Below are 115,343 nucleotides of genomic sequence, written 5' to 3' on the forward strand. Positions count from 1 at the left end.
AATCTTTTGACTCTAACATTTTAGCATATCCAAAATACTCAAGATCATTAAATTTAATTTTTGCATCGCGAGATAACTCACTAAATGAAATTGCATTTTGATTGGTGTTTCTAGATTCTATAACTTTATTTAAATTAGAGATATTAGATTGCAACTCTTCTATTTGTGTTTGCAAACCATCAATCACATTATCCTTTCTATCTAAATCAGCATAAGCTCTGTCTAAAGATTCTGCTAAACGATCTGCACTTCTAGTTTTATTAGCATTAATCACCAATTCAAATTCCTTTAAATCTACAGATTCATTCTTAGCATTCTGAAAAGCTGACACCATCTCATCACTGATTTCTCCATTAAAATATAGGCTTATTGTTTTGGCATCAATGTCAAGCTCTTCATCATATAACCATAGACTCCGATTATCTTCAACTTCAGTTTTAAGAAATGCTTGATAATCCCTATTTATTTTACTTTCCTTAAGCACTGTTAAAAACGTCCAAATTGCAGGAATCATAACAATAATAGCAACTCCCATAGCAATTCTCGAAGTACGTTTACGCTTCGCGGAATTAGCATATTTAAGCATTGGAAAACGCAATATTTTTAAAACCAAAAATGTAGCTAAAGCAATAAATATAGTATTAATGGTAAATAAATACATAGCTCCACCAAAAAACTGCCAATTCCCTATGGCTAAGCTATAACCTGCTGTACATAAAGGCGGCATTAAAGCGGTAGCAATGGCTACACCAAAAATCACGGAAGCTATAGTTCCTTTTTTTGTTCGTGCTATGATTAAAGCCAAACCACCAAAGAAAGCAATTAACACATCTCTAATATCTGGACGTGTTCTTCCTAAAAGCTCAGACGTTTCAGTACTTAATGGAAAAAGGTAAAAGAACAAGAACGCGGTTAGCAAACTCAGAACAATCATTGTTGCTAAGTTGACAAGAGATTTTCTTAAAGTATCAATATCATTAATCGCAATAGACAAACCGATTCCTAAAATTGGTCCCATTAATGGTGAAATTAACATGGCACCAATAACAACAGCTGTTGAATCTGCATTAAGACCAATGGATGCTACAAATATCGAACAGACTAAAATCCAAGCAGTTGCTCCTTTAAAGGGAATATCTGCTTTTATAGCTGTAATCGTTGCATCTCTATCAGTATCTTCTCTAAAATCGAGCAGTTCACTTAAAAAGGTTTTTACGCTTGCAAACAAACCTTGAGCATCTTTCTTTACTGCGTCTTTCTTTTCTTCAACAGCAGCTTCCTTATTCATCTCGTTGGTTATCTGAGAATTCTCATCCTCAGAAAAATTGAATTTATTTTCGTCACTCATAGTTTAAAAAATTCCAATATATAAATTTAGGAATAAATGCTTTAGGTTAGCTATGCAATTCAAAAAGTATCTATCCTAAAGATTCACCAAATTTAGCCTTAACTTTTTGCAATACTTTTTTTATTTCCTGTTCTTTTACTTTAGGAAAGATAAGTAAAACTTCGTCTTTGTCGACAATGATGTAATCTTTTAGGCCATCAACAACCACAACTTTATCTTTTTTAGAACGAATCATGTTTCCATTAGCATCCTCTAATAACGTTTTTGCATTAACCACTGCGTTACTATTCTCATCTTTATCTAACTTATCGTAAAGACTTCCCCAAGTTCCAAGATCATTCCAATCGAAAGTAGCAGGAATTACGAATACATTTTCACTCTTTTCCATAAGTGCGTAATCTACAGATATGTTTTCTGCTTTCTCGTAATTTTCTTTTATAAAATCATCCTCAAACTCAGTGTTGTAAACGCTGTATCCTTTTTCAAATAATTCATACAATTTAGGCTGATTATTCTTAAACGCAGCAACTACTGTTTTTGCACTCCACATAAAAATACCTGCATTCCATAAGAAATTCCCTTGACTAATAAAAGACTTAGCCGTTTCATAATCTGGTTTTTCTCTAAACTGATTTACAGATTTTATCTCTGTTGTAGCTGATTTATCATATTCTATATAACCATATCCAGTATTCGGAAACGTTGGTGTTATACCTAACGTCATTAATGCATCGTTAGACTCGCAATAATCAAATGCTGTTTTTACATTATCAGAAAAGGCTTGTTTATCTTCAATCCAATGATCACTTGGTGCCACAATCATCACTGCATCTTCGTTTTCTTTCTGAATTTTTAATGACGCATACAAAATACAAGGTGCTGTGTTACGCATTGCAGGTTCTAAAACCACTTGGCGTTTTGTTACCATTGGCAATTGCTCAAAAACAAGGTCATTATAACGTTCATTAGTTAATATGAAAATATTTTCTTCAGGAATTAATTGAGCTAAACGATGAAATGTTTTTTGAATCAAAGTATCTCCTGTTCCCAACATATCATGAAATTGTTTTGGGAAATCTTGTGTACTTACTGGCCAAAATCTTGATCCTACTCCACCTGCCATTAATATTGCGTAATAATTTTTGTTTTTGCTATTCATCAATTTATGTTTTAATCTAAAACTTCTACTTCTGCGTTTGGGTTAAACAAATATAATTTTCCTGAGCTAACTTCCACACATTCGTAGCGTTTTCTTCGTTTATTACCTCTTTTAAATACTCTACCATTGTAAAGTTTAAAAGTTTGATTCAAAGGTAATTCAAATACATACGTCTTATCGTTGCTTTCGTCGAATTGCTTTAAGGCGTAGGCGAGATGTGTATCTGTATCGCTAGACGCTTTTGGGTTTTTAAAATGACGAGCCAATAATGGCAATAACTCATTCGGGAAAATTTCGGGTCTTATAAATGGTAACATTAAATGCTGAAACGTATGCTTCCACTCTTTTCCATGCGGCTTAATGCTTCTTCCATATTTATTATAAGCTTCAAAATGGGCAATCTCATGAATTAACGTAATTAAAAACCGATAGCTATTTAAATTAGAGTTTATAGTAATCTGGTGTTTACCGTTGGGTAACGCTCTATAATCACCATGACGTGTTTTACGTTCGCGCTTAACTTTTACCGTTAAATTATCATTAGATAGAAGCTCTAAAACAGATGGCTTTGCTGTAACGGGAATAAATTCTAAATACTGTGCCTGCATTACCACAAAAATAGTTGTTATATTTCTATTTTTTCAATCTTAAAATTCGAATTAAAATTTAGGGTGTCGAATTAGACACTTGTAACACTTTTCCGTTGTAATATTTATTACCAGTTAAAGCAAAATTCTGAATATATTCTGCCATTTCTTTAGCTGTTGTTGGTGCTTTGTAACCAGGAAAAGCTTCTTCTAGCATTTCAGTTTGTACAGCGCCTAAAGCCAAAACATTAAATTGTGGGCCAGTTTCTTTATATTCTTCAGCTAACAATTCCACTAAAGTAATCACTGCTCCTTTACTAGAACTGTATGCTGATAAGCCTGGAAACTTCATACTCCCTTGAATGCCTCCCATAGAACTAATCGTTACCACATGACCATCATTTTTAAGAAAAGGTAAAACTGTTCTCGTTAACTCCGATACACCAAAAACATTAGTTTGATATACTTTAGTAAAATCTTGAAACGTAGTTTCTGCAAACGGCTTGTTTATTATAGCACCTGCATTGTTTATTAAAATATCAACGTGTTTCCATTCGTCTTTTATAAAATCTGTGACCTTTTGATAATCGTCTATATTACATAAATCAAAAGCAAATGAGGATATATTATCAAAATGAAGATTACTTACTGGTTTTGCATTTCTAGATAATGCTAAAACATTATGTCCTTGATTAGCAAAAAGGTGTACCAATTCAAACCCTATGCCTCTACTTGTTCCTGTAATTATTATATTTTTACTCATCTTCTTTTATTAATACGACTTCTTTAGTTGATGCATTCATCATTCCTTCTAACGCAGGAATCATTTTTTCTATAAAACTAACCATGTGTTGGTAGTCCATTTTATCTGCTTCATCATCTACATGATGATAATAATCAAAATTTGAAAAATCGAAGGTTGAAATGGCATGCGCAGGAATATTTAATTCTTTAAAGAAAGGATAATTATCTGACCTCATAAACAAACCGAAATCCTTTGCTTTAGGAAAAAAACCTATCACTTCTTCATCTGCATAATTGTTTAAAGTTTCCGCAAAATTAGAACGTTCAAAACCACTCATATAAGCCATTGATTCACCTTCTGCTCTTGAGACACCAATCATTTCAAAATTTATCATTGTATAAGCCTTTATGCCCTTATTTTTTAAACGTGCTGCTAAATGCGCAGAACCCTTTAAACCTATTTCTTCAGCATCATATAACGTAATTAAAATACTACGTTTATTCGTTTTAGTTTGAGCAAAATATTTACCAAACTCCATAGCTGCTATTGTACCAGACGCATCGTCATTTGCGCCATTAGCAATTGAATCTCCTTCTACAACTTTCCCTTGTCCTATATGATCGTAATGACCTCCAAGAATTATAAATTCGTTTTTAAGTAATGGATCATTACCCTCAACCATGCCAACAATATTATAACCATCTAAATCATTTACTTTAAATGAATCGCGATACGTTTCAAAATAAGGCTTAATATTATTAGTCTTTAAATAATTCTCTATAAAAATAGCTGCTTTTTCAATGCCTTCACTTCCTGTAGCACGTCCTTGTAATTCATCTGAAGCTAAATAGTCCATACTAGCTTTAATTGCTTCTTGTGTAATTTTTGGTTTTGCAATTTCACCCTCATTACCAGGTTTTCCATCAGCGCCTTTTGTATGACAAGCGCATGAGCAAGCTAATGCAATGATTAGAATTGAAAGTGTTTTTTTCATAATATTTATTTGAGTTTAAAGATAAAAAAATCCTGATTCGAAAATTATCAAATCAGGATTATATTATATAGATTCTGAAACACGTTCAGAATGACAATTTATGATACTAACATCGTAACAGGATTTTCAATATATCCTTTTAATGTTTGAAGGAATTGAGCTCCTGTTGCACCATCTACTGTTCTGTGATCACAAGCTAAACATAATTGCATAGTGTTACCAACTACAATCTGCCCTCCTTTAACTACTGGTTTTTCTACAATGTTACCAACCGATAAGATAGCTGAGTTAGGTTGATTGATAATTGACGTAAAACTATCAATACCAAACATTCCTAAGTTAGAAATTGTAAAAGTACTACCTTCCATTTCGTCTAGTCCTAACTTTTTATTTCTCGCTTTACCTGCTAATTCCTTAACAGCAGCTCCAATTTGAGTTAAACTTTGCTCATTTGCAAATTTAACAACTGGAACTAATAAACCATCTGGTACGGCAACAGCAACACCAATATGAACGTGATTATTTAATTGCATTCTATCGTCAAACCACTGAGAGTTTACTTGAGGATGCTGCTTTAATGCTAAAGCACATGCTTTAACAATCATATCATTGTATGAAATTTTTGTATCTGGAATAGAGTTGTATTGCACTCTAAATGCAATTGCATTTTCCATATCAAACTCAACATTCAAATAATAATGTGGTGCTGTAAACTTAGATTTTGCTAAGTTTTTAGCAATCGCTTTACGCATATTTGAATTTGGCACTTCATCAAAATCTTCTTGACCTGTTGGTACAAATTTACCAACTGAAGCTCCTTGTGCTGATGGAGTAAAGTTTTCAATATCTTTCTTTACAATTCTTCCGTTTTCACCAGAACCTTTAACCTGAGATAAATTAACTCCTTTTTCCTCAGCCATTTTTTTGGCTAATGGTGAAGCGAAAATTCTACCTGAAGTTGAAGTTGAAACCTTTGGAGTTTCTTTCTTTGCTTCTACTTTTTTAGGTTCAGCAGCTTTTGGCGCTTCTTTTTTAGGTTCTGGAGCAGCTTCTTTTTTAGCTTCTCCTCCAGCAACTGTAAAGTTTTTAGCGACATTAGAAACATCAGTTCCTTTTGGACCAATAATAGCTAATAACGAATCTACTTTTGCAGAATCACCTTCGTTTAAACCTATATATAATAAAGTACCTGATTGGAATGATTCAAATTCCATTGTTGCTTTATCTGTTTCAATTTCAGCAAGAATATCTCCTTCTTCAACCTCATCACCAACATTCTTTAACCAAGCAGCCACAGTTCCTTCTTCCATGGTATCACTTAAACGTGGCATGGTAACAACTATAACCCCTTCTGGCAATTCTTCTTTAGAATCAGAATCTACATCAGAACTATCTTTTGCTTCTTCACTAGCTTCTGGAGTATCATCAGATTTTTCAACCTCAGTACTTCCATTTAAATAACTAGAAATATCTTCACCTTCTTCACCAATAATAGCTAAAAGAGTATCTACTTTAGCCGTTTCACCTTCTTGAATACCAATATGAAGTAAAGTACCTTCGTTAAAAGCCTCAAACTCCATAGTTGCTTTATCCGTTTCAATTTCTGCTAATATATCACCTTCCTCTACTTTGTCACCAACCTTCTTTAACCAAGAGGCAACTGTTCCTTCTTCCATGGTGTCGCTTAAACGCGGCATATTTATTACTTCTGCCATAGCTTATTTTATTTTGTGGTCTATAAATGGGTAATCTTCTTGCTCGTACACAACATCGTACATTACATTCTTGTCTGGATATGGAGATTCATCAGCAAACTTCTCACATTCAGCAACGCGTTTTTTCACATCCTTATCGATAGCTTTTAAATCTGCTTCTGTTGCATATTTCTTTTCAAGAATAATATCTTTTACTTGTGTAATAGGATCTATCTTCTTGTATTCTTCTACCTCATCTTTGGTTCTATAGTGTTGCGCATCAGACATTGAGTGACCTCTATAACGATACGTTTTCACTTCTAAAAATGTTGGTCCTCCACCTTTTCTTGCACGCTGAATAGCTTCATCAAAAGCTTCAGCCACTTTAATAGGATTCATTCCATCAACTGGTCCACAAGGCATTTCATATCCTAATCCAAGTTTCCAAACATCAGTATGATTTGCTGTACGCGCTACAGAAGTTCCCATAGCGTAACCATTGTTTTCACAAACGAAAACCACTGGTAAATTCCAAAGCATTGCTAAGTTAAACGTTTCGTGCAAAGAACCTTGTCTTGCAGCACCATCACCAAAACAACAAATAGTTACGGCATCTTTATCGTGATATTTATCACCAAATGCAATACCAGCTCCTAAAGGTATTTGACCACCTACAATACCATGACCTCCGTAAAAACGGTGTTCTTTAGAGAAAATGTGCATAGATCCACCTAGACCTTGAGAAGTACCAGTAGCTTTACCAAATAACTCTGCCATTACACGTTTAGGATCTACTCCCATACCTATTGGCTGAACGTGATTACGGTAAGCCGTTATCATCTTATCCTTAGTTAAGTCCATTGCATGTAACGCACCTGCTAAAACAGCTTCTTGTCCATTATACAAATGAAGGAATCCTCTAACTTTTTGTTGAATATATACTGCTGCAAGTTTGTCTTCAAACTTTCGCCAGAACAACATGTCCTCGTACCACTTTAGGTAAACTTCTTTGGTTATTTTTTGCATTTCTTGTTGAGTTCTTTAAATAGAATAACAAAAATAATGATTTAGAAAATAATGAAGAAACACTATATCGTAAAAAAAAAAGAAATTACTGAATTTACTGTAACGAAAACCCTATAATACTGAACTTTCAAAAAGAAGTGGCAGTAAGTTGGCTAATGAGTTTGATTTTACAACCTTACCTTTAGCTCCCATAAAATAAATTTCGATAGGCTGATTTTGTTTTATTTCGTATTCTGCTATCGATTGACGGCAAGCTCCACAAGGCGGAATAGGCTTATCTGTTACTTGGTTTTGAGAAGATGCTGTTATTGCCATTTTTAAAATCTTAGCTTTAGGATATTTTGCTCCGGCATAATAGATAGCAGTGCGTTCTGCACATAAACCTGAAGGATAGCAAGCATTTTCTTGATTGCTACCAATGACCACAATACTATTATCAAGCAAAATAGCAGCTCCCACATTAAATTTCGAATAAGGTGCGTAAGCATTTTCCCGAGCTTCTATCGCAGAATCCATAAGATTCTGTATAGACTTGGGAAGCTCATTTATATCATCATAGACTTGTAACGTGGTTTCTATTTTGACTTCCTTCATAAACTTACTATTTTAGTATTGCCATCTAAAATGTGTTATTAAAAATTTTAAATTGGCATGAGACAAAAAAACTATTGCTTTATTAAACAATAGTTCTTTGTATCTAAATTAAGTATAATTTTTTAATATTCGTTATATTCCCCTGCACCAAAATTAAATGTTAGAGAAAAACGTAATGTATTTTCTAATGGACTTTGAATTTTTGAAGCTGAAAATAAATATGATAAATCTACATTTATAGTGGTGTATTTAAAACCTGCACCTAATGCAAAAAACTTTCTAGCTCCTTTATCATCTGATTCGTTAAAATAACCTGCTCTAAATGCAAAGCTATCTTGATATGTGTATTCTGCACCTAACGCCCAAGTAAACTCTCTAAGCTCTTCACTAAAACCACCTGGCGCATCACCAAAAGATTGAAAAACTCCACTTAAGAAACTAACATCTGTATCTTTTCCTTCAAGAATAACATCATCGCTTGGGTCATCAAGATTACCTGATGCAGCTAATTGATCTTCTGTTTGAAAGTCTTCGTCTTCAGGATTGTATTCTCCATTTCCATCAACATCTGTAAATACTAGTTTATCACCCAAAATTGGTGGTGTTGGCACTAAGTATTTAGACACCTCCGCAGATACTGCTAACTTGCTGTATTGATCAAAAATAAAATCGAAACCAGCACCTAATCTTAAATTGGTTGGTTGAAATACTTCTTGCCCACCATCATCGTACTTAAATCTTGGTCCTAAATTCTGAATCGCAAAACCTAATCTCCAACGGCCATTAAAATCACTATAAGCCTCTTCTTCACTTTGGTAATAACCTGTAATATCTGCACCAAAAGTACTTCCTGGATTTGCATTAGGATCTGTTTCTTGTAATCTTAAAGCAGAACGCATATAACGCAACGCTACAGCCATTGAGAATTGATCGCTTAATTTTAAAGCATAAGCCGCATCTACTGCAAATTCATTTGGTTTTACAGCTACACCAGGTGATGTTGCATCTTGAGTTAACACTATTTCTCCTAAAGTGAAATATTTAAAACTCGCAGAAAAAGCACTATATTCATTTATTCTGTTGTAATACGTTAAGTAACTTAATGAAATATCATTAACTAATCTCGTTAAATAAGGAGTATAACTTAAACCCACACCTTGTTTAGCCTCAGAAAACGCATATTTTGCAGGATTGTATTGTTGAGAAAACCCATCTACAGATGTTGCTACTCCCATATCTCCCATTGATGCAGATCTTGCATCTGGTGAAATAAGCATAAATGGTAAACCTGTTGTAATTACTCTACTATCTGAACTATTAGGAACACTTAGAGTTACTTGTTCCTGTCCAAATATTAAGCTAATTGTCGCAAAAGCGATAAGGGTAATGGTGTATTTTTTCATGTTCAATTTTTGAAGTATTAATACCGTTTGCGCAGTATTAAATCGTTTGCAAATATAAATTATTATTTTAATTACAAATTATCATTAAAATAACTCTTATAATTTGTTTCTATTGTATTTGTATTTCAAATTATTATTAAAAACATTGGTTATATAGCTACAAACAGCTTTCTTTTACTTATAAAACATTCAAATATTTTATAATATTACCAATTTCTGAATCTTTTCTACTTGTTTATTTAAACGATTAGATTTCACTTTTAGTTTATAGATATACACTCCTTTTCCAATTTTATCACCAAAATCGTCTCTTCCGTCCCACACTGTACTTCGAGATAATGAAGATGAACCATTATAACAACATTCATCTGCATTTGTTTGTCCATTAATAGTTCTCACTAATTTTCCAGAGACTGTAAATATCTGAACAGATATATCTAGAGGTTCTGAACTATTATGATTAAACCAAAACTCTGTATAATTTACAAAAGGGTTTGGATAATTTAACACGTTATTAATTACTAGTTTTTCATCCTCATCAAAAACAGTAAATTGAATTTCTGCGGTTGAAGAATTATTATAAACATCCCAAGCTTTTAAAGTTAAGGTATGTAAGCCTGGTTCTAAATCTCTAAATGGATAGCTTACTTTACCATTAGTATAATCATCTACATTGGCTTGGTAATAATTATTAAGTACAACCGGATTGGTTTCGTCTCCATCTATAATTGCTGTAATATCATGACCAATTCCACTTGCTGTATTAATTCCATTATCGTCATAAAGGTTCACTAAAAAAGTAGGTGATTCATTAGTGATACCACCTGAAACAAAATTTTCATCATTCATATATAGATTAATGACAGGCCCTACATTATCTGTAGGAGCATTTTCATTTATACCACCAATTTCAATATCAAAATTTGAACCTGTTTGATCTGAAACAGGACTTTCTGTTTGGGCATAAAAACTAACTTTACCATTCCCTACAGGTATACCAATATCTCTAGGCACAATAAAATTAAATTCAAATAAGCCATTAACAACACTTGCTTGACCTTTAAAAATGACTTCACCTAATGTTGTAAAATCCATAATTATTAAACCTCCAGAATCCGTAGTTCCGTCGTTAGCCAAAGTTTGACGTTCAATTTCTTTATCAAAAACCGTCGCAGTTAATACTCCGTTATAATTAGATAACAAATTACCATTAGAATCAACCACCTCACCTGATAATTTTGTAGAAGCTAAAGCTTTTAATGTATCAATAGGTTCTGTAATGGCAACATCGTTTACTTTAGTTAACCTTATATCTGGCTGAGGAAAAGCTAATTTCATTGCTGGATCACCAATAAGAAAGACCAATCTTTTTTGAGTAATACCAGCTATACTATTAGACACTTTAGTTAATCGCAACGCTTCACCAATGGATGGATAATCATTAGAACCAAAAGCATATAGGTAGTTATCTAAAGAAAGGTTAAAAATTCTTCCATTAATTTCAGCTATTTGACGCGTCGTTGTAATTAAACTAGCTGCACCACCATTAACGTTCCAAAACGTATATTCACCAGCCGTATCCCTATCTGGATCATCAAATTTAGTGTATTCGCATGTTACAGTGATAAATAAATTATACTTACATATATTATTAACCTCCTGAGAATCAAACTTATCAAAAATACGTTCCTTAGCAATACCATCTTCACCTCCATGTCCAAAATAATTTACAACTAACGCACCAACTTCAATCGCATCTTTTATAGCTTCATTTACTTTAGGGTAACGATCACCTGCAGCTGACGACTCTTGTTCAAAAGCATCAGAATGAATTTTTACTACATTTAAAAATGGTTTTTCTTCACCTAAAGTTGTTCCTAAATTATCTGTAGTTTCCTGTAAGCTTCTTTCCCAATCTGCATCTACATCATCAGAAATAAGCACTATATTATTTCTCCAACTTCCCAATGATTCTGGTTGGTAATAAGACTTTATTTTATCTACCATTTCTGTGGCTCTTTGCACATCTTCTACTAAAATCCTCCCAATTGCAACATCCATACGATCGATGTTAACTTTCATTCCGCCTTCATTATCATCTAACATAACATAAAAATCATCTGAAACAAAAGAACTTGTAAGGCTAAAGCTCTCTTTAGAATACCAAGAAGGCACCAAATTAGTGTTATCATTTAGTCTATTCTTATAATCGTAAGAACCATCACCAAATAAACATAAGTACTTTAACCTATTACTAGGTGTACTAGCATTATCATACACATATTTAATAAAATTTCTAAGTGCTGCAACATCTTGACTTCCGGTACTAAACTCATTGTAGACAGATTGTAAGTCCACTACTTTAACGTTTAAATCATATTGATCTCTATTAATTTGTGCTAAACGTTCTGCTTGTGCTAAGAATTGAGATGGAGATAAAATGATATAATCTATATCTTCAAACTGCCCTTGAGAATTATTAAAAATTGTGCCTTTTAAATTTTGATTAGCCACAGTAGACCTAGAATCTTTAATTGGCTGTAAAACACTAGAGTTAGAAAAAGCCAAATATGTTCTAAGCTCACCTGAGGAAGCTTTAAAGCTTATGGTACTTTCATTTGTTAAGTTAACAATATTACTGATATTAAATCGATCTGTAATATCCCATATTTCCCTTAACGATGTTGTATTTGTTAGATTATATTGTGCAATTCCTGGAGTTGTAATCGTCTCATTATTTTTAAAAACTAATTGACCACCTTCGTAAATTAAATTTCTTGTTGCTTCAATATTAATATAATCTAAGAATGCATTTGCTGAAGGATTTCCACTATTATTATAATCTAAAACTACTGTAACAGCATCACCTGCTATATTAAGTGAATTAACATAAGTACGGCTAGTCCCTAAAACAGAACCAGCAGTTATAGTCCCTAATCCCAAATTGGTAACCTCAGTTCCATTTATTGTAATAGCCATAGTTGTTGGCACTTCGGATACGGAACCAACTTTAATATTAAAATCCACAGGTTCACTTGTCACTAAGTTTGGAAATTCAAATTCATAAGACCTTTGGTTTTCAATATCAAAATCATCACCATACCATTCGCGTCCTAATTTTGCTAAATTATGAGTGTCTACTTCATAATACTGATAGTCTTGAAACGTATTAATTTGAATATCAGCAGCCGCTTCTATTGTTGGCATGGTCTGAATTCGTTTTCCGCTTCCAGAACTAATATTTACGTAGTAATACGTTTTATCAGTGAATAAATTAATATTGGTTTCGCTTTCTTCATTATATGTTTTAGGCCCTTCACCATAAAAAAGAATATAATCATTACTATCAAAGCTTCCATCGTCTTCACCAATAAACTTTACTGCATTTTCTACAACGTCGAAAGGGTAATTGGCAGAATTCTCCAAAGGCAGCATTCGCCCTCCATTACCATATATTTTTATTGTTCTTGGATCTACCGAGTTGGTATTAATGCCTAAATCACTTAAAAAGCTTTTAGATAATCTATACACACCAGACTCTTCTATATAAAATCGAAACCATTGCCCTGAGCTAAGAACTGAGTTAGTTAATTCAGTAACACCCATAGTACTATTACCTGAGCGACCAGAACGTGTACTATATATTATAGTAAAGGAAGTTATTTTTTTATAAACACCTCTATCCTTAATAATAGGGCTCAACTGAAAATAGTAACCCATATTATCTCTAGCATTAGTATTACTAATACTATACTTAGGAGTACTTGGTATGTTTTCAAGATTTAAATCTTTTAATTCGGATGACGTTATGGACTGATAAACAACATTAGCCAATTGTATAGAGTTTTCATCAATTTGGGTTCCATTACTTTCCCATTGCGCAAAAAAAGTTAACCCACTATCTTCACTATAATTAAAATGATCAACATCAAAAGCAGGTACTTCAATTTTATTGTAAGCCGTTTCTAAGACTTTATACCCATTCCAATTAATATTGAATTGCTTTTGTTGCCCAAAACCAAATGTTGCAATCAATAATAAAGTGATTAAATAGCAATTTTTCATGTATTCATTTTCAGTTTTAACCGTACGTAAAACTTCTGAAAATGTTATTCTTATAACAAATCCATCTATTTCACAATAAAATAACGTCCATTAAAGCACGTTATTATGACGTCAGAATTTTTATTTCAAAAATACAACAATAATTCATTTCTATGGCCGTTATTAAGGAGCAAAATACACCGATAAATAGAAAAAAGTCCGTTGTTATGTTCAAAAAAAAGGACGAAATGCACATTTTTTTGCATTTAGACGCAAAAAAAAGTTGTCAGTTTACCTTTAATTGTTATATTGCGACTCTAAAATTAAACGAGCTTACTTAAACGTATGGATATGAAACATGTCTCAAACCTAAAATTTTTAATAGCAGTAACGCTTTGCGCCTCAATTGTGAGTTGTAACCGTTCTTCTAATTCTGGCAATGTAGATAGTGCCACTGGCTGGAAAATCAACGATAAACAAGGAGGTTTTCAGTACAATACCCAATTTAAAGAACAGGAAACACCTCCTGGAACTGCTTTCATAGAAGGTGGAACTTTTACAATGGGTAAAGTAGCAGATGATCCAATGCATGATTGGAACAATACGCCAAATCAACAACACATTCAGTCATTCTATATGGATGAAACTGAAATTACCAATATTAATTATCTATACTATTTAGATTATTTAAAAAGTGTTTACCCACCAGATAACCCAGATTTTGCGTTAATCTATAAAGGTGCACTTCCAGATACTTTAGTATGGAGAAATCGTTTAGGTTATAATGAAATGATGACCGAAAACTATTTACGTCATCCTGGATATGCAAATTACCCAGTAGTAGGTGTAAGTTGGATTCAAGCAGTAGAGTATGCAAATTGGAGATCAAACCGAGTAGCCGAATTATCTTTACAAGATGCTGGTTACATTAAAAGAGATGCTCAATATACCGATTTGAGTGCAGAAAGTACTTTTGATGTTGATACTTATATCAATGCGCCTACAGAAACTTACGGAGGTAACTCTGATGTATTAGAAGGAGGTCAAAGAAGACAACAGACTGATGCAGACGGTAACCCTATTAACATTTATGCTAATAGAGAATCTGGTGCTATTACAGTAAAATACAGACTACCAACTGAAGCTGAATGGGAATATGCAGCTTTAGGTATGAGTGAATTACGTAGCTTTAATGTTTATAGAGGACGTAAAAAATATCCTTGGGATGGTCAATATACAAGATCAGGAAAACGTGTAAATCGTGGTGATCAAATGGCTAACTTTAAGCAAGGAAAAGGTGATTACGGTGGAATTGCAGGTTGGTCTGATGATGGTGCTGATATTACTGCAGAAGTAAAAACATACTCACCAAACGATTACGGTTTATATGACATGGCTGGTAATGTTGCAGAATGGGTTGCTGATGTTTACAGACCTATAGTAGATGACGAGTTTAATGACTTTAACTACTACAGAGGAAATGTATATACTAAGAACGCAATTAATGAAGATGGAACAGTAAAAATTGTTACCACTGACGAAATTGTTTACGATACTTTACCAAACGGTAAAATTGTAGCTAGAGATTTACCAGGTGAAATTGCAAGAATTCCTGTAGACGAAGAAGAAACGTACTTAAGAACTAACTTTAGTGAAAGTGACAACAGAAACTTTAGAGATGGTGATAAGAGTTCTTCTAGATATTATAGAGAAAGCTTTGATGAATCTGATGGAGAAAAGAAAAGTACCACTGGAAAAATGTATAATTCTCCAAAACATAGAGTTGAAGTAGATTCTACAGAAGGTACTCTAGTTAGAGAATACGATCAATCTAACAGCAGAACATCTTTAATTAATGATGAAGTAAGAGTTTATAAAGGTGGATCTTGGAGAGACAGAGCTTACTGGATTGACCCAGCGCAACGTCGTTACTTCCCACAAGACATGGCAACAGATTATATTGGCTTTAGATGTGCAGTATCTAGAGTTGGTTCTAAGAGCCAAAAAGGTGGAAAAAGACGTAACTAAGCAACGTTAAATAATATTTTAAAAAGTCCTGATAAATTTATCAGGACTTTTTTATTTTTAAGCCTATCAAAGAAGTTCTTTTAGAGGTATCGTATAATGAGCATAAATACTCAAAAGAATAATAATCATAAACACATGAAAATAGCTGATTTATATCAAAAATTTAATTCCTGTTCTACCATTTCTACTGACACCAGAAAATTAAATCAAGACTGCATGTACTTTGCACTTAAAGGTGATAATTTTAATGGAAATAAATTTGTCCATAAAGCATTTGATGGAGGTGCTAAGTATTGTGTTATAGATGATATTAATGCTAACATTAATACTAACTGTATTTTAGTTGAAGATGTATTAACAACACTTCAAGATCTAGCAACACACCATAGAAAAACCATTAACATTCCTATTATTTCCTTAACAGGAAGTAATGGTAAAACAACCACAAAAGAACTTATCAATGCTGTTTTATCAACAACCTATAAAGTAAAAGCAACAAAAGGAAACCTAAACAACCATATTGGTGTACCTCTAACATTACTAAGTTTTACCAAAAATTTAGATTTTGGAATTGTTGAAATGGGAGCTAACCATAAAAATGAGATTAAGTTTTTATGTTCAATTGCACAACCCGATTATGGATTAATTACCAATTTTGGAAAAGCACACTTAGAAGGTTTTGGCAGTATTGAAGGAGTTATTATGGCTAAATCTGAACTTTATAATTTCTTAAAACAAAACAACAAAACTGCATTTATCAATAATGATGACTCAAAGCAAGTACACGAAATTGGAAACTATGACAATGTTGTATCCTTTGGTTCTGATTTAAATAATAACTGTGTTGTAAGATTTAAAAAAGCAAATCCTTATGTCAGTCTCAATTATGACAATACAAAAATTGAGAGTCAACTTATAGGAGATTACAATTATGGAAATATTGCCGTAGCAGTTGCAATTGGAAACTATTTTAAAGTGAGTACAGAAAATATAAGAAACGCTATTGAAAACTACCAACCAGACAATAACCGTTCTGAAATCATTGAAAAGGACACTACAAAAATTATTCTCGATGCCTATAACGCGAATCCCACTAGTATGTTGGCTGCTTTAAAAAATATTAAGCAATTACATGCAGAAAATAAATATTTGTTCCTTGGAGATATGTTTGAACTAGGATCTGAAGCAGAAAATGAGCATCAGACTATCGTAGATTTTATAGAGGCTAATTTTAAAAATAACATCTATCTCATTGGTAAAAACTTCTATGAAACTACTTCTAAAGAAGGAATACAAAAATTTTCTAGTTTTGAAGATTTAAAACCTCTTTTACAAGCCTTACAACTTCAACATGCAACAGTTTTAATTAAAGGGTCTAGAGGTATGGCATTAGAGCGCATTCTAGAGCTATTATAACTCAATTAAAGCTATTGTTATACCCAAGCTTTATAAGTGCTATAGTTACTACTAATTACTATACGATTCACTAACACAAACACCACTTAAATTAGCTTAAATCTTATTTAAACTTATATAAGTTTAAAACTACTTTTTAGATAGCGTAATGCGTCTTAAATTAATGCAAGAATCATAGGTGTGACTTTTTTTAAAAACAATTTAAAAGCAGAAACACTACTAGCCCGTTTTAAGTTTTACCTAAATGTACTAAGCGCATTTAGTAATGAAAAAACCCACAATAATTTCTGGATTAATCTAAGGTAGTGGGTCATACTGGATTCGAACCAGTGACTTCCACGTTGTCGACGTGACACTCTGAACCAACTGAGTTAATGACCCTAAATCTGATATTAAGAAGCAGAAGACTTTGTAAATGTGAAAACATTAATTTTAGCATTCACGAGTCCTTTTATAAAACAAAAAATCCGACTTGAAAAATTCAAATCGGATTTCTTTTTTTGTGGGCGACAAGGGATTCGAACCCCTGACCCCTTGGGTGTAAACCAAGTGCTCTGAACCAACTGAGCTAGTCGCCCTAATAATTAGGACTGCAAAGATAGTCTAGTTTTTAATATCTCAAAACATTTATCGAAAAAAAATTAAATTATTTCTGCTACTACAAATGTACTTCCTCCAACATAAATAAAATCGCTTGTGTTAGCGTTTGATTTTGCGCTAGTTAATGCTTCAGAAACACTATTATAATAATTTCCATGTAAATCATTTTTTTTAAAATAAGACTGTAATAATTTAGCATCTAACCCTCGTTGAACGTCTGGTTTACAAAAATAATACCTTGCATGCTTTGGTAGTAATGGAATAATAGCTTCTAAATCCTTATCATTTACAACCCCAAAAACAATATGAAGCTTATTATGCTTCTCTTTTTTTACCTGCTGCATCGTATAACCTAAACCTTCTTTGTTATGCGCAGTATCACAAACAATTTTAGGTTGATTGCCTAAAACCTGCCATCGTCCTTGTAAACCTGTATTAGCAACTACATTTAAAAGTCCCGTTTTTAAATCTTTAGAAGAGATATAAAAACCAACATCATTTAAAATTTTTACCGATTGTACTACCGTTTTAATATTGTTAATTTGGTACGTCCCTTGTAAATCACTTTCTAAAACGTCATTGATTATTTGGTCTGCAAAATAAATAGGAGACAGTGTTTCTTTTGCTTTATTTATAAATACGTTTTCAGTTTCTAAATGCGTTTCACCAATAACAATAGGAATATTGTTTTTTATGATGCCTGCTTTTTCTCCAGCAATTTTTTCAAGTGTATTGCCTAAAAACTGTGTATGATCGAGACTAATGTTTGTGATTACTGATAATAATGGTGTAATAATATTGGTAGAATCTAATCGACCTCCCAACCCGACTTCTATAATAGCAATATCCACTTCTTGGTTGGCAAAATACTCGAATGCCATACCAACAGTCATTTCAAAGAAAGACAGCTGATTTCTTTCTAAAAATGCTTTATTTCGTTTAATAAAATCAATAACTGATTGCTCAGTAATTACCTTACCATTAATGCGAATGCGCTCTCTAAAATCCTTTAAGTGTGGTGAGGTATATAAGCCTACTTTATATCCAGATTCTTGCAAAATAGAAGCCAACATATGGCTAGTAGAGCCTTTTCCATTTGTACCACCAACATGAATGGATTTAAATTTACATTCTGGATAGTTTAAATGTTTTGCTAGATTTATGGTATTGGTTAAATCTTTTTTAAAAGCAGAGTTGCCTTTATTTTGATACATTGGAAGTTGTTGAAACATCCAATTAACAGTATCTTGATAATTCATTCTATTGACCTACATCAAAATTAATACTTACAAAACCCACTTGAGTTGTTGGTGCTTCTGAATCAGCAGGCCACTTATGAGACATCGCAATCTTTCTTGCTGGCTCAAGCAAACAAGGATGTGTATTGGTTGTGCCTCTAATTCCAGGTTCTGCCTTTACAACTTTACCTTGTCTATTAACTTCAATTCTAACAACAACGAGACCATATTCATTACAATCTTGCTTATAAATTTCTTTAGAAGGCCTTCCTCTGCCACCCAATCCATAACCAACTCCTCCTTTTCCCGGTCCAGAACCTCCAAAATAACTTGCTGCATAAGGATCACCATCTAGTTGCCCCTTATTTCCACCTTGATTGTCTGGTCCCTCTCCTCCATCTGTATTCCCTTCAGCATTTTTAACACCTCCAATCATAGCATCGAGCTTTCTCTTTTTCTCAGCTTCTTCAGCACGTTTCTTCTCCTCAGCTTCACGTTTTTCACGTTCCACTTTTTCTGCCGCTGCTTTAGCTTTAGCTTCTGCTGCCTTAGCTTTTGCCTCTGCTTCTTTTTGCTTTTTTATAGCAATTTCTTCAGCGTTATCTTGGGTCATTACTTCTTCTGCTTTGGTCGCAGCTTCTGTAGGTGTCACTTGTGTTTCTTCTGGTATTACTTCTTCAACAGCACTTTCTTCTACTACTTTTTCTTCAACAGCCTTTTTAGGTTCGCTTAATGGTTTATTGCCACTACCAAAATCTGTGGTCCCAAAGTTTACTGCTACACCATATTCTTCTGGCGGATCCATATATTGAGGTCCAACAACAAACAATAGTAAGAGCAGTATCAAAACTATAAGAGTCGTGATGCTTGCAGAATTACGTTCGTGTTTGGTGTCTAAATATTTCATTTGTTCTAAATAAACCTATAAGGTTAGATTATTTTAACCTTTGTTATAAAACTAAGTTAATTCAATAATGATGCCGTTAATTTGGTTGTACTGCTAGTATTACTTTAAATTTATTTCTATTTGCAATATCCATAACCTTAACCACATTTTCTACAGGCACAGATTTTTCAGCTCTTAGTACTATTGTTGGCGAGTCTTGATTAGACAGCATAGAAATTAACTCTGTTTCTAAAACACTTTCACCAACACGTTTCTGATCAATATAATAGCTTAAATCTTTTTTTATACTTACCGCAGTGGACTTCTTATTCTCAGTTTTCCCACTTGCTTTAGGCAATACAATGTCTATTGCATTAGTACTTACTAAAGTTGACGCTATCATAAAAAAGATTAATAACAAGAATACAATATCGGTCATGGACGCGAAATTGAATTCTGGTGTTACTTTATTTCTTCCTCTAATATTCATAAAATTAGATTGGTTCGTTTAAGTGATCTAAAAATTCAATAGAATTTGCTTCCATTTGGTAAACAACTTTATTGGTTCTTCCAACAACATGGTTAAAAGCAACATAAGCGACAATACCAACAATAAGTCCACCAACAGTTGTTGTCATGGCTGTATATAATCCACTCGCTAGCACATCCATTTGAATGGTTCCTCCTGCATTTGCTAATTCGAAAATTGAAATAATCATACCAATTACTGTACCTAAGAAACCAATCATAGGTCCAACACCAGAAATGGTTGCTAAAACACTAACATTTTTTTCTAGATTATAGATTTCTAATCGACCTGCATTTTCAATGGCTGTATTAATATCTTCAAGAGGTTTCCCTATTCTGGTAATTCCTTTTGCAATTAATCTTGATACAGGTGAATTTTGCTGTGCACATAGCATTTGTGCCGAATCAATCTTACCATTACTGACATGATCTTTAATCTGATTCATAAAATTTGAATCGACCTTAGAAGCTGCTTTTATGGCAAAAATGCGTTCGAAATAAATATAAATAGCTACGATTAAGAGCAGAAATAAAATGAAAATAATCACCATTCCTGATGTTCCTCCACTTGTAATTAATTCAATTATAGATAACGTTTTTTCAACTGATTCTCCCTCAGTTAAAACAGCTACTTCATCTTGAATAGTACTTAATGATATCATACTAAAATGTTTAATTTTTTAAGTTGTTATTTTAATAACGTTAAGTTTTTAACTTAAGTATATTTATAATTTTTATCGGTTTTTAAAAAATAGTTCTGGTAAACATAAAAACAACAGCTCCTGCTAAAAAACCAATTAATGCTAGCCATGATATTTTTTTAACATACCAAAAGAAATCTATTTTTTCCATTCCCATTGCTACAACACCTGCCGCAGAACCAATAATTAACATACTTCCTCCTGTACCTGCAGAGTAAGCTATAAAATGCCAAAGTTCATTATCTATAGGCTCAGAAAACATTCCTAAACTCGCTGCAACAAGCGGTACATTATCAATTACTGCAGAACCTACACCCAACAATAAAACCACTAAATCAGACACTCCAGCATGATGTAATTCAGTTCCTAACATTGGCATTGTTTCTTGAAGAGAACCTGCAAAACCAAATAACGTTCCTAAGGACTCTAGTGCTGCAACTGCCATTAAAATTCCTAAGAAAAATAATATACTTGGTAATTCAATTTTAGATAATGAATGATGTACAGGACTATGATGGGCATGTGCATCACTTTCTTCAGAATCATGATTTGAAATACTAAACTTTGAACTACTGTAAATTTCTGCAAAAACAGCAACAACACCTAAAGCTAACATCATACCAACATAAGGTGGTAAATGTGTAATTGTTTTAAAAATTGGAACTGATACTATACCACCAAGACCTAAATATAACATTATAGAGCTAAATTTACTTTTTGGCTTGTCTTTATCGTTTCCATCTGACTCTATTTTACCTTTGAAAGCTGGTAAAAAAGAAGCAATAAACGTTGGTACAAGCATACATATTAAAGATGGTAAAAATAAATATACAAATAAATGACCAGTGGTTACTTTTTTACCAATCCAAAGCATTGTAGTTGTTACATCTCCTATAGGCGACCAAGCTCCACCAGCATTTGCTGCGATAATTATTAAACCTGCATACCAAATACGAACATCTCTATCGTTTATTAATTTTTGTAAAATAGATATTAATACAATCGTAGCCGTAAGGTTATCTATAATCGCTGAAAGAAAGAAAGCTAAAAAACCAAAAATCCAAAGTATATTTCTTTTGCTCTTTGTTTTTATAAAACCTTTAATAGTAGAAAAACCATCGAAATAATCAATAATTTCTACAATCGTCATTGCTCCCAGTAAGAAGACTAAGATTTCAGCCGTTTTACCTAAATGATGAAGTAAGGTTTCTTCCATTAGATGCATTTTTTCTTCATGCGGAAGCAACCCAAAATTTTCCATTAAGCTATGTTGTGATGAATCAAACCATTGGGTAAAATTATCTATTCCTAATGAAATTAATGCCCAACTTATAGCCATCATTACTAAAGCTGGGATTAGTTTATCTATTTTAATATTATGCTCTAGTGTTATAGCTAAATAGCCAAAAACAAATACAAGAATTATTACTGTTTCCATTACTAAGGATTTTTATATTAGTTGTCTTAATGCAATTTCGAATGCGGTTTCGCTTATGCCTATTTTTGTTGGATTATTTTTATGCACTTCTTTTAACGCTTTTCTTATAACTTTAGATGTATCATTAAAAATAGCCTCATCAGTCATTAGTACTTTACGTTCCATGAAATAAGCGAAAACTCTTGCCATTCCACAGTTTGAAATAAAGTCTGGTATTAAGCTTACTTTTTGATCTGTATGCTCCATAATAGAACCAAAGAAAATCTCTTTATCTGCAAAAGGTACATTTGCTCCGCATGAAATCACTTCTAAGCCTGTTGAAATCATTTGATCTATTTGATCTTGAGTTACCAATCTTGATGCTGCACAAGGTGCGAATACTTCAGTTTGTAATGACCAAATTTGTTTATTTATTTCGCTAAATGGAATAAGATTGTCTGCTACTAAGGTATTTCCATTTTTAGCAAGATATAAATCTGTAATTTCTTTAAATGAAAATCCTTCTTCGTTAATTAATCCACCTACTCTGTCAATGATACCTACAATTTTTGCTCCCATTTGAGCAAAGTAAAATGCTGCAGCTGCACCAACGTTTCCAAAACCTTGAACAACGACACGTTTTCCTTGTATTGTATCTCCTTTAATATCATAAAAATGCTTAGCTGCTGTTGCAACACCAAAGCCTGTTATCATATCTGCAACTGTAAATTTTCTACTTACACTTGGAGAGTATTTTGGATTTTCTAATACCTTAATTACTCCTTGTCTTAACTGACCTATTCTATTAATTTTATCAGCAATTGTCGGTTTAAAATGACCTTCAAAAACACCTTCTTGAGGATGCCATACACCACTTTCTTCAGTGATTGGTATTACTTCATGAATTTCATCAACGTTTAAATCTCCACCTGTTCCGTAATAACTTTTCAATAAAGGAGAAACGGCAGCATACCAACGTTCTAAAACTCCTTTTTTTCTTGGATCTTGTGGATCAAAATTAATTCCAGATTTTGCTCCACCAATAGCAGGACCAGAGACCGTAAACTTAACTTCCATAGTCTTAGCAAGGGACAATACTTCGTTTCTATCTAATCCTTTACGCATTCGTGTTCCTCCACCTGCTGCTCCTCCTCGTAAAGAGTTAATTACAGTCCAACCTTCGGCTTCAGTTTCTGGGTCATTCCAATGAAATACGATTTCGGGAGTTTTATTTTCGTATTTCTGAAGTAAATCTTTTATCAATTTTAGTGTATTTATTTCGTGTAACAAATATAAAAACAAAAATGGCTTTATAGTTAAGCCTTTTTAATATTATTCAAAACTATCCTATTATTATTTGAGTGTCATTTTTCCAAATTTATGTTTTTCCTTACCTGTAGCATAAATGTAGAAAACTTTATCTTTAATTAATATGGTTTGAGTTGGTGCAAATGTGGCATATTGATTTTCACCTCCAGTTTCACTATTCCAAAATGGTATTGTTTTTATGTTCCCTTCATCATCAAAAGATTTTAAAACAATAGCTTTAGCATTCGCTTTTTCACTACCGAAAACTATTTTTTTATTTTTTAATATATATTCTTTTTCATTTGCTAAAACAAACAATTGGCCATTGTTTAAAAACGGAAAAAATGAACCCAAAACTTCCATTCTATTTAGGTAATCTTCTCCATAATTTATAGGTGTCTCATATATCACACTTCCATTAATATCTAATTTAATTACAATTCCAGGACCAAATCTATGTGTGTAATTGTATTCAAAATTTTTACCATCAATCTCTTCAGAATCTGAAGAATAACAATCCCCAATTAGGTAAACAATTTCGTTATCCATTAAAACATCTTTTATTTTTAAATTAATATACCCCTTACCTAGCACACGTTTTCTAGTATCTTGTGACCATTTTTGATTTTTTATAAGATTGCCTTCAGAAATGTTATATATAAAAAAGCTATCGTCTTTTGCTCCTCCAACAGAAACTGTTGGCTTAGCATTATCTGTTGCAAAACCTACTAAGAATTGAGAATCATTATAACTAATTACTTTAGAGTCTGAAACATAAAACCCTTCTGTTGAAACTTGTTGTTCTTTTACATCATTACCTTTTACAGTAATAATAGTAGTAATTGGATGTTTTTTAGACGTATCTGTTTTTTTAATAATATTTACGGTTGCATCATTTTCAACAGACAAGGATTCATTATAAGCGCGATCACTTTCAAAAGACAATGTATGAGTACCTTCTGAAAGCTTATTTAAATTTTCATCAAATGTTAGTACAGTAATGGCTTCATTAGTTTTCTTTTCAAATAATTGATTAACTAAAACAGCAAAAGTCTTTTTATCTGAAGAGTTAGCTATTTCAAAAAATCCAGAGTTATTAATTTTCTCAAATGGAATCGTATATAATTCGATTGGATCTGAAACTCGATGAGTTTCGTTATCATAAATTTGAGCATATAAGACATTCTTGCCATCTTTTTTTACAGCAATATTTGAAAAGAAATACAATTTGTTATCTCCTTCAATAATCTTCAAGAGTGCTGCGTCTTTTAATAAACGAATTGGTAATTTAAAATCTATAGCAGAAGTAGGTTTCCCAAAAGCATCAAATTTAGTAATGTTAATAATTTTTGGAGCATAAAATTGAGAGCCAAATTTTTCAACACTATACATTGTAAAACCAGATTCTGAAGGAAAAGCTAAAATAGGACTTAGCGAACCCGAAACTCTATTATTAGTCAATTCTGACCATTCAAAATCAGCTAATGTTTGTTCTTGAGCTTGAGCTTGAAAAGTTATTACACAAATAATTGAACAGATGCTAAAAAGTAATGATTTCATATTAGTAGTTAAAGGGGTTATTATATTGATTTACAATTTTTAAAAATACTGAAAATTATTATGGTCATTTTTATTATTCCTGCTATTTTAAACTATTTCAGAATAACGTGAAACCTTTTTATTGAGGGCACTATAAAGCTAAATATATCTTTAGAAGGTGTGTCTTTTTTTTTTACAAATCTTTACTTTATTCAATCACAAAAATTTCAACTTGAATTTTTGTATCTTAAAAATATAAAGAGGCTTCGGATATCGCTTTTAAGAACTTGAATAAAAGATGTTACAAAGGTAATTAATAACTATAGTAAAACATTAGATTGTATAAATTACTCCTGAAGAATGATCACGTTTTGCGCCTGTAACACTTTTTAAACAATTAACTTCATTTCGTTCTTTAAGAACTCCGAGTAACCCAAAAATTAAAGCTTCTTTGAATTCTACAATTTCGTTTTCTGGAATAACAATTTCAGATGTTGAAAAACCATCTATTCGTTTCATTAAAAAATCATTATAAACTCCACCTCCTGTAACTAAAGCTTGTGACTTATTTTTTATCAGAATCTTTGAAATTTGTATAGCAATATGTTCCAGGTAAGTTCTCAATATATCTTCAATTTTAAGCTTATAAGAATCAATTAATGGGAAAATATTTAATTCTACCCATTCTAATCCTAAAGATTTTGGAGGTTGCTCATTATAAAAAGAAATTTCATTGAGTTGAATTAATAGATTTTTATTGAGGCTTCCTGTTGATGCTAATTGACCTTTATCATCATAATCTAAACCTAATGTTGAAACATAATGATTCAAAACAATATTTACAGGACAAATATCAAAAGCGATTCTTTCATTATTTAATTCATATGAAACATTCGCAAAGCCTCCTAAATTGAGGCAATATTCATAGTTATTAAACAGCAATCTATCTCCTATAGGTACCAATGGAGCTCCTTGACCTCCAAGTAAAACATCTTGAACTCTAAAATCGCAAATAACTTTTTGATGTAGTTTCTTTGCTAAAATCTGTTGATTTCCTATTTGGTATGTTAACCCATTTTTGGGCTGATGCAGTGCCGTATGACCATGAGAAGCTATAAAGTCTATAGATTTAATTGAATTATTATTAATAAAATCTAAAATTACACTTGCTAAATATTCGGTATATTTTATATCTAAAATCTCTAATTGATCCATTGGCAAAGTGACCAATTGACTTAAAGTAGATTTCCATGGCTTTGAATATTCTATAGTTTCTGCATTAAGTATTTCAAAGCTCCAACCTTTATTGAATGAAAAGTTAACATTAATTATATCTATACCATCTAATGATGTACCAGACATTATACCCAAGATTTTATAATTAGATTTTATCATATTAGTAAAAATAATATTACTTATTGAAAATACGCTAATAAAAATTTATCTTTGCTTCAAAATTTTAAGAAATCAATAAATATTTATAGTTTATGGACTTTAGTTTAACAGAAGAGCATCTAATGATTCGTGATGCAGCGAGAGACTTTGCTCAAACAGAATTACTTCCTGGTGTTATAGAACGGGATAATGCTCAAAAATTTCCTGAAAGCTTAGTTCGCAAAATGGGCGAGCTTGGATTTTTAGGTATTATGGTAGATCCTAAATATGGAGGGAGTGGTATGGATGCTATTTCTTACATATTAATTATGGAAGAATTATCTAAAATTGATGCCTCTGCTTCTGTAATGGTTTCTGTAAATAACTCCTTAGTTTGCTATGGCCTAGAAGCTTATGGCAATGAAGAGCAAAAGCAAAAATATTTGACTAAGTTAGCTACAGGAGAATGTATTGGAGCATTTTGCTTAAGTGAACCTGAAGCTGGTAGTGATGCAACTTCTCAAAAAACTACGGCAATAGATAAAGGTGATCATTACATTCTTAATGGAACTAAAAACTGGATAACTAACGGTGGGCGCGCAGAAGTTTATTTGGTTATTGCGCAAACTGATAAGCACAAAGGATCACACGGAATCAATGCTTTTATACTAGAAAAGGGAATGCCAGGTTTTGATATTGGACCTAAAGAAGATAAACTAGGTATTAGAGGAAGTGATACTCATACACTTCAATTTAATGATGTAAAAGTACCTTTAGCAAATAGAATTGGTGAAGATGGATTTGGTTTTAGATTTGCCATGAAAACACTTTCTGGAGGACGAATTGGTATCGCTGCTCAAGCTTTAGGAATTGCATCTGGTGCTTATGAATTAGCTCTAAAATACTCTAAAGAGCGTAAAGCTTTTGGAACAGAAATTTGCAACCATCAAGCCATTGCTTTTAAATTAGCAGATATGTATACAGAGATAGAAGCTGCAAGAATGTTAGTAATGAAAGCCGCTTGGGATAAAGATCAAGGTAATAATTACGATATGAGCAGTGCAATGGCTAAACTTTATGCAAGTAAAGTTGCTATGGAGCACACAGTTGAAGCTGTACAAATACATGGTGGTAATGGATTTGTAAAAGAATACCATGTAGAACGTTTAATGCGTGATGCAAAAATTACTCAGATTTATGAAGGAACTTCGGAAATTCAGAAAATTGTAATTTCTAGAGGTTTAATAAGAGGATAGTTTATTAAAAAATCATATTTGAAGGCTTCAGAATCTAATTTTGGAGCCTTTTAATTTTCAGAAAGCTCGTTAACTACTATTCTTAATTCACCATATGAGAATTTATCGTCGAGTTGATGCTTTAAGTCGGAAAGGTTTTCAAAGGTTTTAGTTGGAATAATTTTCTTTAATTCTGAATAATGCGCTTTAGACATTAAATCAGTAATCGCAATTTCTTTTGAAGTGATAAAGCAAGCTAGATGTCCAAAAATTGTATTTACATTTAATTCTCTCTCTAGTGCAATTTGATCGATCGATTTTCCACTTTTAAATAATTCTAAAGATATTTTCTTAGAATCGCCTTTGTTACTTTTAGTATTTAATTCTTTAATAACAGGCAAATCTTTTAAAGTTTCAATATCATTTTCTTCACAATAGGTTTTGATAACGTTTAATATTTCGCCTCCATATTTTTCAATTCTCGTTTTGCCCATGCCATGAACTTCTTTTAGTTCTTCCTTAGTAATAGGTAAAATTTCACACATAGCGTAAAGCGACTTTTGAGTAAAAATTTGAAAATGTACTAAATCTTCTCGCTTAGCAATTTGATTTCTAAGTTCTCTCAGTAATTCAAAAAGTTCAATATTCGTGGTTCCGTCAATAACGGTTTTGCGTTGCTTTTTCGGCTTATCCTTAGCAAGGAAAACAGATTTAGCTCTTAATTCTAAAAATTGTTTTACATTGAATTCTTTTTTTAAACCTTCAAAAAACAATAACTTAGTTGTGAGTAGCTCCTCTAATCCATCATATTGTTTATTTATATCTTTCTCAATTGTTTTATTATCTGTAGTAAAAACTAGAGTTTTAAACGCTGTTTCTATTGTTGTTTTTGCTTCATTATTAAAATAGATTATAGCTTTTACAAAACGTTCTTGTATAGAATCATTAGATTCTGGAATATCTAAAGAACCGCCAATTGATTTTAACTGAGTATTAAAAGAGGTACTTACTTTTAATAAATTAGTTATACTTTTTTTAATTGCATTTAACGGATTTTCAATATTGCCTTCAATACTACCCCTATTTTTATAGTAAATATCTAAAATTCTATTCGTGGGATATATAAACTTATAAAAGTTGAAAATTTCCGAAATTAAATCTAATTGAAATAATCTCTTAGATTGCTGTAAAATATCATCATTAGGTTGTTTTGATTCTGCTTCCTCATTAAATGTAATAACATTACCATCACTAATTATTTGATTTGAGGTAATCTTACTTTTTAAAACTAAACCCTCTAAAGATTTGCAACGACTTAGAGCCACGTATGTTTGTCCATGAGCAAAAGCTCCTTCTGCATCTATTATGGCCTTTTCAAAAGTTAGACCCTGACTTTTATGAATGGTAATTGACCAAGCCAAGCGTAAAGGTATTTGTGTATAACTCCCTATTTTATCTTCAGAAATGGCTTTAGTATCAGAATCTACGGTATATTTTATATTTTCCCACACTTCTGGTTTAGTAATAATATTAAAGTCATCATCAGGACAGTTAACCACAACTTCATCCTTATCTAATAAAATTACTTTACCAATTTTACCATTATAGTAGCGTTTCTCAGGAGAACTATCATTCTTTACAAACATTACTTGTGCACCTACTTTTAATTTTAATTCTTCCTTATTTGGGTATGAGTTCTCTGGAAAATTTCCTTTAACAACTGCTTTATACATTTTTGATTCACTCTTGAGTTTTTCAAGCTCTTCTCTATTTGTTTGACTTGCTTTTTTATTATGAGTGGTCAATGATATATATCCATCATTTTCATTTGAAACAAATTCAGGTTGGTAGCGTTTATTTAATTCATCATCTGAAGATTTACTTAATTTATTACTCCGAATTTCATTAAGAATTTCGATAAATAAAGGATTTTCTTGTCTATATATATACTTTAATTCTATTGTTATAGCATTGCATTGCTGATAAGATTGACTACTAAAGAAGAAAGCATTCTTATAAAAAGGACTTAATAATCTCCATTCATGTTCCTTAATTACAGGTGATAATTGTTGAAGGTCACCTATCATTAGTAACTGTACTCCTCCAAAAACTAAATTTCGGTTTTTAAAACGTCTTAAGGTCTTATCAATACCATCCAACAAATCAGCCCTTACCATACTTATTTCATCAATAACTAAAAGATCAAGCGACCTAATAATATTGATCTTGGTTTTACTAAACTTTCTATTAAAACCAGCCGAAGCATTCAAATCTGTATCTGGTAAAATAGGTCCAAATGGCACTTGAAAGAAAGAATGGATTGTTACACCTTTAGCATTAATAGCGGCAACACCAGTTGGAGCAACAACAACCATTCGTTTTTGAGACTCCAATTTGAGTTTGTGTAAAAAGGTTGTTTTACCCGTACCAGCTTTACCTGTAAGAAAGATATTTCTATTGGTATTGTTTACAAAGTTCCAAGCTAGTTGTAATTCTTTATTTTTCATATTAAGTAAGGAAATAAATAAACATAAGAGTTATTTATTGATTAAAGCTAATCAAAAAGCCTATAAAAACTAAACATTTTGAATAGTTTTTATAGGCATTAAGTTTTGCAGTAGTTTTGGTTCAACCCAAAAACAAAAAACCCTTACTAGATAACTAGTAAGGGTTTTACAAATATCGATTTATCATCGATACAAAAAAGGCGGCGACCTACTCTTCCACAGTAAAGCAGTACCATCGGCGCAAACGGGCTTAACTACTCTGTTCGGAATGGTAANGCTAAATCTGTCTGGAAATGAACGTGCGAAACTTAAACTAGTGTCTTTGTTTCGGGGTGCAAATATAAAACCCTTTTCTAAACCCACAAGTCCTTTTTCCTTTTTATTTTAATCTTTTTTTTAAGACTCTAATGTCCAAATAAATACAAATGTTTATTTCTAAAAATCTTACACCTAACAACTATGAATAGACCTATGCTTATATTATAACTATTCAGTAAATTAAACCTTAGGATATAGTTAAATAATAAAAACCCTTGCTTTTAGGTTACAACCAACCCTAATTATATATTACTAATAACAAGACTACCACTGTACTATATTAAACAAACTTTAGCCAAACGGTTTTATTAATTTAGTCAAGCTATTATACGAAGTCTATTTAAAGAAAGAAATCCCAGACTAGACCAAAGCGAATAATAAAGTCCCTATATGGCTGGTTAGGTGCGGAGAAATAATCGTAACCAGTAAATGATGAATTAAAGTGTTCCGCCTTTAAGAAAATTCGCGCTTGTCTTACTTTGGCATTAATAAAGAAATCTAATCTAGGAAAAGCACCTAATTTAGTTTCATTTTGTGTGTAAAATTCTGCCAATAACGGATCATACCCATTCATATTATATTTTGAAAAATAGTTTAAGGTTACTCCTGTTTGCACCATCATTGATTTTTTAAACAAATAATTTGTATAATATAATGTATTTCGAGTAATGAACTCAGGAACATTTAGAACTTGGTCATCACTAACAACATTTTGATACATAATTGTGTTGTCTAAAGCAAAATTACCTAGCTTGAATTCCTTTTGAATCTTTAGTCTTAAGTATTGAAGTGGTTTATTGTATTGTTTTGGCTTAATAATATTAATCTCATCTATAGTTTCCTCTAAATTAAAATAAGTATAATTATCAATATTTGATATATCAAGGTATGCGTTAACAAACTTTTGAGATTGTACATTGAATTTTAACTGTTGTGTATTTACATTTTTGAAATTATCAAAATTGTACCAATTATAATTAATATAATCACTTTGATATAATAAATAATTATAATTAGCAAGTCTAGAATTAATTGATATCCCACCTGAGAGTGATATATCTTTGTTTAGCTTAAGACTAATTGATCCATCCAAAAAACTACCAACAAATGTGTCCGAAAGATTTATACTACCCTTACCAGAAATATTAAAACTCTTATATGTCTTTGAATATGCTCCTTCTAATCCTAGGAAGTTCGATTTAATTCTATTTGGTATAATCGGCTGACTAGGAAATAGCACTATACTATTATAACCATAATTTATATCAGTATAGTTTAAAGCTAATCCTATTTGGCCTAAAAATTTATTAGAATAATTGACACCAACTGACGTCTCAAAGTTTTCTAATGTTACTTTATCTTTAATACTATTGGTAAAAGCATCCCCAAAAAAGTCAGTTGAAGCCGTTAATTGGTCAAATTGATAATACTTATCTTCAAATGAAATCTTATTCAATATAGAAATTCTATTATTTAAGGAGTCTTGCTCAGAATTTAGTTTATAAGAATGCTCGAAATAAAACTGTTTACCCTCTAATATATTCTCTGCATCCTCGAAATTTGGATCAAACACAGACCTATCTGAAAACTCCTTATTTCCAGATGTAAAATTTTCAATGTCCTCAGTTGTTATTCCACCATTTTCTTGGTTTAATAAATCTTGCATTACAATATACCCCTTAGCACTATAACGCTTATCCTTTGTATGATAATTTGAATTGAAACGAAAATTACCAGAACTCGTTAATGCATTTTGATATTTCCCAAGAGACCTTAATCCTTTATATGCTATTGAAAAATTGAACTGTTTAGATAGGTTAACCGTAAAAAAAGCATCTAATAATTGTCCTTGATCAAAAGCAGTTTTATAAGTTAATCGCGTCCATGGTGTTGGAACTTCATAAAAATAAATATCCTCATGCTCCAAATAATTAAAATGACGGGCTCTCGCTCCAAATTGAGGTACTGATAGCTTTTCTGCAGCATTAAAACTTAATGTATTATATGTTTGTCCAATATTAGCAAATGGCATTAAACCAAAATTGTCTTTTTGAAGATAATTAAATTTTAAATCTTTTTTTATAGATAAGGTTGTATCTACTGATATGGAATCTAATTCACTATTAAATTGCTTATACATATCTATTATCGCAACATTCTTAAACCCTTTTGTACGATTTGTCGGTAAAGAATCGTTTGATATAGATTGTTGTCTATTTGTTAGTGACTTGCTAGTAAGTTTTGTTTGAGCAAAGAGACTTATTGACAAAGACAAAAAGATAAGTATGAGAAAATATTTTATGTACATTTAAGACTATATGATTATCGAACAAAGAAAACTATAAAATATTGTTTATGTATGTAAAATTACAATTTACTTAACATAAAAAAGACCAACAGTTAATAATGTTGGTCTTTTTTATTCTAATAACTGAATAAGCGTTTTACTTTATTCAATAATTATTTTATGAGATGTAGTATTAGTACCCTGAGTTATATTTGCAATATAAACACCTGAAGCTACTCCATTTAATTCTATAGTTGTATTAAACTGAACAGCATCATTAGCATAACTATTTTTAAATACTAGTCTTCCGCTAACATCATAAATATCTATTTTAACGTCGTTATTATTATCTATGTTAGAATCGAAACGAATATTGAACTCTCCATTATTAGGATTTGGCCATATCGCAAAATTATCTTGTTTAAACTCTGCATTATTTAAAACCAAATCCGCTCCAGTTAAAATTAAAGAGAATGGTTGTACTCCGTTTATTAAAAATGGTTGCTTATGAGTTACTGTTAATGTATAACTACCAGCAGAACCGGTACTTATATTGATTCTTTCAACATTATCAACAACGTTATCTCCTTTAGTCGCAGACTGAGTAACATTTGCACTGTTTAATTTCCATGGCATGTAGATATTCGTACCATCCGTAATTCTAATATCTAAATCATTAACTAAAACAGGAGTTGCATCATTTACAATACCTGATCTATCGGTTCCGGCAGGATCTGTCCAACATATAGTAGCTATTATTGGGCTTGAACCTGTTGAGTTAAACGTATAAGAAAACGTACCACCACTACTCAGATTTTCTTCAGCCACTATAGCTGTACCATTACTAGCACCAGTAATTGCTTCTGCCATTTTTTTAACATTTAACAATCCCCATCCATAGATAGGATCTGGTCCAATATTAATAAAATCATCATCAGCAGTATGGCAAGCTAGACCTTTTAATGTCGCAGACTTCATAAAGCTAGAATGTAATTGATTATAATACTCCTGCATTAAAAGCAAACTTCCCGCAACAGTAGGAGAAGACATAGATGTTCCTGAAGAAGTTCCGTAAGCACTATCATCAGCACTGTAAGTTGAATAAACATCAGAACCATCTGCAGTAATATCTGGTTTAATTCTACCATCATCAGAAGGTCCTTGACTACTACTCGCACTAATATTTATACTAACCAAATTCCCATTACCGTCAGTACTAATAATTGGGTTATTAGCATTAGCAACAATAAGATTATTTTTACTATTTTTTTCCCCAACCAACTTATCGTAACCATTTGCTGTACCACCAGTATAACTTTCTAAACCATCATTACCTGCAGATACTACTTGTAAATAATATGGTGCGCTAAAAGCAATTTGATCCCATAATCTTGCACTACCATCATATGTACCCATTGTAGAAGCTGGCTGACCATCAACTGGAACACCGTATGAATGATTTGATATCAACAAACCATTAGATGTAATTTCATTAATTACTTCACCATTATCACCATTCCAATCATAAGAAACAATATCAGATTTTGGGCTCATACCTAAAGCACTTGGATTTACACCAGATGCACCAATAGTACCAGTAACGTGCGTCGCATGATTATTAATACCTAAAGATGAATTAATATCTGGTGCCACAATTCTAGATCCACCTCCAAATACTCTAAATTCCGTATGAGTAGTTCTCGCTGAACCACCATCCCAAACACCAATATACATAGATTCACCAGTTAAATTTAATCCGAGGTCACCTCCTGGCTTTACAAAATTTGTTCTACTGGTTCTAGCCCCACCGACATTGTCCGTAGATATATAAACAGCCTTATTATCAACAATTTTTCTAATTTGCATAACCTTATTTCCATCTCTTTTAATTCTTGGTACATTGTTAGCCTTAACAAATACATTTATAATACTGTCGTTAATTTTTTGTTGCTCTGCCGCATACTGACTGAGTTTAGTTAATTCACTTATATTAGTTTCTCTTAGAATTTCTTCAACTTCTAACTTATTCTGAGAATAAGTATTAAAAGATAACAAGCAAACAACTATAAAATAGATTTTCTTCATAATATAAATTTTTCTTTAATAGCAAGCATTTTTACATTTTGAATAAATGCAGCTAAACCAATCTTCTTTTTTTAGTAAAGGTAATAAAAACTTAGGATAAATAAATAATAAAAAATAGGGTTTACTCATAAAAACAAAGGACCATCATTTATTAGATTTGAAAAGTATTGAACAAAAAAAAACCTCACTTTATAAAAGTGAGGTTTTAAAAAAATATTATAAGTGACTACTATTGTAACACTACCGTTATACTTTCGCCAAATAAACTTTCATCTAATAAATCTAAACTAATAACATCTTCACAAATATCATAAGTTCCTGATCCAGAAATAACATAAGCTATATCAATAAGATATCCTTGGCCTGCAGATTCACCACCAGAAAGAACAGTAATATCATAAGTTACAGGATCAATAGAAAATCTTAATGGTCCAGGGAAATCACCAGGATTAACACAACCACCACAAACAATTCCTATTAATTCATCACCCCAACTAACGTCAAGATCATAAGTGTTATCCATTCCAGCAACAGGTGTTACATTAACAGCATAACCTTCTTGACTTGCTCCATTAGGAACAAAAACAGAAGTACCTACATAACTAGATGATAAATTTAAAGCAAATTCTGGAGTTGAATAGTTGTACTCACTCACTTTTGCAGATCTAACACCATCATTATTTAGAGTTATAAAGTAAGCTTTATAATCTGTTGAAGGATTCAAATTTCCAGATGTAATACTAGCGGCACCATTTACAGGTACAACTGCAGTACCTTCATCAAATATTGTTTGAGAATCAGGTGCGTCTGCGTCTGCACTCAAAAACATATAGTAAATAGTATTAGTAAAATTTGAAGAAGAGATACTAATATCAGTTCTACAAGGCGACTCACTAGATACAACAAAGCTCACATCGTTAATTAAAGCTGTAGCCTCTTGAGGTGGCACATCATATGTAAAAGCATCATCAGTATTACAAGCAGTAGTGAACACTAAAAGGATCACAGCAAGTATATTTAAATAACTTTTAGATAATTCTATATAATTCTTCATATTATTATTTTATAGTTTAGTTAAAATGAATTGATAAGGACCAGCAGTTGAAATGGGACCAGTACATGTGATAGTAAGATCACTATCACTATATATAGAAGTTTCATATTCGTATTCATTCCACTCGGCTATTAATGGAGACCCATCATCTATTATAACTTCTTTAGTACATGTAATAAAGGTTACCACAACCCCATCATTAAAATAAGTATTAAACCCTGGTGAATTAGTAAAAATAAGTTTTGTACCAGTGGTATCACTAGGATCCAAAACAGCTTCCATTTGATATGACTCACCGAAAAAGTCTCCCAAACCAAATCCTGCATTAGGAGTAGCGTCATCATCAGGATCACCAGTAAATATCTCATCTACATTATATGTACCAACAAAATCAGAGATTTCTATTGGACAATCATCCTCAATAATCCTAAAATCAGTAGTTACATTATAAATACCTTGACCTGCAATACCTAAAGGTGCAGCAGTATTTCCTTCTATTGAAAAAGTAATAATAATATCATCAGAGGCTACTGCGTCATCTTCTGGTATTACAGTAATATATCCAACAAACTCGCCTGCAGGAATATTAATCATACCATTAGCTGGTAATACTGTAAAACCATTTGGCACTGTAGCTGTGTAAGTAAAGCTCACATCTACACCATCTGTATTTTCGTTAGATGAATAAAGAATTGGTACTTGCATTGACGCTTCTCCTTCAGACATGTTGTCCGAACTGTTTTCAAATTGTAACCAATCACTATTTAGTCCTAAATCTGACGTTTCAATATCCTCACAAGAAGATAATAAAACAGTTATAAGTAATAAAAATAAATATTTCGTTTTCATAATTGTGTGTGTTTTAATATACAGGATTTTGAGTGATATCAGGATTTACAAATCTTTCATCTTGAGGAATAGGTAATGTAAAAAGATAATTACTACTCTGTAGAGTACAAGCATCTGCATTAAGTATAGAACAGTCATTAGTATCTCTTACTAAATCAGTACCTGTTCTCTTTAAATCTAAAAATCTATGTCCTTCGAAAGCAAGCTCTCTATAACGCTCATCTAAAATATTAGACATTGCAACAACCACATTAGAGAAACTCTCTGGTGTATATCCTACAATTCTATTCATTCTTAATTCATTATAATCATCAGCAGCCAAAACAAGTTGTGTAGATCTTGCATAAGCTTCTGCTCTGATTAAATATTGCTCAGAAATACGGAAATCTTTAATGTGATTTAAACCAACTTCTGCCACGTTACCTGGATACTTATTAATTACTCTAGTTGTATTATCAATAAGGTTTAATCTGATATCATTAGCCTCATAAGAATTAAATAATTTCTCTGAAGCTAACCAATATGTAAGTGCAGAATTCGCATTGTAAATTTGGCCGATAGCATCATCACCTACAACTCTAGCTAATTTAAATATATTTTCAGCATCTTCATTATCCGTCCAAATTGAAGGGAAACTAGCCGTATCCGTCAAATTATACTTATCTATCAATACAGTAGATTTTGTAATTGCCGTAGGGAAATCCTCACGATATAATGCCATTCTAGCTTCCAAAGCTGTAATTGCATCCAAAGAAAAGAAAGTATTATCATTAAAAGTATCAGGAATTAAATCCTTTGCTAAAGCTAAATCATTTTCAATACCTTGAAAAACTTCACCTACTGTATTTCTTAGAGGCCTTTCTAAAACCACAACATAATCAATATAAGGAACTGCTAAAGCATCATCATTTGTATAAGAAGTGCTAAAATAAGTTAATGATTTAAAATGACTCCATGCTCTTATTGCATAAAGCTCACCTTTTAATCTATTAAATTCAGCTTCATCATCAGCATCTACACTTAAATTACCCGCAGCTTCTAAAATACGGTTAGCTCTATTAATTACTGAAAAGTAACTATTATATAGCGATAAAACAGTTGCATCTGAAGTCGTTATTGACCAAGTATGCACTTGTACTCCTTGTCCATTATTAGATGAAGGTAATTGCAACTCATCAGTAAACCATGAGTTCCAAGAAATAGCACTGGTAGCAGGCATAAAAGCGTAAACTCCTATAACCCCATCTCTAAAATCTGTTAAGCTTGTAATTGCATTACTTTCAGTTATTTCATCATCTGGACCAATATTGTAAGCATCCTCACAACTAGTAAAAAGAGATAGAGATAACATTAGTAAAACTAAACTTGAACCTAGTTCTTTACTAAAACTTAGTATGTTATTTTTTATTTTCATTTTCATTTATTTTAAAAGTTTAAATCTACACCAAACGTAATTGTTCTAGGCGTTGGATACTCATATCCTGCAATATTGTTATCATCCTCTGGATCAAAACCACCAAAGTTTGTCCATGTGTAAAGGTTCTGACCTTGAACATATACTCTAATTCCAGAGAACAAATTAATTTTTTCTAAAACTTCAGGATCTACAGTATAACCAATTGTAACATTAGTTAATCTCATGTATGAAGCATCTTCAATATCAGCAGAACTAAATTCTCTATTATTCCCAAAACCAGCTATATCAGTAATCTGACCAGGTGTTCTCCATATATCTAACATTGCTGTAGATAAATTAAAGTTAGAAAAATTAGGATTTTCTTGGAAGAATGTTTGGTTATTATATCTGTAATAATCATTTACCCAAGTAAACTGAGCAGAAACATTGAATCCTTTATAGTTAATTTGAGTTCCGAAACCACCAGTCCAAGTTGGTTCGTAACTTCCCCATTTAGCCAATGCGTTCTCATCACTAAATACGTCAGTAATATTACCATCAGCATCCAAATACAATGCTTGTCCGTTAGCAGGATTAACTCCAGCCCAACCTACAGCATAATGAGATCCGAAAGCTAAACCTTCTCTAACAATAGAAGTACCTAATTCGTATTCATCAACTTGACCTAAATCAGTAATTTCATTTTTATTGTAATTGAAATTAAAATTTAAACTCCAAGAAAAATCTTTTGTCTGTAATACAGTACCTGTGATTTGTCCATCGACACCTTTATTTTGCATCTTACCAACATTAGAGTCAATAGATGTAAAACCAGATGTACCAGAAAGACGTTGATCAATAAATAAATCTGAAATACTTTCAATATAGTAATCAAGGCTACCTCTTAATCTATTCTTAAACAACCCATAATCAACACCAACGTTAAATTTCTCAGACTCCTCCCATTTCAATTGGTTATTCCCAATAGAAGCTACAGAAATACCTGCAATTCCGTTGTAAGAAGCTGTACCATAAGTACCTTCATCTTGGAAATCAGCAATACCTAACTGATTACCAGTAGTACCTATACTTGCTCTTAATTTAAGATTATCTATCCAATCTGCGGTTAAGAAATCTTCATTATGTAAAGCCCATCCTGCTGCAACTGCATAGAACGTACCCCATTTATTAGCTTCAGAAAATCTTGAAGATGCATCTCTACGTATTGTAAATTCAGCAAAATATTTACTATCGTAATTATATTTAGCGTTAGCAAAAATACCTAAAAGACCTCTCTGTGTAACTGAACCACCAACTTCTGGAATAAAACCATTAGTATCTGTACCAGCAGTTATACCTGTAGCATAACCAAGTCTCTTTGGATCAATTCCAAATCCAGAAAAAGTACCACTCTTAGCATGATATTTATAATACTCAACGTGTGCCGCAACATCTACGTTATGAACATCACTAAAAACATTGCTATACATTAAACTTGTAAGTGCATTAATGTTAGCGATGTAAGAATTCGTAAAACTATACCCTCCTTGATCGCCAGTAAAACCAGCATTTTGACCAAAATATGTATCTGGAGAAGCACCTGTTTCTGATTTTCTATCCCTATAATCAATACCAAGACTTACTCTTGCTGTTACATTCTTCACAATCTCTAAACTTGCGTTACCGCTAATGTTTAATTTTAAATCAGCACGCTTACTTACGTTAGTTTCTAAATTTTCTAAAGCATTACCACCAATTAAAACACCTCCTGTATTATAAGAGCCATCTTCATTATAAGGTAAATCATAAGGATTTGATAAATAAACAGCAGCAAAAGGATTATTTAAGTTAATTCCATTTTCACTACTAATAAAGTTAGATTTAGAATAACCTATCGATGTACTAACACCAACTTTAAATCTATCTGAAACTTTGTGATCTAAATTTAATCTCGCAGTAAATCTCTGAAGGTCGGACCTAAGACCAATACCTTCTTGATCATAAATACCTACAGAAGTAAAGAATTGAGTTTTATCATTACCACCTGTAACAGAAAAATCATGAGTCTGTGTTATACCTGTTCTGAAGAATATATCACTCCAATCCGTATTAGGAGCGGTTGCGATATCCTCATCAGTCCATTTTCCTGGTGTTTGCCAGTTTTCAAAAATCATCTTCTCACTACCGGTCATCATCTCGAAACGTAGTTGTCCGATTTCAGAAATACCATACTGAGTAGAATACTTTACTCTAGATTTCCCAGAAGTACCTCTTTTAGATGTAATTAAAATTACACCACTACTACCTCTAGATCCATAAATAGAAGTAGAAGCTGCATCTTTTAATACAGTAATGTTTTCAAAATCATTTGCGTTTAATGTCGCAAAATCATTCGCAGTAATTGGCACACCATCTAAAATATATAAAGGATCTGAACCTCCATTAATTGAGTGTGTACCTCTAATTCTTACCTTAGCACTAGTACCAGGTTGTCCTGAACCAGAAGATATATGTAAACCTGGTGATTGACCTTTAAGAATTTGATCAAAAGAACCGATAGGCACTTGCTCAATATCTTTAGCTCCAACTGTAGAAACAGCACCAAGCACAGATTCTTTCTTCTGCTCACCGTACGCAACAATAACTACCTCATCAAGAGTGCTACCATCTTTCAATGCTACATTATAAGTGTTCGAAGCACCTATTTTAATTTCAGCAGGTGTCATACCCACATAAGAAATCACTAAAACATCGCCAACATTAACTTGAATGGAATATTTACCATCAAAATCTGTTTGTTGACCTTTAGAAGTTCCTTTTACAACTACACTAGCTCCTGGAAGCGGTAATTCATCCGAAGCGGTTGTAATCGTACCTGTGACAGTTTTTTTCTCTTGTGCAAAAGAAAACTGCATCACGAACGCCATAAAAAGCGTTAATAACCATGTTAATTTTAATTTCATAAAACAATTATTTGAGTTAGTCTATTTGCAAACATCTTAATTAAATATTAAATAACCAAGCGTTTTTGCCAAAAACATGTTAAAGCTTTTGCGGATTATTCAACAAACCTTTGAATCCATTTTATATAATGTTTTAGGCATGTAACTCATTATTAAGATGCAAAAACTGTAAAAGGGTTGCGTTAAAATTTTAACTTTGTTCAAAATTTAACATTTTGGCTCTAAAAATTCAATTTTCCACCTATAATTTAGAATGTGGCACCGACGAAGCAGGTAGAGGTTGCTTGGCAGGCCCTGTTACTGCAGCTGCAGTTATTTTACCTCTAACTTTTAAAAACAAAGTTCTGAATGATTCTAAACAGCTTTCTGAAAAAAAGCGGTTTTTGCTAAAACCTATTATCGAAAAAGAATCCATATCTTTTGGCGTACAACATATTTTTGAACCCGAAATAGACACCATCAACATCTTAAACGCTTCCATTAAAGCCATGCATGGCTCAATTTCTCAATTAAAGCCAATACCCAAATATATTATAGTAGATGGCAATCGGTTTAAGCCATATGAGTCAATCCCATATTCCACTATTATAAAAGGAGACAGTAAATATTTGAGTATTGCCGCTGCTTCTGTATTAGCAAAGACATATAGAGATACATTTATGGAGATCATCCACGAAGAATTTCCTATGTACAACTGGAAACAAAACAAAGGCTACCCAACCAAAGAACACCGAGCAGCAATTAAAAAATATGGAATTACTAAATATCACAGAAAATCATTTAGATTATTGCCTGAGCAATACCAATTGGATATATAACTTTTTATATTTGTATTCTAAAATATTCAATTAATGAAGCAACTTGGTTTTTTTACAATTTTATTCACTCTTCTATGGTCTTGCCAAAAAGATTACAACAAAACCAAACAGCCTTATAAATTTATTCCACAGGAATCGAGTGCTATTATCCAAATAAATGAGCTGAATGATTTTATAAGTAGTATAGACAACAATGAAATTCTATCTAGCTTATATCAAAAAGAGTTAAAAAATGCATCTCAAATCTTAAACCAACTTCACACTACGGAAGAAATTTTTATCGCTTTTTCAGATTCTACTCAAACTGATTATTTAATTCTCACAGAAAACGATAGCACTTTATTTATTATTGATGCTATTCCAAATCACATTTCGGAAACCTTAAAGGATTCTAAAATTGAAAAAACTCAAATTAACGATTATACCTTCTATCATACCGTTTTAGGGAATACTTTTTGTGGATCTAACAATCTAGAGCTCTTAAAAAACTTAGATCCCCAAAATGAAAATGAAGAACTCAGTAAATTAATAGAAACTACAGATAAAAAATCAGTAGCCTCTATCAGCTTTAAATCAGATGCCTCCAATTATTCAAAATTACTATTTACAAGTATTGGAAATAAAACACACTCTAGCTTTACTACTTTAGATTTAGACTACACTGATAAAGGTTTAAATTATAACGGCATTTTAACCTCTAAAGACTCAAGTACCAATTACCTTGAGACTTTTAAAAATACTATTCCCCAGAAAATAAACACCCCTTCAATAGCTCCTCTTGGCACAAGTTCTTTAATCAGCATTACCTACGATGACTTTTCAATATTTAGTAAAAATAGTGCTGTATTAAAAGACAGTACCGCTATAAGCAATAGAACATTTCTAAACCTAACTAATGAGGTTGCCTTAATAAACAATGCCTTACTACTTCATTCGTTAGATACCAATTTAATTTTAGAATCTATTGAAGATAAATCGCATACAGAATCCTTTAGAGACATTGACATTTTTGAATTTAACGAACCTGACTTTTTTAAGTCTAATTTAAAGCCTTTTATAAGTTTTGAAAATGCTAATTACTTTTCAGTTTTTGAAGATTTCGTAGTCTTTACATCCTCATTAGATACCTTAAAATCCATCTTAACAAATGCACTAAACAATAATACATTGGCAAATTCAGATGCTTTTGAAAGTATCAATGATGATTTGAGTGATGAAGCATCGTTGTTTATTTTTAAAGATTCTGAAGGGTTATCTCAAGTTTTAGGAAAACCCATGAGTGGCTACAATGCCAATGCTGTTCAATTTGTAACAGAAGATAATTACACTCATATTAATGGAGTCATTCAAAAATTCAAGAAGAGAGCAGCGTCAAATTCAGTAACAGAAACTTTTACTTCTTCGCTTGAAGCGATGATTTTAACAGTACCTCAAGCGGTTAAAAACCATGTTTCAAAATCGCATGATATTGTAGTACAAGATGTCAACAATGTGCTTTATCTTATTTCAAGTTCAGGGAATATTCTTTGGAAAAAAGAATTAAGTGGTAAGATTTTAGGCCAAATAGAACAAATTGACATATACAAAAATGGCAGATTACAATTAGCATTTGCTACACCAAATCAGTTATATGTTTTAGATAGAAATGGCAATGACGTATCTCCTTTCCCTTTAAAATTTAAAGACCCAATAACGCAACCGCTTTCTGTTTTTGATTACGACAAACGCAAAGATTACAGACTGCTAATTACCCAAGGCAAAGACCTTGTAATGTATAATGCAAAAGGTAAAACGGTTAGTGGTTTCAAATACAAAAATAATGGCTCTGATATTATTTCTCAACCCAAACATTTTAGAATTGGCACAAAGGATTATATTGTCTTTAGTGCTGGAGAGAATCTCCAAGTTTTAAACCGACAAGGATCAAATAGAATAAACGTAAAAGATAGAATTCAATTTTCTAATAACGCCATTTATTTATATCAAAATAAGTTTACAACAACTAACACACTTGGTCAACTTATTCAAGTAGATACACAAGGAAAATTAAGCACAAAAAACCTCAATCTTTCTGATAAACACAAAATTACCACAACCAGTAAAACCCTCGTCTCTTTAAACGAAAACAGATTAAATATTAAATCTAGAACCATAGATTTAGATTATGGAGATTATACAGAACCTAGAATTTTCTATCTGAATGATAAAATCTACGTGACCACAACCGATTTACAATCAAAGAAAGTATATCTATTTGATAGCCAAGCAAAATCCATCCCAAACTTTCCTGTTTTTGGTACATCTAGCGCTACTTTAGAAAAACTAGATAATGACAAGGGCTTAGAACTTATAACGCAAAGCGACGATAAAACGATTGTTGTTTACAAACTGCATTAAAAACGCATTACATTTAAACACTATTTTAACTTTAAATAGCCCCTATGTTTTGTAGTATTGCATAATATAATTTAGACTTTAATTTTCATCATGATTAAAAGACAAAAAGCTTCAATAAAGAGCTGTATAATTCACAAAGTAGGTAACAAATTTAACGGTACAAAAAATGCCTTTTCAGATGCAATTGTAGATTTTGATGAAGCCACCTATAACCTCATGCTACCCTATCTTCTAAAACCTTTTGTTAGCGTTGCAGAGAGCTATCGTTTTCATCATCATAGTGATGTTGGACTCAATGAGATTAATACTTACAGCGATCAACTTTTTAAAGAAGAGGCGGATTTTGTTGATCTTTCTAAACACATAGTCACTCACTTATTTGAACAAAGTAATTCTGCTCAAATTAAAACTGGAGATGTACTGATTTGTCATTTTGAAAACGTGCAATATGAAGACTATTTTACAGATGCAATTGGCATTTTTAAAATTGAAAATAAAACAGAATTTTTTCAGACGTATTTAGAAGATAACAACTACGATATTTTAGTGCAAAAAGGGATACAAGCAAAAAAAGTTGACAAAGGCTGCTTAATCTTAAATACTTCTGATATGGAAGGTAAAATTGTGTTTAGCGTAGATAACAACACTTACGATACACAATATTGGATAAAAAGCTTTTTAAACATCCGATATCCAGACGATAGCAATCAGCATACTAAAAACTGTATTGAATTGTGCAGAGAATTTTCTAAAGAAGTACTTCAACCCAATTTTGGAGGCCAAGAACAAAGTAATTTCTTAGCTAAAACTGTTGACTTTTTCAAAGAAAATGAAATTGTAAATATTGACACTTTTAAAGAAGAAGTTTTTGATGAAGAGGATAAAATTCAACTTTTTGAAGACTACAAAAAAAATTACGAAACCGACCATAAAGTACTCATTAGAAACCAATTTGACGTTTCTGAAATTGCCTTAAAAAAGCAAAAACAAAAAATTAAAACCGAAATAAAACTCGATACTAATATTCAAATAAAACTCGATGTAGATGCACCAGATGCATCTGCAGAATATTTAGAACGCGGTTACGATGAAGAAAAAAAAATGCACTTTTATAAAGTGTTTTTTAATGATGAAACTTAATGAATAACAGGGCATGTTGGTCTATACTGTAAGTATATAAAAATTCAAGTTAAAATAGTATAACGTTGGCTATTTTACTTACAACAATAGAACTAAAATTGTTAATTATATTTAATAACTAGAAGGTTAAAAACGGTAATAAAAGCACTATTTTTTGTAACCTTGTTTCTTACTTGTTAAATATCAACCAATTAGATGCAACCAAAGCTTTTATTGTTTTTTTTATTTTTAGTTCCCTCAGCACTAATTGCTCAAAATAGCTCACCTTTTATTGAAATTACGGATACCCAAGGACTTGATGATATATTAGTAGATTGCGACTATCCCGTTGACGCTAACAGATGCTTTATTCTAGAGGCTAATTACACAATAATAAGTGAAACAACGTCTTACGAAGTAACATCAATACCTTTTAATAATCTAACTGGCTTAACTAACGAAACTATTGTAAACATTGATGGAGACGATAAATGGAGTGCGGCTTTAGCAATTCCTTTTGATTTTTGTTTTTATACAGAAGGTTACAATGAATTACTAATTGGAGACAATGGTATTATAAGTTTCAACTCAAATGCTGCTTTAGCTGATAGTCCTTTTTTTGCTGGCACCATACCAAATACTTCAATGCCAACAAATGCCATTTTTGGCGCTTATCATGATTTAACAAACGACAATAATGTTTTTGGATGTACTGACGACCCAAATACGCCACAAAACGAATGTGGCGAAATAAAAACTTATACTACAGGCACTTCACCAACAAGAACATTTGTAATTAGTTATGAAAATTTAAATCATTTTAATTGCGAAACAAGCAGATCTACATCTCAAATTGTACTTTACGAAGGCTCAAATATTATTGAAGTTTATGTTGCAGAAAAGCCTATAAATTGTGAAACAAGTCCATCTGCATTGTATAGAAAAAATGCGTTGATAGGCATCCAAAATAGTGATGGTACAATTGCTGCCACTCCACCAAACAGAAACACAAGTATTTGGTCTGCTAGTAATGAGGCCTGGAGGTTTTCTCCAAACGGAATTCCTGTAACTTCAGTAGAATGGAGAGATGAAAGTAACGCGCTTATTTCTACTGGAGACCAAATTACTATTTGCCCAGAACAATCTACTAATTATACAGCTACTGTAACATACGATATGTGTGTTGGACCAGACATTATACTTAATGATAATATAAACATAGAGATAGATTTGCTATATCCTGTGGCTTTAGATTATGAAACCGTTGTTTGTGATATTAACAACATAGGCACAGAAATGATAGACTTAACTTCTTATGAACCAAATATCCTTGGCACACAAACAGGACTAGGAATATCTTACTATAATGCTTTAGCAGATGCGCAAACAGAAACAGCAGCTATTGCTAACCCAAATGCATATTTATTAAGCAATCCTACGGAGACAATTTTTGTAAGGTTACAACGTGGTATTGGTTGTTTTGATGTTGGAACACTTCTTTTTAATTTAGAAGAAATAGCAACATCTCAACTTTCAGAAATAATATTGTGCGATACTGATAATGATAATTCTGAAGTTATCATACTTTCAAATTACACAAACCAAATTATTGGCACGCAAACTGGAGTCAACATATCTTACCATTTAACTCAAAATGAAGCCAACGATAATACAAATCCCATCACCAATATTACCGCTTCAAATGGTGATTCTATTTTTGTTAGATTAACGCTACAGCCAGAATCTACTTGTCCTAATATTGAGGAGATTACTATAAATTTATTACCCGTACCAAATGTAGCACCAATTGAGGTTACATTATGTTCTAATATTGCTGTTTATGATTTAACTCAACACGAATCTACTGTTCAAACCAATAATACAGAAGCCCTAAATTTCTCTTATCACTTACATCAAAGTTGGGCATTAAACAATATCAACCCTTTTAATCCCTTACATACAACAAACCCTATAGATCCTGAATTTTATGTTTTAAATGGCATTTCTCGTATTTGGGTGCGCACAGTTACCAACTCTGGTTGTGTTGAAGTGTTTAATATTGATTTTAACTATATAGAAGGTGTAACCGTACAAAATGATACTCAAGTAAGTTCTGGTACTATTTTCGATTTAACAACTTCTATTACAGATATGGTAGCCGATTTAACAGGAATAACCTATCAGTTTTACGACTCACTAATTGGTGCTCAAACTCAAAATGCTATTAATCTTATTTCTGACCCCTTAAATTTTTCAGTGACAAATCCAGAAACAGAGGTCTTTGTTGTTTTTACAAATACGTCATCTGGATGCATTACAATTGGAGATATTCAGTTAGAATCTGTAAGTTTTAACGGAGCTGCAAATGGCTCTTTTCAAGTGTGTGATAGCTCCAATGATATGGAAGAATTGGTAATACTAAATGATTATGACGAAGGCTTAATCATAGGTTATGACAACGCCCAATACATGGCAGTCACGTACCACATTTTAGAAACCGAAGCAAACACTAATACAAACCCAATTACCGAGATAAATATTACAACACCAACCACCATTTATGCAAGAATTGCTTTAGTTTTTGAAGGTGCAGAAATAGATTTCACAGTAGAAGAAATCACTTTAGATTTTCAATCTACTATTCTATTAACACCTGTAACAGATGTTATTTGCGACGAATTTTATAATAATCAGGAAATACATGATTTAACACAATACGAAACCCAAATAACAACAGCACCTGGAGCTACATTTTCTTATGAATATACCAATGGATCAGCTATTAATAACCCAACAATATTTAATGTTATCGGACCAACTCAAGTCATCAATATATTTGTAACTACACCTAATGGCTGTATAACGGAAACAACAACAACTATTACATTTCACCCAGACATAACAACAGCAACAGCTACAATTGAAGCTTGCGACGCAGATAATAACAACGAAGAAGCATTTAATTTGAATGATGCTTTACCAGATATAAACGCCAACTATACCAACTACACAAATACCTTTTATCCTACTCTGCTCGAAGCACAAGTTGGTGACCCAACTACAGAAATTTTGAATCCTACAACCTATTCCGTAAATACAAATTCTTCGGTTTATGTGCGTCTTTTTAATGCTACAACAACATGTTACACTACTGCTCGAATAAACTTATCTATTATACCTGTTCCTGAAATAATTTCAAATGAAATAATTGTTTGTGATTTTGAAAATGATGCCATAGAAAACAATGTAGATTTAACCCAATTTAATTCTGAAATTTTAGGAAATCAAACAGGAGTAAATCTCACTTATTACAATTCTTTAACTAATGCCAACAGTTTCACAGACCCTATTTTAACAGCATCTATTACCAATTTAACAACTTTATATGTAAATCTTGAAGCTGCAGACAACTGTGTTATTACTGGAGACATTAACTTCAGTCTACAAGCCGCACCTATAGTTAATAATATTAGTGTTACGGTCTGTGATAATTTCACAGATGGCGAAGAGTATTATAATTTGATTTTAAGTAATCCTGATATAATTTCAGACCCTTTAAATCATAATTTCAGATATTTTAACTCAGAAATTAATGCCATTAATAATAGCAGTCCAATTTCTTCAAATTATTTAATAACAACGGTACCACAAACTATTTATGTAAGAGTTAGAAACCTAGCTACGGACTGCTTTTCTATTGCAGAAATAGATTTAGATTTCACATTTCCTGTTGCTGTTCAAGATACAGAATTATCAGAATGTGATGATGATTTTAATCTTACTGAAGAATTTGATTTAACAATGGCAATACCAGATATGCTAGCCGACACAACTGGGCTAGACATTACCTATTATTCTGATGAAATTGGTGCACAAACGGCAAACCCATCGTTTCTTATTTCAACACCACAAAATCACAATACAGCTTCGGAAACAGATAACGTTTTTGTGAGATTTGATGATGTTACAAGGGGCTGTTTTTCTATTGGTAAAGTTGTTTTAAAAGCATTAGCAACTCCTAAGCTAGTTGATAGCAACTACTCCATTTGCGATACTGATTTTGATGGACTTTATACCTTAAATTTAAATGATTTAAATCCTTTAATCATTCAAGATCAAACAGGTTTAGTATTTACCTATTACACCAATCTAGCTGATGCAGAAAACGAGGACAATGCCATTAACAACACCTCTGATTACACCATTCCAAACGACAATCACACTATTTACATACACGTTATAAATCCGTTTGGCTGTGTATCTATTGCTACAGTTAACATCACTATAAGAAGCTCTGCAACTGTTGAAATACCTACTGATGTTTTAGAAGTTTGTGACAACGATTTAAATACCTATGCCTTTTTTGATTTAACTACTTTTGAAAGCCAGTTAACGACAGAACCAAATGCCACTTTTAAGTATTTCAATTCAGAAAATGATGCCCATTTAGAACAAAACGAAATATTAAACCCTACAAATCATGAAAATGTAAATCCAAATTCACAAACCATTTTTGTTAGAGTTTCTGCACCAGATAAGTGTGATAATATAACTTCATTTAATATTGAAACCATTCATATTACACCTCCTTCACTTACCGAAGCTACATTTTGTGCAGGCAGCTCTGTTATTTTAGATGTTGGTTCAAATTATGTCACTTACAACTGGAATACCTCTGAAAACACACAAAGTATTGAAGTTAGCTCAGCCGGAACGTATAGTATTACACTAATAGATAGCAATGGTTGTACAGATACTTTTAATATTGTAGTTACAGAACTTCCACTTCCAGATGTAGTTTCTACTGCAATTACAGAATGTGATTACACCGGAATAGCAGATGGCTTCATGGAATTTAATCTTAATGATTACGACAACCAATTAACAAACAGTAACTCTAACGTTACAACGCATTTCTATTTATCACAAGCCGATTTAAACGCAAACGTTAATGAACAAAATTCAACATTTACAAATACCACCAACCCTCAAACCTTATTTGTAAAAATTGTAGATAATACAACACAGTGTTACAACTCTACAACACTTATAATCAATAGTAACTACAGTGTTGTTTCTTCGAATACTTATGAAATTTGCGACACAGATTTCGATGGTAATTACACCTTCAACCTTACGGAATTAAACAGTTTGGTTGTATCTGATGTTACAGACTTAAATTTTCAATATTATACGTCTCAAACAAATGCTGAAACTCAAAATGAATCTATAACAGGAGATTACACCATACCAAATAATAATCACAGTGTTTTTGTTAGAGTTGAAAACAGTTTTGGCTGTGTCTACATTACCTCAGTTTTGGTGAGCTATAGAGCTGATGCTATTGTGAATAATATCACTGATATTTTGAAAGCTTGTGATGATGACTTGGATACATTCACTGCTTTCGATTTAACATCTTTTGAAAACATGGTTTCTTCAGAAACTGATGCTATGTACCGCTATTTTAACTCCGAAATCAATGCTCAGTTAGAACAAAACGAAATATTAAATCCTACTACATATCAAAATACAATCCCAAATTCGCAAACTATTTTTGTTAGAGTTTCTGCGCCAGACAAATGTGACAATATAACTTCATTTGGTATTGAAACCATACATATTACTCCTCCTACGCTTACCGAAGCTACATTTTGTGCAGGAACCTCAGTCATTTTAGATGTTGGTTCTGATTATACCACTTATAATTGGAGCACCTCTGAAAACACTCAGAGTATTGAAGTTAGCTCAGCAGGCACGTATAGCATTACATTGGTAGACAGCAATGGCTGTACAGATACTTTTATTATTGAAGTTACAGAATTACCACTTCCCGAAGCTTACAATTTGGATGTTTTATTATGTGACACTTACGGAACAGATGACGGTTTTATGTATTTTAACCTTAATGATTACAACGATCAATTAACGGGAAACAACACCAATGTTACCACTTATTTCTTCCTATCTCTTGATGATTTAGAAGCACATTCTAATGCCCAAAACCCAACATTTATAAATAACTCTAATCCTGAGACACTTTTTGTAAAAATTGAAGATAATACCACACTATGTTACAGTATTGCGGAACTTACTTTAGAAAGTAGTTTTATTCATTCTAATACAGCAATGCTTGAACTTTGTGATGAGTTAAATTCTGAAAACGGTCTAAATACGTTTGATTTAGCATTAGCAAACCCACAAGTCATTTCTGGATTACCTGCAAATACTGAAGTTATGTATTATGAAACATACACTGATGCAGAATTGCAACAAAATCCATTAAATTCAGATTACACAAATACAGAACCATATTATCAAATTATTTTTTCGAGAGTTAATAATGATTTTGGATGTTTCTCAATTGAAGAAGTCACGCTAATTGTTAACCCACTTCCTAATATTGAAAATGATGAAACCGTAATTTATTGTCTAAATTCTTATCCTAATACAATAACACTTTATGGTGGCATCATAGGAGATTCACCTAGTAACTACTATTATGATTGGAATACCAATGAGAACACGTCTACTATTGAAATAAACGAAATTGGCATTTACTCGGTTACAATAACGGACACTGATGGTTGTTCTAAAATTAGAAATATTACGGTTGTTCCATCTAATAGCGCAACCATTGATCGTATTGATATTGTTGATGCAACCGAAATAAATACCATCACCATTCATGTTCTTGGTGAAGGCCATTATGAATATGCCTTAGACGACGAATATGGTCTTTACCAAGACAGTAATATTTTCACCAATATACGTGGAGGATTACACACAGTTTATGTGAGAGACAAAAACGAATGTGGTATTGTAAGCGAAATTATCTCAGTAATTAGCATACCTAAATTCTTCACACCAAATAACGACACAGTTAATGACTATTGGATTCCTAATGGTATGTCAAGAAATTTCCAAAGGAATACAACTTTACAAATCTATAATCGTTATGGTAAACTATTAATACAGTTAGACCCGTTTGGATCTGGATGGAATGGTTTGTATAATGGAAATTTATTACCAACATCTGATTATTGGTATACTTTAAAATTCACTGAAATTTTCAGTGAAAAACATAGGGTTTTACAAGGTCATTTTACCTTAAAACGATAAACTCAATAATAACTTAAGAGAAGTATTGAATACAATGATTTAAAAAATTAAATTTACTTAGTTAAACTTTTAAGTAATCTTAGTTTTACTTTTCATCATATATTATTCAAATAATTTGAACACAAAATGTTTAGACACCAAGGCAAGAGCAGAACATTAAAACACAATCTGCGAATCGCTACCATTTTGTCCTTTGTTGCTGGTATTGTAAATGTCACAGGTTTTTTAGCTTTTGGCCAACTAACAACTAATGTCACTGGTCATTTTGCACTTTTTATAAGTGATGTTGCCAATTTTGAATTTTGGAAAGGCACTGTTTATTTTCTTTATATTTTTTCCTTTCTGTTTGGTTCATTTTTTTCAAGTTTCCTGATTGAGAAATTTAGGGGAAATAAAAAACTCAATGTTTTTGTCTTCCCAACACTTATTGAATGCGCCATTTTAACTTCAATTGCAATCCTAAGCAATACCGTTGAAATAAAACAGCCAGACGTCATTATATGTGCTCTTCTATTTGCGATGGGACTTCAAAATTCACTTGTTACAAAAATCTCTGATGCTGTTGTAAGGACTACACATTTAACAGGGTTGTTTACCGATTTAGGTATTGAATTATCACAACTATTCTTCCCAAAGCATCATCCAAACAGACAACACATAAAAGCAACAATTAAACTGAGAATTTTTATAATTTGTTTCTTCTTTCTTGGAGGATTAATTGGTGGATTTCTTTATTCGAGGATAAACTTAAGATTAAACACGTTACTCTTTGGTGCACTTATTTTAATAATAAGCCTATTTTATGACGATGTGAGGTATAGTTTAATACGATCTAAAAGAAAATATACACAGAGAAAACAAAGCAAATAATCACTCCGTAAAAAGACAACTTGCTAAATCAATAGAACTAAAATTAAGTTTAGCTACTTCACAAATTGAGCCTCAAACAAAGCTGAAAAATGCTTTAAAATTATCTTTTTAACCTCAGCTTCATCAACTACATCCATACCCAATTCATTATTTAAAGTAGTCACTGCTTTACCACGAATACCACAAGGAATAATATGGTCAAAATAGCCCAAATCTGCATTAACATTTAAGGCAAAACCATGCATGGTTACCCAACGACTCGCTCGTACTCCCATAGCACAAATTTTTCGTGCAAATGGTGTTCCTACATCTAACCAAACACCTGTTTCACCAGGACTTCGCTCTGTTTTTAAACCATATTCTGCTAGAGTGAGAATAATGACCTCTTCTAAGAAACGTAAGTATTTATGTATATCTGTAAAGAAATTATCTAAATCTAAAATAGGATAACCAACAATTTGCCCTGGACCATGATATGTAATATCACCACCTCTGTTTATTTTATAAAATTTAGCTTTTTTTTCAACCAATTGTGTTTCCGAAAGCAATAAATTAGATACATCTCCACTCTTACCCAAAGTGTAAACATGAGGATGTTCTACAAACAGAAAATGATTATTGGTTTCTAAACCTGCATCCTCTCTTCTATTCTTAATCTTAGTATCTAAAATAGCTTTAAAAAGTGTCTCTTGGTAATCCCAAGTATCTTTAAAATCTTTGCTCCCTAGATCTTGTAGTTGTATGGTTTTATTCATTTACAAACTCAACATTCACATCCAATAATTTTGGATTTTTAAGATATTCTATCCAATTCGTTTTATAAGTCACGGTTTTTCTATCCTTAGAAAATTCTGCACCTTCTACAGAAATGGTTTTTATTGCTTTTGGGAACGTTAATTTTACTGTATAAAAAGCATTTTCAAAATACTCAATAAACTCTTGATTACTTTCATTAGTTTCATCAAATAATTCAGTCATAGCTTCTTCAGCCTGCTCTTCTGAAATATTGAGTTTAGTCACTCTAGAAAAATTATTTTCAGTAAGAATATATCCTGTTTTATTATCATCACTACCAAAGAAATTACCTAGTGGTGAGTTTTCTTTCATTGAACCAACCTGATCACCTTGAGAATTTAAACTTTGTACTTTCTTTATCTTTTCATTAATATCTTTTAAATCATCTATAGAATTAAAATTAAGACCTATTCCCATATCCATAATACCGGCATCTTCATCCATTTTCATTTTCATAAACATATCCTTCACGGCTTCCATCGCTATACGCTTCTCTTCAGGTAACGCTGCAACACTATCTTTATATGTTTCCATGATATCCGCAAACACCATAGTCGTATCCATAACTTCTCCCCCTTTTTTCTTGTCAGAATCAGAATCTTCTCCTCCCATAGCAGCCGTCATGGTTTTCATTGCTTCACCCATTTCATAAGTGACTAAAAACTGTCCTGAACCATTTTCATTAAAAACAATAGATTCTGTAACATTACAACTTGTAAAAGAACAAATGATTGCGAATAGTAGAATAATTTTTTTCATATATAATATATTAATTAGGTAGACAAAGATAAGAATTTATCGTTCAGGATTATTTAATATAATCAATGCAGCAATAACACCTGGTACCCAACCACAAAGCCACAATAAAAAAGTAATTAAAATAGAGCCACAACCTTTGTCTAAGACAGCTAAAGGTGGACAAATTATAGAAAGAATTACACGCCAGAAGTTCATATTTTGTTTTATAATTAAATAAATCTTTAAAATTGATTTGATCTATTTATAGGACGTAATTTGATATAAAATGTTACATTTTTTGTGAATTCAACGTATTGAAATCAAAATAAAATTATGTAGTTTCGTTTTATGCGAATAAAAATTCTTTTCGTCTTTTTAGTTATTTCTTCAGTTTGTAAAGCTCAATATTCTTTTTCGGGTTACACAAATCCAGAAGAAGGAAATAGAGCAGTATATCTTTCTATAGTTGAGGATTACCGAAAAATGACTGGTGTTTATTCCGAACAAATTATCGCTAAAACAAGTGCTGATACTACAGGCTACTTTGAGTTTAGAGGCAATATGTTAGATACTGAAAACCGTATTTATCGCATTCATATTGATCGTTGCTCGGACATTCAACAAGACGTTAATCACTTTAATGGTTATTGTGCAGATAGTGAAGCACTTCTTTTCATTGCTAAAAACACAGATACTTTAAAGCTGCCTTTTTCATTTGGAAAGCAAATATTTTGCCGTGTAGAATCTAACAACCCTAAAGCCAATGCATTTGTAAAAATAGATTCTCTAAAAAACGATATGCGTTTTGCATATGGTGAATTTAGAAGTGAAGCTAACCGCAAATTGAATAACAAAAAATGGTTTAAAACCCTTCAGTATTTTGGAGAAGCTTTAGACGAGCCCTTAGCAGAACTTTATATCTACACCTATTTATCGGATAGAAGCAGTGATTTACACAGCTATTACGTTGAAGACCTAAAGAATAATGACTACTACAACAATTTAAAAACACGTTTAGAAAACAGCTACCCAAGCGCTCCTTATACCAATCAATACAATAACGAATTGAATGCAGATCGCTATATGTTAGACTCCTCAGATGGACAAACAACTTCAAATTGGTATATCCTCCTCTATGCTATTTTGGCGCTTTCTGTTTTACTCAATCTATTCTTTGTTTATCAATTCTGGATGAAAAACGCTTCTAAAATTGAAGATTTAAAAGCTAAACTATCTAAACAAGAACAAGTGGTTTTAGAACATTTATTAATGGACAAAACCAATAAAGACATTGCAGAAGCTCTTTTTTTGAGTGTAAGCACAGTAAAATCTCACACAAACAACATCTACAAGAAGTTAAATGTGCAATCTAGAGATGATGCAAAATCACTATTTATCAAGTAGTTAAAAAATTCAACCTAGGTACTAGTACCTATTTCCAACCTCCAATTTTTAAAATTAACATCTTAATACTTGATGTTTGCTTTCATATTAATCATTTAAAATATTTATTATGAAACAAACATTAAACATTGCAATCCTTTTAGTTTTAACGCTAAGTTTTTTTAGTGCTGCACCAACCGAATTTGATAAATACGACACCAAAGTTGCGGTAATGAAATTTAAAACTGAAGTTATAGACTATGGAACTATTTCACAAAACTCCGAAGGCAAACGACTATTTACTTTTACCAATAAAGGAGACGCTCCTCTATTAATTACCAATGTAAAAACGAGTTGTGGTTGTACGGTGCCTAGTTACTCAAAAGCACCAATTTTACCAGGTGACATAGGTGAATTAGAAATTAAGTACGATACTAAAAGACTAGGTGCTTTTACAAAAACAATAACCGTTATGTCTAATGCTGAAGGAGGAAATAAAATCTTAAAAATAAAAGGTAATATTATTGCTTCAAAATAATATGAATTGTCATTCTAGAATCCAATAATAAGAATTTAGAATGACATTCTTTTTTTACCCATAAATTTAATAATCAATCAATTCATCAAAATGAAAACGAACATTTTAACCATCATAGTCACAATCCTCTGTGCATATCAAATCAATGCACAACAACTCAATCAAGAAATTATAGAAGAAGGCGAAACACCTTTTTTACTAGGAAAAATAGATAAAACTGGTCTAGAAAGTGAACATTATAAATCTTGGTTTATTACTAATCACTCTGATTATGAAACTAATCTAGAATTAATAAATGCTATTTCTTCGGAATTAAAAAATTATACCATTACCCTATTTATGGGAACTTGGTGTGGAGACAGTAAGCAAGAAGTCCCTAAACTTTACAAAGTATTAGAAGCATCTAATTTTCCGATGGAACAATTAACCGTCATAGCTCTTAGCAGAAAACCTAACATGTATAAACAAAGTCCGCAACATGAAGAAGCAGGCTTAAATATTCACAGAGTACCAACTGTTATTTTTTATAAAGACGGAAAAGAGGTAAACCGTATTGTAGAGCATCCTATTGGTACTTTTGAAGAAGATATTCAGAATATAATTACAATCAATGACTATAAATCTAACTATCAGATTGTAACAGTTGCAAACAATATTCTAAAGAAAAAAGGAGCAAAAGGGCTAAAGCGTAAAGAGAAAAAACTATTAAAAACGTTTAAAAATGAAGTCCCAAGCATGTATGAACTAAATACTTTTGGCAGAATTTTATACGGAACAGAAAGAATCGATGAAGCTATTGCTGTATTTACATTGAATACTAAGTTGTTTCCAGACCAGCCAAGAACATTCATGAGTTTAGCAAATACACTTGGTATTTCTAGCAAAAAACAAGAAGCTATAGAAGTCTTAGAAGACGCCATAAAACGGCATCCTGATAATGAGGATTTAAAAGAAAATTTAGAGCTTATAAAATCAAACTAAAAAGGTGTTCTCTAATTTTTGTAAAAAGTGTAATTTTGCGTCTGCTTATTTATAAAAACAAATAAGCCTATAAAAATAAATAAGAATGCAACTTTCAGAACAAGAATTGGTAAGACGCCAAAAGTTAGAAAAGCTTAGAGCTTTAGGGATTAACCCTTATCCAGCGGATTTATTTCCCGTTAATCATACTTCTAAACAGATAAAATCTGACTTTGAAGAAGGTAAACAGGTTATTATTGCTGGTCGTTTAATGGCAATTAACATTCAAGGAAAAGCGTCTTTTGCACAATTGCAAGATAGTGAAGGTCGTATTCAAGTCTATTTTAATAGAGATGAAATTTGTACAGGAGAAGACAAATCATTGTACAATGATGTCTTCAAGAAATTACTAGACTTAGGTGATTTTGTTGGTATAGAAGGGACTCTTTTTACGACTCAAGTTGGTGAAAAGACCGTAATGGTAAAAGATTTTAAATTATTAAGTAAAGCTTTAAAACCCTTACCAATACCAAAGCAAAAGGATGGAAAAACGTATGATGCCTTTACAGATCCAGAAATGCGTTACAGACAACGCTATGCAGATTTAGTGGTGAATCCACACGTTAAAGAAGTATTTGTAAAGCGTACCAAACTTTTTAATGCGATGCGTCAGTTTTTTAATGATGCTGGTTATTTTGAAGTAGAAACTCCAGTTTTACAACCTATTCCTGGAGGAGCAGCTGCACGTCCATTTATTACACACCATAACAGTTTAGACATTCCATTATATATGAGAATTGCTAACGAATTATACTTAAAACGATTAATCGTTGGTGGTTTTGATGGTGTTTATGAGTTTTCTAAAAACTTCAGAAATGAAGGTATGGACAGAACTCATAATCCGGAATTTACCGCTATGGAAATCTATGTATCATACAAAGATTACAATTGGATGATGGATTTCTGTGAGAAATTACTAGAACATTGTGCACTAGCTGTTAATGGAACATCTGAAGCGACTTTTGGTGAACATAAAATCAATTTTAAAGCACCTTATAAGCGTATCACCATGCGCGATTCTATTTTAGAATTCACAGGTTTTGATATTTATAATAAGTCTGAAGACGAAATAAGAGCGGCTGCAAAAGGCATGCATATTGAAGTTGATGAGACCATGGGTAAAGGAAAGTTAATTGATGAGATTTTTGGTGAAAAATGTGAAGGGAATTATATCCAACCAACATTCATTACCGACTATCCTAAAGAAATGAGTCCTTTGTGTAAAGAACACAGAGAAAACCCAGAATTAACTGAGCGTTTTGAATTAATGGTTTGCGGTAAAGAAGTTGCCAATGCCTATTCAGAATTAAATGACCCAATTGATCAACGCGAGCGTTTTGAGCACCAATTAAAATTAGCTCAAAAAGGGGATGACGAAGCAACAGAATTTATAGATCACGATTTTTTACGTGCACTAGAATACGGAATGCCTCCTACATCTGGAATGGGAATTGGTATGGACCGTTTAATTATGTTCTTAACTAACAATCAAAGTATACAAGAAGTTTTATTCTTCCCTCAAATGCGACCAGAGAAGAAGAAAGTAGACCTTAGTGATAATGAAAAAGCAATTTTAGAAGTTCTAAAAGTTGAAAAACGCATGGATTTAACCGTTCTAAAATCTAAATCTGGTTTAAGTAATAAAGGTTGGGATAAAGGCATTAAAGGTTTAAGCAAACATGGTCTAACAAAGGTTGAAAAAACTGATGATGGTTTGTTTGTTGAAATGGTTTAAATTTAACCATGCTTAAATATCAACAGATAAAACTCACATATGTTGTTCCTGTTTATTTAGAACACAATCTTAATGGTTTATATGCTCTTTTAAATATATATAGAGCATATAAACCATATCTTTTAAGACATATTCATTTTATTTTTATTAACGACTGTTCTCCTGTAGAGATTACAATTCCTGAAGATTGCTCGCTTAACTATACGTTAGTTAAAATCACTACTGATATTAAATGGAATCAAGGTGGTGCCAGAAATTTAGGCGTTCATTTGTCTAAATCTCAAAAACTGATTGTCACGGATTTAGACCATATTTTCCCTGAAGCAGTTTTACAATTTCTAATTGCATATAAAATTCCAGATCATATTTATAAATTTCTCAGAAAAAGAGATAATGCTGAAAACAAGACACATTTCAATACATTTTTCTTGAGTAAAAGCACCTATTTTAAATCATTAGGCATTGATGAAGAATTTTGTGGACATTACGGACACGAAGACACATTCTTTATTGATTTCCAAAAGCGTTTAGGCACTAAAATATCTGTTTTTAATAACAAAACTATTTATAGCCATGAACACAAAATTTCTGATAATCCACATCATAATCTTATTAGAAACACAAAACCTACAGAAGATTTATACAAAGCAAAAAAACGTATTTTATTAGATAAAAATAGAGACCCTTTTGAAGCTCATAGTCGTCTTTTCTTAAATTTTGAATGGCATATTGTGAAAGAGCAAATTTCGTTATAATTAAACAGGCAAACAAAACACAAGCTGCTCTTCAATTAAAGTATTAATTAAAATGTTTAAGTTATCCGTAGGAATAGAATCAACAAAAACATCATTCTGCACCAACTCTGTAAAATATAAACGCTCAGCTTTATCCTTAAACTCTAAAAATAATTGCTTGTCTTTAGAAGTGATTCTAAATCCTTCTGATTCAGATTTTACTTGATATTCAGGATTAAAAATTAATTTCTCTCTACCCTCTCCCATAATATCACTTTTTTGTATCAATTTATAAACAGCAGCTAAAGCCGTTTGAATAGATATTGAAGTTAAACAAATACGATGCTCACAATTTGTTGCAATATCGTACTTACAAGTAATATTACAATTGCCAGGTTTACCCCAAATAATTTCTTTATGTTCTGAAAGTGCCGACCACGATCCTGGACCTGTAAGTCCATGAAAAGATAGAAATGGCACATTAAACACACCTGCAAAATGCGTTATACCAGAATCATTACCAATATGAAATGATGATCCTTTTAAACAAGCTTCCACAGCATCAAGATTACCAGTTTCTACTGTTACTCGCTCTATATTTTTAAAATGAAATGATTCAGGATCATTTGGCCCCAAAATAACCGTACATGTATAATTTTTAAATCGCTCTAAAATTAACTTTATAAGTTCTACATAGCGATTTGTTGGCCACCATTTTGGTTTAAAACCTGCTCCTGGATGCACCGTAAAATAAGGTTCATCTATATTGACCTCAGCCGCAAAATAAGGGTAGCCGTTATAGTTTGTATCTACTTCTTTATGCAAAGTGGCAATAGCATCTATGTAATGTTTAAGCGCGTGCTGTCTTAATTTATTATGTGTTGCATAATCAATAACGCCTTCATTGCGATAGCGACGACTCTTAGGGTAATTCCCTAGATTAATAACTTTATCAAATTGACTTGTATCACTATTTTCAATATCAGAAATAGCCATAAGATGAAATCCATTGGTATGTTTTTCAAAAACATTAAGTAACCCTTTTGGAATCGCTAGCGTAACCTCTTCTGAAACTTCTTTTAACTTATTTAAAGCAGGAATAGCAATAAACTGATCACCAAGTCCACCATAACTTTTATACACGAGGACGTGCTTAAATTTAGCTTGTTTTTGTTTTGTTTTTGAAAGTGCTTCTAAAACAGATTCCCAAAAGAAACTTGGAGCATTTGCCATATCTTCTCTTGCTCTTTCAATATCATTAGGGTAAAAATCATAAGAAAATGTACCTACTCTATCATTAGATACTATAGAATTCCCAGACAAAAAAGCTTCAGCAGCCACACGTCCAGATGGTTCTGGCCAAAGTGGTTTAAAAAAGAAATATTCAGCTTTTGCAAACGCTTCTAAAACCTTTTTATTTGGTACTTTGTCTGTAATTGTTATATTTTTCGGAAGTGTTCTTCTTAATCTATTCTTTCCAAAAACTTTAAATTTTAATTCAGGATGAGAAATAGCATAATTTATTAATTTATGCCCACCTTTTACTTGGTTTAAGCTCCCAATAAAAACGACTTCGTCTTTATTTTTATTTGAAGAGGTCTTTATATTTTCAACATTAATTGGAGGAGGAAGAACAATATGTTTAGTTACAGCTTCGCCATACAACTTTTTATGATAATCATAGTGCATTGGTGACTGAAACACATTAAGCAAAGCATCGGCAAAAAGGTTTCTATAATTGTGAAAGCGATTAGTATCACAACAATTTTTAACTTTAGACTCTACCATACATAGCAAACTTCGCTTAGCACAAAGGCCATAATCGTGTTCCCACTTTATATAAGGTAACTGTTGAGATCGTAAAAATGCAATAAGTTCAAACTCATATTTGCATCTTACCAAATTGTTTAGAATGGTTATGTCGCTAGTTGCGATTATGGATTTAGTACGTTCAAAATCTCGTAAATTATCATAGACAACTTCATAGCCTAATGCAAGCCCTTTGTCAATAATTTTCTTATTAGACAATTCTGCACCACCAATAAAGTCCATTCCTACATCGTGTAAAAATGCAACTTTTAACATAAAATAAATTTAGAATGAATTGTTGTAGCTATTAATAGCCATCATCGTAATAACCATCATCGTAATAACCATCATCATAATAGCCATCATCATAATAGCCATCATCATAATAGCCATCATCATAATAACCATCATCATAATAACCATCATCGTAGTAACCATCATCGTAATAACCATCATCGTAGTAACCATCATCGTAGTAACCATCATCATAGTAGCCATCATCGTAATAACCATCTGTGAAACTATCATCAGAATCGTCTGTAGAACATGAGTTAAGAGATATTCCGGTTAACGCAATAGTTGAAGTAACTAATAATGCTTTACCGCCTTTTTTTAAGAAATTTCTTCTATCCATAGCTTAGGTCTAGTTAATTATTTGATAAATATACTATTTTTATTTTAACAAAAAACAGCATTGAGTTAAAGCCTTAATTAATAGATTTTTACCATATTTCAAAGCTCCTTAAATAATATAAAAAGCTTACTCTTCTTGAAAATTTTCAAGCTAAAGTCATGAAAAAATAGATAGTTAATACATTTTTAGTATTTTCACAACTGCTATGTCTAAAGAAACACATCATTTATTATGAAAAAGCTATTTATTTTATGTTTTACTCTATTTACTGCTTTTTCTTGCTCAGATGATGCAGATGATTTTATTGCCGTTTGTGATAGTGTAACAAATATTTCTTCACATACAATTACTAGTAATTCCGCGACAATTACATGGAATGCCGTTAATGCTTCTGCAGAATACTCTATAGAATATGGTATTACAGGATTTACATTAGGTAATGGCACAACGATTTCTGAAGCAGACACAGACCTTGAACTCACCAATTTAATAGCTAATACAACTTACGACATATATATCCAAACGCTTTGTGACGCCAATAATATGAGCTTATACTCTAATGTGTACAGCTTTACAACTTCAGTACCAAATGTCGCTGCAGAATTTAAAACCAACCTATCTGAGTTAAATTTATTTTCAGGTAATTTGAATGAATTAATGATTACATCAAAAGCATTTGAGTACGACCTTAACACCAGATTGTTTTCAGACTATGCTCACAAACAACGTATTATCGCCTTACCAGAAGGAACTAGTATGGAATATGATGGAGATGGATTGCCTATCTTTCCTGACAATACTGTCATTGCCAAAACCTTTTATTTCAACATTGATGATCGCGATTTATCTTTGGGAAAAACAATTATTGAAACACGAGTTTTAATTAAATTAAACGGCCTTTGGGAAACAGGTGATTATAAATGGAACAGCGAACAGACAGATGCTGTTTTAGATCTAGAAGGAAGCTCATTACCTGTAACTTGGATTGATACCGAAGGTAACAGCAACTCTTCTACTTTTCAAATACCCTCTAACACAGATTGTTTTACATGTCATAGTAATAATGATAACATTATACCAATAGGTCCAAAATTGAGATCTATGAATTTTGAAATTAATGGAGTTAATCAATTGGAACAATTTATAGCCAATCAAACTTTAACTGGTTTATCTAATAGTGCTTCTGTAAGAAGTCTAGCAAATTGGCAAGACACATCGCTTCCTTTAGAAACCAGAGTAAGAGCCTATATGGATATTAACTGCGCGCATTGTCATATTCCTGGCGGATCATGTGCGGATCAATCGACCTTAAACCTCGCACTCGAAACTCCTTTAGAGGAAAGTAATATCCCAGAACAAAGTGTACTCATTGATTATAGAGTTTCTTTTTATTTAGATGGTATAAGTATGCCATTTATTGGCACCACCATGCGACACGTTGAAGGATTAGACCTCATCCAAGAGTACATGAATACCTTTTAATTATCACGTTAAAAAAATACTAAAGTCGGTTTTAAATTTATCAGATTCTTACTAGAATCCGTATTTTCAACAAAATTTAATAAAAACCGACTAATTTGAAACACGTATCACTTAAACTACTCCTAGTAGTTTCAGCATTTCTCGCATTTTCTTGCTCTACTGCAAAAAAAGCCGGAAAATCAAAAGATGCCACAGCCATGGCAAAACCTCCAGCAAAGAAACCTGGAAAAAACGATCCACAACCTTACAGTAAAATCATCACTAAAGAAGCAAAAAGCGACGAAGGTTTATTTACTGTGCACACGGTAGATGACAAATTTTACTATGAGATTCCAGATTCTCTTTTTAATAGAGAAATGCTTATGGTAACTCGTATAGCTAAAACTGCATCAGGTCTTGGATTTGGTGGAGGAAAATTAAGCGAACAAGTATTACGTTGGGAAAAGAAAGACAAAAAAGTATTGTTACGCATGGTTTCTTACGAAGTCGTTGCTGCAGATTCTTTACCTGTACATGAAGCTGTTGAAAACTCTAATTTTGAGCCTGTAATTGCTTCTTTTCCTATTAAAGCATTTAGCAAGGATTCTTTAAATACAGTTATTGAAGTTACAGATTTATTTGAAAAAGATGTGAAGCCATTAGGTTTTCCACAACGTGCAAGACGACAATATAAAATTTCACGTTTAGATGCACAGCTTTCATACATTGAAACGATAAAATCTTATCCTACAAATATTGAATCGCGTACCGTAAAAACGTATGCATCAGGACAACCACCATCAAATTCTAATACAGGTGCCATATCTATAGAAATTAATAACTCTATGATTTTATTACCAGAAGTGCCTATGAAGCGTCGTTATTTTGATGAGCGTGTAGGTTGGTTTACTAGTAACCAAACGGATTATGGTTTAGAAGATCAAAAAAGTAAATCATTAGAATTTTTAGACCGTTGGAGACTAGAAGTTAAAGATGAAGACATTGAGAAATTTAAGCGAGGTGAATTAGTAGTTCCTAAAAAGCAAATCGTTTATTATATAGACAGAGCAACTCCAGAAAAATGGAGAAAATATCTTAAGCAAGGTATAGAAGATTGGCAAGTGGCTTTTGAAGCTGCAGGTTTTAAAGATGCTATTATAGCAAAAGATCCACCAACTGTTGAAGAAGATCCAGATTGGAGCCCAGAAGATGCACGTTACTCAGTAGTACGTTATTTAGCATCTCCTATTCCTAATGCAAATGGTCCTCACGTAAGTGACCCAAGAACAGGTGAAATATTAGAAAGTGATATTAACTGGTACCATAATGTAATGTCATTATTACGTGGATGGTTCTTTGTACAAACAGCAGCCATTAATCCTGATGCTCAAAGCCCACAATTTAAAGATGAAGTTATGGGACGTTTAATTCGTTTTGTATCTGCTCATGAAGTCGGACATACTCTAGGTTTGCCTCACAATATGGGAAGTAGTGTTGCTTATCCTGTAGAAAAATTACGTGATGCAGAATTCACTAAAAAATATGGTACTGCACCATCTATTATGGATTATGCGCGTTTTAATTACATAGCGCAACCTGGTGACGAAGGTGTTGCTTTAATGCCAGATATTGGAACTTACGATAAGTATGCTATTGCTTGGGGTTACAGACCTCTTTTAGATAAAACTGCAGAAGAAGAAAAGGCAATTCTTAATCAATGGATTATGGAACATGCTGGTGATCCTATGTACCGTTTTGGACATCAACAAGCTGGTGATGTTGTAGATCCTAGCTCACAAACTGAAGATTTAGGAGATGATGCTATGTTAGCTAGTGAATATGGTATTAAGAATTTAAAACGAATTGTACCAAATCTTATTGAATGGACTACAGAAGCAGGAGAAGGTTATGATGATTTAGAAGAAATGTATGGACATGTAATTTCTCAATTCAACCGTTATATGGGACATGTTTCTAATAACATTGGCGGAGTTTATGAATACTACAAAACTTCTGATCAAGAAGGTGCTGTTTATACTGCTGTTCCTAAAGCGCATCAAAAAGAAGCTATGAAATTTATTCAAGAGAATTTATTTGATACTCCACAATGGTTAATTGACAAAAATATTTTTGATCGTATTGAGTTCGCTGGTTCTGTTGAACGCGTTAGAGGTTTACAAGCCAGAACGCTTAACAACATTATGAGCTTAGGGAAAATGCAACGTTTAACAGAAGCATATACTTATGATAATAAAGCTTATGCTTTACCAGATATGATGAGCGATTTACGCAAAGGTATTTGGAGTGAATTACGTACTGGAAATAAAATAGATACTTACAGACGTAATCTACAACGTGCACATATTGATAGACTAGAATATTTAATGACAGCTAAGGACCAAAGCGGAAGATCTAGAAGTCCTTACGTTAAAATGACTGCTGTAAATACTAGCCAATCTGATATTAGAGCTGTTGTTAGAGCTGAGTTAAAAACGTTACGTAGCCAATTACGTTCCGCTCGTGGTGCAGATACTATGAGTAGAATACACATTGCAGATGCTATTGAGCGTATTAATCTTATTTTAGATCCGAAGTAATAAATAATCTAAAATTTAATACCACTTATAAAGAAGGCTTCAATTTATTTTGAAGCCTTCTTTTTTTTACTTATTAGTTTATTTTATAAGAAAACGAATAAATTACCTCTCCTCTTTTTCAATGTAATAATGAATAGACTTGTCATTGATATACACATCTTTTAAAACAGCTTCTCCATTTTTAATAGCCACCAAAGCATATGTCTGGTTTATAGTATCGTTTCGTCTGCTGTATTCTCTATAGATATCTTCTGCAGGTTTCGCTTTAGATTCCTCCATGTAATAACGATCAAAAGGCAAATTAAAATGCACCATATTAGCACTCACATTATAGTAATCTATTTCAACTTCTATAAAATCAGTTCCCATTTTAAGATCTTTTTTACTCACGCTTTTCACCTTAGCAAAACCTAAACTATCGTTTTCAAGATAAATTAAAACTCTATCCCTATTTTGAATTGTAGAATCTAAACTTTTAGCAGTACTTAATTCATAACCTAACGTTACATATTTCCCTCTAAATGGATCATTGGGATCTATGGGTTGTGTTTTAAATTTGTAAACTGTTCCGGTTATTAAAACAGTTTCTTTGTCGTAAATCATCTTTGCTGGCACCATTAACTGAAGTAATGCAACAACAATAAATATGATAAATATATGTATGGTTTTCATGTGTTTCATTTTAAAGATTGTTGTTTTTTACTTTTTGCTTTTTAAGCATCATATAATTTGCAAAGAAGAATCCAAGTCCAACGAGTACAAACAATATTCCTCTTAAAACAAAGCTCATATCCACGTCAAAAAAGCGACATACAATAGTTGAAGAAATAATTAAAAGTCCATAGTTTAGCACACTAAACCTTGAAGAGTCTGCTCCTATTTTAATGGCAAAAACACCTAAAATTAATAAGAACACATTTGTAAAAATGGTTGCCAATTGTGCATTTTCACTACCTACTGCAAACACAATTAAAAACAGAACAAATGCATATTGAAATATATTCAATTCCCATTGACTCTTACCAATTTTAGTATATACCAATAATGCCAAAGCAATTACCATTAGTACTAATGATATCAGCATTTCTTGACTATTAAATACTATTAAGTTTTGTTGAATTTCTTCCCAAACAACATTAAATGAAAGTACCAATAGTAAAATTACGGTTCCTAAAGAACCCAAAACAGTGAAACTATTACGTCTTAATTGTTGACTTTTAAAGATTGGTAATTTTCCCATATTATAGAAAAAACCAAACAACATGGCATACATTAAAAAGCCTAATGACCAATTATAATCAATAAAAGCTCCTAACACTATAATCAAACTTATGGTGTATAACCAATTAAAAATTCCGGTAGTATTCGCTTCTGGTTTCTTTTTAAGCGCTCTAACATAAAACGGGATTGTACCTAAAATGAGTACAAAATATAACCAAGGAGACTTGTTTCCGTAACCAAAACTATAACCATATTCACAAGCATAGTAGGTAGAAAACACAATAACCAACATGGCTACGGCCTTAGAGTTAAGTACATAAATTAAAGGTAGACCAAGTACAATCCACGTCAATAAAAAACTACTTAAATCACCTGGAATATTATAAACCTGACTCACTAAAGCAATAGAAGCACCTATTGCAAAAAAGAGAAAAGTGCCTGAAGATTCTTTCCATGCTTGACTTTTCTTTTTAAGAATAGCGTAACCTGCAACACATTGCCCAAAAATTAAAGACAAAAATGCAAACATTGTTTTTGTTGCTCTTGAAAAATCATCCCAGTTATGAGCTAATATTAAAATAATACCTAAACCCACTAATGCCGATCCTAATATCCCAAAAATAGTAAATAATGGATTAGACTTTTGGGTATCTTTAGCATCATAATAAGCTAAAATCTGATGCGCTACAGTATCAGAAATAACATTGTTTTCTAATAATTCTGTCACATCATTATGCAGTTTTGATTTCATAATTTAAAATTTTAGTTCAACTTATAAGTATTTAAAACCTCGCAATACCATTACGGATTACGAGGTTTTGGGTGACTAGTAAACCCATCATCAAAACTAATCTTCGTCTTCTTCTGATATTAGTTCGTTATTAATATAGGCAACATCTCTTGTATTTTTCTGCACTGCAATTGCAGAAAACAAACTTAAGGTAAAAGACATGGCATAGAATCCTTTTTCACTTAATTCTAAATCGGCATTCCAAAGCCCTATAGACAACAAAACAATGGCTGCTACAGAAGTGAACCAACTTATTCCATAATACATATCTGTGACCTGAATGTTTTCAAGTTTATCTCTAACCGCTTTTTGCACTGAGATTACGGAGAACAATCCAAATAATAGAATGGTAAAATAATAGCCTTTTTCATTGAGCTCCATAGTTGCATTCCAAAGCCCTACACAATAAGCAACCATACCTATAAGTAAAGCAGACCATGATGCACCAATAAATGCAGGAGTTGGCTTGTGGTTATACACCTTCTTTTCTTTCTTTCTTGATTTTACATTTTCCTCGTCTTTTAAAGACACTGTGGTTTGATAATTCATAATACTTTGTTTTAATGATTATGATGCAAATCTCGCACACAAGAGCTGATCAAAAAAACCATATTTACAATAAAACTGACGATATAATTAATAACTAAACTTAAAAAAGCATTATATTTATTAACTAATATAAAAATATACTGACGAATTAATGATAGAAATAAAATCAATTATAAACACTTTAAAAACTGAAGACCATAATAAATTCGTCACTTACCTTCAGCAAAAGAACAAAAGAAAGGATACTAAAAACATTCAATTATTTAAATCACTTGCGCATTCTAATGATGATTCTAAAACAATATGCAAACGCTTATATGGAGTAGAAAAGAGCAACGCTTATCACGCACTAAGAAAACGCCTGTTTCAGTCCTTAATAGATTTTACAGCCAATAAAAATCTTGAAGATGAAAACTCTTTAGACATGCAGGTTGTTAAATACATCTTAGCCTCTCGCACATTTTTATTACAAAACAAGTTTAGCATTGCTTACAAAATTTTAGATAAAGCCGAACGTTTGGCAGATGAGCATTTGCTGTTTCCTATTCTAAATGAAATTTATCATACCAAAATTCAATACGCTTCAAACCTTCCTAAAATTGACTTAGAAACTTTAATCTTAAAACAAAAAGAGAATCAAAAAAAACACCAATTAGAGGATCAACTTAATATTGTATATGCAAAACTAAAAGCAATGTTAAACGAAGTCAGCTACCAAGGCAACGTCATAGATTTTGAATCTGAATTAGGACACCTATTAAAAGCACATCATATTGAAATTAATTCGTCACTTTCTTTTAAATCCTTATACCAGATTTTAGCAATCGCTAATATTTCTGCTTTAGTAACCAAAAAGTACTACACCATTGAGAGCTTTGTAATGAATAGCTACGACCTTCTAAAACAGAAGAAAGAAACAGAGAAACAACTCTTTTATCAAATTGAAATTGTCTACATCATTGCCAATACTCTTTTTAGAAACAAAAAATTTGAAGCCTCCTTACATTACATAAAGGAAATGGAGCAACTCATGTTGTTAAAAAAAAGCACTTATCATAAAGCTTTTAAATTAAAGAAAACGCTAGTTGAAGCACTGAACCTAAACTATAGCCATAACCAAGATAAAGCAATTGCGTTAATTGAAAGCGTAACCACAACAAAGCATAATAACTCAGAAACATTGTTAGATCTACGTTTATCTTGCTTTATGTTTTACTTTCAGAAAGAGGACTTTGCAAAAGCTAAATCAATTTCAGCAAAGTTCCACCATACAGACCAATGGTATATAGAAAAAGCAGGCATAGATTGGGTGATTAAAAAAAATGTCGCAGAACTACTCTTATATATTGAACTTTATGAAGACGAGTTATTCAATTCCCGATTAAAAGGCTTTAGACGTCGTTATACGAAATATCTTAAAGACATTGGCCAAACTAGAATTCTCACTTTTCTAAAATTTGCAGAACTGTATTATTTAAAACTAGAACAGATGTCTAAAGAAGATTTTAAAAATCAATTAGAAACCGCTTTTGAATGGGTGACAATTAGAGAAGAAGATATTTTTGTTATTAGCTTCTACGCTTGGCTAAAAAACAAGACAGAGCACGGTAATCTTTACCAAACCACACTTCAACTCATTGAAAGCTAATGTTAAATTTCATGTTAAAAATAGATTTACCATTAAACGTTTTTAAACATCTCTTGTCTAAGCAAGTATAATGTTAAAACAAAAGACACATGAAAAAATTAGTAATTATCGCCTTAGCTCTTGTAACCTTAAATGGTTTTGCACAAAAAAAGGAACACAGAAAAATGGACAGAAATAATACTTCTGAACTAAGACAGGATATGAATCCTAGTGACATCGCAGATTTAAAATCTAAAAAGCTAACACTTAAATTAGATCTTACCGATGCTCAACAAAAAAAAGTACATAAGTTAATTTTAGATGAGGCGGAAACTAGACAAGCAGCTAGAAAAGCAAACAAACCTGCAGATGGTGAGAAAAAAGAAAGACCATCTAAAGAGGAAATGATAGAAAGACAAAATCTTAGATTAGACGCGCAAATTGAAATGAAGCGTGAAATGAAAACCATTTTAACTGCAGAACAATATGCTCAGTTTGAAAAAATGAAGCCGAGAGAACACAAAAAAAGAGGCAAACGTGGAGAAAACCGCGATGAAAAACGTAAGTAAAAGAGGTTAATTTAATTTTTTTTACAATAAAAAAGTATCGCTTAGTCGATACTTTTTTATTTTATTGAATTAAATTGTTACTTTAGTGACCAATTTAATTAAACACTTCAAAATGAAAAAAGTAATTACACTTTGTTTGTTTGCCCTTGTAATGATTCTTGGAACAGAATCTGTAATGGCACAATCGACTGCTATCCACACAGAAATTAACACTGAGGCTACTAATAAGACCCAAGAATTGAGAAAACAGCTAAAGCTAGACAAATCTCAATTAGAGCCAATTTACAAAGCTTTTCAGAACCATGGAAAACGCGCAGCTGAACTTGAAGAAAGCAACCCAAGTAAAGAAGCTATCTTAAAATTAAACGCAGAGTTAGATAATAAAATTGAAACAATTTTAACAGAAGAACAATTCGAAAAGTATAAAATTTTCAGCGCTAATAATTAAAAAAAAGCCTCACTAATTGTGAGGCTTTTTTTTATTACAATGTTTTAGCAACCTGTTCTACAGCTGCAATAGTTTCATTTAAATCTTGATACGTTAAAGCATCAGTAATAAACCAAGTTTCAAAAGCACTTGGCGCAATATAAATCCCTTCATTTAACATGCCATGAAAGAATTTCTTAAAGGTATCGTTATTTCCCTTAGCAGCAGAATCAAAATCTACAACGGCTTCTTCAGCAAAATGAACCGATATCATAGAACCGATTCTATTAATGGTATGTGTTACATTATTCTTAGCTAACGCATCCGTTATCCCTTGATGAAGATATTTAGTCTTCTCCTCTAGCCTATTCATTAAACCACTATCCGAATGCACTGCTTTTAGCATGGCTAAACCTGCAGCCATCGCTAAAGGATTCCCACTTAAAGTTCCAGCTTGATATACTGGACCCAATGGAGCGAGGAAATTCATAATTTCATTTCTCGCAGCAAATGCACCAACTGGTAATCCACCACCAACAACTTTACCAAAACAAACAATATCTGCATCTACACCTTTAAGTTCTTGCACTCCACCTTTTGCCAGTCTAAAACCCGTCATTACCTCATCAAAAATTAATAAGATATTGTTAGCATCACATAACGCTCTTAAGCTTTCTAGAAAACCATCTACAGGAGGAATACACCCCATATTACCTGCAACTGGCTCAATAATAATGGCTGCAATTGTGCCTTTGTTAGCGCCTACCAATTCCTTTACATTATTAATATCGTTATAGCGTGCCAGCAAAGTATCCTTTGCCGTTCCTTCTGTAACTCCAGGACTATTTGGAGTACCAAAAGTAATAGCTCCACTACCGGCTGCAATTAAAAATGAATCACTATGACCATGATAACAACCAGCAAACTTTATTATTTTATCTCTTTTAGTAAATCCTCTTGCTAAACGAATAGCACTCATACACGCTTCCGTTCCGCTATTTACAAAACGAATCTTATCAATATTAGGCACCATAGAAACGGCCAATTCTGCAATTTCAGTTTCAATCGCAGTTGGCATCCCAAAAGAGGTACCTTGTTTTGCCTTTTCAATAACAGCATCTACTACTGGTGGAAACGCATGACCCAATAACATTGGTCCCCAAGAATTAATATAATCTATAAATCGGTTACCATCTTCATCATACACATAAGCACCTTTTGCCGATTTAGCAAAAATAGGTGTACCACCAACAGCACTAAATGCTCTTACTGGTGAGTTTACACCTCCCGGAATTACAGCTTGCGCATCTTTAAATAATGCACTACTTCTTTGATATAACATAATTTAATTTGGAATAATAAGTTGCTGACCTATAGTTAAGCCATTTGATTTTAAATTGTTTTCAGCTTTAATTGCATCAACTGTTGTTTTGTATAATCTAGACAGCGAGTATAATGTATCTCCTTCTGCCACAATATGCTTTTTAGAAGTCGATTTTTTCTTCCCTTCTATGATTGTAGTAGATTTTCTTACTGTGGAGGTTGTACCACTAATAACTTCTTCATCGTACTTATAAAGTTCATAACGCTCAATTAAACTTATCAATTTTTGCGGATACTTTCTGTCCGTTGCATAGCCAGCTGCTCGTAAGCCTTTTGCCCAACCTTTATAATCATTTGGTCTTAAATCAAACAAACTCGCATAACGACTTCTGCCTGTTAAAAACTTTGAGTGATCTTCATAAGACATTTCTGCTTTAGTATATTTTCTAAAACATTCTTGAGAGCGATCATCATCGTGGTAAATTTTAGCACCTTTCCAACCGTGGCATTTTATACCAAAATGATTATTAGCTTTAACAGCTAAGCGACCACGACCTACACCAGACTCTAATACACCTTGAGCAAGCGTAATACTTGCCGGAATTTTATGATAACGCATATTATTTTTAGCAATCTCAGCATAAACGCTAACATACTCCTCGACAGCATCTTGTGTACCGCTGTTTTTTGCTACAGTTTTTTCTATATTGCCTTGAGTCTTCTCTTCCGTTTGGTTAGTAACAACCTTTCTTTCGGTTTTTGTTCTTTCCGTTTTTGTTGAACCTCGCTTTGTTACAATTCCTTTTTTAGGACCACAACTCCAAGCAGACAGTATTATTAAAACTAATATAAATCGAAATTTCATGTATCTGTTTCTGTTTATTTTTTAAATATCAATGAGAGGCATTTTTTTTCGTTGCAACATATCATTTGCTCCAGTAATGCCTTGTAAGCCTCCTGTATGAATTGCAAGTATTTTTGCGTCTTTAGAAAAAAACCCTTTATCAATTAGATCAAATATGCCAAATAGCATCTTACCTGTGTAAATTGGATCTAATGGAATATTATAATCGGCTTTAAACCTATTGATAAACGCAATTAATTCTGGCTTTATTTTACCATATCCTCCAAAATGATAATCTGTAATTAACTTCCAATTTTCTTGATTTGCAAATTTACGAATATCTTGTTGTAAAAAATCACCTTTTAAAGCAGGAAAACCTAAAACTTCTTGAGATGCTTTAGAGGCATTAATTAAACCTGCAATAGTACCACCTGTACCAACTGCACAACAGATATAATTATAAATACCATCCTTTGGTTCTAAAATTTCCTCACACCCCTTAACTGCTAAAGCATTGGTACCACCTTCTGGCAATAAATAAAAATCCCCAAAAATTTGCCTTAAGCGCGCTATAAAATCAACATCTGTTTTCTTCCTGTAATCTTCTCTAGACACAAATTCTAGATGCATACCATGCTCCTTTGCAAAGCGCAAAGTTGGATTTAGATCTTCTTTTAACCCAAGTTCTTCTCCCCTTATAACACCAATTGTATCTATACCATAAGCTTTTCCTGCATAAGCCACTGCAGCGATATGATTAGAATACGCACCTCCAAATGTTAGTAAGGCTGGTGCATTTGTCGCCTGAGCCTTCTCTATATTATAATTTAACTTCCGAAACTTATTTCCCGATATAAAAGGATGAATTAAATCTTCACGTTTTATAACTATTAAAATAGACTTGTAGGTTATGGTTTGATTAACAATAGGATACTGATACAATTCCTTTTTTTTACAAAAATAATCAACTCATTTTAATTACTCTAGTCTTTAATTCTGTAAGAAAAACCACCAAACATGCGGATAATCGATGTTTTTAATCGTTTTGTCGGTAAAAAATTATTTTTTTTCCAATATTTTCACTACACTTGACCCAATATTTAATGCAATTAGTCCAAATTAACCCATAGATTAAGATAATTATCAATGTCCATTAGTGATATTTTTAGTTAAAAAACCCTACTTATTATGAAGAATATTTTACGTTCTCTGTTATGTTCTCAAATTAATTTTTCGAAAAAATTTAATAAACATTTATTCGTTTCATTACTGTTTTTCGCATTTCTATTAAGCAGTAATTTAGCTCATGCTCAATTACCTATTTTTGATGATTTTGAATCAAATATTGGAAACTGGAATGATGGTGGTGAAGATGCAGACTATGTATATAGTACATTAATAAATGGTGTTAGAAATATTAGACTTAGAGATAACTCTGTTGAATATTCTTCTATTTATACAGATGATATCAACTTAGCCTCCTACTCTTCAGTGACCTTTGACTTCTTGTTTTATGCTGATAGCATGGAAAATGGGGAAGACTTTTTTGTAGAGTTTGACAATGGTAGCGGTTATGTTGAAATAGGAAATTATGTACGCGGAACTGATTTTAATAATAACACACTTTATAATCCATCTATAACAATAGCATCTACAGATTATGCCTTTAGCACTAGCTCAACATTTAGAATTCGTTGTGACGCCAGTGGAAATGGAGATTATATTTATGTAGATGATATAAATATTACTGGAGTAGACGGATTATATTGTATTCCTGAAGGAACAAATTCATCGTATTATATAGATGATTTTTCTACATCTGGAGGCGTCACTAATATCACAAACAATAATACAGGTTATTCTAATAGCGGCTTTGGCAATTATATAAATTTATCTGTAAGCCAGTACGCTGGCTCTAGTGTAGACTTTTATAGTAATTTTATCGACGGTTCCTTTTTTTATAATGGATTTGGAGTTGGAGTATGGGTAGATTACAACAACGATGGCGATTTTAATGATGCTGACGAAACGCAATTTAATAATGGTTATTATGATCCTATAAATGGCAGTTTTACAATCCCAACAGCAACACCTCCTGGAGACTATAGAATGAGAATTGTAGCGGACTGGAATGACGGCACACCTTCTTCTTGTAATAATTCCTTTACTGGTGAAGCAGAAGATTATACTTTAACAGTATTAGCTCTACCGCCTTGTACAGAACCTTCTAATCAACCAACTAATCTAACATTTAGCAATGTTTATGACACCTCTATTGAAGGAAGTTTTACAGCTTCAACTAGCTCTCCAGATAGTTACCTAGTGCTTTACAGTACAAACAGTACTCCTCCAACTATTAGCGATGGTACAACTTATACTGCAGGTTCAAGTTTTTCGGGATATACGGTTCTTAGTAATAATAGTAATACAACTTTTACAGCAACGGGTCTAAATAATGATACAGCCTATTACTTTTATATTTATTCATTTAATGAAAATTGTACAGGTGGCCCAAATTATTTAAACACAAACCCTTTAACAGGTAATGAAACAACTGATGTATATTGTACTCCAGTTAGCACTAATAATTCAAGATACATTGATGATTTTTCAACAACTGGAGGTATAACAAATATTACAAATAACAATACTGGCTACTCACCACCGGGTTATGGAAATTACACAAATTTATCTGCAAGTCAGTATGCCGGAAGTACTCTTGATATTTATGCAAGTTTCATTGGTAATCATGGCTTCTCTATATGGGTAGATTTTAATGATGATGGAGACTTTTTTGATGCAGATGAGCATGTTTATGTGAGCAGTAATAGTATGAACCCGGCAAATGTCAGCTTCACAATTCCTGCTACTGCACCAACAGGTAATCATCGTATGAGAATTTTAGCTGATCGTAATAGTGCTTCACCTAATTCACCATGTTCATTTTCTGGCAGTAGAGGTGAGGCAGAAGACTATACTTTAACAGTCGTTGCCCCTCCTCCATGTATTCAACCAACCAATCAACCAACTAATTTAGTTTTTAGTAATGTAGATCAAAATTCTTTAGACGGAAGTTTTACTGCCGCAACGAGCTCACCAGATAGCTATTTAGTGATCTACAGTACCAACAGTACTCCTCCAACTATTAATGATACAACAACCTATACAATAGGCACTAGTTTTTCTGGTTATACTGTTGCAGATACAGATAACAACACCTCATTCAGTGTCTCTGGATTAGATCCTAACACGACCTATTACTTTTATATATATTCATTTAATGACAGCTGTATTGGTGGACCAGATTACTTAAATACAAATCCTTTAACAGATGACGAAACTACAGATTGGTACTGCATACCTAGTGCAACTAATAGCTCTAGATATATCAATGATTTTTCTACAACAGGAGGCTTTAATAATATTTCTAATCTAAGCTCTGGTTACTCATCTGGCGGATACGCTGACTTCACAAGTTTATCTGTGAGCCAATATGCTAACTCAAGTATAAATTTCTCAGCAAACTTTGTTGGTGGTACTTTTGGCTTTGGTATATGGGTAGATTTTAATAATGACGGAGATTTCACAGATACAGGTGAGCAAGTTTACCTTAGTGGCTTTTACGGAGATCCCATTAACAATTCCTTCACAATACCTGCAGCTACAGCTACAGGAAGTTATAGAATGAGAATTGTAGCAGATTGGGGAGATACAACACCAAATCCTTGTTCTATTACTAATAATGGTGGTGAAGCAGAAGATTACAACTTAACAGTTACTGCTCCTTGTTCTGTTTCTTATGACAATGGAGTATCTGATTTAGGATGCCCTTTCGTAGAACTTGGAGGTCTAGGATTGGGTAGCACTGCTCCACCTGCTGTGGCTTGTTCTATTCCAGAGACCACAATAGAAGCTAATTATTTAGAACTAGGAGACACCTCTAGCTATTCTGTAGAATCTATTCCTTATAATCCACCTTTTCAATTTTCATGTTTAGAAAACCCTGTAAGTGTAAATCTAGATGATGTTTGGTCTCCAGAAATCACCTTACCTTTTAACTTTTGTTTTTACGACAACACTTACAATTCAATAGTTATTGGATCTAATGGTGTTATCTCATTCGATGTTGATAGATTAGAAAATAGCCCTTCAGGATGGAGAACAACTAGAGACATCCCTAACATAAAAAATGCTGGTAGTGGCAGTACAGACTACTATTTTGGCCCATCTATTTACGGAGCTCATCATGACGTTGACCCAAGTGTTGGCGGTGAAATTGGATACCAGCTTATCAATTTAGATTCGGGCTGTCAAGCTTTAGTTGCTGCTTGGTCTGATGTACCTATGTTTTATGATAATTCTATATTATACTCCGGTATGATAGTGTTCTATGAAAACACAAACATTATAGAAGTCTATATTAAAGAGAAGAATATTGATGGTACAGGTTCCACAAATTTTGGAAGTGATCCGTGGAATGATGGAAATGCAAGCATTGGAATACAAAAAAATCAAAACTCTGCAACTGTAGCTCCTGGAAGAAATACATTAGACCCAAACTGGACGGCAACTAACGAAGCCTGGAGATTTGTTCCCTCTGGAGATCCTATTACAGATTTAACATGGTATGAAGGTCCAATAGCTGATGGTATTGTAATCCCAGATCCTAATAATGATAATCAAATTACAGTGACTCCTTCTACTACTACAACTTATTTCGCTGAAGTAACATACACATTATGTAATGGAGACGTTATTAAAGAAAGCAATAGTACAACAGTAACTGTAGATGGTCAAAAAACATGGAACGGTTCACAAAGTACAGCTTGGGAAAACCCAAATAACTGGACTCCTTTAGGCGTACCTGTAGCTTCAGATTGTATTTTAATACCTGTTACCGGAAACAATCCTATTATACAAGGAAGCACAGATGGTCTTGGTTTTAATTTAGAAATTGAAAATGGAGCCCTTTTAACCCAACAGTCTAATTCTACGTTAACCATAGAAGATGTGATTAAAATTGAACCAACTGGTGATTTTGAAATTAAAGATAGTGCGAGTGTAATACAAATTACAGACGTTGCTACCAACCAAAACACAGGTACTGCAAGAGTACAACGTGAGGTTGCCGCATTAACTAATTTCGATTATGTATATTGGTCAACTCCTGTAGAAACATTTGACGTATCTAATATCTCACCAAGCACACCTTATTATGGTATGTTTGAATGGATACCAACTGTAGATAATGGAACCACCGGAAAACACGGAGAATGGACTTACGCTTCTGGCACTATGGCTCTTGGTCAAGGTTATGCCATTAGAGATTTAGAAGGCACTCCTTTAGCAGATAACGCTGAGTTTGAAGGTAAACTAAATAACGGACAGATTACACACTATATTACTAGAGGTACTTACAATGGCGGCAATTATACTGGTATTGGTAACACATCTAATGCAGAAGATGACAACTGGAATTTAATGGGTAATCCATATCCTTCAGCTATTTCGTTAACAACCTTTACTAGTGCAAATCCATCTATTGATGGTACATTATATTTCTGGAGACATACAGCACCACCAAGTACAAGTGTAGATGATCCTTTCTACGAAGGTTTCCTTTATAATTATTCTGAAAACGATTATTTAAGCGCTAACAGTTTAGGTTCTACACCTCCTGGTTTTAACGGTTATATTGCAGCTGGCCAAGGCTTTTTTGTACAGCTTCTTAACTCGGCACCAGCACCAAGTGGTATTGTATTTAATAATGGTATGAGAGGCGTGTATGCCAACGACGGCTTCTATAGAGGCGTAAGTGAAACTACCACTACACCAACTGTGGCTGATGAAAAACACAGAATTTGGTTAGATTTAATTGACAGCAACAACAAAGCTTTATCTCTACTTGTAGGTTATGCATCTGGCGCAACCGATGATATTGATAGATTATTTGATGGGTATTTATTAAATGATACTAGCTACCAGTTTTACTCTATCTTAAATGACACAGAAAAGGAAAACAAGTTAACTATTAATGGTAAAGCATTACCTTTTGATGATGCAGATACCATTCCTTTAGGATACCAAGCTCCTGAACAAGGTCAGTTTACTATTGCACTTAACACTGTAGATGGTTTATTTGCCTACTCTGATCAAAATATTTATTTAGAAGATACGGAACTTAATATTATACACGATTTAAAAGCCAACCCATACATTTTCACAACAGACTTGGGTGTCTTTAAAGAACGATTTATCCTTAGGTTTACTTCTGAAACATTAAGTATTATTGACCAAGACATATTAAACAATGTAGATATTAGAGCGCTAAGCCAAACGATTGAAGCAACCTCTACACAAAGTGCTATTAAAACCTTTGAACTTTTTGATATCACAGGGCGTTTAATTCATAAAGAACTAAGCGTAGAAAACACCAATTATAGCTACCCAACCAACAACTTAAGTAGTGGCACTTATGTGGTTACGGTATCTTTAACTAATGGTGGCACATTATCTAAAAAAGTGATTATTAAACAGCCATAATAACACCTCATCTTACTAAGACATATCTTATAAGATATGGCAAAAATCCTAACAATTATACGTTAGGATTTTTTGTTCTTTTATACCTTCACGCAAAACCGTTTTTACCACAAAAATATCTTGTAGTTTCAACCTATTTAAGATAGCGTTTTTAATCGTTTTAAAATTAAAAAGCCCTTCAACTTAAAATGGATTAATTTTTGGTAATTAATGTTGAATACAGCAGCACTAAAACACCATGTTTTAGATGACGTTTTGCATACAACCATTTGGTCACCTCATAACTTTTGCACTACCCTAAATGCTAAAAAGTTAGGTTTATATTTCTTACAAAAAACCAACCTTCTAACTTAAATTTTGTGTTAATAACCGATGATTTTTTCATGTAAAAAATCAAAAATTTTAGCAAGTAACCTAAGAATAAAGCAATTAAACACTACAAAAACCACACTTTTAACCAGCGTTTTTTGAGTTTTAACGAGAATAAAATGAGAATCATCTATAAATCCTAGAATAATTATATTTTAACTCCTTAACAGTTGCTTAACAACAGGGTAACATTTACTCTTAATTAATTTGCTGAAACTGTTACAAATAAATTTAATAATCCAGATTACAAAAAAGGATGTCTAAGCGTATCCAAATATTATTTAACCCTACATTAAAAAATAGAATACATGCTTAAAAAATTACTCTTTGCTATTGCATTAACTACTTATGGTGCAATTAGCGCACAAACAACCGTAATTGATCCCACTGGAGATGGTGGGTTTGAAACAGGAGCTACACTTGGAGCTAATGGTTGGTCTGCAATTGACCAACAAACCCCTTTCCCTTTTACTTTTTTCAACAGATGGGTAACCGATACTGCACCTGCAGGATATACAGGAACACGATGTGCTTATATCACTAACGATACTGATGGCAATCCTTTAGTACCTCCATTTGCTAACACTAATAACCAAAACACTAACAATCCTAAAATATATCGTGATATTGCTTTCCCTGCAGGAGAAAACGACATTACGCTAAGTTTTGATTGGCTAGGAGAAGGAGATGCTAATGACCTTATGAGAGTTTGGCTAGTACCGCAGAGTTATACTATTCCTATAAATACAGGTATCACAGCAACAGGTACAGCACCATCAGGCAGAATAGAATTGGGCACTGGTTTTAGTGGATCAACTAGTTGGACTAACTTTACAACTACCATACCTAGTGCTTACGCTGGAGAAACAGCCTACCGTTTGGTTTTTGAATGGTTAAATAATGGAACAGCTGGTGCTACTCCTATAGCCGTAGATAACATTAGCTTGGTGACACAGACTATCATCTCTTATTGTACACCAAGTTCTACGAATACATCATATTGGATCAGTGATTTTTATACCAATGTAGGCGGAGGAGCTTTAGACATTTCTAATTTAAGTTCTGGTTTAGGAGCTTCGGGTTATGAGGATTTTTCAACTACTGAGATTGTAGAACAACTTCCTGGTAGTGTAGTAGATTTTGTAGCCGAGTTTGAAGGAGCTTTTTCTACTTACGGTTTTAATATGTGGGTAGATTGGAACAATGATGGTGATTTTACAGATACCGGTGAAAAAGTATATGCGTCTAGCGCTTATGTCATAAACGTGGTTGCTAATTTTTTAGTACCTGCAGCAACAGCACCTGGCGATTATAAAATGCGTATTAGAGCAGATTGGTTGAATACAGATCCCGATTCTTGTGCCGCAGCAACGTATGGAGAAGCAGAAGATTATACATTAAGAGTAGAGAATATTGGTTGTGTTAATGACCCTTCTAACATTACAATCTCTGCCATTAACTATACCACAGCAACTATAGATTGGACAGCAGCATCACCTGTACCAGCTAGTGGTTACGAATATTTTATTACCACCAATACCAATACACCACTCTATGACCAAGTGCCTACTGGCACTACTAATTCTGCAACAACCACTGCAAACTTAACAGGTCTTATAGATGGTACTATATACTACGTTTGGGTAAGATCTGTCTGCGATACAAATTTTGGCGGTACTGGTAATTGGTTTGGTTCAGAAACATTTACAACATTAATACTGCCACCAACAACAACAGATATCGCTATCTGCCCTGGAGATGTGGGTCCTTTTTACTTAACAGCAGTGTCTTCAGATTGTGCTGCCACAGTAAATTTAGGTACGCAATTAACCGGAGCGCTTAATGCAGGTACAGATCCTGTGGCGTTACGTCCTGTTGGTAGCACAACCAATAACACGTGTGCATATGCCACCGTTACATCTAACTACCAAGGTATTGATTTCGTGGTAGATACTGACGGCACTTATACCTTAGAAATGGAATTACCATCACCAAATTTTGATGGTATGGGCTACATTGTTTTAAATGATGGCAATTTTACACCAGGCTTATGTAATGGCACATGGTTACAAAGTGACGATGATAGTGCTGGTAGTGGTTTCAGACCTCAACTAAATGTTACGCTTACAGCCGGAGTTTCTTATACATTATATACGACAGCTTGGGATCTAAGTGATACTACGGAAAGCGGTTCTTATGTATGGAATCTTTCTGGTCCTGGATCATTACAAGGTCCTCCGTCTGGTTCTATGGATTGGTACACTTCAGCGTCTGGAGGCACACCTATTTTTTCTGGTATTGATTTTAATCCTGTAGGTGTTGCAGGTTCTGGTTTAACAGATACAAACACTACAGGTGTTTACACCTATTGGGCATCATGTGGCTCTACACCAGGACTAAGAACACCAGCCGATTTTGTTATTGGTAAAACATGGAATGGCTCTGTAGATTCAGATTGGAACAATCCCAATAACTGGACACCAAATGGTGTACCAAATGACACAGATTGTGTAGTAATTGCTAACACAGCTAATACACCTGTAATTAACACAGCAATAGATGGCTTAGGAAATAGACTTATTGTACAAAGTGGTGGTATTTTATCACAAGCTACGGGTTCTACATTAACTATTACAGATGCCGTAGACGTTGAAGCTGGCGGAACCTACTTAATAGATGATAGCGCAAGTTTAGTGCAAATTAATGATGTGGCTAATACGGTTAACGGAACTTTCTCTATTGCCAGAACAGCTACTGTGAGAGAAAATGATTATATATATTGGTCGTCTCCGGTAACAGCCTTTAATATCGAAAATGTATCACCAGGCACACCTAACGGATTTAAGTATGAATGGGTGCCTACTATGTTTCAAGGTATAGGTCCTCCAGGAAACATGACCTTTGGAGATTGGCAAGCTGCAGATACCGGAGCCATGTCTCCTGGTAAAGGTTATGCCATTAAAGGACCAACAGGGCATGGAGCAACACCAGCACCACTAACAGCCGTATTTACTGGCACACCAAATAATGGCTCTATTGCACAAACTATTGGCAAAGGAGATTATACAGGTGCAGACTATACTTATATACCTTATGCTGCAACGAGTCTTACCGTAACTAGTGAGGATGATAACTGGAACTTTATTGGAAATCCATATCCTTCAGCGTTACATTTAGAAGATTTTTTATACCACCCATCGCACAGTAGCCAAATTGATGGTACAGCCTATATTTGGACACATGGTACAGATATTGGTGCCAACGGACAATCTTTTTACGATGAATATACATATAGCTACAATGTAGCAGATTACTTAGCCGTTAATGCTACTGGTAATTCTATACCAAGTCCTTATAAAGGTTTTGTAGCTTCTGGTCAAGGCTTTTATGTATTAATGACGGATTTCTCTGCAAATGCTACTGAAACTGTATATTTTGAAAATTACATGAGAAGAGCAGACTATAGAAATGATCAATTTTTTAGAAGTGCAGATACTTCTACTGAAGAGACCACTGAAACAAACACAGAAAATAAGCATAGAATTTGGTTAGATTTCATTGAGCCTTCTGGCACCACTAACACCACATTAATTGGTTATATTGATGGAGCTACCAATGAAAAAGACAGAATGTATGATGCTAAAAATGCTAACGGAGCAGGACTAAATCTATATTCTATGATAGAGGATGATGCTTACCTTATTCAAGGAAGGCAAACACCATTTGTAAATACAGACCAAGTACCTTTAGGCCTTAAAATTACTGAAGCTGGTATACAAACTATTGCCATTAATACGTTAGAAGGTTTATTTCTAAACACAGACCAAGACATTTATATTGAAGATGCCATCACAGGTATAACGCATAATCTTAATAATGCTCCTTACACATTTACAAGCGACGCTGTTGGTTACGTAAACGATAGATTTATGTTAACATATAGAGCAAGCACCTTGAGTGTAGAAGATTTTGATATTTTAAATGGCATCAAAGTTTACGAAGAAAGTGAGACTATAATGGTAACTTCAACACAAGAGACTATAGCTTCTATTGAAGTGTATGATATGCTAGGACGTACATTATTTAATAAGCGCTCTATTAACTCAGACCGTTTTACAATTAATAACATTAGCCCTAACAATGCGACTTTAATAGTAAAAGTAAAATTGGCTAACGGACAGCAAAAAATAACGAAAATGATATTCTAACAGTCAGTTTCTAAATTTCAAAAAAAAGACCTTAATTATATAATTAAGGTCTTTTTTTATACCTAATAATAACCTCAAATAAAAAATGCGTTACAACAAATAATGAAGAACTCATTTATTTAAACTGTTCAAATGCTAATTACTAAACCAAAGAACATTACTATCATATCGAAATTTTCACACAGACACCTAATAATAAGCCCATTGCAATCTATACACACGTACCGTAATCCGATATTTTCATCATTTTATCAAAAAATTAAAATTATTCCTTAAAAAAACGTTAAAATCTATAATTTTTCTTAAATTGAAAAACCAAAGCCTTCAAAATCTACACATTAAGAATTACCTCTACTAATACACACAGTGACAGCTATGGTACTGTCTCACCAAATACAGAGGTTATATGATTAGAATTTTACTTTATTTTTTACTCGCTTTTATGTGCGCTCCAGTTTTAGGGCAACAAACCAATACAAACACAAACAATTGTGTTGAACATTTTACCATTACAGGTCAAAATGTCCCAAAACCAAATACACCTATAAATGATACGCTTATTTCTTGGGATTTCTCTGATACACCCAACAAAGAACACCTCGAAGCGGTTATAGAAGTACAACCCTTAAGCAGTTGCTGGAAAGACTTAGAAGGGAAAATTAGAGGGGAAATCAAAATTTTTAAAATTTCAGATATTTCTAGAAATAGTATTGGTGACCAAACCATCACCTATAGAGATATTAATGCCAAGTGTTTTAAATGGCAAGCTGTCATTATAGATACTGAGACCAACTGCAACACTGAAACCGAATGGCAATTCATTAGTCTTTTGTAATTATTAATAGCGCGTAATACTAAACACTATGAAAAAAACATTACTCATACTCACACTATTTATGGCTATTAATTGGTCATTTTCTCAAGGCACAGATATCTTAAGTGCTGAACAGTTTTGTTCTGGTAGTTCACAATTAACATTTAATAATGTATATGGTGGCACAGACTCTACACCTGTTGGCTGTTTAGGCTCTATACCAAATGCCAGTTATTTCTATATGGTGATTGATCAACCTGGAGATTTGTATTTTGATATCGACCAAGAAGATCTTTTGGGCAATCCTATTGATGTCGATTTTATTGCTTGGGGACCGTTTACAGATATTAATGATGCCAATACAAACATTAGCTATACAGACTGCGCTGCCTGCCCAAACAATACCACAGATCCAACATTTTACCCTTATGCCACAGATACTATAACAGATTGTAGTTTTGATATTGCTCCAACCGAGTTAATGAGCATTTTAAATGCATTACCTGGACAAGTTTATGTGGTACTAATAACTAATTTTGATGGTGATGAAGGAATTATTAACTTTCAGCAAAGTGGAGGTGGTGGCACCACTTCCTGTTTATCCTTACCTGTATGTGGTAATGTATATATTGATGCAGGAGGAACTACTAATAATTATGCCGGTGATGAAACCACAACAATAACCCCTTATTTTGCAGGAGGAACAGTTACTGTAGATTTTACAGTTGTTGACATTCCGGATGCTGGAGATGTGTTAACCGTATATAACGGCCCTGATAATAGCTATCCTGTTTTGGGTACAGTAACAGGACTGCCAGCCATATTCACATCCAGTGTTGCAGGAAATCCTACAGGAGCTATAACTTTTGAATTTATAAGTGATAACGATGGCAATGTTGGTAACGGCTGGGAAGCCGATATAACTTGCGACCCACCACCACCTCCACCATCTTGTGGTGAAACTTTTTATGATAATGGTGGTGCAGGAGGCAACTATGTGGCTAACGAATCTCAAGTAGCAAACATCTTACCAGATACTCCTGGCGATATTATAACCGTAACATTTACAGCATTTGACACCGAAAGCGGTAATGATGTTTTAACTGTTTATGATGGCCCTAACACCACCTATCCTATAATTGGAACGTATTCTGGCTCTACTATTCCTGGCCCTTTTACGTCTACTGACTATTCTGGAGCACTTACATTTGTATTTACGAGCAACAATAGCGTACAAAGCAGTGGATGGGCAGCAGATATTACCTGTTTCACACCACCAACGTGTGGTAATACATTTTATGATAGTGGAGGACCAAGTGGAGATTATATCTCTAATGAATTAGAAACCACCACATTTTTTCCAGACACACCTGGAGACGCTGTAACAGCTACATTTACTGCGTTTTACACTGAATTTATAGATGATCTTTACGTTTATGATGGACCTGATGATACCTATCCACTCATTGGTGTATTTACAGGAACTACAATTCCTGGACCTTTTACATCTACAGATGCTTCAGGAGCTTTAACCTTTGTGTTTGATAGCGATGGCTCTGTTGAATACAGTGGCTGGGAAGCAAATTTAACCTGTAGCACACCGGTTTGTGGCAGTACAATTTATGACAGTGGTGGCTCTGGTGGAAACTATGCTTCAAATGAAACCACATCCACCACCTATTATCCAGACGCCTTTGGGGATTTAGTAAACATAACTTTTACTGCATTTAATACCCAAAACGGCACAGATACATTAACTATTTATGATGGCCCTGATGACACATACCCTTTACTGGGTGCGTTCTCGGGAACAACAATTCCTGGACCTTTTACCGCATCGGATTTAACTACAGGTGCGCTTACCTTTGTTTTTACTAGTAATGGCTCGGTTGAATCTAGTGGTTGGGCAGCTGATATTACTTGCGTGGCACCTCCAAGTTGTGGCAGTACATTTTATGATAGTGGAGGCTCTTCAGGAAATTACTCACCATCTGAATTAGAAACTACCACCTTTTTTCCAGATTTTCCAGGAGATACTGTAGTCGCGACCTTTACGGCTTTTAATATTGAAAATGGATATGATGATCTATATGTCTATGATGGTCCTGATGACACCTATCCTTTAATTGGAATATTTACAGGTTCAACAATTCCGGGTCCGTTTACATCTACCGACCCCTCAGGAGCCTTAACTTTTGTATTTGATAGTGATGGATCTTATCAATTAAGCGGTTGGGCAGCTAATATTACATGTTTTACACCTATCTGTGGTACTACGGTTTACGATAATGGAGGTTCTAGTGGAAATTATATAGCTAATGCATCGGAAACAACCACCTACTATCCTGATGCTGCTGGTGACTTAATAAACATAAACTTCACAGAATTTAATACAGAAAATGGCACTGACGAATTGAGTATATATGATGGTCCTGATGCCACCTATCCTTTACTTGGTACGTTCTCGGGAACAACAATTCCTGGCTCTTTTACATCTTCGGATTTAACTACAGGTGCGCTTACCTTTGTTTTTACTAGTAATGGATCTGTACAAAATAGCGGTTGGTCCGCTGATATTACTTGTATACCACTGCCAGATTGCGGTAGTACATACTATGATAGTGGTGGCTCAGGTGGAAATTATTCCGCAAATGAATTAGAAACTACCACGTTTTTTTCTGGCAATCCTGGAGATGTTGTGGTAGCCACTTTTACCGCTTTTAATACAGAACTTGGATATGATTATCTTTCTGTCTATGATGGCCCTGATGACACTTACCCACTTTTAGGTGTTTTTTCAGGAACCACAATACCAGGTCCATTTACATCTACTGATGCTTCAGGAGCCTTAACTTTTGTATTTGATAGTGATGGATCCTCTCAAAGAAGCGGTTGGTCAGCTGATATTACTTGTGTAAACCCTTGTAATTTAATTATCACAGATATAGCATATCCTTTAGGTGCTGATGATTGCTCACTAAACTATGTTGAACTCACAACTAATGCACCGATACCAGCTGCAACAAACACATTATTTTCCGAAAGCTTTAATGGAGGTACTTTTCCTACTGGATGGACAACTAGCAATGGAGCCGCTAGTGCAGACTGGATCATATCAAGCACAAACAACGCTGGAGGTACAGCAAATGAAGCCATGTTAGATTGGATAAGCGGATTTGATATAGCGACTTGGTCATTAACGTCACCACAAATAAATATCACAGGTGAAACTAACATTCAGCTTAGCTTTAAACACGATTTGTGGCAGTATGGGACTGATTTCACCTTATTTATTGAAACCTCTATCGATGGTACCAACTGGGTTACACAATATACGCATGCCAATCCACCTGATTTTAACGAAACCAGAAATGTTGATATTTCTTCAGTAGATGGTAACACTATACTTTATATACGATTCCGATTTACAGGTGACACAGGTGACTTGTTCAATTGGTCAATAGATGATATCGTTATAACTGCAGACGGTATACCATCTCCGCCAGAAGTAACTTGGTCTCCTATTAGCGGCTTATTTACAGATGCCACACTAAGCACACCTTATGTTGCAAGCACCTATGCTGGAACCGTTTTTGCCGCACCAAACGGAGTACAAGTGTATACCGCAACGGATTCTAACGGATGTACAGATACCGTGACTACAACTTATCTTAAAAAAATATGGAATGGTTCGGTTGACGATAATTGGTATGTAGCCAATAATTGGACACCTTCAGGAGTTCCTACCATTGATAATTGCATTGAAATTCCGGATAACGCTTTGGTGCCTAATTATCCCATTACAGATAAATTTCAAACACCACCACCAATTCCTCCACTACCAGCACAAGCGAGAAATGTTACCCTTTTAGATGGTGCCTATATAGAAATTGAAACCAACACCGAACTCATTATTCAGGAATGGTTAGATGTTCAAGGCTCTGCTATTTTTAACCTTAAAAGTAGTGCTAGCTTAATTCAAATTGAAGATACTGCAACTAATACTGGAAATATACATATGCAACGCTCCCCAAACTTTGATGGCAGTGCTATTGCAGGCTCAGAATATGTGTATTGGTCTTCGCCTGTAGATAATTTTCAAGTAGGAGCTATTTCTCCAGCCTCAGCACAATTGTACTATTGGCAAGCATCTGTAGCAGGAAATGGTGCAGGAAATCATGGCACGTGGTATGGAGCTTCTGGCACAATGGAAGATGGAACAGGTTATATTGTTAGAGGTTTAGCAGGCACACCAACTACAATACCTACAACTGCTTACGCTGTACCTAATAATACAGCACTCTTTAGTGGTGTCCCTAAAAATGGTATCCTTACAAAACAAATATTTCATGGAGGCTATGACGGAGGACCTTATGCAGGTATTGGTAACACAGCCACAAATGAGGATGACAATTGGAATTTAATTGGAAACCCCTACCCTTCTGCCATCTCTGCAAATGCTTTTACCAACCTAAACACAGCCATTAATGGCACCATTTATCTTTGGGATCATAACGGAGCAGCCAGCACTATGGTAGATCCATTTTACGAAGACTTTGTATATAATTACGATAATAATGATTACATAGAACACAACAACACAGGCTCCAATCCGCCAGGTACTAATGATTTATTCATTGCTTCTGGTCAGGCGTTCTTTGTATTAATGAATCATAGTGCAACTTCTGGATCTAATGTAACATTTAACAATAGCATGAGGCAAGCAATATCTACCTATAACAATAATGCTTTTGCCAGAAATAGTGAGACTGAAGAAAGCCAAAACTATAACGAAAAACACAGAATCTGGTTAGATTTATTATCACCAAATAATGTTACCAATTCTATATTGGTAGGGTATGTACACAATGCAACCAACAGTTTTGATCGCTTATATGATGGCTATGACTTTAGTAGCGGTGACAACAGTGGCTTTTATTCTATTTTAGACAATGAAGGGTTATCCATACAAGGTAGAGCACTCCCTTTTTCACAAGAAGACTTGGTGCCTCTAGGTATAATTGCAAATGAAACAGGTAGCCACACCATAACTATAAATACTTTAGATGGCTTATTTTTAAACGAAGCCCAAAACATTTATATTGAAGATACCGAACTAAACATTATACATAATATTCGCACATCACCTTACCAATTCACAATTGATGCAGGCACACATAACGACAGATTTATTTTAAGGTACACAAACAGCAACCTTAGCATAAAAGATTTAGATATCATTTCTGGTATTAAAGTATTTGAAGAAAATGATCAATTGGTAGTCACTTCTGAGCAAGGTACTATTGAATCTATAGATGTTTATGACATTTTAGGACGAACGCTTTTTTATAATCACTCAATTAACCTTGACAGATATCCAATTTCAGAAATTAGTCCAAAAACAGCGACATTGTTATTAAAAATAAAGCTTGTTAACGGACAGCAGAAAATAGCAAAAGTTATTTTCTAAAATAATTTAAAGCATTGTATTTAGGCCTCGATTTTAAATAATCGAGGTCTTTTTCGTTGCTATAAGCCTCGCGCTCAAACGAAATATTTCTATACGCCAAATCCCAGTTTCTAAATTGAATCAATCGGAATAAGAATTCAAGTGTATACATAATAAAGAATGGAATAATAAGTAATTCCAACTGTTGCTTTAGATGAATTTTTTCATGATTAATGAGCACCTTATTTTCTTTTAAACTTTTGGTTTTTAAAACCATAAATGGAAACAGGGTAATTCCTAAATACCCTTTTGGCACTATATATTTTGAAATCAATATCATGGTTTATTCGTTTCAAAAATCAAACCAAATTACATTATCTTTGTTAAACATGAAGAAATATGTCCCAATTGAAGATGGTGATTACTACTTAACACCAGAAGGTTACCGCTGTTTTACAGAACAATATCATTTAAAACGCGGTTATTGTTGCGAAAGCGGCTGTAGACATTGTCCGTATGGATTTAATAAAAATACATTAAAAAAAAAGTAATGCAGACTACAACTTTATCATTTAAAGATCAAATACTAGAAGGTATTCCAAATATTTTACCAGAACCAAAACCTTTTGAAGCAAACATCAACCACGCTCCAAAACGAAAAACAATTCTATCTAAAGCCGAAGAAAAATTAGCTCTAAGAAATGCCTTACGTTATTTTGATAAGAAGGATCACAAAACCTTATTGCCAGAATTCAAGAATGAACTAAACACTTATGGTCGTATCTACATGTATCGCTTAAGGCCAGATTACAAAATGTATGCCAGACCAATTAGTGAATATCCTGCAAAATCAACGCAAGCAGCAGCTATAATGTTAATGATTCAGAATAACTTAGATTATGCGGTTGCACAACATCCACACGAGCTTATTACTTATGGCGGAAATGGTGGAGTATTTTCTAATTGGGCACAATACCGCTTAACGATGAAATATTTAGCAGAAATGAACGATAAGCAAACGTTAGCGATGTATTCTGGTCATCCTATGGGTTTGTTTCCTTCACACAAAGAAGCACCTAGAGTTGTGGTTACAAATGGCATGATGATTCCTAACTACTCTAAACCTGATGATTGGGAAAAATTTAATGCTTTAGGAGTGACTCAATACGGACAAATGACTGCTGGAAGCTACATGTATATTGGACCACAAGGCATAGTGCATGGCACAACCATAACGGTTCTTAATGGTTTTAGGAAAATAAAAAAAGAGCCCAAAGGCAACTTATTTGTAACCTCAGGATTAGGAGGTATGTCTGGCGCACAACCCAAAGCCGGTAATATTGCTGGCTGTATTACAGTATGTGCAGAAGTAAATCCTAAAATCACACAAGTTAGACTCGATCAAGGCTGGATTGATGAAAAAATCACAGATTTGGACGAATTGGTTAATCGTGTTAATAAAGCCAAAGCAGAAAAAGAAACCATTTCTATCGCTTACCTTGGAAACATCGTAGAAGTTTGGGAGAAATTTGACCAAGCCAATATTTATATTGATTTAGGTAGTGATCAAACCTCACTACATAATCCATGGGCTGGAGGCTATTACCCTGTTGATATTTCATTTGAAGATGCCAATATCATGATGGCAAACCAACCCGATTTATTTAAGGAGAAAGTACAACAAACCTTACGTCGCCATACAGCTGCAATAAATAAACATACGGCAAAAGGCACTTATTTCTTTGATTATGGTAACGCCTTTTTATTAGAAGCATCTCGCGCTGGTGCAGACATTATGGCTGATAATGGTATTGACTTTAAATACCCTAGCTATGTTCAAGATATTATGGGTCCTATGTGTTTTGATTATGGCTTTGGCCCATTTAGATGGGTTTGTGCTTCTGGCAAACCTGAAGATTTAGCCAAAACTGACGATATAGCATGCAAAGTTTTAGAGGACATAAAAAAGAATTCTCCTACAGAAATACAGCAACAAATGGCTGACAATATTCAGTGGATAAAAGGAGCACAAGACAATAAACTAGTAGTAGGCTCCCAAGCCCGAATACTATATGCTGATGCAGAAGGTAGAATGAAAATTGCTGAAGCTTTTAATAAAGCCATTGCAAATAACGAAATTGGAACAGTTATTCTGGGAAGAGATCACCATGATGTATCTGGCACCGATTCTCCATATAGAGAAACTAGTAATATTTACGACGGCTCAAGTTTTACTGCAGACATGGCCATTCAAAACGTTATTGGAGATAGCTTTAGAGGTGCTACTTGGGTGAGTATTCACAATGGAGGAGGCGTTGGCTGGGGAGAAGTCATTAATGGTGGATTTGGTATGGTTCTTGATGGTACTATAGAAGCATCTAATCGTCTTAAACAGATGCTATTTTGGGATGTTAATAACGGAATTTCAAGACGAAGTTGGGCTAGAAATGAAGGTGCTGTTTTTGCAATAAAACGCGCTATGGAAACAGAGCCTAATTTAAAAGTAACCTTGCCAAATTTCGTTGATGATGATTTATTAGAACATTTATAATTAAAAAAAAGCGATATGAAAAATTCAATGAAACCACTTAAAGTATTACCTGCCTTAATTTTACTATTGGTATTAACATCTTGCAGTTCTGTTAGAGTTGCAACGGATTACGACAGAGAAGCGAATTTTGACAATTACAAGACCTTTGCATTTTTTAAACCTGGAATTGACAAAGCAGAAATTAACGATCTTGATAAAAGACGAATACTTAGAGCTATTGAGGCCCAATTAATGGCCAAAGGTTACACCAAATCTGAAAACCCAGATATGCTAGTAAGCATATTTACCAAATCTAACCAACGTGTTGATATTTATAACAATGCTTGGGGCAATGGTGCTTGGGGTTGGGGAGGCTATGGTGGTTGGGGCTGGAGATCTGGCTGGAACAACAACCAAGTATCAACCACAACGGAAGGCGTATTATACATTGACCTTATAGATGCACAAAAGAAAGAACTCATCTGGCAAGGTTCTGGAACGGGTAATCTTGAAACTAGAAATGTAGAAAAGAAAGAAATTCGCATTAACGAATTTGTAACAGAAATGCTTATGCAATTTCCACCAGAAAAAAAATAAACCGGAATAGGATTCAATAAAGAGCATTGGGAAACCAATGCTTTTTTTGTTTAATTAATTCAGGCTTTTTAGGTTAAATTGAAAAAGGTTATCTTTGCCGCCTTTTAATTTGAAGAATTATGATGCTAGGCAAAAATACTATTAAAAAAATCACTCAAAATCCTAAAAATGATATCCTCGCAGGTATAACCGTATCATTAGCAATGATTCCAGAGGTTGTCGCTTTTGCTTTTGTTGCGCAAATAAGCCCAATTGTCGCTCTTTTTGGTGCTTTTATAATTGGTATAATTTCTGCTCTTTTTGGTGGTAGACCAGGTTTAATTTCTGGAGCTGCAGGTGCTGTTGCTGTAATTTTTGTTCATATGATACAAGAAGGACACGCTAAAGGTCTTTTGTTTGACACACCTGTTGAGAACATGGGTTATTTCTATTTACTCGCGGCTGTTGTTTTAATGGGAATTATTCAAATTCTAGCTGGTGTTTTTAAGCTTGGAAAGTTTGTACGTTTAATTCCACATCCTGTAATGATGGGATTTGTTAACGGATTAGCCATAGTTATTTTCATGGCGCAATTGGGCATGTTTAAAGAAAATACAAAGGATATTTTTGGACAAAACATGCGTAATACCGAATCTAAAGAACTAGTCTATAAGGTTAGTAACAACTCGGTAAAGGACTTAATTTCTGATACTGAATTATTTTTTATTCAAGGTGAAAATGTAATTAACAAAAACACAAACAAAGCTGTTTTTGTTATTGCTGACAATCAAGTTTATGATATTAACACCAAAAAAGTAGTGTTCAACTTTAATGATAATGGCTTCTATTCCGTAACGGATAATGGAGTTGTAAAATCTATAATGCAAGGCAATAAGTTATATATAATGATAGGCCTTGTATTGTTAACCATGTTCATTATTTGGGGTTTACCAAAATTAACAAAAAAATTACCAGCTGCATTAACCGCGATTTTAATTGTGACTTTAATCTCAATTTTTGGAGGTCTACAATCTATAAATGTCGGAGATTTTATTAGAGATGGTGGAGGTGCTGGCTTAAATGGATTTGATGAATTATCTAGCAAACTTAATCTATTAGAACTTTGGAGTCATTTACCATTTAATTTAGACACTTTAAAATTTATTGCACCTTATGCATTCTTAGCTGCATCTGTAGGTTTAATAGAAACCTTAATGACTATGAATCTCGTAGATGAATTAACAGACTCTAGAGGCGATGGTAATAGAGAATGTATAGCCCAAGGAAGTGGAAATATGCTGAGCGGTATCTTTGGTGGTACTGGTGGCTGTGGAATGATTGGACAGACCGTAATAAACATTAACGCAGGAGGAAGAGGTCGCTTATCTGGTGTTATGATGGCATTAACTTTGTTAACTTTTATTCTATTTGCAGACAAGTATATTGAGCAAGTGCCAATCGCTGCTTTAGTAGGTGTAATGTTTATGATGGTTATAGAAACTTTTGCTTGGTCTAGTTTCCGTATTATGAAAAAAATACCAATGTCTGATGCCATTGTACTTATAATTGTTTCTATCGTAACTGTTGTCTTTGATTTAGCAATTGCTGTATTTGTTGGTGTTATTATTTCAGCATTATCATTTGCTTGGGAAAATGCGAAGAGAATTAGAGCTAGAAAACGATTTAAAACAGATGGCACAAAAACTTATGAAATTTGGGGACCATTATTCTTTGGAAGCATCACCTCTTTTAATGAGAAGTTTGATATAAAAAACGATCCAGATATAGTAGAGATTGATTTTGTTGAAGCCAGAATTTCAGATCATTCAGCCATTGAAGCTATTTTTATTTTAGTGGAAAAATATCAAGCTATCGGAAAAACCATTAAACTAAAACATTTAAGTGAAGATTGTAAAATTTTACTTTACAAAGCCAATCCCAAATTTAAAGATGTCATTGTTGAAGCAATTGATGACCCACGTTACCATTTAGCTGAAAACCCAGAAAAATTTACGAAGCCATTATCTGAATACAATATTTAATTCAGTCTAACTGTTGAAATTATAGACTAAGGCTTAGACTGTTAACCAAAATAACTTCATTAAAAAATAAGCACTTTAAAATAATTGATATTCAACTATTTAGATTATATTTGCATCTTAATTTAATATATTTTAATATGAGTACTGGTACAGTAAAATTTTTTAATGACTCTAAAGGTTTTGGATTCATAACAGAAGAAGGAAACAACAAAGAGCATTTTGTACACATTTCTGGTTTAGTCGATGAGATTAGAGAAGGAGATAATGTAGAATTCGATTTAGCAGAAGGAAAAAAAGGATTAAATGCAGTAAATGTAAAAGTTATATAATTATATACCTTTCAATCTTTTTAAGAATAGAGCCTATCTTTAGATAGGCTTTTTTTTGTGCTTAATTAGACACAAATTTTAATCCTACAATAGACACAATTAATGTGGTAATAAAAAATAATCGCCAAAATGTCGCTGGTTCTTTAAATACAAGTATTCCAACAAGGACCGTTCCTACAGCGCCAATGCCTGTCCAAACTGCATAAGCTGTTCCTATGGGTAATTCTTGAGTTACTTTTACTAGCAATAACATACTAATAGACAAGCATATTAAAAAACCTACATACCAATAAGTAACCTCAATTCCCGTAGCTTCTCTAGCTTTACCTAAGCAAGCCGCAAAAGCAACTTCAAATAAGCCTGCTATGATTAGTAAAATCCAATTCAATTTTTAATAATTCGTTGGTTCATTAATGCTTCAAGCGAATTTCGTGGTTTTATATGAGATAATCAAATTACTTTTCCCGATTAATTTTTAATACGATTTGATTTGTATTAAATTTACAAGCTAGTTAAAATTCAAAATTTGATCTCACAAAACTCCATAGCACACGTATTTGAAACCGCTCGCGTAGAAGAGGTTATTGGCGATTTTGTTCAACTTAAAAAATCGGGAAGTAATTTTAAAGGCTTAAGTCCGTTTAGTGAAGAGCGCTCTCCTAGTTTTATGGTCTCTCCAGTAAAGCAAATTTGGAAAGATTTCTCAAGTGGAAAAGGAGGAAATGCAGTGACATTTTTAATGGAACATGAGCATTTCACCTATCCAGAAGCTATAAAATATCTCGCCAAAAAGTACAATATTGAGATTGAAGAAACCGAACGTACAGACGAGGAAAAAGCGCAAGCTGACACTAGAGAGAGTTTATACTTAGTTAGCGAATATGCCAATACTTATTTTCAGAAAATATTACACAGTACCAATCAAGGTAAAGCTATTGGCTTAAGCTATTTTAAAGAGCGTGGTTTTACAGAAGAAACCATTAAAAAGTTTCAGTTAGGCTACTCTTTAGATGAATGGCAAGCCTTTACAGATGATGCTTTAGGCAAGGGCTATAATATCAATTTCTTAGAGCAAACGGGATTAACTATTGTTAAAGGAGAAAAACGATTCGATAGATTTAAAGGTAGAGTGATGTTTCCTATTCACAGTATGAGTGGAAGAATTCTTGGCTTTGGTGGTAGAATTTTAGTAACTGATAAAAAAGCTGCTAAATACCTAAATTCACCAGAAAGCGAAATCTATCATAAAAGCAAGGTATTATATGGTTTATTTCATGCCAAACAAACAATTGCTAAAGAGGATAATTGTTATTTAGTAGAAGGCTATACAGACGTAATTCAGTTTCACCAAACTGGTATTACAAATGTGGTATCGTCTTCTGGGACCGCTTTATCTGCAGATCAAATTCGTTTAATTAATAGACTTACCAATAATATTACAGTACTTTTTGATGGTGATGCAGCTGGTATAAGAGCCTCTATTAGAGGTATTGACTTGATTTTGGAACAAGGTGTTAATGTAAAAATCTGTACGTTTCCCGATGGAGAAGATCCTGATAGCTTTTCTAAATCAAATACATTAGAGGAACTTACCGAATATCTCAATGATAATTCTAAGGATTTTATTCAATTTAAAGCTTCGTTATTAGTAAAAGAAGCTAATAACGACCCTATCAAAAAAGCTGAAACTATTCGAGATATTGTAAATAGTATTGCTAAAATTCCTGATCAAATAAAACGAGAAATCTACGTGCAAGAATGTGCTCGTATTATGGATATAAGCGAAGAGGTACTGTTTAGTACTTTAGCGCAGATTAATAAAAAAGAAAGCCAAGAGGATAACAAAAATTATAAACAAGACCAAAAAGCATTTCAAGTTGTTAAAAGCGAACCTCAACCTAAGCAAAAAGTAGATATTCAATTTGAATTAGAACGAAAAATTATTGAAATTTTGATGCTTTACGGAGATAGAGTTGAGCAATTTGAAGATTTAATATTAACCGAAGACGAAACCTCTAAAGAATTAGTATTAGAACCAACAAAACATGAAACACGCGTATTTGAAAAAGTGTATTTAGATCTTCAAGAAGATGAAATGCAATTTTCAAATCCACAATTTAAAGCCCTCTACTACTCTATCATTGACAAATTGAATCAAGATGAAGACTTTTCTACTAAAAACTTCATCAATCAATTAGACCAAGATTCTGCAAGTACAGTAACTAGTATTTTAATGGAGGACGAACGCTACAATCTTCATGATTGGGAACGCAATCAAATTGTACCAAAAGAAAAAAAAGATTCTGTTTCTCAATTAGTAAGTCAAACTATTTTAAGCTTACGTTGTCATTTAATTGACCAAAAAGTTGCGGAATATAAAAATGAGACCTTAAACGAAAATGCAGATACACGCACCATAATGGAAGATGTAAAAGATTACGTTGGTCTTAAAATGTTATTATCTCGTAAATTAGGAAAAGTATTAAGCTAATTATATTACGTTAAGTTATGATGCTTAGCTTGATGAATTAAATCTACAATATTAGTTACATTAAGCTTTTTAAACAAACGCGCTTTATAAGTACTCACTGTTTTTTCGTTAATATCTAATTCTTGTGCAATTTCTTTATTTTTTCTACCTATAGAAAGTAGCTTTAAAACTTCAACTTCTCTAGTGGATAATTTTTTAAACATTCGGCTTCTGCTTTTTCGTGTATCTTCATAACGAAAATGTTTATCCATTTTTTCACTAAGTGATATTTCTCCTGCACTAATTTTTCGCACAGCAGCTTCAATTTCATCCACTGTAGCGGTTTTATTTAAGTAACCTGAAGCTCCTGCCTTGAGCGTGCTAATAGCGTAAATTTCTTCTGGTTGATGACTAAACATCAAAACATTTACAGACTTGTTTTCTTTTTTAATAGCTCTTAGTGCTGTAATACCATTAAGCTCTGGCAAATCGATTTCTGATATAATAACATCAACATTGTGGTGACGTACAAATTCAAATATCTCAATTCCACTGCTTAAACTGCCAATAACTTTAAAATCTGGCTTACTATTTAATAATAATTCTAATCCAGTTCTAACGATAGGATGACTGTCAACAATCAAAATATTTATCATGACAATTGTATTTTTGGTTTTCGGTTAGGGTTAATAATTTACAATTAAAAGCGTAATTGAATACAACGTAGAGAGTTACATGCAAAAATAGTTAAAAATTAAATAAATTAGCTGTTTTATTTTCTAAAATGCAATTATTATTTTAAATTATTAGGAATTTCGCAAACTGGTATGGGATTCATTTTGTGTTTGTTTGATGTGTTATAACGCATAAAAATTTCAAATACCGTACGCTTTCTACCCTCAAAATCTTCGACTGTTTTACCCTCGTCTTTCATTTGCATTGCCCACTCTAATTCTGGATAAGATGCTCCAATTTGATCTTCATCACTTCGTGCATCACCAAACAATCCATCACTAGGAGCTGCTTTCATAATGGACTCTGGCACATCAAGGTATTTACCTATACTATAAACTTCAGATTTCATTAAGTCTGCTATTGGACTTAAATCTACTCCTCCATCACCATATTTAGTATAAAAACCAACGCCAAAATCTTCCACTTTGTTACCTGTACCAGCAACTAAAAGTCCTAAAAGACCTGCATGATAATATAAAGTAGTCATTCGTAAACGTGCTCTAGTATTGGCTAAAGCCATATCTACTGTTGCTTGCTTACCTTCTAAGCTTACTTCTGTTTTAAATTCTTCAAAGACAGGAGTTAAATCTACCACTTTGTCTCTTACATTAGGAAAACGCTTTTTTAACTGCGCTATATGCTCTTGTGCTCTAGTCACATGGCTCGCTGCCTGATGAATAGGCATTTCTACACATAAAAGATCTAAACCCGTTTTAGCACAAAGTGTTGAAGTTACTGCCGAATCTATTCCACCAGAAATACCAATAACAAAACCATTGACACCAGCTTTTGTAGCGTAATCTTTTAACCAATTCACAATATAATCTACGACCTTTTCAGTTTGCATAATTTTTGAATTTTTAAAACAAAGAAGTGTACCTTTGCACAACAAAAATAACAGAATCAAGTTAGGATTAAAAATGTTTTGCCAAATGCATATCAAATTTTACGTTTTATTAATAGTCGGATTTATACTTCTATCTTGTGATGAGGAGTCTAAAATTGAAAAAGAAATTGCAAATATTGAAGCAGATTTTAACGTAGAACGTTTTGATAAAGCTTTCTCAAAAGCACAACCTAAAGATTTAAATAAATTAAAGAGCGCTTATCCTTTTTTATTCTCTAAGCATGTACCAGATTCTATTTGGATTCAAAGAATCAATGATACCATGCAAAATGCATTATTAACAGAAGTACAAGATAAATTTTCTGATTTTAGCACCTCTAAACAAGAGCTTAAAGGCCTATTTCAACATTTAAAGTACTATGACAAAACGTTTACTACACCACGCGTAATTACGCTTACTAACGATGTTGCATATAGAGACAAAACTATTGTGAATGACTCTTTAGTTCTTATTGCATTAGATAATTATTTAGGTGCAGAACACGAGTTTTATCAAAATATCCCAATGTACATAACGGCTAATATGCAAAAGAGCCAAATAGTACCTGATGTAGCAAATGGTTATGCTAAAAAATACATGTTTCAAACCAACAGAAAAACGTTGTTAGATGAAATGATTTACTTCGGAAAACTACTATACTTTAAAGATCTAATGATTCCGTTTAAGTCGGATGCAGAAAAAATAGGATATACAGAAGCTCAATATAAATGGGCAGAAGCAAATGAAAGCCCTATATGGAGTTATTTTATTGAAAAAGAACTCTTATATAACACAGACCCTAAATTGCCAAATCGTTTTATTGCAGATGCTCCATTCTCTAAATTTTATTTAGAATTAGATAATGAATCGCCTGGACGTTTAGGTCAGTATTTAGGATGGCAAATTGTAAAAGCTTATGCTGAAACAACAGGCGAAGACCTTATGAAAATAATGCAGACTGAACCAGAAATTATATTTAGAAAATCGAAATTTAAACCCAAAAAATAATGTCTAAAGTTATAAAATCTAAAATCGTATTAAACGTAGAACTTGATGAAAACCGAGTACCAGAAAAGCTAAATTGGTCGGCACAAGATGGTAATGTAGACAACGAGGAAGCTAAAGCCATAATGTTATCGGTTTGGGACAGTAATGCTCAAGAAACCTTAAAAATAGACTTATGGACTAAAGATATGCCTGTAGATGAAATGAAGCTCTTCTTTCATCAAACTTTAGTAACCATGAGTGATACATTTTTAAGAGCAACTCAAGACGAAAAAATGACAGCAACTATGAAAGATTTTTGTGATTATTTCGCTGAAAAATTAGAACTTAAAAAGTAATTATATTACGTCTCTTTTAATAACAGAAAACAAAAAATCTCAGATTAATAATTAATCTGAGATTTTTTGTTTTCTAATGATGTGGCAATAGCTAACGTGATTATAAATCACTTGCCTCTGTTTCATTTACCTTTTTATAATAAGGCTTCATCTTAAAACTCTCTGAAGCAACTTTTGTAAAATCGGTTTTATTTAATCTTTTATGTTCTACAAATTTAGGTGGATCATATACTGTCCAAACTGTAAGTTCATTTAATCGACCTGCTTTTGTTTTCATGTCAATTTCAATCTTTCTAATCATTCGGTCAACAGTTTCTTGATCTCCTAACTTTTGTATCTTTTGTGAACTTTGACCATTATTAATTTTGTACTCCACCCAATAAGTACTAACGATTCTATTTGCTCTAGCTGCATCCACGACTCTCGTTGATCTTTTAGGTTTGGTGGTAGTAGGCTTTGCTTTTGTGTTAAACAGTGATAAGCTACTCTTTTTAGGCTCTTTAGCTACAGTAGGCTTAGGTTTAGGTTCTGCTTTTTTACCAGCCACTGCTAAATCTGTCTTTTTAATATTACTTTCCTCACCAAATATGTCATTATTTAGTGGAGGTACATTTTCTGCTACAATTTCAGCTTCTTCCTCTACCTCTATTTCTAATGTTTCTATTGATGGTTCAATACTAGCTACAACTTCCTTTTTAGGTGCTGTCTTTTTACCAAAAAGGTCTGAGCTATCTGCAACTAAATCATCTTGTTTAGGTAAATTAAAAGACTCGTTTCGTAATAAGGTAATAACAATTAACTTATCACTTAGTAAAGCTTCAACAATATATCGTCCAACAGGAATATCAGCAATAGGAATTACGGCATCAGTATCTCTTACTTTTATAACGCGCTCAAAGTCATCATTAAATATTACCACTTCGTAAACTGTGCGTTCACATTTAAAAATTATGCTATCACCAGCTTCGTTAAGGTTATGTTTAAGCTCATTAGCTCTAACATTAACATTTTGAAATAATGTTGATTTTTGACCATAAGTAATGGTCGTCAAAAGTAAGAATACAATTGTGTGTAGTAGTCTTGTCATAAGTAGGTTTTTTGTTTTGGGGAAACAATTTTTTTTCACAAGGAAAAGGCAAATATGTACAATTCCTTGTTAAAAACAAAGATATAAGTATATAATTCTGCAATTTTATAATTTAGATACATAACCTATTTCCGTGGTTAACATGCATTAACACTCGATGTAAAACAAAAAACGCGGCACAAAAAGACGACTCTAATATAGAACTCTCGAATTAAATTAAACTGAGTGCTTTAAATGAAATTTTAACAATAAAACACAGACTGTTAGAGGTTTGCAACTTTAGCATGTGTAGAATAATACGGTGTTGTATTAAACAAATCTGATGTTAATGAATAGAAAAAATTAGGATTGGTCATTTGATGCTCCATGAACTCTGTAGTATTATAAACCTCCCAAACCGTTAATTCATTTAATTTACCTGACACACTGTTTAACTCTTGTTTATGCTTTAAAATCACTCTTCTTACAGCATCCTCTTCCATTAACTTCATAGTTTTGCAAGACCCACTTTCATTATTAACCTTGGCTACCACCCAATAGAATTTTGGGTTTTTCTTGGTTTGTTTTTTAGCGTTAGAACCCGTTAAGATGAATACGATACTTTTATTGGGTACAGTTTTTATCACATTTAAGGATTCATCTAACATCATACCTTTTCCTTCTGCTACAGTATGGTTATTATCTGACAATTCAGAATTTTCTTCGTAAAGATCAATATCGTAGCGCATCAATCCCATAATTATATTTTTATCAGCCAATTTAACTTCAACAACAAATTTACCTTCTGGTATATGTTCTAATGAAATTTGAGCCTTATAACCATCTATAAGAACTATTTCTTCAAAATCTTCATTAAAAATTTCAACATGAAGTATCTTAGTTTCAGATGCTAATAATAGACTATCCTTAGTTTGGTTTAAAACATGCTTTAATTCTTTAGCTTTTGGATTGGTATTTTTAATTAAAGTAAAGTTCTGACCATAATTAAATAAAGTCGAAAATAAGATAAGTAGAGTGCATATGTTCTTTGTCATAATAGTCACTTTTAGATTAGAGGGAATTACAGAAACACATTGCTTAATGTAGCTATATTTACTTGCAACTAAGACTAAGTTATAACCTTACAACAGAATTATTATAAATTTAAGATATGTTGCATTTTTTATAGACAATGCACGCTCATACACGACATATGGTAAAAAAACAGGATTTAATTATGCCTAAATTAGCGTGTATACATTTGTAAATGTATCAAATCAACTAGGGCAAAAATATTAGTTAGATTCATAATTACATTAACTTCGTTTGGATAATTAATTCACCTGTAAAACCTCTAAAATTGTCTTTATATATCTATTAGAAGGCATACTACATTACTATAATTACCTGTGCAAATGTAACTATTGGATATAACTTAAGTTAAATAGAATAATGGTTAGATGAGTAATAAGGCACAACATTAAAGGCCTTCGATTCCGAAGATTTAAAATACGAAGGGTTTTTAAACTGGTTACGCATAAATTGAGACATATTATAAACCTCATATACAACCAATATATTGTTCATGGCGATTGCTGTGTTTAATTCTGCTTTATTCTTGGCGATGAGTCTAGAGACCTCATCTTTATTTCTAAAACTCATCGATTTGGTAGATCCTGAACCTGTAATACTCTCATGTACAACCCAAAATCCAGTTCTTTTTTTAGTTGACTTTTTTACTGAAGTATTATTATCGGAATTTTGATCTTTACTTGCATTTGCTACGATTATGGATTTTTCAGAAATTTCAGTAGCTTCACTTTTCACTAAATACATAACAATCCATTTACGCTTTAATCTGGCTTGTATAATAAATTTACCTACTGGTAAAATATCAAGACCAATTGTAGATTCATTGTTATTTACGCTGATGCTGTTCGAATAATTTTCGTTAAATATATCAACCTGGTAAATAATTTTATCGCTTTCTAAATTTAAACTATCTCGATTTTCATTAAGACTTTGTTTTAATTCTCTAGCTTGGTAATTAATGTTTTTTTGAAAAGTTATTTGCTGACCTTGTATAAAAAAGGAAGAAATCAATAATATTAATGAGGGAAAAAATTTGTTCATTACGTTTGTTGTGGATTTTATTAAATTTTAAAAGGATTAATTAATTCGAGCATCTCAATATTTAGACACCTTCAATTCAATTCAGTCACATTTATATAGATGTTAAATTGAAGATTTTGTTTTAAATTAGCGCATGCGAAAAATACTATTTGGAGTCATTATTACATTAGTTGTCTTATTCACTTTTAAATATTGTGGAGACAAACAAGAAGATAAAATTGTGCTTAAAGAAAGTAGTGCTTTAATACAAGAGCAGATTAAAAATGTTGGCAAGCTAGTTGTTACTGAAGGCCATTTTAGTGAGGTATTTACCTATAAAAACTCAAAGGAAATTTTTGGAGATTACTTATCTGCCGAGAAAAAAGCCATTGTAGTCGTTAATGCAGATGTTACTGTAGCATACGATTTAAGTAAAATTGAATACAAAATTGACGAAGCCACAAAAACACTTCAAATCATAAGTATTCCTAAAGAAGAAATTAAAATTAGTCCTGAATTTGAATATTACGATATGCAAGCAGATTTTCTAAATCAGTTTGAAGCCAAGGATTATAACGACATAAAGGATACTGTAAAAAAATCTTTGGCAAAAAAAATTGAAGCATCCGATTTAAAATCTAATGCACAAAACCGATTAATTAGTGAGCTTTCAAAATTCCTTATACTTACCAATTCTTTAGGTTGGACCCTACAGTATAATGAAAGTACAGTTCAAGAATTAAATGAACTTCAGAATTTAGAAGGCATTCTATATTAGGTTTATCCCAACTTACGTTGTAAACTTCCTATGCCTCCACCATTAATTGCATCAACACCGTTCTTTTTCAATAAACTTGTTGCACTACCAGAACGCATACCACTTGCACAATAAGCTATAACAGGCTTATTCAGTTTTTTAATCTCATTAATCCTATTTCCTAATTCCTGAACTGGAATATGCTTAGCATTTTTAATATGACCACCTTGATATTCGCTTTTTGTTCTCACATCTAATATCACAGCACCTTTTTCAATATATTCTGCAACGTTATCCGTCGATTTTCCAAATAAAGCATTAAATATTCCCATAGTATTTATTTTTTGTCAAAATTCCGAAAAGTATTAAGAATCAAACGTAACCAAAGTTACACTATAAATCTGTTCAACTAAAAAATCTTCTTATTTTAGTGCTCAACATACTTATGAAAACAGAAACAAGACAACAAGAAATAATAAGAGTAGCAACCAAGCTATTCAAAGAAAAAGGTTACAGCGCAGTAACTATGCGCGATTTAGCCAAAGCGATGGGTATTAAAGCCGCAAGCCTCTACAATCACATTAATTCAAAGCAAGACATTTTAAATACAATCATTATTTCGTTAGCAGAAGAATTTACAGAAGGCATGAAACAAATAAGCGCATCTAATGACACTTGTATTGAAAAACTAAAAAAAATTATTGAATTACACGTTAATATATCTAGTAAAAACAGCTACGGAATGGCATCCTTAAATAATGATTGGATGCATTTAGAAACTCAAAAAAACTACTACAAAAAACTACGAAGCGATTACGAAAATGATTTTAAAACCATTTTAGAAGATGGTATAAAAGCAGGCCAAATAGTAAATGTAAAACCAGATGTAATGATGTTTTCAATTTTAACCACCTTGCGCTCACTCTACATTTGGATTCCAAAAAAGGAAGATCTTAACCTTAATGAATTCTCAAATACCCTATATCAAATCTTGATAAAAGGCATTAACAAATAATTTAGATTTTATTTTATAACTTTGTCAAACAAACTAACAAGTGTTAGTTTACTCGTTAAGTATACTATATGGCAGATTTTTATAATATAAAGATTGCAAACATTTATAAGGAAACAGAAGACACATCAGTTATCACTTTTGCTATCCCAACAGAATTGCATGAATCATTTAAATTCAGACAAGGCCAACACCTTACACTGAAGGCAGATATTAAAGGAGAAGATGTACGTCGTTCATATTCCTTATGTTCAAATCCAGCAGATAATATTTGGCAAGTTGCAGTGAAACAAATTCCTGGAGGTAAATTTTCTACATATATAAATGAAGAATTAAAAACAGGAGATGAACTAGAAATCATGGCACCAAGTGGAACTTTTGGTATTTCCGTAAAGCCAGAAGCTTCTAAAAATTATCTCTTTTTTGCTGCCGGAAGTGGTATTACACCTGTACTTTCCATGATTAAAGCCCATTTAGGACAAGAACCAAATGCCACTTGTAAACTGTTTTATGTTAATAAGACTGCAAAATCTATTATCTTTAAAGAAGAACTAGAGCAGCTTAGAAATAAATACTTTGGAAGATTAGAAATCTATTATTTCTTAACTAAAGAAAGAAGAGATATTGAATTGTTTAATGGACGGTTTGACGATGAAAAAATGGAGGTTTTAACAAAGACTTTTATTGATATTCCAGACACAAGTGAAGTCTTTCTTTGTGGACCTGAGAAAATGGTAAATTACGTTAGTGAGTATCTTATTAATGCAGGCTTACCAAAAGAATTAGTTCATTTTGAGTTGTTCGTAACCGGACTTTCAGAAGAAGACATAAAACGTGCAGAACGATTAGCTCAGCAAAATGTAGAAGGCATTGAAGTCAAAATAGTTGATGGAGGAAAAGAATTTTTATTCACCATGACTAAAGAATACGATAACATCTTAGATGCTGCCCTAGGAGCAGGTGCAGATTTACCATTTGCTTGCAAAGGAGGTGTTTGTAGTACTTGCAAATGCAGAGTCATTGAAGGTGCTGTAGAGATGAAGATTAATTATGCGCTAGACGATAAAGAAGTTGCACAACAATTGGTATTAAGTTGTCAAGCAGTACCAACAACAGATAAAGTTGTGGTAGACTTTGATGTTTAAAAAAGACGTGTTATTCCTTTCAATTCAGGAATTTGAAAAACATATTGAATAAGAAAAATTAAGTTCAACATGCTAAAGGCCAAAAGCCAATAGCGAATAGCTATTATGATGAGTGAAGAACAAATTAAAAATTTAGAAGCACAATTTGAAGCACGAATTGCTCGTGACGAAAAAATTGAACCTAAAGATTGGATGCCAGAAAAATATCGTAAAACGCATATTAGGCAAATGTCGCAACATGCACATTCTGAAATTGTAGGTATGCTTCCCGAAGGTAACTGGATCACAAGAGCACCATCTTTAAGACGTAAAGTAGCACTTTTGGCTAAAGTTCAAGATGAAGCTGGTCATGGGTTATACTTGTATTCAGCTACTGAAACTTTAGGGATCTCTCGCGAAGAAATGTATGAGCAACTGCATACTGGTAAAGCTAAATATTCTTCAATATTTAATTACCCAACAATAACGTGGGCAGATATGGGAGCGATTGGTTGGCTCGTAGATGGAGCAGCAATTATCAATCAAGTACCACTTTGCAATACATCTTATGGTCCTTACGCAAGAGCAATGATTCGTGTGTGCAAAGAAGAAAGTTTTCATCAGAGACAAGGTTTCGAGATTATGATGAAATTGGCAAATGGAACACCAGAACAAAAAGAATTAGCTCAAGACGCTTTAAATCGTTGGTGGTGGCCAAGTCTTATGATGTTAGGCCCAACTGATGCAGAGTCTATTCACACAGAACAATCCATGAAATGGAAATTAAAACGTAAATCAAATGATGACTTACGACAGCAATTTATAGATCAAACCGTACCTCAAGCTGAGTTAATCGGACTTACCATTCCTGATCCAGATTTAAAATGGAACGACGAAAAAGGTTGTTATGATTTTGGAGAAATAGATTGGGACGAGTTCTGGCAAGTAGTTAAAGGTCATGGACCAATGAATAAAGAACGCATGAAAGCAAGAGTTGGTGCATGGGAAAAAGGTGAATGGGTTAGAGATGCAGCAATGGCATATGCAGAGAAGAAACAAGAAAGAAAACAAAAACAAGCAATTTAATTATCCTGTCAGGTTTTAAATACCTGACAGTTATAAATAACTCAAGTTTAATAAATAAGATACCTGCTTTCGCAGGCATTAAGAATTATGTCTGATAAAAAAAACTGGCCACTTTGGGAAGTCTTCGTAAGAAGTAAAAACGGATTAGAACATCGTCACTGCGGAAGTTTACACGCAGCAGATGAAGAAATGGCATTAGAAAATGCACGCGATGTATACACTCGAAGAAGTGAAGGTGTAAGCATTTGGGTTGTAGAATCTAAAAATATTACAGCATCAAATCCCGAGAATAATGGTGAGATGTTTGAACCAGCTCACGATAAAGTATATCGTCACCCAACATTTTACGATTTACCAGACGAGGTAAAACATATGTAATTTGGGCAAAGCTCAAATTACAATTCCCACGAAAGTGGGAAACTCATCAATTGAACCTAAATGTTATTCTGAGCAAAGCGAAGAATTTCAATAATGAAATAATAAATGTTTAATTAAAAAGATTCCCACTTCCGTGGGAAGTAAACATGAAAAACGAAAACTTATACAATTACATCCTAGGCATCGCAGACAATAGTCTAATTCTCGGTCAAAGACTAGGAGAATTAACAGGTCATGGTCCAAGTTTAGAAACAGATATTGCTTGTACTAATATCTCATTAGATTTATTTGGGCAAGTAAGAAGCTATTTTCAGTATGCAGCAAAAATTGCTGGTGATGATAGAACAGAAGATGATATCGCCATGCTACGTAAAGAGCGCGAATATAAAAACGTATTGTTGGTAGAACAGCCAAATACAAATTTTGCCTACACTATAGCGCGTCAATTTTTATTCGATGTGTACCATTTAGCATTTCTTGCCGAACTTCAAAAAAGTAAAGACTTAACAATATCTGCAATTGCCAATAAATGTATTAAAGAAGTGAGTTATCACGAGCGTTTTTCTTCAGATTGGGTAAAGCGATTAGGCGATGGCACTCCAGAAAGTAAAGCAAAAATGCAAGAAGCCATTAACGATTTATGGACATATACTGATGAGTTATTTCATCAAACCGAAGCAGATAAATCCATGGTTTCAGAAGGTATTGGTGTTGATGTAACAATATTAAGAGCGGCATATTACCAAAATGTAAATGACCTTTTAAAAGAAGCATTTTTAGAAATACCTGAATCTAAGTATTTCCAAAAAGGTGGCAAAGAAGGCATTCACACGGAACATTTAGGCTATTTATTAAGTGAATTGCAATATATGCAACGCACGTATCCAAACATGGAATGGTAACAAATTCCTTTGAAAAAAGGAATCTCATAAATGAAAACAAAATGTCACTTCTAGTGATTCCGATGTTTTATCGGAATCGTATCGAGAAGTAATAAAATAAGATTCCCGTTTTCACGGGAAATAAACATGACAACAACAGAACAAAATATAGACGAAACCTTAATTCCAATTCTGGAAAAAGTTTCCGATCCAGAAATCCCAGTATTATCTATTATGGATATGGGAGTGGTACGTTCTGCAGTCATAGAAAACAATATTGTAAAAGTCGAAATCACACCAACCTACAGTGGTTGTCCTGCAATGGATGTGATTGGCGAGGATATAAAATTAGCATTAAAACAAGCCGGATACGAGTCTAAAATTGAATTGATTTTACATCCTGCTTGGACAACTGATTGGATTACACCAAGAGGTAGAAAAGCATTAGAAGATTACGGAATTGCAGCACCTTTAAATGCAGAAGCAGATAAAGAGGTTTTACTAAACGGAAAACGATTAGTAAAATGTACTAATTGTGGTTCCACAAATACAAGATTAGTAAGTCAGTTTGGTTCCACAGCATGCAAAGCACAATTTCAGTGTGACGATTGCCAAGAACCGTTTGACTACTTCAAGTGTTTAAAGTAGAGTTACATCAGTTCGAGTGAAATTACACTTTAACAATTTTGTATCGAGAACAAATAAAAAATAAGGTATGAGTAATAATTCAATTCTATTAAAAATTGAAAACAAAGTAGCGTATATCACGCTAAACAGACCAGAAGTCTTCAACAGTTTTAACCGTGAAATGGCATTTTTGCTTCACGATACTTTAGATGCATGCGAAACAAATGATGAGGTTAGAGCTATCGTTCTCACCGGAAACGGAAAAGCATTCTGTGCAGGTCAAGATTTAAAGGAAGTGACAGATCCAGATTTAAACCCTGGATTCAAAAAAATACTAGAAGAACATTATAACCCAATCATCACTAGAATACGTTCCATTAAAAAACCAATTATTGGAGCCATTAATGGTGTGGCAGCAGGTGCTGGAGCAAATATAGCTTTAGCCTGTGATATTGTTGTTGCTCATGAAAAAGTAAGTTTCATTCAAGCCTTTAGTTTAATAGGATTAGTGCCAGATAGTGCAGGTACATTCTTTTTACCAAGATTAATAGGTTTTCAAAAAGCATTAGCATTAGCGATGCTAGGTGATAAAATTGGAGCTGAAGAAGCAGAAAAAATGGGCATGATTTATAAATGTGTTCCTACTGAAGAATTCGAAGAAACAATTAATAAGTTAGGTTTAAAACTAGCAAACATGCCAACGAAAGCGCTTGGTATGATTAAAGAATTATTCAATAAATCCATGACCAACGATTTAGAATCGCAATTAGCTCTAGAGTCTAAATTACAAATAGAAGCAGCACAAACTGAAGATTACAAGGAAGGAGTCGCTGCATTTATAGAAAAACGTCAACCAAACTTTAAAGGAAACTAGATTAACGTCAGTTCGAGTGAAATTGCTTTTTGCAATTTTGTATCGAGAACAAATTATGACTAAACAAACTCTCATAGAAACTCACAACCGAATAAAGCCTTTTATTCATAAAACACCTGTATTAACATCGCAGTTGTTAAATGAAAAAGCAGGGTGTAACCTGTTTTTTAAGTCTGAGAACTTTCAAAAAATGGGTGCCTTCAAAATGCGAGGTGCAGCTAATGCCATTTTATCACTTTCAGAAGATGAAAGACAGCGAGGAGTGGTGACACATTCGTCTGGTAATTTTGCGCAAGCCGTTTCATTGGCAGCTAAAAAATTAGGAGTTAAGGCTTATATTGTAATGCCAGAAAATGCACCTCAAGTAAAAAAAGATGGTGTTAAAACGTATGATGGAGAAATTATAGAATGTGAATCTACGCCTCAAGCAAGAGAAGCAACAGCAAATAAGATAAAAGAAGAAAAAGGTGCAACTTTTCTACATCCATCAAATCAAGATGAGGTGATTTACGGAAATAGTACAGCAGCAATTGAGTTTTTAGAAGAACAACCCAATTTGGATGTTATTTTAACACCAGTTGGTGGAGGAGGATTAATTGCAGGTACAGCTCTGGCAGCACACTATTTTTCAAATAACTGTAAAATTATTGGCGGAGAACCTATGGAAGCTGATGATGCCTATCGTTCATTAATTTCAGGTAAAATTGAAACAAACGATAGTTTTCATACCATTGCAGATGGCTTAAGAACACATTTAGGTAATCGTAATTTTCCGATAATTCAGAAGTACGTAGATAAGATTATTCGTGTTGAAGAAGATGAAATTATAAGTGCCATGCAATTAATTTGGGAACGTATGAAGATTGTTGTAGAGCCTTCAAGCGCAGTGGCTTTTGCTGCTGTATTGAAGAATAAGGAAGAATTTGCAACTAAAAACGTAGGTATTATTTTGTCGGGCGGAAATGTAGATGTGAAAAATCTACCTTTTTAGAATTATCCTGCAAGGTTTCAAAAACCTTGTAGGTGTAAAAAAAAATAGAAGTTTAATTAAAAGTTACCCCCTTTAGTGGGCACAAAGATGAACATAGGAATAATTGGAGGAGGAACCATGGGAAGTGGCATAGCGCAAGTTGCTGCAACGTCTGGATGTAAAGTGAAATTATACGACACCAATCAAGCTGCTTTAGATAAAGCTAAAGCAAGTTTAGAGAAAATACTATTGCGTCTTATTGAAAAAGGACGAATTGATTCGGATGAAAAAAACAGAATCCAATCTAATATTTCTTATGTAGATAGTCTTAAAGATTTAGCTGATGCCAACTTAACGATTGAAGCTATTATTGAAAACCTAGACATCAAGAAAAAAGTGTTTTCAGAATTGGAAAGCTATGTTTCAGATGATTGTATTATTGCATCCAACACATCAAGTTTATCAATAGCATCCATTGCGGCTTCATTACAAAAACCTGAACGTTGTGTGGGAATTCATTTTTTCAATCCAGCACCTTTAATGAAATTGGTTGAGGTAATTCCTGCTATTCAAACATCAAATGAGGTTCTAGAAAAAGCCATACAAACCATTAAAGATTGGAAGAAAGTAGTCGCAGTAGCTAAAGACACACCAGGATTTATAGTAAACAGAGTGGCAAGGCCATTTTACGGAGAAGCTTTACGTATTTATGAAGAAGGATTAGCAGACTTTGCGACGATCGATCATAGTTTAAAATCTTTAGGTGATTTCAGAATGGGGCCATTTGAATTAATGGATTTCATAGGAAACGATGTTAATTACACCGTAACCGAAACCGTTTTTACAGCATTCTATTTCGACCCAAGATATAAGCCGTCCTTTACTCAAAAACGTTTTGCAGAAGCTGGTTACTTAGGACGTAAATCTGGAAAAGGTTTTTATGATTATGATAAAAACGGAAAAATAATTGAGGCAAATCATGCAAACACAAAGACTTTTGAAACTTATGAAGACGAGGAGTCTTTGAAAAATCAAATTTTTAATCGTGTCTTAGTCATGCTCATCAACGAAGCAGCAGACGCACTATTTTTAAACATCGCATCAGCAGAAGATATAGACAATGCCATGACCAAAGGTGTAAATTATCCAAAAGGATTATTAGCTTGGGCAGACGAAAAAGGAACAGATTGGTGTGTAACTAAGATGGATGAATTATATAACGAATATCATGAGGATAGATATCGCTGTAGTCCGTTATTACTTAAAATGAACAGAGAGAATAAAACGTTTTTTTAATATAACGTCAGTTCGAGTGAAATTGCTTTTTCTGCAATTTTGTATCGAGAACAAGTGAGGCTTCTCGATACAATTCCGATGAAAGATCGGAATCACTCGAAGTGACGAAAGAATAAATATGAAACCAGAACAAATCCCACATAAAATGCTATCCCAAGACGCCTACAGCACTTGGCTAGGAATAGAAATTCTAGAATGTGAAATCGGACGATGCAAAGTCGCAATGACCATTAGAAAAGAAATGCTAAACAGCATGAACAAAGCGCATGGTGGAATAAGTTATTCATTAGCAGATACTGCTTTCGGATTTGCAGCAAATACCCATGGTAAATATGCCGTTTCTATCGAAACAAGCATTAATCATATTGAAGCCTTAAACGAAGGTGATTATATTGTAGCAGAATCTGTAATAGAATCTGTAA

At 33.0% G+C, this 115,343-nt stretch carries 85 protein-coding genes and 2 tRNA genes (2 of these 87 running past the window's edge); 41 read left to right on the forward strand and 46 right to left on the reverse strand.

Features of this window, described 5'->3' with window-relative positions:
* From ACJJVO_RS08980 to porU, 10 genes are all read right to left on the reverse strand, one after another.
* A protein-coding gene (locus ACJJVO_RS08980; protein ID WP_405573057.1) for a DUF389 domain-containing protein crosses the window boundary here: on the reverse strand, positions 1-1,348 show its 5' portion. The gene continues 146 nt to the left of window position 1, outside the view; only the first 1,348 of its 1,494 coding nucleotides appear in the window; the start codon lies at positions 1,346-1,348; its stop codon lies off the left edge, out of view.
* Between the two features lie 70 nt (positions 1,349-1,418).
* Positions 1,419-2,507 carry a mannose-1-phosphate guanylyltransferase gene (locus tag ACJJVO_RS08985; protein WP_405573060.1) on the reverse strand — a complete coding sequence of 363 codons (1,089 nt, stop codon included), beginning with the start codon at positions 2,505-2,507 and terminating at the stop codon, positions 1,419-1,421.
* Between the two features lie 11 nt (positions 2,508-2,518).
* A complete protein-coding gene (locus tag ACJJVO_RS08990; protein WP_405573063.1) occupies positions 2,519-3,115 on the reverse strand; it encodes a SprT-like domain-containing protein in 597 nt (198 codons plus the stop codon).
* A gap of 58 nt (positions 3,116-3,173) precedes the next feature.
* Positions 3,174-3,857: an SDR family NAD(P)-dependent oxidoreductase gene (locus ACJJVO_RS08995; protein WP_405573066.1), complete on the reverse strand. Its 684-nt coding sequence runs from the start codon at positions 3,855-3,857 to the stop codon at positions 3,174-3,176.
* The gene (locus tag ACJJVO_RS09000; protein ID WP_405573068.1) at positions 3,850-4,833 is read right to left on the reverse strand and encodes a M20/M25/M40 family metallo-hydrolase; all 984 of its coding nucleotides are present in this window, start codon (positions 4,831-4,833) and stop codon (positions 3,850-3,852) included. Before ACJJVO_RS09000 ends, ACJJVO_RS08995 begins: the two co-directional genes overlap by 8 nt.
* A 98-nt stretch (positions 4,834-4,931) precedes the next feature.
* A complete protein-coding gene (locus ACJJVO_RS09005; RefSeq protein ID WP_405573071.1) occupies positions 4,932-6,548 on the reverse strand; it encodes a pyruvate dehydrogenase complex dihydrolipoamide acetyltransferase in 1,617 nt (538 codons plus the stop codon).
* A gap of 3 nt (positions 6,549-6,551) precedes the next feature.
* Positions 6,552-7,553 carry a pyruvate dehydrogenase (acetyl-transferring) E1 component subunit alpha gene (pdhA, locus tag ACJJVO_RS09010; protein WP_405573074.1) on the reverse strand — a complete coding sequence of 334 codons (1,002 nt, stop codon included), beginning with the start codon at positions 7,551-7,553 and terminating at the stop codon, positions 6,552-6,554.
* Positions 7,554-7,664: 111 nt separating this feature from the next.
* A complete protein-coding gene (cdd, locus tag ACJJVO_RS09015; RefSeq protein WP_405573077.1) occupies positions 7,665-8,147 on the reverse strand; it encodes a cytidine deaminase in 483 nt (160 codons plus the stop codon).
* 122 nt (positions 8,148-8,269) lie between these two features.
* The gene (porV, locus tag ACJJVO_RS09020; RefSeq protein WP_405573079.1) at positions 8,270-9,550 is read right to left on the reverse strand and encodes a type IX secretion system outer membrane channel protein PorV; all 1,281 of its coding nucleotides are present in this window, start codon (positions 9,548-9,550) and stop codon (positions 8,270-8,272) included.
* A gap of 198 nt (positions 9,551-9,748) precedes the next feature.
* Positions 9,749-13,615, reverse strand: coding sequence for a type IX secretion system sortase PorU (gene porU, locus ACJJVO_RS09025; RefSeq protein WP_405573081.1), 3,867 nt, complete (start codon positions 13,613-13,615; stop codon positions 9,749-9,751).
* Between the two features lie 324 nt (positions 13,616-13,939).
* Here porU and gldJ point away from each other — a divergent pair, with 324 nt between their 5' ends.
* Positions 13,940-15,622 (forward strand): gliding motility lipoprotein GldJ, encoded by a 1,683-nt coding sequence (gene gldJ, locus ACJJVO_RS09030; protein ID WP_405573084.1) that lies wholly within the window; start codon positions 13,940-13,942, stop codon positions 15,620-15,622.
* Positions 15,623-15,757: 135 nt separating this feature from the next.
* Positions 15,758-17,038, forward strand: a complete 1,281-nt coding sequence (murF, locus tag ACJJVO_RS09035) for a UDP-N-acetylmuramoyl-tripeptide--D-alanyl-D-alanine ligase (protein ID WP_405573087.1) — start codon at positions 15,758-15,760, stop codon at positions 17,036-17,038.
* A gap of 306 nt (positions 17,039-17,344) precedes the next feature.
* Here the strand turns inward: murF and ACJJVO_RS09040 are convergent.
* From ACJJVO_RS09040 to ACJJVO_RS09085, 10 genes are all read right to left on the reverse strand, one after another.
* Positions 17,345-17,419, reverse strand: a tRNA-Val gene (locus tag ACJJVO_RS09040).
* 122 nt (positions 17,420-17,541) lie between these two features.
* A tRNA-Val gene (locus ACJJVO_RS09045) sits at positions 17,542-17,616 on the reverse strand.
* A 63-nt stretch (positions 17,617-17,679) separates the two neighbouring features.
* Positions 17,680-18,897, reverse strand: coding sequence for a bifunctional folylpolyglutamate synthase/dihydrofolate synthase (locus ACJJVO_RS09050; RefSeq protein WP_405573089.1), 1,218 nt, complete (start codon positions 18,895-18,897; stop codon positions 17,680-17,682).
* Position 18,898: 1 nt separating this feature from the next.
* A complete protein-coding gene (locus ACJJVO_RS09055) occupies positions 18,899-19,783 on the reverse strand; it encodes an energy transducer TonB (protein WP_405573091.1) in 885 nt (294 codons plus the stop codon).
* A gap of 76 nt (positions 19,784-19,859) precedes the next feature.
* Entirely contained in the window at positions 19,860-20,252 is a 393-nt protein-coding gene (locus ACJJVO_RS09060) for an ExbD/TolR family protein (RefSeq protein WP_405573093.1), read from the reverse strand.
* A gap of 4 nt (positions 20,253-20,256) precedes the next feature.
* Positions 20,257-20,952, reverse strand: coding sequence for a MotA/TolQ/ExbB proton channel family protein (locus ACJJVO_RS09065; RefSeq protein ID WP_115818634.1), 696 nt, complete (start codon positions 20,950-20,952; stop codon positions 20,257-20,259).
* A gap of 82 nt (positions 20,953-21,034) precedes the next feature.
* Positions 21,035-22,429 carry a sodium:proton antiporter NhaD gene (gene nhaD / locus ACJJVO_RS09070; RefSeq protein WP_405573096.1) on the reverse strand — a complete coding sequence of 465 codons (1,395 nt, stop codon included), beginning with the start codon at positions 22,427-22,429 and terminating at the stop codon, positions 21,035-21,037.
* A gap of 12 nt (positions 22,430-22,441) precedes the next feature.
* Entirely contained in the window at positions 22,442-23,668 is a 1,227-nt protein-coding gene (locus ACJJVO_RS09075) for a Glu/Leu/Phe/Val dehydrogenase dimerization domain-containing protein (RefSeq protein ID WP_405576922.1), read from the reverse strand.
* Between the two features lie 93 nt (positions 23,669-23,761).
* On the reverse strand, positions 23,762-25,276 hold the full coding sequence (locus tag ACJJVO_RS09080) for a hypothetical protein (RefSeq protein ID WP_405573099.1): 1,515 nt from the start codon (positions 25,274-25,276) through the stop codon (positions 23,762-23,764).
* 312 nt (positions 25,277-25,588) lie between these two features.
* Positions 25,589-26,650 carry an anhydro-N-acetylmuramic acid kinase gene (locus ACJJVO_RS09085; protein ID WP_405573101.1) on the reverse strand — a complete coding sequence of 354 codons (1,062 nt, stop codon included), beginning with the start codon at positions 26,648-26,650 and terminating at the stop codon, positions 25,589-25,591.
* A gap of 92 nt (positions 26,651-26,742) precedes the next feature.
* Between ACJJVO_RS09085 and ACJJVO_RS09090 the strand changes: the two genes are divergently transcribed.
* Entirely contained in the window at positions 26,743-27,885 is a 1,143-nt protein-coding gene (locus ACJJVO_RS09090) for an acyl-CoA dehydrogenase (protein WP_405573103.1), read from the forward strand.
* 50 nt (positions 27,886-27,935) lie between these two features.
* Here ACJJVO_RS09090 and ACJJVO_RS09095 read toward each other — a convergent pair whose 3' ends face one another.
* The 7 genes from ACJJVO_RS09095 to ACJJVO_RS09125 all read right to left on the reverse strand — a co-directional run bounded on the left by ACJJVO_RS09095 (position 27,936) and on the right by ACJJVO_RS09125 (position 41,323).
* Entirely contained in the window at positions 27,936-30,371 is a 2,436-nt protein-coding gene (locus ACJJVO_RS09095) for a helix-turn-helix domain-containing protein (RefSeq protein WP_405573105.1), read from the reverse strand.
* Between the two features lie 658 nt (positions 30,372-31,029).
* The gene (locus tag ACJJVO_RS09100; RefSeq protein WP_405573108.1) at positions 31,030-32,829 is read right to left on the reverse strand and encodes a putative porin; all 1,800 of its coding nucleotides are present in this window, start codon (positions 32,827-32,829) and stop codon (positions 31,030-31,032) included.
* Positions 32,830-33,138: 309 nt separating this feature from the next.
* Entirely contained in the window at positions 33,139-35,061 is a 1,923-nt protein-coding gene (locus ACJJVO_RS09105) for a S8 family serine peptidase (RefSeq protein WP_405573111.1), read from the reverse strand.
* Between the two features lie 229 nt (positions 35,062-35,290).
* Positions 35,291-36,115, reverse strand: coding sequence for a hypothetical protein (locus ACJJVO_RS09110; protein WP_405573114.1), 825 nt, complete (start codon positions 36,113-36,115; stop codon positions 35,291-35,293).
* A gap of 9 nt (positions 36,116-36,124) precedes the next feature.
* A complete protein-coding gene (locus tag ACJJVO_RS09115; protein ID WP_405573117.1) occupies positions 36,125-36,964 on the reverse strand; it encodes a hypothetical protein in 840 nt (279 codons plus the stop codon).
* A 13-nt stretch (positions 36,965-36,977) separates the two neighbouring features.
* The gene (locus ACJJVO_RS09120) at positions 36,978-38,378 is read right to left on the reverse strand and encodes a RagB/SusD family nutrient uptake outer membrane protein (RefSeq protein WP_405573120.1); all 1,401 of its coding nucleotides are present in this window, start codon (positions 38,376-38,378) and stop codon (positions 36,978-36,980) included.
* A gap of 11 nt (positions 38,379-38,389) precedes the next feature.
* Positions 38,390-41,323 carry a SusC/RagA family TonB-linked outer membrane protein gene (locus tag ACJJVO_RS09125; RefSeq protein WP_405573121.1) on the reverse strand — a complete coding sequence of 978 codons (2,934 nt, stop codon included), beginning with the start codon at positions 41,321-41,323 and terminating at the stop codon, positions 38,390-38,392.
* A gap of 215 nt (positions 41,324-41,538) precedes the next feature.
* Here ACJJVO_RS09125 and ACJJVO_RS09130 point away from each other — a divergent pair, with 215 nt between their 5' ends.
* From ACJJVO_RS09130 to ACJJVO_RS09150, 5 genes are all read left to right on the forward strand, one after another.
* A complete protein-coding gene (locus ACJJVO_RS09130; protein WP_405573124.1) occupies positions 41,539-42,141 on the forward strand; it encodes a ribonuclease HII in 603 nt (200 codons plus the stop codon).
* A gap of 33 nt (positions 42,142-42,174) precedes the next feature.
* Complete coding sequence (locus ACJJVO_RS09135; RefSeq protein WP_405573127.1) at positions 42,175-44,538, forward strand: ribonuclease HII; 2,364 nt, start codon at positions 42,175-42,177, stop codon at positions 44,536-44,538.
* A 90-nt stretch (positions 44,539-44,628) separates the two neighbouring features.
* Positions 44,629-45,678 carry a nucleoid-associated protein gene (locus ACJJVO_RS09140; RefSeq protein ID WP_115817989.1) on the forward strand — a complete coding sequence of 350 codons (1,050 nt, stop codon included), beginning with the start codon at positions 44,629-44,631 and terminating at the stop codon, positions 45,676-45,678.
* A 195-nt stretch (positions 45,679-45,873) separates the two neighbouring features.
* Entirely contained in the window at positions 45,874-52,779 is a 6,906-nt protein-coding gene (locus tag ACJJVO_RS09145) for a T9SS type B sorting domain-containing protein (protein ID WP_405573130.1), read from the forward strand.
* Between the two features lie 126 nt (positions 52,780-52,905).
* Complete coding sequence (locus tag ACJJVO_RS09150) at positions 52,906-53,649, forward strand: YoaK family protein (RefSeq protein ID WP_405573133.1); 744 nt, start codon at positions 52,906-52,908, stop codon at positions 53,647-53,649.
* Positions 53,650-53,702: 53 nt separating this feature from the next.
* Here ACJJVO_RS09150 and lipB read toward each other — a convergent pair whose 3' ends face one another.
* From lipB to ACJJVO_RS09165, 3 genes are read right to left on the reverse strand one after another with little or no spacing between them, the layout of a single operon-like run.
* A complete protein-coding gene (gene lipB / locus ACJJVO_RS09155; protein ID WP_405573135.1) occupies positions 53,703-54,404 on the reverse strand; it encodes a lipoyl(octanoyl) transferase LipB in 702 nt (233 codons plus the stop codon).
* A complete protein-coding gene (locus ACJJVO_RS09160; RefSeq protein WP_405573138.1) occupies positions 54,397-55,203 on the reverse strand; it encodes a hypothetical protein in 807 nt (268 codons plus the stop codon). Before ACJJVO_RS09160 ends, lipB begins: the two co-directional genes overlap by 8 nt.
* A 36-nt stretch (positions 55,204-55,239) precedes the next feature.
* The gene (locus ACJJVO_RS09165; protein ID WP_115817985.1) at positions 55,240-55,398 is read right to left on the reverse strand and encodes a YqaE/Pmp3 family membrane protein; all 159 of its coding nucleotides are present in this window, start codon (positions 55,396-55,398) and stop codon (positions 55,240-55,242) included.
* A 132-nt stretch (positions 55,399-55,530) separates the two neighbouring features.
* Here ACJJVO_RS09165 and ACJJVO_RS09170 point away from each other — a divergent pair, with 132 nt between their 5' ends.
* The 5 genes from ACJJVO_RS09170 to ACJJVO_RS09190 all read left to right on the forward strand — a co-directional run bounded on the left by ACJJVO_RS09170 (position 55,531) and on the right by ACJJVO_RS09190 (position 60,613).
* Complete coding sequence (locus ACJJVO_RS09170) at positions 55,531-56,586, forward strand: response regulator transcription factor (RefSeq protein ID WP_405573142.1); 1,056 nt, start codon at positions 55,531-55,533, stop codon at positions 56,584-56,586.
* Between the two features lie 109 nt (positions 56,587-56,695).
* On the forward strand, positions 56,696-57,103 hold the full coding sequence (locus ACJJVO_RS09175; protein ID WP_405573144.1) for a DUF1573 domain-containing protein: 408 nt from the start codon (positions 56,696-56,698) through the stop codon (positions 57,101-57,103).
* Positions 57,104-57,193: 90 nt separating this feature from the next.
* Positions 57,194-58,084: a hypothetical protein gene (locus tag ACJJVO_RS09180; protein WP_405573147.1), complete on the forward strand. Its 891-nt coding sequence runs from the start codon at positions 57,194-57,196 to the stop codon at positions 58,082-58,084.
* Between the two features lie 85 nt (positions 58,085-58,169).
* Positions 58,170-59,858 (forward strand): lysine--tRNA ligase, encoded by a 1,689-nt coding sequence (gene lysS / locus ACJJVO_RS09185; protein WP_405573149.1) that lies wholly within the window; start codon positions 58,170-58,172, stop codon positions 59,856-59,858.
* An 8-nt stretch (positions 59,859-59,866) separates the two neighbouring features.
* Positions 59,867-60,613 carry a glycosyltransferase family A protein gene (locus ACJJVO_RS09190; RefSeq protein WP_405573151.1) on the forward strand — a complete coding sequence of 249 codons (747 nt, stop codon included), beginning with the start codon at positions 59,867-59,869 and terminating at the stop codon, positions 60,611-60,613.
* On the opposite strand, the gene ACJJVO_RS09195 is transcribed toward ACJJVO_RS09190, so the two are convergent.
* Both ACJJVO_RS09195 and ACJJVO_RS09200 read right to left on the reverse strand, forming a co-directional pair.
* Positions 60,614-62,677 (reverse strand): glycosyltransferase family 9 protein, encoded by a 2,064-nt coding sequence (locus ACJJVO_RS09195; RefSeq protein WP_405573153.1) that lies wholly within the window; start codon positions 62,675-62,677, stop codon positions 60,614-60,616.
* 31 nt (positions 62,678-62,708) lie between these two features.
* A complete protein-coding gene (locus tag ACJJVO_RS09200; RefSeq protein ID WP_405573156.1) occupies positions 62,709-63,035 on the reverse strand; it encodes a hypothetical protein in 327 nt (108 codons plus the stop codon).
* Positions 63,036-63,266: 231 nt separating this feature from the next.
* Here ACJJVO_RS09200 and ACJJVO_RS09205 point away from each other — a divergent pair, with 231 nt between their 5' ends.
* Together ACJJVO_RS09205 and ACJJVO_RS09210 are read left to right on the forward strand one after the other, a co-directional pair.
* On the forward strand, positions 63,267-64,517 hold the full coding sequence (locus ACJJVO_RS09205) for a fibronectin type III domain-containing protein (protein WP_405573159.1): 1,251 nt from the start codon (positions 63,267-63,269) through the stop codon (positions 64,515-64,517).
* 95 nt (positions 64,518-64,612) lie between these two features.
* Positions 64,613-67,093 (forward strand): zinc-dependent metalloprotease, encoded by a 2,481-nt coding sequence (locus ACJJVO_RS09210; RefSeq protein WP_405573162.1) that lies wholly within the window; start codon positions 64,613-64,615, stop codon positions 67,091-67,093.
* A gap of 102 nt (positions 67,094-67,195) precedes the next feature.
* Here the strand turns inward: ACJJVO_RS09210 and ACJJVO_RS09215 are convergent, their stop codons facing one another.
* The 3 genes from ACJJVO_RS09215 to yiaA form a co-directional block, all read right to left on the reverse strand.
* Positions 67,196-67,765: a GDYXXLXY domain-containing protein gene (locus tag ACJJVO_RS09215; protein WP_405573164.1), complete on the reverse strand. Its 570-nt coding sequence runs from the start codon at positions 67,763-67,765 to the stop codon at positions 67,196-67,198.
* 10 nt (positions 67,766-67,775) lie between these two features.
* Positions 67,776-69,065 carry a DUF2157 domain-containing protein gene (locus ACJJVO_RS09220; protein ID WP_405573167.1) on the reverse strand — a complete coding sequence of 430 codons (1,290 nt, stop codon included), beginning with the start codon at positions 69,063-69,065 and terminating at the stop codon, positions 67,776-67,778.
* A gap of 96 nt (positions 69,066-69,161) precedes the next feature.
* Complete coding sequence (gene yiaA, locus ACJJVO_RS09225; RefSeq protein ID WP_405573170.1) at positions 69,162-69,653, reverse strand: inner membrane protein YiaA; 492 nt, start codon at positions 69,651-69,653, stop codon at positions 69,162-69,164.
* 151 nt (positions 69,654-69,804) lie between these two features.
* Here yiaA and ACJJVO_RS09230 point away from each other — a divergent pair, with 151 nt between their 5' ends.
* From ACJJVO_RS09230 to ACJJVO_RS09240, 3 genes are all read left to right on the forward strand, one after another.
* Entirely contained in the window at positions 69,805-71,301 is a 1,497-nt protein-coding gene (locus tag ACJJVO_RS09230; RefSeq protein ID WP_405573172.1) for a hypothetical protein, read from the forward strand.
* Between the two features lie 89 nt (positions 71,302-71,390).
* Positions 71,391-71,849, forward strand: a complete 459-nt coding sequence (locus tag ACJJVO_RS09235; protein ID WP_405573174.1) for a hypothetical protein — start codon at positions 71,391-71,393, stop codon at positions 71,847-71,849.
* Positions 71,850-71,961: 112 nt separating this feature from the next.
* Positions 71,962-72,297 carry a hypothetical protein gene (locus ACJJVO_RS09240; protein ID WP_405573176.1) on the forward strand — a complete coding sequence of 112 codons (336 nt, stop codon included), beginning with the start codon at positions 71,962-71,964 and terminating at the stop codon, positions 72,295-72,297.
* Positions 72,298-72,331: 34 nt separating this feature from the next.
* Here ACJJVO_RS09240 and hemL read toward each other — a convergent pair whose 3' ends face one another.
* Genes hemL through ACJJVO_RS09255 form a run of 3 tightly spaced genes read right to left on the reverse strand, consistent with a single transcriptional unit; the run spans position 72,332 to position 75,385 of the window.
* Positions 72,332-73,618 carry a glutamate-1-semialdehyde 2,1-aminomutase gene (gene hemL, locus ACJJVO_RS09245; RefSeq protein WP_405573178.1) on the reverse strand — a complete coding sequence of 429 codons (1,287 nt, stop codon included), beginning with the start codon at positions 73,616-73,618 and terminating at the stop codon, positions 72,332-72,334.
* A gap of 3 nt (positions 73,619-73,621) precedes the next feature.
* The gene (locus tag ACJJVO_RS09250) at positions 73,622-74,464 is read right to left on the reverse strand and encodes a glucosaminidase domain-containing protein (RefSeq protein ID WP_405573180.1); all 843 of its coding nucleotides are present in this window, start codon (positions 74,462-74,464) and stop codon (positions 73,622-73,624) included.
* A 21-nt stretch (positions 74,465-74,485) separates the two neighbouring features.
* Entirely contained in the window at positions 74,486-75,385 is a 900-nt protein-coding gene (locus tag ACJJVO_RS09255) for a 1-aminocyclopropane-1-carboxylate deaminase/D-cysteine desulfhydrase (RefSeq protein ID WP_405573183.1), read from the reverse strand.
* Positions 75,386-75,631: 246 nt separating this feature from the next.
* On the opposite strand from ACJJVO_RS09255, the gene ACJJVO_RS09260 reads away from it, so the two are divergent.
* The 4 genes from ACJJVO_RS09260 to ACJJVO_RS09275 all read left to right on the forward strand — a co-directional run bounded on the left by ACJJVO_RS09260 (position 75,632) and on the right by ACJJVO_RS09275 (position 91,847).
* Positions 75,632-80,986 carry a GEVED domain-containing protein gene (locus tag ACJJVO_RS09260; RefSeq protein WP_405573186.1) on the forward strand — a complete coding sequence of 1,785 codons (5,355 nt, stop codon included), beginning with the start codon at positions 75,632-75,634 and terminating at the stop codon, positions 80,984-80,986.
* Positions 80,987-81,663: 677 nt separating this feature from the next.
* Positions 81,664-85,563 carry a GEVED domain-containing protein gene (locus ACJJVO_RS09265; protein ID WP_405573189.1) on the forward strand — a complete coding sequence of 1,300 codons (3,900 nt, stop codon included), beginning with the start codon at positions 81,664-81,666 and terminating at the stop codon, positions 85,561-85,563.
* Positions 85,564-85,969: 406 nt separating this feature from the next.
* Entirely contained in the window at positions 85,970-86,398 is a 429-nt protein-coding gene (locus tag ACJJVO_RS09270) for a hypothetical protein (protein ID WP_405573191.1), read from the forward strand.
* A 28-nt stretch (positions 86,399-86,426) separates the two neighbouring features.
* Positions 86,427-91,847: a CUB domain-containing protein gene (locus ACJJVO_RS09275; RefSeq protein WP_405573194.1), complete on the forward strand. Its 5,421-nt coding sequence runs from the start codon at positions 86,427-86,429 to the stop codon at positions 91,845-91,847.
* Here the strand turns inward: ACJJVO_RS09275 and ACJJVO_RS09280 are convergent.
* Positions 91,837-92,166 (reverse strand): hypothetical protein, encoded by a 330-nt coding sequence (locus ACJJVO_RS09280; RefSeq protein ID WP_405573196.1) that lies wholly within the window; start codon positions 92,164-92,166, stop codon positions 91,837-91,839. The genes ACJJVO_RS09275 and ACJJVO_RS09280 overlap by 11 nt on opposite strands.
* Positions 92,167-92,215: 49 nt before the next feature.
* On the opposite strand from ACJJVO_RS09280, the gene ACJJVO_RS09285 reads away from it, so the two are divergent.
* The 5 genes from ACJJVO_RS09285 to ACJJVO_RS09305 all read left to right on the forward strand — a co-directional run bounded on the left by ACJJVO_RS09285 (position 92,216) and on the right by ACJJVO_RS09305 (position 97,303).
* The gene (locus ACJJVO_RS09285) at positions 92,216-92,377 is read left to right on the forward strand and encodes a DUF5522 domain-containing protein (protein ID WP_161624671.1); all 162 of its coding nucleotides are present in this window, start codon (positions 92,216-92,218) and stop codon (positions 92,375-92,377) included.
* The gene (locus ACJJVO_RS09290; protein WP_405573199.1) at positions 92,377-94,377 is read left to right on the forward strand and encodes a urocanate hydratase; all 2,001 of its coding nucleotides are present in this window, start codon (positions 92,377-92,379) and stop codon (positions 94,375-94,377) included. The genes ACJJVO_RS09285 and ACJJVO_RS09290 overlap by 1 nt, the downstream gene beginning before the upstream one ends.
* A 27-nt stretch (positions 94,378-94,404) precedes the next feature.
* Complete coding sequence (locus ACJJVO_RS09295) at positions 94,405-94,953, forward strand: DUF4136 domain-containing protein (RefSeq protein WP_405576924.1); 549 nt, start codon at positions 94,405-94,407, stop codon at positions 94,951-94,953.
* Positions 94,954-95,072: 119 nt separating this feature from the next.
* Positions 95,073-96,974, forward strand: coding sequence for a SulP family inorganic anion transporter (locus ACJJVO_RS09300; RefSeq protein WP_405573201.1), 1,902 nt, complete (start codon positions 95,073-95,075; stop codon positions 96,972-96,974).
* A 137-nt stretch (positions 96,975-97,111) separates the two neighbouring features.
* The gene (locus ACJJVO_RS09305) at positions 97,112-97,303 is read left to right on the forward strand and encodes a cold-shock protein (protein ID WP_020895249.1); all 192 of its coding nucleotides are present in this window, start codon (positions 97,112-97,114) and stop codon (positions 97,301-97,303) included.
* Positions 97,304-97,364: 61 nt separating this feature from the next.
* Here ACJJVO_RS09305 and ACJJVO_RS09310 read toward each other — a convergent pair whose 3' ends face one another.
* On the reverse strand, positions 97,365-97,691 hold the full coding sequence (locus ACJJVO_RS09310; protein WP_405573205.1) for a DMT family transporter: 327 nt from the start codon (positions 97,689-97,691) through the stop codon (positions 97,365-97,367).
* 138 nt (positions 97,692-97,829) lie between these two features.
* Here ACJJVO_RS09310 and dnaG point away from each other — a divergent pair, with 138 nt between their 5' ends.
* Positions 97,830-99,794: a DNA primase gene (dnaG, locus tag ACJJVO_RS09315; RefSeq protein WP_405573208.1), complete on the forward strand. Its 1,965-nt coding sequence runs from the start codon at positions 97,830-97,832 to the stop codon at positions 99,792-99,794.
* 5 nt (positions 99,795-99,799) lie between these two features.
* Here the strand turns inward: dnaG and ACJJVO_RS09320 are convergent, their stop codons facing one another.
* Entirely contained in the window at positions 99,800-100,429 is a 630-nt protein-coding gene (locus tag ACJJVO_RS09320) for a response regulator (RefSeq protein WP_405573210.1), read from the reverse strand.
* A 137-nt stretch (positions 100,430-100,566) separates the two neighbouring features.
* Entirely contained in the window at positions 100,567-101,355 is a 789-nt protein-coding gene (nadE, locus tag ACJJVO_RS09325; protein ID WP_405573213.1) for an NAD(+) synthase, read from the reverse strand.
* Between the two features lie 85 nt (positions 101,356-101,440).
* Between nadE and gldB the strand changes: the two genes are divergently transcribed.
* A complete protein-coding gene (gene gldB / locus ACJJVO_RS09330; RefSeq protein ID WP_405573216.1) occupies positions 101,441-102,403 on the forward strand; it encodes a gliding motility lipoprotein GldB in 963 nt (320 codons plus the stop codon).
* Positions 102,403-102,738, forward strand: a complete 336-nt coding sequence (gene gldC / locus ACJJVO_RS09335; RefSeq protein WP_405573219.1) for a gliding motility protein GldC — start codon at positions 102,403-102,405, stop codon at positions 102,736-102,738. The genes gldB and gldC overlap by 1 nt, the downstream gene beginning before the upstream one ends.
* Positions 102,739-102,838: 100 nt before the next feature.
* On the opposite strand, the gene ACJJVO_RS09340 is transcribed toward gldC, so the two are convergent.
* From ACJJVO_RS09340 to ACJJVO_RS09350, 3 genes are all read right to left on the reverse strand, one after another.
* Positions 102,839-103,825, reverse strand: a complete 987-nt coding sequence (locus tag ACJJVO_RS09340) for a hypothetical protein (protein WP_405573222.1) — start codon at positions 103,823-103,825, stop codon at positions 102,839-102,841.
* 263 nt (positions 103,826-104,088) lie between these two features.
* Positions 104,089-104,859, reverse strand: a complete 771-nt coding sequence (locus ACJJVO_RS09345) for a hypothetical protein (RefSeq protein WP_405573224.1) — start codon at positions 104,857-104,859, stop codon at positions 104,089-104,091.
* Between the two features lie 385 nt (positions 104,860-105,244).
* On the reverse strand, positions 105,245-105,937 hold the full coding sequence (locus ACJJVO_RS09350; protein WP_405573227.1) for a hypothetical protein: 693 nt from the start codon (positions 105,935-105,937) through the stop codon (positions 105,245-105,247).
* Between the two features lie 133 nt (positions 105,938-106,070).
* On the opposite strand from ACJJVO_RS09350, the gene ACJJVO_RS09355 reads away from it, so the two are divergent.
* Positions 106,071-106,694: a DUF4230 domain-containing protein gene (locus tag ACJJVO_RS09355; RefSeq protein ID WP_405573230.1), complete on the forward strand. Its 624-nt coding sequence runs from the start codon at positions 106,071-106,073 to the stop codon at positions 106,692-106,694.
* A gap of 2 nt (positions 106,695-106,696) precedes the next feature.
* Here ACJJVO_RS09355 and ACJJVO_RS09360 read toward each other — a convergent pair whose 3' ends face one another.
* Positions 106,697-107,005: a rhodanese-like domain-containing protein gene (locus tag ACJJVO_RS09360; protein WP_405573232.1), complete on the reverse strand. Its 309-nt coding sequence runs from the start codon at positions 107,003-107,005 to the stop codon at positions 106,697-106,699.
* Positions 107,006-107,118: 113 nt separating this feature from the next.
* Here ACJJVO_RS09360 and ACJJVO_RS09365 point away from each other — a divergent pair, with 113 nt between their 5' ends.
* The 10 genes from ACJJVO_RS09365 to ACJJVO_RS09410 all read left to right on the forward strand — a co-directional run.
* Positions 107,119-107,688, forward strand: coding sequence for a TetR/AcrR family transcriptional regulator (locus ACJJVO_RS09365; protein WP_405573235.1), 570 nt, complete (start codon positions 107,119-107,121; stop codon positions 107,686-107,688).
* 68 nt (positions 107,689-107,756) lie between these two features.
* Complete coding sequence (locus ACJJVO_RS09370) at positions 107,757-108,830, forward strand: FAD-binding oxidoreductase (protein ID WP_405573236.1); 1,074 nt, start codon at positions 107,757-107,759, stop codon at positions 108,828-108,830.
* Positions 108,831-108,938: 108 nt separating this feature from the next.
* Positions 108,939-109,895 carry a 1,2-phenylacetyl-CoA epoxidase subunit PaaA gene (gene paaA / locus ACJJVO_RS09375; RefSeq protein ID WP_405573237.1) on the forward strand — a complete coding sequence of 319 codons (957 nt, stop codon included), beginning with the start codon at positions 108,939-108,941 and terminating at the stop codon, positions 109,893-109,895.
* 87 nt (positions 109,896-109,982) lie between these two features.
* Positions 109,983-110,273: a 1,2-phenylacetyl-CoA epoxidase subunit PaaB gene (gene paaB, locus ACJJVO_RS09380; RefSeq protein ID WP_178985816.1), complete on the forward strand. Its 291-nt coding sequence runs from the start codon at positions 109,983-109,985 to the stop codon at positions 110,271-110,273.
* A gap of 146 nt (positions 110,274-110,419) precedes the next feature.
* Positions 110,420-111,175, forward strand: coding sequence for a 1,2-phenylacetyl-CoA epoxidase subunit PaaC (gene paaC, locus ACJJVO_RS09385; protein WP_405573240.1), 756 nt, complete (start codon positions 110,420-110,422; stop codon positions 111,173-111,175).
* A gap of 126 nt (positions 111,176-111,301) precedes the next feature.
* The gene (gene paaD / locus ACJJVO_RS09390; RefSeq protein ID WP_405573243.1) at positions 111,302-111,802 is read left to right on the forward strand and encodes a 1,2-phenylacetyl-CoA epoxidase subunit PaaD; all 501 of its coding nucleotides are present in this window, start codon (positions 111,302-111,304) and stop codon (positions 111,800-111,802) included.
* 67 nt (positions 111,803-111,869) lie between these two features.
* Positions 111,870-112,655: an enoyl-CoA hydratase-related protein gene (locus ACJJVO_RS09395; RefSeq protein WP_405573246.1), complete on the forward strand. Its 786-nt coding sequence runs from the start codon at positions 111,870-111,872 to the stop codon at positions 112,653-112,655.
* Positions 112,656-112,710: 55 nt separating this feature from the next.
* Positions 112,711-113,646, forward strand: a complete 936-nt coding sequence (locus ACJJVO_RS09400) for a pyridoxal-phosphate dependent enzyme (RefSeq protein WP_405573248.1) — start codon at positions 112,711-112,713, stop codon at positions 113,644-113,646.
* A gap of 87 nt (positions 113,647-113,733) precedes the next feature.
* On the forward strand, positions 113,734-114,921 hold the full coding sequence (locus ACJJVO_RS09405; protein ID WP_405573251.1) for a 3-hydroxyacyl-CoA dehydrogenase NAD-binding domain-containing protein: 1,188 nt from the start codon (positions 113,734-113,736) through the stop codon (positions 114,919-114,921).
* Positions 114,922-115,039: 118 nt separating this feature from the next.
* Positions 115,040-115,343: the 5' portion of a hotdog fold thioesterase gene (locus ACJJVO_RS09410; RefSeq protein WP_178985810.1), read on the forward strand. It continues 101 nt past the right edge of the window; 304 of the gene's 405 nt are visible here — the first part of the coding sequence; the start codon lies at positions 115,040-115,042; the stop codon falls past the right edge of the window.

Origin of the sequence: Winogradskyella sp. Asnod2-B02-A (genome assembly GCF_045063645.1) — a bacterium.
GTDB lineage: Bacteria > Bacteroidota > Bacteroidia > Flavobacteriales > Flavobacteriaceae > Winogradskyella.

Excerpts from the sequence above, each read along its gene's own strand:
- ACJJVO_RS09240 (WP_405573176.1), top strand. The coding sequence starts at position 71,962 with ATGAAAAAAGTAATTACACTTTGTTTGTTTGCCCTTGTAATGATTCTT.
- ACJJVO_RS08995 (WP_405573066.1), bottom strand. The coding sequence starts at position 3,857 with ATGAGTAAAAATATAATAATTACAGGAACAAGTAGAGGCATAGGGTTT.
- ACJJVO_RS09270 (WP_405573191.1), top strand. The coding sequence starts at position 85,970 with ATGATTAGAATTTTACTTTATTTTTTACTCGCTTTTATGTGCGCTCCA.
- ACJJVO_RS09355 (WP_405573230.1), top strand. The coding sequence starts at position 106,071 with ATGCGAAAAATACTATTTGGAGTCATTATTACATTAGTTGTCTTATTC.
- ACJJVO_RS09280 (WP_405573196.1), bottom strand. The coding sequence starts at position 92,166 with ATGATATTGATTTCAAAATATATAGTGCCAAAAGGGTATTTAGGAATT.
- hemL (WP_405573178.1), bottom strand. The coding sequence starts at position 73,618 with ATGTTATATCAAAGAAGTAGTGCATTATTTAAAGATGCGCAAGCTGTA.
- ACJJVO_RS09165 (WP_115817985.1), bottom strand. The coding sequence starts at position 55,398 with ATGAACTTCTGGCGTGTAATTCTTTCTATAATTTGTCCACCTTTAGCT.
- pdhA (WP_405573074.1), bottom strand. The coding sequence starts at position 7,553 with ATGCAAAAAATAACCAAAGAAGTTTACCTAAAGTGGTACGAGGACATG.
- ACJJVO_RS09080 (WP_405573099.1), bottom strand. The coding sequence starts at position 25,276 with ATGAAATCATTACTTTTTAGCATCTGTTCAATTATTTGTGTAATAACT.
- ACJJVO_RS09145 (WP_405573130.1), top strand. The coding sequence starts at position 45,874 with ATGCAACCAAAGCTTTTATTGTTTTTTTTATTTTTAGTTCCCTCAGCA.
- ACJJVO_RS09055 (WP_405573091.1), bottom strand. The coding sequence starts at position 19,783 with ATGAAATATTTAGACACCAAACACGAACGTAATTCTGCAAGCATCACG.
- murF (WP_405573087.1), top strand. The coding sequence starts at position 15,758 with ATGAAAATAGCTGATTTATATCAAAAATTTAATTCCTGTTCTACCATT.
- ACJJVO_RS09340 (WP_405573222.1), bottom strand. The coding sequence starts at position 103,825 with ATGACAAGACTACTACACACAATTGTATTCTTACTTTTGACGACCATT.
- gldC (WP_405573219.1), top strand. The coding sequence starts at position 102,403 with ATGTCTAAAGTTATAAAATCTAAAATCGTATTAAACGTAGAACTTGAT.
- paaD (WP_405573243.1), top strand. The coding sequence starts at position 111,302 with ATGACAACAACAGAACAAAATATAGACGAAACCTTAATTCCAATTCTG.
- ACJJVO_RS09400 (WP_405573248.1), top strand. The coding sequence starts at position 112,711 with ATGACTAAACAAACTCTCATAGAAACTCACAACCGAATAAAGCCTTTT.
- ACJJVO_RS09085 (WP_405573101.1), bottom strand. The coding sequence starts at position 26,650 with ATGATAAAATCTAATTATAAAATCTTGGGTATAATGTCTGGTACATCA.
- ACJJVO_RS09260 (WP_405573186.1), top strand. The coding sequence starts at position 75,632 with ATGAAGAATATTTTACGTTCTCTGTTATGTTCTCAAATTAATTTTTCG.
- lysS (WP_405573149.1), top strand. The coding sequence starts at position 58,170 with ATGCAACTTTCAGAACAAGAATTGGTAAGACGCCAAAAGTTAGAAAAG.
- ACJJVO_RS09405 (WP_405573251.1), top strand. The coding sequence starts at position 113,734 with ATGAACATAGGAATAATTGGAGGAGGAACCATGGGAAGTGGCATAGCG.
- ACJJVO_RS08985 (WP_405573060.1), bottom strand. The coding sequence starts at position 2,507 with ATGAATAGCAAAAACAAAAATTATTACGCAATATTAATGGCAGGTGGA.
- paaB (WP_178985816.1), top strand. The coding sequence starts at position 109,983 with ATGTCTGATAAAAAAAACTGGCCACTTTGGGAAGTCTTCGTAAGAAGT.
- porU (WP_405573081.1), bottom strand. The coding sequence starts at position 13,615 with ATGAAAAATTGCTATTTAATCACTTTATTATTGATTGCAACATTTGGT.
- ACJJVO_RS09360 (WP_405573232.1), bottom strand. The coding sequence starts at position 107,005 with ATGGGAATATTTAATGCTTTATTTGGAAAATCGACGGATAACGTTGCA.
- porV (WP_405573079.1), bottom strand. The coding sequence starts at position 9,550 with ATGAAAAAATACACCATTACCCTTATCGCTTTTGCGACAATTAGCTTA.
- ACJJVO_RS09150 (WP_405573133.1), top strand. The coding sequence starts at position 52,906 with ATGTTTAGACACCAAGGCAAGAGCAGAACATTAAAACACAATCTGCGA.
- ACJJVO_RS09235 (WP_405573174.1), top strand. The coding sequence starts at position 71,391 with ATGAAAAAATTAGTAATTATCGCCTTAGCTCTTGTAACCTTAAATGGT.
- ACJJVO_RS09205 (WP_405573159.1), top strand. The coding sequence starts at position 63,267 with ATGAAAAAGCTATTTATTTTATGTTTTACTCTATTTACTGCTTTTTCT.
- ACJJVO_RS09365 (WP_405573235.1), top strand. The coding sequence starts at position 107,119 with ATGAAAACAGAAACAAGACAACAAGAAATAATAAGAGTAGCAACCAAG.
- nadE (WP_405573213.1), bottom strand. The coding sequence starts at position 101,355 with ATGCAAACTGAAAAGGTCGTAGATTATATTGTGAATTGGTTAAAAGAT.
- ACJJVO_RS09180 (WP_405573147.1), top strand. The coding sequence starts at position 57,194 with ATGAAAACGAACATTTTAACCATCATAGTCACAATCCTCTGTGCATAT.
- ACJJVO_RS09115 (WP_405573117.1), bottom strand. The coding sequence starts at position 36,964 with ATGAAAACGAAATATTTATTTTTATTACTTATAACTGTTTTATTATCT.
- ACJJVO_RS09135 (WP_405573127.1), top strand. The coding sequence starts at position 42,175 with ATGAAGCAACTTGGTTTTTTTACAATTTTATTCACTCTTCTATGGTCT.
- ACJJVO_RS09160 (WP_405573138.1), bottom strand. The coding sequence starts at position 55,203 with ATGAAAAAAATTATTCTACTATTCGCAATCATTTGTTCTTTTACAAGT.
- ACJJVO_RS09300 (WP_405573201.1), top strand. The coding sequence starts at position 95,073 with ATGATGCTAGGCAAAAATACTATTAAAAAAATCACTCAAAATCCTAAA.
- ACJJVO_RS09320 (WP_405573210.1), bottom strand. The coding sequence starts at position 100,429 with ATGATAAATATTTTGATTGTTGACAGTCATCCTATCGTTAGAACTGGA.
- ACJJVO_RS09100 (WP_405573108.1), bottom strand. The coding sequence starts at position 32,829 with ATGTATAAGCAATTTAATAGTGAATTAGATTCCATATCAGTAGATACA.
- nhaD (WP_405573096.1), bottom strand. The coding sequence starts at position 22,429 with ATGGAAACAGTAATAATTCTTGTATTTGTTTTTGGCTATTTAGCTATA.
- gldJ (WP_405573084.1), top strand. The coding sequence starts at position 13,940 with ATGGATATGAAACATGTCTCAAACCTAAAATTTTTAATAGCAGTAACG.
- ACJJVO_RS09125 (WP_405573121.1), bottom strand. The coding sequence starts at position 41,323 with ATGAAATTAAAATTAACATGGTTATTAACGCTTTTTATGGCGTTCGTG.
- ACJJVO_RS09395 (WP_405573246.1), top strand. The coding sequence starts at position 111,870 with ATGAGTAATAATTCAATTCTATTAAAAATTGAAAACAAAGTAGCGTAT.
- ACJJVO_RS09140 (WP_115817989.1), top strand. The coding sequence starts at position 44,629 with ATGATTAAAAGACAAAAAGCTTCAATAAAGAGCTGTATAATTCACAAA.
- ACJJVO_RS09170 (WP_405573142.1), top strand. The coding sequence starts at position 55,531 with ATGCGAATAAAAATTCTTTTCGTCTTTTTAGTTATTTCTTCAGTTTGT.
- ACJJVO_RS09275 (WP_405573194.1), top strand. The coding sequence starts at position 86,427 with ATGAAAAAAACATTACTCATACTCACACTATTTATGGCTATTAATTGG.
- ACJJVO_RS09105 (WP_405573111.1), bottom strand. The coding sequence starts at position 35,061 with ATGAAGAAAATCTATTTTATAGTTGTTTGCTTGTTATCTTTTAATACT.
- ACJJVO_RS09345 (WP_405573224.1), bottom strand. The coding sequence starts at position 104,859 with ATGACAAAGAACATATGCACTCTACTTATCTTATTTTCGACTTTATTT.
- ACJJVO_RS09215 (WP_405573164.1), bottom strand. The coding sequence starts at position 67,765 with ATGAAAACCATACATATATTTATCATATTTATTGTTGTTGCATTACTT.
- ACJJVO_RS09000 (WP_405573068.1), bottom strand. The coding sequence starts at position 4,833 with ATGAAAAAAACACTTTCAATTCTAATCATTGCATTAGCTTGCTCATGC.
- yiaA (WP_405573170.1), bottom strand. The coding sequence starts at position 69,653 with ATGAATTATCAAACCACAGTGTCTTTAAAAGACGAGGAAAATGTAAAA.
- ACJJVO_RS09370 (WP_405573236.1), top strand. The coding sequence starts at position 107,757 with ATGGCAGATTTTTATAATATAAAGATTGCAAACATTTATAAGGAAACA.
- ACJJVO_RS09050 (WP_405573089.1), bottom strand. The coding sequence starts at position 18,897 with ATGAATTATCAAGATACTGTTAATTGGATGTTTCAACAACTTCCAATG.
- ACJJVO_RS09095 (WP_405573105.1), bottom strand. The coding sequence starts at position 30,371 with ATGAAAAATAAAGAATTACAACTAGCTTGGAACTTTGTAAACAATACC.
- ACJJVO_RS09295 (WP_405576924.1), top strand. The coding sequence starts at position 94,405 with ATGAAACCACTTAAAGTATTACCTGCCTTAATTTTACTATTGGTATTA.
- lipB (WP_405573135.1), bottom strand. The coding sequence starts at position 54,404 with ATGAATAAAACCATACAACTACAAGATCTAGGGAGCAAAGATTTTAAA.
- ACJJVO_RS09230 (WP_405573172.1), top strand. The coding sequence starts at position 69,805 with ATGATAGAAATAAAATCAATTATAAACACTTTAAAAACTGAAGACCAT.
- ACJJVO_RS09285 (WP_161624671.1), top strand. The coding sequence starts at position 92,216 with ATGAAGAAATATGTCCCAATTGAAGATGGTGATTACTACTTAACACCA.
- ACJJVO_RS09005 (WP_405573071.1), bottom strand. The coding sequence starts at position 6,548 with ATGGCAGAAGTAATAAATATGCCGCGTTTAAGCGACACCATGGAAGAA.
- ACJJVO_RS09195 (WP_405573153.1), bottom strand. The coding sequence starts at position 62,677 with ATGTTAAAAGTTGCATTTTTACACGATGTAGGAATGGACTTTATTGGT.
- ACJJVO_RS09090 (WP_405573103.1), top strand. The coding sequence starts at position 26,743 with ATGGACTTTAGTTTAACAGAAGAGCATCTAATGATTCGTGATGCAGCG.
- cdd (WP_405573077.1), bottom strand. The coding sequence starts at position 8,147 with ATGAAGGAAGTCAAAATAGAAACCACGTTACAAGTCTATGATGATATA.
- ACJJVO_RS09175 (WP_405573144.1), top strand. The coding sequence starts at position 56,696 with ATGAAACAAACATTAAACATTGCAATCCTTTTAGTTTTAACGCTAAGT.
- ACJJVO_RS09065 (WP_115818634.1), bottom strand. The coding sequence starts at position 20,952 with ATGATATCATTAAGTACTATTCAAGATGAAGTAGCTGTTTTAACTGAG.
- ACJJVO_RS09060 (WP_405573093.1), bottom strand. The coding sequence starts at position 20,252 with ATGAATATTAGAGGAAGAAATAAAGTAACACCAGAATTCAATTTCGCG.
- ACJJVO_RS09110 (WP_405573114.1), bottom strand. The coding sequence starts at position 36,115 with ATGAAGAATTATATAGAATTATCTAAAAGTTATTTAAATATACTTGCT.
- ACJJVO_RS09290 (WP_405573199.1), top strand. The coding sequence starts at position 92,377 with ATGCAGACTACAACTTTATCATTTAAAGATCAAATACTAGAAGGTATT.
- ACJJVO_RS09200 (WP_405573156.1), bottom strand. The coding sequence starts at position 63,035 with ATGGATAGAAGAAATTTCTTAAAAAAAGGCGGTAAAGCATTATTAGTT.
- ACJJVO_RS09305 (WP_020895249.1), top strand. The coding sequence starts at position 97,112 with ATGAGTACTGGTACAGTAAAATTTTTTAATGACTCTAAAGGTTTTGGA.
- ACJJVO_RS09190 (WP_405573151.1), top strand. The coding sequence starts at position 59,867 with ATGCTTAAATATCAACAGATAAAACTCACATATGTTGTTCCTGTTTAT.
- paaC (WP_405573240.1), top strand. The coding sequence starts at position 110,420 with ATGAAAAACGAAAACTTATACAATTACATCCTAGGCATCGCAGACAAT.
- gldB (WP_405573216.1), top strand. The coding sequence starts at position 101,441 with ATGCATATCAAATTTTACGTTTTATTAATAGTCGGATTTATACTTCTA.
- ACJJVO_RS09265 (WP_405573189.1), top strand. The coding sequence starts at position 81,664 with ATGCTTAAAAAATTACTCTTTGCTATTGCATTAACTACTTATGGTGCA.
- ACJJVO_RS09250 (WP_405573180.1), bottom strand. The coding sequence starts at position 74,464 with ATGAAATTTCGATTTATATTAGTTTTAATAATACTGTCTGCTTGGAGT.
- paaA (WP_405573237.1), top strand. The coding sequence starts at position 108,939 with ATGAGTGAAGAACAAATTAAAAATTTAGAAGCACAATTTGAAGCACGA.
- ACJJVO_RS09120 (WP_405573120.1), bottom strand. The coding sequence starts at position 38,378 with ATGAAAATAAAAAATAACATACTAAGTTTTAGTAAAGAACTAGGTTCA.
- ACJJVO_RS09220 (WP_405573167.1), bottom strand. The coding sequence starts at position 69,065 with ATGAAATCAAAACTGCATAATGATGTGACAGAATTATTAGAAAACAAT.
- ACJJVO_RS09350 (WP_405573227.1), bottom strand. The coding sequence starts at position 105,937 with ATGAACAAATTTTTTCCCTCATTAATATTATTGATTTCTTCCTTTTTT.
- ACJJVO_RS08990 (WP_405573063.1), bottom strand. The coding sequence starts at position 3,115 with ATGCAGGCACAGTATTTAGAATTTATTCCCGTTACAGCAAAGCCATCT.